This window comes from Pseudomonas faucium, assembly GCF_021602585.1.
GTDB lineage: Bacteria > Pseudomonadota > Gammaproteobacteria > Pseudomonadales > Pseudomonadaceae > Aquipseudomonas > Aquipseudomonas faucium.
Genome location: NZ_BQIP01000004.1, coordinates 55,941 through 171,283, shown reverse-complemented (window position 1 = coordinate 171,283; position 115,343 = coordinate 55,941). Strand labels below are relative to the sequence as shown.

Below are 115,343 nucleotides of genomic sequence, written 5' to 3'. Positions count from 1 at the left end.
CTGGTCGTTGTCGACCACCCAGTCCATGTAGCCGTCGATGAGGATGTCGGACGAGCCCACAGGCAGGGTGTAGGACCACACCGGGGTGATCTGCCAGACGTTGTCACCCGGGCGGCTGCCGTCGGTGGTGCGCTGGTAGAAGTTCAGCTGGAAGTAGTCGAAGCCTGGGATCGCCAGGTCGAAGCCCGGGCCGATCAGGTACGACTCGGTATCACCCTCGCCGAACTCATAGGTCATGGCCAGCAGCACGTCCTTGACCGGGCCGAACTCCAGCTTCTGGTCGAAGATCTTGCCGAACGACAGGCGCGGGCTGATCTCGCCGTAGTAGGTGTTGGGGCCGTTGTTGAAGTCCTTCTTGCCGTTGTAGAAGATCTTGTCGACGAAGATGAAGTTGTCGCCGTACTTCCAGCCATCGGCGTGTTCGAAGGTGACCGTCTGCTGCACTTCAGGGTTGACCTTGAAGTTCTTGCCCCACAGGTAGGTCAGGCTGTTGTTCTGCCACTGCAGCAGGTCGTCGGCGTAGGTCGCGCCGCAGGCCAGCAGGCCGCCGGCGAGAATCAGGCTGTTGATGGTACGCATTGCGAGTGTCGCTCCCTTGTTTTGATCTGTTGTCAGCGCTCGTAAAGGCGCTGTTCTTGTCTTTTGAGTCAGCTTTTTTCGATAGGCCACAGCTGTTTGGCAAGAGCTGCGCCAACTTTTCCGGGTTGGCGGCAACGGTCCTGCTCGACTCGTTCTGAACGGATGAAAATGGGTATTTCAGGCTGGCAACACGTTGGCCAACCGCCCGAATTCATTGACTGAGCGGTCAGTAAACGCAGGCAGAATCCATCCTGCCCTGATCGAGGGGGCGCGCAGATTACTGGCTTGCGCGCCCGGCCTCAAGTGCTCCATCTTGGAACACGCTGTTACAAAGTTGTGCGTTCGGTCAGGTTATCAGAAATGCACCTTGATCAGTGCACTGGCAACACTCTGATTGCTTTCCAGGTTGCCGCGGCTGTCGATGCCGTACTTGTCCTTCCAGTAGCTGTACTCGAAGCCCACGTACAGCTGCTTGGCGCCCAGGTTCAGGGCCTTGCCCAGGTCGTACTTGACCTGTGGGTTGAAGTGCAGGTTGGCGTGGTAGGTGCCGCGGCTGTTCTGGTCGTTGTCGGGCACCCAGTCCATGTAACCGTCGATCAGAATGTCGGACTTGCCCACCGGGATGGTGTACGACCAGCCAGGGGTGATCTGCCAGACATTGTCGCCAGGGCGGCTGCCTTCGGTGTTGCGCACATAGAAGTTGAGGGTGAAGTAGTTGAAGCCCGGGATGTCCAGGTCGAAGCCGGGGCCGATCAGGTAGGCCTCGTTGTCGCCTTCACCGCGTTCGTAGGTCATCGCCAGCAGCACGTCCTTGACCGGGCCGAAGGCCAGCTTCTGGTCGAAGATCTTGCCGAACGACAGGCGCGGGCTGAACTCACCGTAGTAGGTGGTCACGCCTTTGCCCGGGTCGGGCTTGCCGTTGTAGAAGATCTTGTCGATGAACAGGAACGTGTCGCCGTACTTCCATTTGTTGGCGTGCTCGAAGGTGATGGTCTGCTGGATGTCGGGGTTGACCTTGAAATCCTTGCCGTACAGATAGGTCAGGCTTTCGCCATGCCAGAGCAGCCAATCGCCTGCGTGCGCGGGGAGGGTGGCCAGCAGGCTGCTGCCCAGCAGCAGTGACGAGGTGATGCGCTTCATGTTGTGATTCCCGGACTTATTGTTTTTGTTGGCGGTTTTTTCGGCGCGCAGGCGCCCCGAGCAGCCCATTCCGGCGGGCCGACGGTGTAGCGGTTACTGCGGGTATGAGCAGGGGCGGCAAAGCTGCCGCCCCGCTAGGCTCAATGCTGGTGACAGGCGTCGTTGTGCGCGGCGCGGTCGGCACCGCCGAGGATGTTGAACAGCACGTTCAGCACCAGGGCACTGACCGTGGCCATGGCGATGCCGCTGTGGGTGATGGGTTCCATCCACTGGGGCATCTGCGCGAAGAACTCCGGACGGACCACGGGGATCAGGCCAAAGCCGACGCTCACTGCAACCAGCAGCTGGTTGCGACGGTCGCCGATGTCCGCTTCCTGGAGGATCTTGATCCCGGTGGCGGTGACCATGCCGAACATGGCGATGGACGCGCCGCCCAGTACCGCAGGCGGGATCGAGGCGATCAGGAAGGCCGCCTTGGGCAGCAGGCTGAGCAGGATCAGCAGTGCGCCGGCGACCACGGTGACGTAGCGGCAGCGTACCCCGGTCATCTGCACCAGGCCGATGTTCTGGGCGAAGGAGGAGTGGGTGAAGGTGTTGAAAAAACCGGCGACGAACGACGCACCGGCATCGCACAGCAGGCCGCGACGCAGCATGCCAGGCGTGACTTCACGATCAGTCACCTTGCCCAGGGCCAGGAACATGCCCGTGGACTCGACGAAGATGATCACCACCACCAGGCACATCGACAGGATCGGTGCCAGGCTGAAGGTCGGCATGCCGAAGTGCAGTGGGGTCACCACTTGCAGCCACGGCGCCTCGTTCAGGCCAGACAGGTCGACCATGCCGATGGAGCCGGCCAGGATGTAACCCAGGCCCATGCCCACCAGGACCGAAACGTTGACCCAGAAACCGCGCATGAAGCGGTTGATCAGCAGGATCACCGCCAGCACCAGGCCGGCCACCATCAGGTAGATGGGCGAACCGAAGGCTTCTGCCTCATGGCCACCACCGGCCCAGTTGACCGCGACCGGGAACAGCGACAGGCCGATCGAGGTAATCACGGTACCGGTGACCAGCGGTGGGAAGAAGCGCACCACCTTGGACATGAACGGCGCAATCAACATGCCGAAGAAGCCGGCAGCGATGGTTGCACCGAAGATGCCCTGCAGGCCTACGCCGGGCATGCCGGCCATGGCCACCATGCTGCCGACGGCAGCGAAACTGGCGCCCATCATCACCGGCATGCGGATCCCTACCGGGCCGATACCGAACGACTGGATGATGGTGGCTACGCCTGCGACCAGAAGGTCGGCGTTGATCAGGAAGGCAACTTCTTCACGGGACAATCCGGCAGCCTGGCCGATGATCAAAGGCACGGCAATCGCGCCTCCGTACATCAACAGAACATGTTGCAGGCCTACCAGGATCAGTTGGAACAGGGGCAGGGGCTGTCGCGGCGGCGCAACTGGAATGTACGCCTTGCGTGACTCGGACATGCAGCACCTCGAGTTTTGTTTTTATTCTCGGATCCAAGCGCCAGGCCAAGGCCTGGTCGCTCGATGCTTGCTTGTTGCGTGTTGCTTGCAGCGTGGGCCGGCAAGCCGGCCCATTCGCGGCGCAAGACCGCTCCCGCCAGGGCGCGCGGACGCCCCGGCGGGACAGGTGTATCAGTTGACCTGCGCGCCTTTGGCGATCCAGTCACCGACCAGCTTGCGCTCCTCGGTGGTCATCTGGGTGATGTTGCCCAGCGGCATGATCTGGCTGGCGACCGCTTGCGCCTGAATGCGCGCGGCCTGGGCCTGGATCTGCTGCGGGGTGTCGAACATCACGCCGGCAGGGGCAGCGCTGAACAGTGGGCTGGTCGGTTTCGACGAGTGGCACACACTGCAGCGTTCCTGGATGACTTTGTGGATCTTGTCGAAGTCGCCACCAGCAGCCTGCGCGGTCGCTTCGGCCGGCGCTTGTGCGGGTGCGGCTGGCGCTTGGGAAGCCTTGGCGGCGTCTTCGGCACGTTGCTCGGCAGCGGTCTTGCCACCCACTGCAGTTGCCGGCAGCGGTTGGTACTCGATCTTCGCCGCCGCCTGCTCAGGCGCAACAGCCATCGGCTTGGGGCCGGTGACGTAGGCCAGGCAGATCATCGCCAGCGCGCCCACAGGCAGGGTCCAGGCGTACTTGTTGCTGTCGTGGCGGGTGTTGAAGTAGTGGCGGATCAGAACCGCGGCTACTGCGATACCGGCCAGGATCAGCCAGTTGTACTGGCTACCGTAGGTGCTCGGGAAGTGGTTGCTGATCATGATGAACAGCACCGGCAGGGTGAAGTAGTTGTTGTGACGCGAACGCAGCAGGCCCTTGGCCGGCAGCACCGGGTCGGGGGTCTGGTTGTTCTCGATCGCCGCCACCAGCTGGCGCTGGGCCGGCATGATGATGCGGAACACGTTACCGACCATGATGGTGCCGATGATCGCGCCGGTGTGCAGGTAGGCACCACGGCCGCTGAACACCAGGCTGAAGCCGAAGCAGGCAGCGATGATCAGCACGAACAGCACGGCGCCGAGCAGGGCAGGGTGCTTGCCCAGCGGCGAGTCGCACAGGAAGTCGTAGATGAACCAGCCGGCGATCAGCGAACCGATACCGATGGCCACGCCTTCGGCACCGCTCAGGGTGCTGCCGGGTGCCAGCAGGTACAGGCTGGGGTTCCAGTAGAACACCACGCACAGCAGGGCAATACCGGACATCCAGGTGAAGTAGGCTTCCCATTTGAACCAGTGCAGGTTCTCGGGCATTTTCGGGGGTGCGAGTTTGTATTTCTCCAGGTGGTAGATACCACCGCCGTGAATCGCCCAGAGATCACCCGACAACCCATCGCGCGGGTTGCTTCGATTCAGGTGGTTCTCCAGCCAGACGAAGTAGAACGATGCACCGATCCAGGCGACACCGGTGATCATGTGAACCCAGCGAATGCTCAGGTTCAGCCATTCGTGAAGGTGTGCTTCCACAGTATGTACCTCTGCCAGTCACCGTTTGATGACTGACCTTTTCTTATTGGTGGGGATTGAGGATCAGCATCTGTTCCTCGGTGAAGTAATGCTCATCGCAGTTGTTGCCAGAACCACTGCGATCAACCACCAGGAAATCATCCCGCTTTTCGATCGTCAGCACCGGGTGGTGCCAGACGCCGCGATGGTAATTGACGCCCTGCCTGCCATTACTGCGGAAGGCACGGACCAAGCCTGATACAGGTGCATCGCCAACGGGCGCGACCACGATCAGAAAGGGGTTGCCGAGCAGCGGGATGAAAGCCTGGCTGCCCAGCGGATGGCGCTCTAGCATGCGCACGGTCAGCGGCATGTCCTGCGCGTCGGCGCGGAAGATGCTGATGATGGCGTTGTCTTCAGGCTCGGCGGTCTCGACCGTGGCGAGCTTGTGAAAGCGCATGGTCGAGCCGTTGTTGATCATGAAGTGGTCGCTGCCATCGGTTTCGATCACGTCTCCGAAAGGGGCGAAGGCTTCTTTGGTCAGGGGCTCGATCATCAGGGTGCGCATGCGGTTATCTCTTCTATTGTTCGTTTTCTGTTTGGGTTCGGCTGTTGCTTACAGCTGCAGCAGGCGGAACAGGGCGATCAGGTTGATCTGCGCCAGGGCTTCCTTGAATTCGGCATCGGCGTCGTTGTGGATGCGTTTTTCGAAGGCGGCGAGGATCTGGTGCCGGTTGCTGCCCTTGACCGCCATGATGAACGGGAACTGGAACTTGGCCTTGTAGGCGTCGTTCAGTTCGGTGAAACGGGCGAATTCCTCGGCAGTGCACTGGTGGATACCGGCGCCGGCCTGCTCGTTGGTGCTCGATTCGGTCAGCTCGCCCTGGATCGCGGCCTTGCCGGCGAGGTCCGGGTGAGCGTTGATCAGCGCCAGCTGGTCGGCGTGGTTGGCGCTGAGCAGGATGTCGCTCATGCGCTGGTGCAGCGCCTCGATCTCGTCCAGCTCACCCAGCTGGCCCAGGTCATAGGCTTTTTCGGCGACCCACGGCGAGTGCTCGTAGATGTCGGCGAACACCTTGACGAAGGCGTCACGGCCCAGGGTGGATGGCTTGAGGGTCTTGAAGGCGGTCATCAGGCGTTCTCTTTCTTGTACGGGTGGGTGGTGTGCCAGTGGCGGGCGATATCCGCGCGACGGGCGAACCAGACCTGCTCATGGCTCTTGGCGTAGTCGACGAAGCGCTTGAGCGCGGCCAGGCGCGCCGGGCGGCCGACCAGGCGGCAGTGCAGGCCGATGGAAAGCATTTTTGGCGACTCGGCACCCTCGGCGTAGAGCACGTCGAAGGCGTCCTTGAGGTACTGGAAGAACTGCTCGCCGCAGTTGAAGCCCTGGACCTGGGTGAAGCGCATGTCGTTGGTGTCCAGGGTGTAGGGGATCACCAGGTGCGGCTTGCCGGTCGGGTTGTTCGGCTCCCAGTAGGGCAGGTCGTCGTCGTAGGTGTCGCTGTCATACAGGAAACCGCCTTCTTCCATGACCAGGCGGCGGGTGTTCGGGCCGGTGCGGCCGGTGTACCAGCCCACCGGGCGCTCGCCGGTCAGTTCGGTGAGGATGCGGATGGCCTCGAGCATGTGCTCGCGCTCCTGGGCCTCGTCCATGTTCTGGTAGTCGATCCAGCGGTAGCCGTGGCTGCAGATCTCGTGGCCGGCTTCGACCATGGCGCGGATCACGTCGGGGTGGCGCTGGGCGGCCATGGCCACGGCGAACACGGTCAGCGGTACGCCGCTGTCCTTGAACAGCTTGAGCAGGCGCCAGACGCCGGCGCGGCTGCCGTATTCGTACAGCGACTCCATGCTCATGTTGCGCTGGCCCTGCAGCGGCTGGGCGGCGACCATCTCGGAGAGGAAGGCTTCGGACTCTTTGTCACCGTGCAGGATGTTGCGCTCGCCGCCTTCTTCGTAATTGAGCACGAACGACAGCGCGATGCGCGCGTTGCCCGGCCATTGCGGGTGAGGTGGGTTGTTGCCGTAACCGATCAGGTCGCGAGGGTAGTCAGCGCTCACTGCAGTCTTCCTTCTTGTGTGTTGGTGCGGGGTGGGCGGGCCGCGTCGGTATGTCGCACCACCGGATGGGCTGATTGTATACAACTTCTGAAATCTTTTGTAAGCCTGTTTTTCCGCATTTCTTCCCTTTTGTCGCCTGAGAATCGGTTGCAAGAAACCTGCCTGATTGGTCAGCTAATGACAGATGGGTGTGCGCAGGGCTTGAATTTGCGACGCAAAGCCGTGAACAGAGGGGTGCGACGGATGGGCTCAAAAAATTGTGTACAATCTGCCGCTGAAATGTCTTAATAACGCCATTCCCGCCCATCGTCGGCCCTTTGCCGTGGCGATGGCTGTGTATTTTTTGCCCACAGATTGAACAAGAGGCGACAAGCAATGGGACGTTTGACCACACACGTACTGGATGCCGCTCACGGCTGCCCGGGCAGCTCGATCAAGGTCGAGCTGTATCGCGTCGAAGGCCAGCAACTGGAGCTGGTGAACACTGCCCTGACCAACAGCGATGGCCGTGTCGACGCCCCGCTGCTGCAGGGTGACGACTACCGTACTGGTGTCTACCAGCTGCAATTTAGCGCTGGCGCTTATTACCGTGCCCGCGGCGTACAGCTGCCGGACACGGCGTTTCTGGATGTTGTCGTGCTGCGCTTTGGCATCGACGAGAAGCAGGAGCACTACCACGTGCCGCTGCTGATCTCGCCGTATAGCTATTCGACCTATCGCGGAAGCTAGTTGGTCGCTAGAAGAATCTTCGTAGGTCCTTTGGCCCGCTCTCACACTGGCGGGCTTTTTTTATTGTCGAATTCGCGTTCGCTGGCCTGCTGGGGCGCGCAGTATCCGGCCTGTTCGGTAGTCGGAATGAACTATAGAGCCTGCGAGCAGCCCGCCTGCGGAGTTGAAGACCACCCCGACCGATGCAGCCCCTGCCTGTTCATTGTTACCGTGTTGAATGGCGTCCTTTGCCACTTTGCCCCACTCGAAACTGGATCCGAAGAAAAGAGACGGTTCGCTCAAGCTCAATTTCTTGTGTGGGCTCTGGCTGGCGGACGCATCCTGAGAGCGGGTGATATAGCTGTCAGCCTTCCAGTCCGGAATGCTGTTATCCCCATGGCTCCCCAGGGCATCATTGATCAGCGCTGTGACTTTTCCCCATTGTGAGGACGTGTCGACATTCTCGTGCAGGCGTTTACGAGTGGGAGAGAACTGCTCAACTGGAATATCGCCAGGTGTGAATATATTGCTGAACGTGTTGACGATACCTTTGAAAAAGGGGCTCTTTCCTTCTGGGTCGGTCATGTTTATTGGGTCGCCCAGGCAATACGCATAGGGGTTCATTCCCCCTTTGTCGAAAGGGCTCAACGCATCGGGGCTGTGGAACCTCATGAGCCTTGGGCTGTACGCTCGATACCCGTTGCCTAACAGGTAAAGGCCGGTAAATGCCTCTCGAAACTCGCCATTGAAGCCCAGCTGGCTTTTGCGCAGCGTGCTATGGCCATAAGGGCTATAAGCGCGTGTGGGGAGGGCCGGATTGTGCATGGTCAGCCTCTTGGTGATAACGCCTGTGAGTGCTGAATGACTTGTATCAAGCCCCCTCTATACCTTGCACCTGACAAAAATATCAGTCGCCCCTCGCCAAGCCTCTGCAAAAGGTGCCACATGAAAAAGGGCGCCGAAGCGCCCTTTGTATGTGCGGTCAAATTCAGAGGAACACGAACTTGGCAATGAAGATCGCGCACAGTACCCACAGGCTGGCCGAGATCTCTTTGTACTTGCCAGTACCTGCCTTCAACGCCACATAGCTGATGAAGCCCAGGGCAATACCATCGGCCACCGAGAAGGTCAGCGGCATCATGATGACCGTGACGATCGCCGGAATGCTGTCGGTGGCCTCATCCCAATGGATGTGCGCCATGCTGCCCATCATCAGCATGGCCACGTAGATCAGCGCACCGGCAGTTGCGTAAGCCGGGATCATCCCCGCCAGCGGGGCGAAGAACATGGCGGCGATGAACAGGATGCCGACCACGACAGCGGTCAGGCCAGTGCGGCCACCCGCCGCGACCCCTGCGGCACTCTCTACATAACTGGTGACCGGCGGCACGCCGACCACGGCGCCGAACACGCTGGAAGCACTGTCGGCCTTCAGCGCCCGCGACAGGTTCTCGATGCGCCCGTCCGGCGCCACCAGGTTGGCGCGCTGGGCCACGCCCATCAGGGTGCCGGCGGTGTCGAACATGTGCACGAACAGGAACGCCAGCACCACGCTGATCATGCTGACGTTGAACACACCCGCCACATCCATGGCCATCCAGGTCGGCGCCAGGCTCGGCGGCATCGACATCACTCCGCCGAATTTCACCAGGCCCAGGCCCCAGCCGGCCAGGGTCACGCCGATGATGCTGATGAGGATGGCGCCGAACACGCGCTTGTAGCTGAGGATGGCGATCAGCAGGAAGCACACCGCCGCCAGCAGTGGGCCGGGCTCATGCAGCGAGCCCAGCTTGATCAGGGTGGCCGGGCTGTCGACGATGATGCCCGCAGTCTTCAGGCCGATCAGCCCGAGAAACAATCCGACGCCGGCCCCCATGGCATGGCGCAGGCTGACTGGAATGCTGTTGAGCAGCCATTCGCGCACTTTCGACAAGGTCAGGAACATGAACAGCACGCCCGAGACGAACACCGCCCCCAGCGCGGTTTCCCAGTTGTAGCCCATGGTGCCGACCACGGTGTAGGTAAAGAAGGCGTTCAACCCCATGCCCGGTGCCAGGCCCACCGGCCAGTTGGCGTACAGGCCCATCAGCAGGCAGCCGAGCGCGGCGGCGATGCAGGTGGCGACAAATGCCGCACCGTGATCGATGCCGGCGTCGGCCATGATGTTGGGGTTGACGAAGATGATGTAGGCCATGGTGATGAAGGTGGTCACCCCAGCGATCAACTCGGTGCGGACGGTACTGCCGTGTTGCTTGAGTTTGAAAATCCGTTCCAGCCAGCTCGTTTCGAGTGGTGGAGCGAGATCCAGCGTAGGTGCGTCGGATTTGCGGCTTTCCACAGCGAATACTCCTCAAGTCTTTCTTGTTGTTGTTGGAGCCAGTGACCTGCGCAATGCACTTGGTGGCTCCGCGAGGGAAGGCAGACGCCTGACACGCTTTGTTGACTCGCGGGTCAAGAAGTTGCCCGATGGATTATGCGTTTGTGTACAAAGAATGCAAATAATGTTTTATCTTTTGTGCGCAGAAACCGCCGTGCAACGGCTATATAGGTAAAAGCCCACCTGCAGAAACGGCTCAGCCTGTGTACAATGGCGCCATACTTTCCTTCGTGCCTCGAGAGCCCATGAACGAACAGCTGCAACCTCTGAAGAAACCTGCACGTGCCGGCAAGCCTGGCCGCAGCGGTACCCAGGACGACATCGTCTATGCGCATATCTTCGAGGCGATCCTCGAGCAGCGACTGGCGCCGGGCACCAAGTTGAGCGAGGAAGCGCTGGGCGAGATCTTTGGCGTCAGCCGCACCATCATCCGCCGCGCCTTGTCGCGCCTGGCCCATGAAAGCGTGGTGCTGCTGCGGCCCAACCGCGGTGCGGTGGTGGCCAGCCCAACGGTGGAGGAGGCGCGCCAGGTGTTCTTCTCGCGGCGCATGGTCGAGCGCGCCATCACCGAGCTGGCGGTGCAGCATGCCACCCTCGAGCAGCTCAACGAATTGCGCCACATGGTGCGTGAAGAGCGCGACAGCTTCTCGCGCGGCGACCGCGGCGCCGGCATTCGGCTTTCCGGCGAGTTCCACCTCAAGCTCGCCGAGGCGGCGGGCAATGCCCCGCTGGTCAGCTTCCAGCGCAGCCTGGTCTCGCAGACCTCGCTGATCATCGCCCAGTACGAGAGCGGCAACCGCTCGCACTGCTCCTATGACGAGCACATGCAGCTGATCGATGCCATCGAGGCGCGCGATGCCGAACAGGCCGTGAGCCTGATGATGCACCACATGGATCATATCGACAGCAAGCTGAACCTCGACGAGGAAAGCGCCTCGGACGATTTGCACGCGGTGTTCTCGCACCTGCTGAAAAAGCCCAAGGCGTCCGTCAAGGGTTGATCGTTTGCAGCGGGGGCCGCTTTGCGCCCCATCGCCGGCAAGCCGGCTCCCACAGATCTAGCGCATGTGGGAGCCGGCTTGCCGGCGATGGGGAGCAAAGCGGCCCCTTGCGTTGACTGGTTTTTCACCAAATCCCTGATAAATTGCTTATTGCAAACCCCTTTCCAGGTAGTTGGGCTTGCGCAGTCCCTGCGTTCAACTACTTAGAGGAAAGGTCATGACGACGTCTTTAGGTGTGCGTATGGGTGCCGAGCTGGTCGGTACCTTCTGGTTGGTCCTGGGCGGTTGCGGCAGCGCAGTGCTCGCAGCCAGTTCCCCCCTCGGCATCGGCGTGCTCGGTGTCGCCTTCGCTTTCGGTCTCACGGTCCTGACCATGGCCTTCGCCATCGGCCACATCTCCGGCTGCCACCTCAACCCTGCCGTGTCGTTCGGGCTGGTGGTGGGTGGGCGTTTCCCGGCCAAGGAGTTGCTGCCCTACGTCATCGCCCAGGTGATCGGGGCCATTCTGGCGGCGGCGGTGATCTACTTCATCGCCAGCGGCAAGGCCGGCTTCGAGCTGTCCTCGGGCTTGGCTTCCAACGGCTATGCCGACCATTCGCCTGGCGGCTATTCGCTGGCGGCGGGGTTCGTCAGTGAAGTGGTGATGACCGCGATGTTCCTGGTGATCATCATGGGGGCCACCGATGTACGCGCACCGGCCGGCTTCGCCCCCATCGCCATCGGCCTGGGCCTGACGCTGATCCACCTGATCTCGATCCCGGTGACCAATACCTCGGTCAACCCCGCGCGTAGCACGGGGCCGGCACTGTTCGTCGGTGGCTGGGCCTTGCAGCAGCTGTGGCTGTTCTGGCTGGCGCCGCTGATCGGGGCTGCGATCGGCGGCGCGCTGTATCGCGGCCTGGCAAAAGCCCCTTAGCGCTGGTGCACGCAACGGCCGGCGGCGTAGGTTTCACGCACCGTGCGGTCGTCGCCCAGGGTGGTGAGCACGAACAGGGTTTCCTCGATGCTGGCGGACTGCTGAATGCGGTAGTCCAACAGCGGCGTGGCCTTGTAGTCGAGCACCACGAAGTCGGCGTCGTTGCCAGGGCGCAGGCTGCCGATGCGGTCGTCCAGGCGCAGCGCCCGGGCGCCGCCGAGGGTGGCCAGGTACAGCGACTTGTAGGGGTGCAGGCGCACGTCCTGCAGCTGCATCACCTTGTACGCCTCGTTCAGGGTGTTGAGCAGCGAGAAGCTGGTGCCGGCACCGACATCGGTACCCAGGCCCACGTTGACCTTGAACTTCTCCGCTTGCGGCAGGTTGAACAGGCCGCTGCCCAGGAACAGGTTGGAGGTCGGGCAGAAGGCGATGGCCGAGCCGGTTTCGGACAGGCGCTGGCACTCTTCGTCGCACAGGTGCACGCCATGGGCGAACACCGAGCGCTCGCCGAGCAGCTCGAAGTGGTCGTAGACGTCCAGGTAGCCTTTCTGCTCGGGGAACAGCGACTTGACCCAGTCGATTTCCTTGAGGTTCTCGGACAGGTGGGTGTGCAGGTACACGCCTGGGTGTTCCTTGAGCAACTGGCCGGCAACCGACAGCTGCTCCGGGGTGCTGGTGGGGGCGAAGCGCGGGGTTACCGCGTAGTGCAGGCGGCCCTTGCCGTGCCAGCGTTCGATCAGCGCCTTGCTCTGGGTGTAGCTGGTTTCAGCGGTGTCGGTGAGGTAGTCCGGGGCGTTGCGGTCCATCATCACCTTGCCGGCGATCAGGCGCAGGTCCAGGCGCTCGGCCTCTTCGAACAGGGCATTGACCGACTCGGGGTGCACGCTGCCGAACACCAGGGCGGTGGTGGTGCCGTTGCGCAGCAGCTCCTTGAGGAAGATCTTCGCTACCTTGTCGGCATGGGCCTTGTCGGCGAACTGCTTTTCGCACGGGAAGGTGTAGGTGTTGAGCCAGTCCAGCAACTGTTCGCCGTAGGAGCCGATCATGCCGGTCTGCGGGAAGTGGATGTGGGTGTCGATGAAGCCTGGGGTGATCAAGGCGTCCTGGTAATGCACCACTTCGATGTCGGCATCCAGCGTCGGCAGCAGCTCGCAGGCGTGGCCGAGGGCGCTGATGCGGCCATCGTCGATCACCAGCAGGCCGTCTTCGAAGTATTCATGGGAGGCGTCCAGGCCCACCTCGGCCGGGTCGGCGATGCTGTGCAGGATGGCGGCACGGTAGGCTTTGCGGGTCAGGGTCATAACACACTCGTCAAAGGGCTTGGCTGCGCCGGGAAGGCGGCAGCAGTTGGGCAATGGGGCCGGCATTCACACCAGCGTCGTGCTGGCCGAAGCAGGCGTTGTAGGTGGCAATGATTTCGGCGGCGATGGACACGGCGATCTCGATCGGCAGCTTGCCCTTGACCTCGGCCAGGCCCATCGGGCAGCGCATGCGCGCCATCAGCGCGTCATCGAAGCCGCGCTCGCGCAGGCGGTGCTCGAACTTGACCCGTTTGGTCTTCGAGCCGATCAGGCCGAACCAGGTGAAATCATTGCGCTTGAGGATGGCGGCGGTCAGCTCCAGGTCGAGCTGGTGGTTGTGGGTCATGACGATGCAGTAGCACCCGGCGGGCAGCTCGGCCACTTCGTCGACCGGCTCCTCGCTGACCACCTGGGTCACCCCGTTGGGGATGAGTTCGGGGAATTCCTGTTCGCGCGAATCGATCCAGCGCACCCGGCAGGGCAGCGCGGCGAGCAAGGGTACCAGAGCGCGGCCGACATGGCCCGCGCCGAATACGGCGATCTCCGCCTGCACCGCGGCCATCGGCTCGAACAGCAGCACGGTGGCGCCGCCGCAGCACTGGCCGAGGCTGGCGCCGAGGCTGAAGCGCTCAAGGTGCGGGGTGCTGCGGTGCTCCTCGAGCATCTGCCGGGCGATGTGCAGCGCCTTGTATTCAAGGTGGCCGCCGCCGATGGTGTCGTACAGCCCGGTGGCGCTGACGACCATCTTCGAGCCGGCGTTGCGTGGGGTCGAGCCGCGCTCCTCGATGATGGTCACCAGCACGCAGGCTTCGCCGCGGGACTGGTGGTCGGCGAGGGCGTTGATCCATTGGTGCATGATTCAACCTCTCTTGAGATCGATACGGTCCCTGGTAGGAGCGGCCTTGCGTCGCGAAAGGGCTGCGCAGCAGCCCCAACAATCTATGCAGTAGCCGAGATCTTGGGGCCGCTTCGCGACCCTTTCGCGACACAAGGCCGCTCCTACAGGAAACCTCGCTGTCAGTGAGTCACGGTTTCCAGTTCTTGTTCGGCGCTTTGCTGCTGAGCTGCCGCCTGGCGCATCTGCTCGCAACCCCACAGCACCCGCTCCGGCGTCGCCGGCGCGTCGATATCCGGCTGCACCTTGTAGTCGGCCATGCTGGCCACGGCATCCTTGATCGCACACCAGGCAGCGATGCCGAGCATGAACGGCGGCTCGCCCACGGCCTTGGAGTGGAACACCGTGTCTTCCGGGTTCTTGCGGTTTTCCACCAGCTTCACGCGCAAATCCAGCGGCATGTCGGCCACGGCCGGGATCTTGTAGCTGGCCGGGCCGTTGGTCATCAGCTTGCCCTTGGCGTTCCACACCAGCTCCTCGGTGGTCAGCCAGCCCATGCCCTGGATGAAGCCGCCTTCGACCTGGCCGATGTCGATGGCCGGGTTCAGCGAATCACCCACATCGTGCAGGATGTCGGCGCGCAGCATCTTGTATTCGCCGGTCAGGGTGTCGACCACCACCTCGACGCAGGCAGCGCCGAAGGCGAAGTAGTAGAACGGCCGGCCGCGCGCCTGGCTGCGGTCGTAGAAGATCTTCGGCGTGCGGTAGAAGCCGGTAGTGGACAGCGACACCTGGGCGAAGTAGGCCTGCTGCACCAGCTGCTCGAAGCTGACGATCTGGTCGCGCACGCGCACATGGCCGTTGCGAAACTCCACGTCTTCCTCGGTCACCTGGTAGTGCCGCGCGGCGAACTCGGTGAGGCGCTTCTTGAGGATCTCGGCGGCATTCTGCGCCGCCTTGCCGTTCAGGTCGGCGCCGCTGGAGGCGGCGGTCGGCGAGGTGTTGGGCACCTTGTCGGTGTTGGTGGCGGTGATCTGGATGCGGCTGAAATCGACCTGGAAGATCTGCGCCACCACCTGCGCCACCTTGGTGTTCAGGCCCTGGCCCATTTCGGTGCCGCCGTGGTTCAGGTGGATGCTGCCGTCGGTATAGATGTGGATCAGTGCACCGGCCTGGTTGAGGAACGTGGCGGTGAACGAGATGCCGAACTTGACCGGGGTCAGCGCCAGGCCTTTCTTGAGCACCGGGCTGTTGGCGTTGAAGCGGCGGATCGACTCGCGGCGCTCGGCGTAGTCGCTGCTGGCCTCGAGCTCCGCGGTCATCTCTTCGAGCATGTTGTGCTCGACGGTCTGGTAGTAGTGGGTGACGTTGCGCTCGGTCTTGCCGTAGTAGTTGGCCTTGCGCACCGCCAGCGGGTCGCGGCCCAGGTGGCGGGCGATGTGGTCCATCACCTGCTCGATGGCGACCATCCCCTGCGGGCCGCCAAAGCCGCGGTAGGCGGTGTTGGAGGCGGTGTTGGTCTTGCAGCGGTGGCCATGCACGGTGGCATCGCCCAGGTAGTAGGCGTTGTCGGAGTGGAACATGGCGCGGTCGACGATCGAGCCGGACAAGTCCGGCGAGTAGCCGCAGTTGCCGGCCAGGTCGAAGTTGATGCCGTGCAGCCGGCCATTGTCATCGAAGCCCACGTCGTATTCGACGTAGAACGGGTGGCGCTTGCCGGTCATCATCATGTCTTCGACCCGCGGCAGGCGCATCTTGGTCGGCTGGCCGGTCAGGCGCGCGATCACCGCGCACAGGCAGGCCGGGCTTGCGGCCTGGGTTTCCTTGCCGCCGAAGCCACCGCCCATGCGGCGCATGTCCAGCACCACCTTGTTCATCGGCACATCGAGCACTTCGGCGACCAGCTTCTGCACTTCGGTGGGGTTTTGCGTGGAGCAGAACACGATCATGCCGCCGTCTTCGGTGGGCATCACCGAGGAGATCTGCGTCTCCAGGTAGAAGTGCTCCTGGCCGCCGATGTGCAGGGTGCCCTGCAGGCGGTGCGGGGCGCCGGCCAGTGCGGTGGCCGAGTCGCCGCGCTGGTGGGTGTGGCTGTCGAGCACGAAGTGCTTCTTGCGAAACGCCTCGACCACATCCAGCACCGGCTCCAGGTCTTCGTACTCGACGATCGCCGCCATGGCGGCGCGGCGGGCGGTTTCCAGGTCACGGGCGGCCACGGCGAGCACCGGCTGGCCGAAGAACTCGACCTTGTCGATGGCCAGCAATGGGTCGCCGGCGACCACCGGGCCGATGTCCTTGAGGCCGGGGATGTCTTCGTGGGTGATGGCGATGCGCACGCCTTCGAAGGCATAGCACGGCGTGGTGTCGATGCGCAGGATGCGCGCATGGGCGCGGTCGGCGGTGCGCGCATAGACGTGCAGCTGGTTGGGGAATTCCAGGCGGTCGTCGATGTACACCGCTTCGCCGGCCACGTGCTTGTCGGCGCTGTCGTGCTTGACGCTGCGCCCGACCCCGGTGGTCAGGTCCTGGCTGAACAGTTCGGCCATCTCGGCCTGGCTCTTGACGGCGTGATGGTTAGACATAGTCGGTCACCCGGGTTTCGATGTGCGGCGTTTGCAGTTCGATGAAGTACTTGCGCAGCAGGTTCTGCGCGGTCAGCAGGCGGTACTCCTTGCTGGCGCGAAAATCGCTGAGCGGGGTGAAGTCTTCGGCCAGGGCCTGGCAGGCGCGCTCGATGCTGGCCTGGTTCCACGGCTTGCCGCGCAGGGCGGCCTCGCAGGCGCGGGCACGCTTGGGGATCGCGGCCATGCCGCCGAAGGCAATGCGCACGCCACTGACCACACCCTGTTCGATGCTCAGGTTGAAGGCTGCGCACACTGCCGAGATGTCGTCGTCCAGGCGCTTGGAGACCTTGTAGGCGCGGAAGGCCCAGTCGTTGCTGGCGCGCGGCACGATGATCTTCTCGATGAACTCGCTGTCCTGGCGGGCGGTGATGCGGTAGTCGATGAAGTAGTCTTCCAGCGCCATGCTGCGCTGGCGGTCGCCTTGGCGCAGGACGATCTGCGCATCCAGGGCAATCAGCAAAGGTGGCGAGTCGCCGATCGGCGAGGCATTGCCGATGTTGCCGCCCAGGGTGCCCTGGTTGCGGATCTGCAGCGAGGCGAAGCGGTGCAGCAGGTCGCCGAAGTCCGGGTATTCCTCGTTGAGCGCGCCGTAGCAGTCGGTGAGCGGGGTGGCGGCGCCGATTTCCAGGTGGCTGGCGGTCTTGTCGATGCGCTTGAGCTCGGCGACGTGGCCGACGTAGATCATTACCGGCAGGGTCTTGTGGAACTGGGTCACTTCCAGCGCCAGGTCGGTACCGCCGGCCAGCAGCCGGGCTTCAGGGTGCGAGCTGTACAGGTCGGCAAGGTCGGCCACGGTCAGCGGCACCAGGCAGCGCTTGTCGCCGCTGTTGAGCTCGCCGGTCTGGGTCGGGGTGATGGCCTTGAGGCGGCTGATGGTCTGTGCCTGCTGGGCATCGAACTGGTCGCGGCAGGGCAGGCGGCAGCTTTGCTCGGCGGCGTCGAGGATCGGCCGGTAGCCGGTGCAGCGGCAGAGGTTGCCGGCCAGTGCTTCCTGGGCCTGGTGCAGGTCGTGGCCCTGGCTGTTTTTCTGCAGGGCGAACAGCGACATCACGAAACCTGGGGTGCAGAAGCCGCATTGCGAGCCATGGCAGTCGGCCATGGCCTGTTGCACGCTGTGCAGCTGGCCCTGGTGCTTGAGCCCTTCGACGCTGATCAGTTGCTTGCCGTGCAGGGAGGAGACGAACGTCAGGCACGAGTTGAGGCTGCGGTAGCGCAGGCTGTCTTCGCCTTGTTCGTTCTGGGTGAGTTCGCCGACCACCACGGTGCAGGCGCCGCAGTCGCCACTGGCGCAGCCCTCCTTGGTGCCGGGTTTGCCCAGGTGCTCGCGCAGGTACTGCAGCACCGTCATGTTCGGATCCAGGGCGTGCTCACTACGCAGCTCCTGGTTGACGAGAAACTGGATCACGGGGAAGGCCTCGCAATGGTTTTATTGTTGTTGAGCGGACAATAAGCAGACCTGACGAAGTGGTCAATATTTTTCTGACTTTCAAGTCAGGAAAATCCACATGTCGGCGCCCGACCGGTCAAACTGCCCATATTCAAAGCATAGATCGCGCCGGCCCGGTGACTGCCCGGCGGCCCAAATAAAGCGCCGTGCCCCTCTGCGCGAGCGCTGGGCAAGTGCGCTACAATCCGCCACTTGTGTCAGTTCAATGATTTTGAAGGAAAACCATGACGTTCAAGGCGCCGGACAGCCTCTCCGAGCAGATTGCCGATTACCTGGCCGAACGCATCATCCGCGGCGAACTTGCGCCGGGTGAGCGTATCCAGGAGCAGAAGGTCACCCAGGCTCTGAATGTCAGCCGTGGCTCGGTGCGCGAAGCGCTGTTGATCCTCGAACGTCGCCATCTGGTGGCGATCCTGGCGCGTCGTGGTGCCCATGTGACCCGGCTCGACGAGCGCAGCGTGCGCAGCCTGTGCGCGCTGATGGGGGAGTTCTACATCCTGCTGGGCAACGCCGTTGCACAAAAATGGCGCAGCGATGCCGACCTGCGCCCGTTCCTGGAGATCCAGCAGCGCCTGCAGCAGGCGCGTGAGCAGCAGGACATCAAGGCATTCGTGGGCGAAAGCTTCGCGGTGATGCGCGCCGCCTACCCGTTCGCCGACAACCCCTACCTGCAGGAAACCGTGGAAAACCTGCAGCCGGCCATGAGCCGCGCCTACTACCTGGCCCTGGACCAGCGCCAGGCCAGCATGCTCGACTACCTGGACCTGTTCGCCCGCCTGCTCGACGCCGTGGTCGCCCGCGACCTGCCGCGCATCCGCGAGGTACTCACCGCCTATTGCCAGCGCAGTTGCGAGCTGGTGCTGGCGGCGCTGGCCCGAGGCTGATCGATGCGCCTGAAGTGCATTCGCCTGGCCGGGTTCAAGTCGTTCGTCGACCCCACCACGGTCAACTTCCCCAGCAACATGGCGGCCGTGGTCGGCCCCAACGGCTGTGGCAAGTCCAACATCATCGATGCGGTGCGCTGGGTGATGGGCGAAAGTTCGGCGAAGAACCTGCGCGGCGAGTCGATGACCGACGTCATCTTCAACGGCTCCACCAGCCGCAAGCCGGTCAGCCAGGCCAGCATCGAGCTGATTTTCGACAACAGCGAAACCACGCTGCTGGGCGAGTACGCGGCCTACGCCGAGATCTCCATCCGTCGCAAGGTCACCCGCGACGGGCAGAACACCTACTACCTCAACGGCACCAAGTGCCGGCGCCGTGATATCACCGATATCTTCCTCGGCACCGGGCTGGGCCCGCGCAGCTACTCGATCATCGAGCAGGGCATGATCTCCAAGCTGATCGAGGCCAAGCCCGAGGAGCTGCGCAACTTCATCGAGGAAGCCGCCGGCATCTCCAAGTACAAGGAGCGCCGCCGCGAGACCGAGAGCCGCATCCGCCGCACCCAGGAGAACCTGGCGCGCCTGACCGACCTGCGCGAAGAGCTGGAGCGCCAGCTCGAACGCCTGCACCGCCAGGCCCAGGCGGCGGAGAAGTACCGCGAATACAAGGCCCAGGAACGCCAGCTCAAGGCGCGCCTGGCGGCCCTGCGCTGGCGCGACCTGGACGAGCGGGTGCGCCAGCGCGAGGCGGTGATCGGTGACCAGGGGGTGGCCTTCGAGGCGCTGGTGGCCGAGCAGCGCAACGCCGACGCCAGCATCGAGCACCTGCGCGACGGCCACCATGAGTTGTCCGAGCGCTTCAACCAGGTACAGGGCCGCTTCTACTCGGTGGCCGGCGATATCGCCCGGGTCGAGCAGAGCATCCAGCATGGCCAGCAACGCCTGCGCCAGCTGCAGGACGACCTCAAGGAAGCCGAGCGCACGCGCCAGGAAACCGAGTCGCACCTGGGCCATGACCGCACCCTGCTGGCCACCCTCGGAGAAGAGCTGGCAATGCTCGAGCCGGAGCAGGAACTGACCCTGGCCGCCGCCGAGGAGGCCGCCGCCGCCCTCGAAGAGGCCGAGCTGGGCATGCACGGCTGGCAGGAGCAATGGGACAGCTTCAACACCCGCTCCGCCGAGCCGCGGCGCCAGGCCGAGGTGCAGCAGGCACGCCTGCAGCAGCTGGAAGCCAGCCTGGAACGCCAGGCCGAGCGCCAGCGCAAGATGGCCGAGGAGCGCGACCAGCTGGGCGCCGACCCGCAGGATGCGGCGATGCTCGAGCTTGCCGAACAGCTTGCCAGCAGTGAAATGTCGCTCGAAGCGCTGCAGCTTTCGGAAGGGCAGGTGGTCGAGCAGCTGGAGGGCGTGCGCGAGGCGCTGCAGCAGGCCACCCAGGCCCAGCAGCAACAGCAGGGCGAGCTGCAGCGCCTGGGTGGCCGCCTGGCCTCCCTGGAAGCCCTGCAGCAGGCCGCCCTGGAGCCGGGTGCAGGCGCTGGCGACTGGCTGCGCGGCCAAGGCCTGGAGCAGCGGCCACGCCTGGCTGAAGGGCTGCGCGTGGCGCCGGGCTGGGAGCTGGCGGTGGAAACCGTACTGGGCGCCGACTTGCAGGCGGTGCTGGTCGATGAGTTCGCCAGCCTGGATTTCAGCGCCCTGGAGCAAGGCGAATTGCGCCTGCTGCTGGCGGCCGACGCAGCGCCTTGCCAGCCCGGCAGCCTGCTCGACAAGGTCGAAGGGCGCACTGACTTGGCGCCTTGGCTGGGCCAGGTCCGGCCGGTCGAAGACCTGGCCCAGGCCTTGGCCCAGCGCGCCTCGCTGGGTGAAGGGCAGAGCCTAGTCAGCCGCGATGGCTATTGGGTTGGCCGGCATTTTTTGCGCGTCAGCCGGGGCGGCGAAGCCCAAGGTGGGGTGCTGGCCCGTGGCCAGGAAATCGAGCGCCTGGGCCAGGAGCAGCTGGAGCAGGAGGCTGCGCTGGAGCAGCTTGAAGAGCAACTGCAAGTGCTGCGCGAGCAGCAGCTTGGCCTTGAGGAGCAGCGTGAAGCGCTGCGCCGCCGCACCCAGGAAGAAAACCGCCTGCATGGCGAACTGAATGCCAACCTCAGCGCCGGCCGCGCCCGCGCCGAACAGGTCGAATTGCGCCGCCGCCGCCTGCAGGAAGAATTGAGCGAACTGCAGGAACAGCGCGCGCTGGAGCAGGAGCAGCTGGGCGAGTCGCGCCTGCTGCTGCAGGAAGCCCTCGAGCTGATGGCCCAGGACACCGAGCAGCGCGAGCAGTTGATGGCCCGCCGCGATACCTTGCGCGAAGGCCTCGACCGCATCCGCCAGCAGGCGCGCCAGCACAAGGACCACGGCCACCAGCTGGCCGTGCGCCTGGGCTCGTTGCGTGCCCAGCATGATTCCACGCGCCAGGCCCTGGAGCGCCTGGAGCAGCAGGCCGCGCGCCTGGGCGAGCGCCAGCAGCAGCTGAACCTGAACCTGGAAGAGGGCGAGGCACCGCAGGAAGAGCTGCGCCTGAAGCTCGAAGAGCTACTTGAGCGGCGCATGAGCGTCGACGAGGAGATGCGCCAGGCCCGCCTGCACATGGACGAGGCCGACCGCGCCCTGCGCGACGCCGAGAAGCGCCGCACCCAGGCCGAGCAACAAGCCCTGTTGCTGCGCGGCCAGCTGGAACAGCTGCGCCTTGAATGCCAGGGCCTGGATGTGCGCCGCAAGACCTTGCAGGAACAATTGCTCGCCGACGGCTACGATTTGCAGGGCGTGCTCGCCACCGTCGAGGCCGATGCCAGCGAGCAGGGCACCGAGCAGGAGCTGGAGCAGATCGAGGCGCGCATCCAGCGCCTGGGCGCGATCAACCTGGCGGCCATCGAAGAGTACGAGCAGCAGTCCGAGCGCAAGCGCTACCTGGACGCCCAGGACGCCGACCTGGTCGAGGCGCTGGACACGCTGGAGAACGTGATTCGCAAGATCGACAAGGAAACCCGCAACCGCTTCAAGGATACCTTTGATCAGATAAATGCCGGATTACAGGCACTTTTCCCAAAAGTTTTCGGTGGTGGCAGCGCTTATCTGGAACTGACGGGCGAAGATCTACTCGATACAGGGGTGACGATCATGGCGCGCCCGCCGGGCAAGAAGAACAGCACCATCCATTTGCTGTCCGGCGGCGAGAAGGCACTGACCGCATTGGCGCTGGTGTTTGCCATCTTCAAGTTGAACCCCGCACCGTTCTGCATGCTCGACGAGGTCGATGCGCCGCTGGACGATGCCAACGTCGGGCGTTACGCCCGGCTGGTCAAGGAAATGAGTGAAAGCGTGCAGTTCATCTACATCACCCATAACAAGATTGCCATGGAGATGGCGGACCAGTTGATGGGCGTGACCATGCACGAACCGGGTTGCTCACGTCTTGTTGCAGTTGATGTGGAGGAGGCGCTGGCCATGGTAGACGCCTGATTAGCGAAGATGGGTCGCATTCTGTAGGTAAATGCCCCCCGTCATGTGCGACAGACGGTGTAAAGTTGTCTTTGGTCGTGCTAGCTTAATGTCACTCGTTTTTTGCGTGGGTAAAACGCCTGTCAGAACATAGAGTTGGCGCCACGTGTTAAAGGGCTTTGAACCCTTTGTTTTCAAGCATATTTTTATAGAGGCACGGGATTACATGGAAATCGGTCTGCGCGAGTGGCTGATCGTCATCGGCATCATTGTCATCGCCGGTATTCTTTTCGACGGCTGGCGCCGCATGCGCGGCGGAAAAGGCAAGTTGAAATTCCGTCTGGATCGCAGTTACTCCAACCTGCCGGACGAGGAGGGCAGCGCTGAAGTGCTCGGCCCGTCGCGGGTGCTGGATGCCCACAAAGAGCCCGAACTGGACGAGAGCGACCTGCCTTCGCTCAGTGCCCCGGCGCGGGAGCGCGAACGTGAGCGTGAGCCCAAGCCGGCCAAGGCCAGCAAGCGCGCCAAGCGCGCCGCCGAGGCCGCGGCAGTGCAGGCCCAGGGTGACCTGAACCTGGCCGCCGAGCCCCGTGAGCCGGACCTGTTCGCCGACGCCGACGAAGATTTCGCTGCCGAGGACAACCGCACCAGCAGCTTCACGGCCACCGGCAATGCCGCCGCCAAAGACCTGCCGCCGGTGGAAGAAGTGCTGGTGATCAGCGTGATCTCGCGCGATGAAGGTGGCTTCAAGGGCCCGGCACTGCTGCAGAACATTCTCGAAAGCGGCCTGCGCTTCGGCGAAATGGATATCTTCCACCGCCACGAAAGCATGGCCGGTCACGGCGAAGTGCTGTTCTCCATGGCCAACGCGGTCAAGCCCGGCATTTTCGACCTGGACGACATCGACCACTTCAGTACCCGTGCGGTGAGCTTCTTCCTTGGCCTGCCGGGCCCGCGTCATCCCAAGCAAGCCTTCGACGTGATGGTGGCCGCAGCCCGCAAGCTGGCCCACGAGCTCAATGGCGAGCTGAAGGATGACCAGCGCAGCGTGCTGACCGCCCAGACCATCGAGCACTACCGCCAGCGCATCGTCGAGTTCGAGCGCCGTGCGCTGACCCAGAAGCGCTGATGCTGTTAAGCGAGCGGGCCTTGCCTCGGTCCGCTCGCCCCGTTACAGGCGCAAGAGCAGCCAAGGGCTGCTCTTTTGCTTTGCAAGAGAGCCAGAAGAATGAACGCCGAATCCCGAATCCACGCCCTGCGCGCCGAACTCGACCAGCACAACTATCGCTACTACGTGCTTGACGAGCCGAGCGTGCCCGACGCTGAATACGACCGCCTGTTCAATGAACTCAAGGCGCTGGAGGCCGAGCACCCGCACCTGGTGACCCCGGACTCGCCCACCCAGCGCGTCGGCGGTGCCGCCCTGGCGGCGTTCAGCCAGGTACGCCATGAAGTGCCCATGCTCAGCCTGGGCAACGCCTTCGAAGAAGCCGACCTGCGTGAATTCGGCCGCCGCGTGGTGGATGGCCTGGACCAGCCTGGCGCGGTCGACTTCAGCTGTGAACCCAAGCTCGATGGCCTGGCGGTCAGCCTGCTGTATCGCGATGGCCAGCTGGTGCAGGGCGCCACCCGCGGCGACGGCACCACCGGTGAAGACATCAGCGCCAACGTGCGCACTGTGCGCAATATCCCCCTCAAGCTGCAGGGCGAAGGCTGGCCGGCGGTACTCGAGGTGCGCGGCGAAGTGTTCATGAGCAAGGCCGGTTTCGACCGCCTCAACGCCGCCCAGGCCGAAGCCGGAGGCAAGACCTTCGCCAACCCGCGCAACGCCGCGGCCGGCAGCCTGCGCCAGCTCGATTCGAAGATTACCGCCAGCCGGCCACTGGAATTCTGCTGCTACGGCGTGGGGCAGGTGTCGGCCAGCATCGGCGAGAGCCATATCGGCATTCTCGAGCAGCTCAAGCAGTGGGGGCTGCCGATCAGCCGCGAGCTCAGGCACGCCGCGGGTATCGAGGAGTGCCTGGCCTACTACCGCGACATCGGCGAGCGGCGCAACAGCCTGCCCTACGAAATCGACGGCGTGGTGTTCAAGGTCAACAGCCTGGCCGCCCAGCGCGAGCTGGGTTTCCGCGCCCGCGAGCCGCGTTGGGCCATCGCCCACAAGTTCCCGGCCATGGAAGAGCTCACCGAAGTGCTGGACGTGGAGTTCCAGGTCGGCCGTACCGGGGCGGTGACGCCCGTGGCGCGCTTGAAGCCGGTCAAGGTGGCCGGCGTGACCGTGTCCAACGCCACCCTGCACAACATGGACGAAATCGCCCGCCTGGGCCTTCGCATCGGCGACACGGTGATCATCCGCCGTGCCGGCGACGTGATTCCGCAGGTCATGCAGGTGGTGCTGGAGCGCCGCCCCGAGGATGCCCGCCCGGTGCAAGTGCCGAGCGAGTGCCCGGTGTGCGGCTCGCAGGTCGAGCGCACCCAGTTGATCAAGCGCAGCAAGGGCAAGGAAACCACCAGCGAAGGCGCGGTGTACCGCTGCGTCGGGCGCCTGGCCTGTGGGGCTCAGCTCAAGCAGGCGATCATCCACTACGTGTCGCGCCGCGCCATGGACATCGACGGGCTCGGCGAGAAGAGCGTCGAGCAGCTGGTCGATGAAGGCCTGATCGGCTCGCCGGCCGACCTGTACAAGCTCGAGTTCGACCAGGTCGTCGGCCTGGAAGGCTTTGCCGAGGTGTCCAGCAAGAAGTTGCTGGATGCCATCGAAGCCAGCAAGCGCCCGACCCTGGCGCGTTTCATCTACGCCCTGGGCATCCCCGACGTGGGTGAAGAGACCGCCAAGGTGCTGGCGCGCTCGCTGGGCAGCCTTGCGCGGGTGCAGCAGGCGCTGCCCCAGGTGCTGACCTACCTGCCGGATATCGGCCTGGAAGTGGCCCATGAGATCCACAACTTCTTTGAAGACGAGCACAACCGCAAGGTGATCGAGCAGCTGCTGGCCTGTGGCATGCAGTTGCAGGACGAAGGTGAGCTGGCCGCCGAGTTCGCCGCCAGCACCACCCTGGCCGGGCTGATCGCCAAGCTCGACATCGCCTCGGTGGGGCCTACCGGGGCAGAAAAGCTGGTGGCCAAGCTGGGCAGCCTGGACAAGATCATCGAGGCCGATGGCATCGACTTGCGCCAGGCCCTGGCGGCGAAGCAGGCCGATGCGGTGCGCGAGTTCTTCAAGGATGAGGCGAACCAGCAGCTTGCCCGCGACATCGAGGCCCAGTTGCTGGCGTTTGGCATGCACTGGAGCTGCGAGAAGAAAGTGGCCGAAGGCTTGCCCCTGGCCGGGCAGACCTGGGTGCTGACCGGCACCCTTGAGCGCATGAGCCGCGACATTGCCAAGGAGAAGCTGGAAAGCCTGGGGGCCAAGGTGTCCGGGTCGGTGTCCGGCAAGACCCACTGCGTGGTGGCAGGCCCGGGTGCAGGTTCCAAGCTGGCCAAGGCCAGTGAGCTGGGGGTGAAGGTGCTGGATGAGGATGCGTTCGTCGTGTTCCTGGGTGAGCAGGGCATCGCGGTCTGACGCAACGCGTTCGCTGTAGGAGCGGCCTTGTGTCGCGAAAAGGCTGCGCAAGCAGCCTCGGCAATCTCGAAACGTTGCAACATTCTGGGGCCGCTTGCGCAGCCCTTTCGCGACACAAGGCCGCTCCTACAAAGGCCGATGTTCCTCTCTAAAGGACAAGTCATTGAGAAATGATGACTTTTTCTCCCCCAGAGGTTGTATCTGCTCCCAAGACCAGTACAATGGCGCCACTCGCTGCTCAGCGAGGCGCGTAGTGGTGGCCCCATCGGTCCCCCCGCATTGATTACCCGTTAACCTGGTCAGGCCCGGAAGGGAGCAGCCATAGCGGGAACATCGAGTGCCGGGGTGTGGCTGGTGGGGTCGCCTCCATTTCTGGCCTGGGAAAATCAAGTGCTGTTGCCTCTGGGGTCGCCATCCTCTCGGCATCTGCCTGAGTTGTTCCTGGGCATCTCGCCCTTCAGGCTGTGGTAATCCCGTTTTTTTCCATGCCCCGCCGCTGATAGCTTCATCAGCCGCTGGAATTTCGGGCAGGCCAGATGATCCTCTTCAGGGCACTGCGCCGCATGTCGCAGCCCCTTGCTCATCGCCTGCAACTGCCTGATGCGCGCATCCAGTTCATCCGCCTTGGCTATCAGCATCTGCCGGTCCACCTGCAGATTGACCAGCATCGCGCCCACTTCATCCAGAGAAAACCCCGCAGCCTGACCCAAGGCAATCAGCGCGAGCCGGTCTGCCACGTCAGCAGCAAACTGCCGGCGTTGCCCCTGCCCGGCGAGTGATTTGAGCAAGCCTATCTTCTCGTAATAACGCAGCGTCGATGCAGGTACACCTGTGCGTTTGGCGACATCGGCAATGTCCATTTCCGGCCCTTGACTTGAAGTTGACTTCAACTTCTATGCTGCGCGGCAGGGTGATGACCGTCAATCTTCGAGGGCTTGTTCAATGACGTTTTCCGCGATGTTTCTTGCTGCGTTGCCCATCGGCATGGGTGCCACGGTGGTCATGGACTTGTGGGGCCTGCTGCTGAGGCGGCTGGGTGTGGCCACGTTGAACTTCGCCATGGTCGGGCGTTGGGCAGGGCACGCGCTCGAGGGGCGCATGTGGCACCAGGCGATTGCCAAGGCCGAACCGGTGCGCCACGAGCTGGCGTGGGGTTGGGTGATTCATTACGCCATCGGTGTGCTGTTCGCCATGCTGTTGATCGCGATGGCAGGGGAAAGCTGGTTGCAGGCGCCCACGTTGGGGGCTGCGCTTGGTGTCGGTATGGGCACGGTGGTGGCGCCGCTATGTTTCATGCAGCCGGTGATGGGGGCAGGGTTCTTTGCATCTAGAACGCCTGCGCCTGCGCGTAACTGTTTGAAGAGTCTGGTGACGCATATGGTGTTCGGGGTGGGGTTGTTTCTGAGCGCGGCGATGATCGCCTGGCCCTAATACGTGAATGCGAGCTCAAGCTAGCCGCGCAGCCCACCTGTTCAGGGGCGGGCCGCCGAAACCCCCTCTGTATGCCCCGTAACCCCATAGCGCCGGGTAATCCGCTCGATCTCCCCGGATTCCTTCATCCGCACCAGCGCCCGCAAGACACCCTGGGTCGGTATCGCCGGGTCGTTGCGCACCATGCAGCCCAGCGCCTGCTCCTCCAGCACCGCCAGCACCTGCAGGCGCTGCTCGGGAGGCAGCTGCTTATTGAACCATTGCAGCGACAGTTCATTGCTCACTGCATGCCGATAACGCCCGATCTGCAACTTTTGCAGCGCCAGCTCCTGGCTGCGGCTGTCCTCGCGGCGCAACCGCCCCTGCGCGAACAACGGCTCCAGCGTGGCATAGGCATAACCCAGCACGGTGCCAATGGCCTGCTCCGGCAGTTGCTCCGGGCGGGTAGGGCCGCTGTCGCTGGCGCGCCCCACCAGCACATCGCGCTGCTCGAACAACGGCACGCTCCAGACGAAATTGCCCGGCCGGTCATTGAACCACTGGGTGCTGACATAGCAACGCACGTCGATATCGCCATCCTCCATCGCCTGTTGCAGGCGCAGGCGGGCCAGCACGTGGTACTCGGGCAGGGCGCCGGCTTCGCGGGCCAGGGCCTGTATCAGATCGAACATCAAGCCTTCCACCGGCTGGCCGTTTTCCAGGCGCACCAGCGGCATGCTCCAGCTCTCGGCCACGGAAAACCGCAGTACGGTCGGGTCTGCCAGGCCGTGGGTCGACCAGAGCAGCAGCAGGGCCAGCAGTCTTCGCACTGCACATCCTCCTTGAACAGCGTGCCAGTGGCTAAGCTTAGTCGAACCATGCAGGGTGCAATTTTGGCCCCGCTCCGCTAGCATTAGCGATCTTCCGCTCGATCAGGCTGCGATGGTTTTTCGATGAGTTATCAGGTTCTTGCACGAAAATGGCGTCCGCGCTCGTTCCGCGAAATGGTCGGCCAGGCCCATGTGCTCAAGGCCTTGATCAATGCCCTGGACAACCAGCGCCTGCACCACGCCTACCTGTTCACCGGCACGCGGGGCGTGGGCAAGACCACCATTGCACGCATCATCGCCAAATGCCTGAACTGCGAAACCGGCATCACCTCCACGCCCTGTGGCACCTGTTCGGTGTGCCGGGAGATCGACGAGGGGCGTTTCGTCGACCTGATCGAGATCGACGCCGCCAGCCGCACCAAGGTCGAGGACACCCGCGAACTGCTCGATAACGTGCAGTACGCGCCAAGCCGTGGGCGCTTCAAGGTCTATTTGATCGACGAAGTGCACATGCTCTCCACCCACTCCTTCAACGCCTTGCTCAAGACCCTGGAAGAGCCGCCACCCTACGTCAAGTTCATCCTTGCCACCACCGACCCGCAGAAGCTGCCGGCGACCATCCTTTCGCGCTGCCTGCAGTTCTCGCTGAAGAACATGAGCCCGGAGCGGGTGGTCGAGCACCTGAGCCATGTGCTGCAGGCCGAGAACGTGCCATTCGAGCCGGACGCCCTGTGGCTGCTCGGTCGTGCCGCCGATGGTTCGATGCGCGATGCCATGAGCCTGACCGACCAGGCCATCGCCTTCGGTGAGGGCAAGGTGCTGGCGGCCGACGTGCGCGCCATGCTCGGCAGCCTCGATCATGGCCAGGTCTACGGCGTGCTGCAGGCGCTGCTCGAAGGCGATGCGCGGGCGCTGCTCGAAGCGGTGCGCAACCTTGCCGAGCAAGGCCCGGACTGGAGCGGCGTGCTGGCCGAAATGCTCAACGTGCTGCACCGGGTGGCCATCGCCCAGGCCCTGCCGGAAGCGGTGGACAACGGCCAGGGCGACCGCGACCGAGTGTTGGCGCTGGCTTCGGCCTTGCCGGCAGAGGACGTGCAGTTCTATTACCAGATGGGCCTGATTGGCCGCCGCGACCTGCCATTGGCGCCGGACCCGCGGGGCGGCTTTGAAATGGTCCTGTTGCGGATGCTGGCCTTCCGCCCGGCCGATACCGACGATGCGCCGAAGCCCGTACTAAAGCCGGTGGGGATCAGCCAGGCCACAGCTGATCCAGCAACCCCAGTGGCAGCGCCGGCGGTGGTGACGCCTGCCGTTGCTGCCGTGGAGCCTGCTCCTGCCCCGGTGGCGGCGCCAGCGCCTGCTGCGCAGCCTGCACCTGAACCCGAGCCCGAGCCCGTTGCGCCCACGCCGGTGGTAGAGGAAGTCATCGACTTGCCTTGGGAAGAGCCCGCCGCCGCGCCCGTGCCGGTCAGCGTAGAGCCCGAACCCGAGCCCGTTGCGCCCGTGGCAGCGCCTGCACCTGCCCCAGAGCCGGCCTATGACGAGCCGCCGTTCGACCCGTCCGCCTACGCCTCGGCCGGCATGGAGCGCGACGACGAGCCGCCGATGGACGAGGACTACTACGGCGGCGAAAGCGACCCGGTGGGCTTCAGCTACCTCGACGAACTGGCCGAGCACGTGCAGGAAGAGGCCCCCGTGGCCACCCCCGAGCCATTGCCTGCGGCAGCACCGGCCACCGGTCTTGCGTTGCAATGGCTAGAATTATTCCCACAGTTGCCTGTCTCCGGTATGACAGGCAACATCGCCGCGAACTGTACGCTGATGGCTGCAGAGGGTGACGATTGGCTGCTGCACCTGGACCCGGGCCAGGGCGCGCTGTTCAACGCCACCCAGCAGCGCCGCCTGAACGAAGCGCTCAACCAGCACCTGGGGCGCACCCTGAACCTGCGGATCGAGCTGATCCGCCCCGAGCAGGAAACCCCGGCCCAGGCCGCATCGCGCAAGCGTGCCGAGCGCCAGCAAGATGCCGTGAGCGCGATCGAACAGGATCCGTTGATCCAGCAGATGATCAAGCAGTTCGGCGCCACGGTGCGGCAGGATACTATTGAGCCTGTAGATGCCCTGGTCAGCCAGGCGCAGTAACGGATAACCGTGCGGCCGGCCCTTTGCCAGGCCGCATCACATGACCCAATCGAGGTATACCCCCATGATGAAAGGTGGCATGGCCGGCCTGATGAAGCAGGCCCAGCAGATGCAGGAAAAAATGGCCAAGATGCAGGAAGAGCTGGCCAACGCCGAAGTGACTGGCCAATCCGGTGGTGGCCTGGTCAGCGTGGTGATGACTGGCCGTCATGACGTCAAGCGCGTCAGCATCGACCAGAGCCTGATGTCGACCGAGGAAGACGACAAGGAAGTGCTGGAAGACCTGATTGCCGCGGCACTGAACGATGCCGTGCGCAAGGTCGAGCAGAGCAGCCAGGAAAAAATGGGCGGCATGACCGCTGGCATGCAGCTGCCGCCGGGCTTCAAGATGCCGTTCTGATCGTTTTCTGCTTCACAATGGGGAGCAACGGCCACGCGGCCGTTGCTCCCTTGTTCATTCTGTTTGGTGAAATGACAGGCCCGCATACATGAGCTTCAGCCCCCTGATCCGTCAACTGATCGATGCTTTGCGCATCTTGCCCGGCGTCGGCCAGAAAACCGCCCAACGCATGGCCCTGCAGCTGCTGGAGCGCGACCGCAGTGGCGGCACCCGCCTGGCACAGGCCCTGAGCCAGGCCATGGACGGCGTCGGCCACTGCCGCCAGTGCCGCACCCTGACCGAGCAGGAGCTTTGCCCGCAGTGCGCGGACCCGCGCCGCGACGACAGCCAGCTGTGCGTGGTGGAAGGGCCGATGGATGTATATGCGGTGGAGCAGACCGGCTATCGCGGCCGCTATTTCGTGCTCAAGGGGCACCTGTCACCGTTGGACGGCCTGGGGCCTGAGGCGATTGGCGTGCCGCAATTGATGGCGCGGATCGAAGAGCAGGGCAGTTTCACCGAGGTGATCCTGGCGACCAACCCGACGGTGGAAGGTGAGGCGACGGCGCACTACATTGCGCAGCTGCTGGCGGAGAAAGGCTTGGTAGCTTCGCGGATTGCCCATGGCGTGCCATTGGGTGGCGAGCTGGAGCTGGTCGATGGTGGGACGCTGGCGCACGCCTTTGCCGGGCGCAGGCCGATTTCTCTTTGATTGCATGGGGCTGCTGCGCAGCCCAATCGCCGGCAAGCCAGCTCCCACAGGTACAGCGCAAGCCTCGAGAGCGATGCAGCCACTGTGGGAGCCGGCTTGCCGGCGATTGGGCCGCCAAGCGGCCCCCTTGACTCAGTATTCGCTCAGGGAAAACTCGGTCAGGCAGAAGGTCGGCACCCCAGCCGCCTGCAGCCGGCGCGACCCATCCAGCTCCGGCAAATCGATGATCGCCGCCGCCTCGAACACCTGGGCCCCGGTACGGCGCACCAGGTTGGCGGCCGCCAGCAATGTACCGCCGGTCGCGATCAAATCATCGAAGATCAGCACCGAATCGCCTTCGCACAGGCTGTCGGCATGCACTTCCAGGAAGGCTTCGCCGTACTCGGTCTGGTACCCCTCCGACAACACGTCAGCTGGCAGCTTGCCCTGCTTGCGGAACAGGATCAGCGGCTTGTTCAGCTGGTGGGCGATGATCGAGCCGATCAGGAAACCGCGCGCGTCCATGGCGCCGATGTGGCTGAAGTCAGCCTCCACATAGCGCTCGATGAACTGGTCGGCCACATAGCGCAGCCCGCGTGGCGACTGGAACAGCGGGGTGATATCGCGGAAGATCACGCCCGGTTTGGGGAAGTCCACTACCGGGCGGATCAGGGCTTTGAGGTCGAAGGCTTCGCTGTGCATTGTTGCGGGTATCCTGGAATACGAATGCGCCAGTATACCTTGAACTGCGTTTGCTCGAGGCTGCGTTCAACCCCCGTCTATCGCGGCTGACTTGACGTTATCAGGCGGCAAACCACCGGATTTCATCGATATGCACCGACCCCGCGCGCGTGGTGCGAAATTCGATTTGCTTGAGGGTTTTGCTACCTACCTGATCGAGAGGCGTTGGGGTGGTCTCGCCGTCGATATACACGGCTAGAAAAGTCTCGAAATCATCGTGAGTGAGTTTGGATACATCAACGCGGCCCACGAGTTCGGGGTACTCGGCTTGTAGGTCGGCTTGCGTAAAGTCGGTGATCAGCATCTGCTTCCAGCTCAAGCGGGTGATTGGGTGCTTGAATGACAGCCGCACAATAGCGCGGTCAGCAATCGAAAGTACCTTCCCCAGTACCGGCTCAGTGGACTGTTGAACGCCCGATGGTTTGCCATCCAGGCTTTCTTGCTCAAGGGTGAACCAGTGGTTCGACCAGCGGGTAGTCTCGTACTTTTTGCCCGTGGTGAAGGTGACAAGCTCGGCGCGTTCGAAGTTCTCTACTGTTCCGACAGTGCTCATGATGAGTTCCCTTCATGTAGTGAGATTGGGAACCCATCTTTGATTAGCAAACGGCTACCAGCAACTGGCAAAAATATCAGGTGGCAAGTTGCAGCGCCGCTTTCAGACCTCCATCGCACCACCGGCCAGCGCACAGAGCTGGATCGGGTCGAGGATGTGCACTTCCTTGCCTTCGGCGCGGAGCAAGCCGTTCTGCTGGAAGCGGGTGAACACCCGCGAAACGGTTTCCACCGCCAGGCCCAGGTAGTTGCCGATTTCGTTGCGCGACATGCTCAGGCGGAACTGGTTGGCCGAATAGCCGCGGGCGCGGAAGCGTGCGGACAGGTTGACCAGGAAGGTGGCGATGCGTTCGTCGGCGGTCTTTTTCGACAGCAGCAGCATCATCTGCTGGTCGTCGCGGATTTCGCGGCTCATCACCCGCATCAACTGGCGGCGCAGTTGTGGCAATTGCACCGAAAGCTCATCCAGGCGCTCGAAGGGAATCTCGCACACCGAGGTGGTTTCCTGGGCCTGGGCTGAAACCGGGTAGGCTTCGGTGTCCATGCCGGACAGGCCGACCAGTTCGCTGGGCAGGTGGAAGCCGGTGATCTGCTCCTCGCCGCTGTCGCTCAGGCTGAAGGTCTTCAGCGCGCCGGAACGTACCGCGTAGACCGAGCCGAAATTGTCACCTTGGCGGAACAGGAACTCGCCTTTCTTCAGCGGCCGTCCGCGCTTGACGATGTCATCCAGTGCATCCATGTCTTCCAGGTTGAGCGAAAGAGGCAGGCACAGGGGCGCCAGGCTGCAATCCTTGCAATGGGCCTGGTTGTGAGGGCGCAGTTTGACTGGCTCGGACATTTGAATCGATCCTTGTGGGAAAGCACACATAAGACGTAAGGGTAACCTACGGCATAGGGTGTAGGCCAGCGTGCGCTATTTTGGTGCGCCCTGGCCGAACCCCAGCTGCTTGATGCCGGGGGTCCGTTCTCGCCCATAGTGTGCCTGGCAAGGCCGCTTGTCCATGCGGTTAATCGCCTCGCCCGGCTAGATAACTCGGGAGAATCGCTGGCGGTTGTGCATCGCCAGGTAGGCATCGAAGAGCATGCACACCGAGCGTGCCAGCAGGCGCCCGGCCGGCAGGATACGGATGCCTTTGTCGTCGAGGCTGATCAGGCCGTCGCGCTGCAGGGTCTGAAGTTCTGGCCACAGTTCATTGAAGTAGCCGCGAAAATCCAGGGTGAAGGCCTCCTCGATGGTTTCGAAATCCAGCTCGAAATGGCAGATGAGCTGCTGGATCACCGCCCGCCGGATGCGGTCGTCGTGGTTGCACAGCAGCCCGCGCTGGGTCGCCAGCTGGGCGTTGGAGAGGCTGTCCTGGTAGGTGTTGAGGTCACTGCTGTTCTGGCAGTAGAGGTCGCCGATCTGGCTGATCGCCGACACCCCGAGGCCGATCAGGTCGCAGTGGCCGTGGGTGGTATAGCCCTGGAAGTTACGCTGCAGCGTGCCTTCCTCCTGGGCCACCGCCAGTTCGTCGTCGGGCAGGGCGAAGTGGTCCATGCCGATGTAGCGGTAGCCGGCGGCGGTGAGCTGTTCGATGGTGTTGTGCAGCATCTCGAGCTTGGCCGCAGGCCCCGGCAGGTCGCTGGCGTCGATGCGCCGCTGGGGCATGAAGCGCTCGGGCAGGTGGGCGTAGTTGAACACCGAGAGGCGGTCGGGTTGCAGGCGGATCACTTCTTCCACCGTGCGCGCGAAACCTTCCGGGGTCTGCTTGGGCAGCCCGTAGATCAGGTCGAGGTTGACCGAGCGGAACTGCAGGGTGCGCGCCGCCTCGATCAAGGTGCGGGTCTGTTCCAGGCTCTGCAGGCGGTTGACTGCCCGTTGCACGGCCGGGTCCAGGTCCTGCACGCCGAGGCTGACGCGGTTGAAGCCCAGCTCGCGCAACAGGCCCATGGTCGACCAGTCGGCCTCGCGCGGGTCGATCTCGATGCCGTAGTCGCCGGAGTCATCGTCCAGCAGGTTGAAGTGCTGGCGCAGGGTGGCCATCAGCTGGCGCAGCTCGACGTGGCTGAGGAAGGTCGGGGTGCCGCCACCGAAGTGCAGCTGTTCGACCCGCTGTTTCGGGTCCAGGTGGCAGGCGATCAGCTGGATTTCCTGCTCCAGGCGCTGCAGGTAGGGCGCAGCGCGGCCCCGATCCTTGGTGATGACCTTGTTGCAGGCGCAGTAGTAGCAGATGTTGGCGCAGAACGGCACGTGCACGTACAGCGACAGCGGGCGCACCGCTCGCCGGCTCTCGCGCAGGGCGTGGAGCAGGTCGAACGAGCCCACTTCGCTGTGCAGTTGCACCGCGGTGGGGTAGGAGGTGTAGCGCGGGCCGGCCAGATCGTAGCGACGGATCAGGTCGGCATCCCAGCGTAGATCTTCGAACATGTGGGCGGTCCCGGAATGAGCAGCAGTGTCCGGAGTCTAGGGGCGCCTGCAGGCGGCCATCTTGATTTGTATCAAAAGGCCTCGGGGCCGCCGGGCGGCTCAAAAAATGTTTTTGATCGGTATCAAAGGGCGTTCAGCTGCCAAAGGCGCCCGCTCAATGCCCCATCAGCCAGTGCTGATGCGGCCCAGGCATCGTCCACAGGCCAAACAGGATCACCAGCAAGCCGCCCGCCACGCGCACGCTGCGCCGGCGCAACAGGCTGTTCACCCGCTCCGCCGCCAGCCCCGTGGCCAGCAGAACCGGCCAGGTGCCCAGCCCGAACGCCAGCATCAGCGCAGCGCTGTAGCCGGCATTGCCCTGGCTTGCGGCCCACAACAAGGTGCTGTACACCAGCCCGCACGGCAGCCACCCCCACAGCGCGCCCAGCAGCAGTGCCCGCGGCAGGCTGGAGACCGGCAGCAGGCGCGAGGCCACGGGCTGGATATGCCGCCACAACCCTTTGCCCAGCGCCTCGATGCGTGTCAGCCCGCTCCACCAGCCCGCCAGGTACAGGCCCATGGCGATCAGCAGCAGCGCCGCCACCACCCGCAAGGCCAGGGCCGCCGGGCTGCTGGCCACGGCCCAGCCGGCCAGGCCCAGCAGCAGGCCGGCGCAGGCGTAACTGAGGATGCGGCCCAGGTTGTAGGCCAGCAACAGGCGCGCGCGCCGGGCACGTTGTTCGGGCGGGATGGCCAGGGTCAGGGCGCCCATCAGGCCGCCGCACATGCCCAGGCAATGGCCGCCGCCGAGCAGGCCGAGGATCAGCGCCGAGCCGAGCAGGGCAAGCAGGTCAGGCACGGGGCGGTGTTTCCTGGTCGTCGGGCTTGGCGGTTTCGTCGTTCACGGCGGCCTGGTGGCGCGGGTCCTGGTCGTCGAACAGGATGCTGTGGGCGGGGCTGTCGAGGTCGTCGTACTGGCCGCTGTCCACCGCCCAGAAGAAAATGTACACCGCCACGCCGACGAGCAGCAGGGCGGCCGGGATCATGACATAGAGGGCGGGCATGCGGGCTTCCTTCCAGGGTGTGCCGGGCCGCTTGCGGGGCTGCCCGCGCCGGCGGGCAGGCGGGTCAGGCGCAAGGCGTTGAGCACCACGATCAGTGAACTGACCGACATACCGATGGCCGCCCACACCGGGGTGATCCAGCCGAGCGCGGCAAACGGCAACATCAGGCCATTATACAGGGTTGCCCAGAGCAGGTTCTCGAGGATGTTGCGGCGGGTGCGGCGGGCCAGGTCGAAGGCCTGCACCAGGGCCTGCAGGCGGTTGCTCAGCAGCACCGCGTCGGCGCTGGTCTTGGCAAGGTCGGTGGCGCTGCCCATGGCGATGCTGATGTCGGCGGCCGCCAGCACCGGCACGTCGTTGACCCCATCACCCAGCATCAGCACCTTGCAGCCGGCCGCCTGCAGGGCCTTGAGGCGGTCCAGCTTGTCGTCCGGGCGCAGGCCGCCGATGGCCTGGTCGATGCCAAGCTGGGCGGCCACCTCGGCGACCATCGGCGAGCTGTCGCCCGACAGCAGCAAGGTGCGCCAGCCGCGGGCCTTGCAGGCGGCGAGCAGGGCCGGGGCGTCTTCGCGCAGGCGGTCGTCGAGGCCGAACCAGGCCAGCGGGCCCTGGCGGTCACCCAGCAGCAGCCATTGCCCGCGCGGCTCCGGCACGGCGGGGATCTCGGTGCCGCTCAAGGCGCACACGAAAGTGGCCTGGCCAATGCGCAGGCGCTGGCCCTCGACCTGGCCCTCCAGGCCCAGCCCCGGCACGCTCTGCACATCGTCAGCTGCACTGGTGGTGCGGCCGAAGGCGCGGGCGATGGGGTGTTCGGAGCGGTTTTCCAGGGCGGCGGCCAGGGCCAGGCAGCGGTCGGCCGGCAAATCGCCGAGCGGGCGGATGCTGCGCAGGGCCAGGCGGCCTTCGGTGAGGGTGCCGGTCTTGTCGAAGATGACCGTGTCGATCTGGTTCAGGCCCTCCAGCACGTGCCCACGGGTGATCAGCAGGCCGAGCTTGTGCAGGGTGCCGGTGGCGGCGGTGAGGGCGGTGGGGGTGGCCAGCGACAGCGCGCAAGGGCAGGTCGCCACCAGCATGGCCAGGACGATCCAGAACGCCCGCGCCGGGTCTGCGTGCCACCACCACAGGCCGATGGCCACGGCCGCCAGCAGGCTGAACAGCAAGAACCACTGCGAGGCGCGGTCGGCGATTTCCGCCAGGCGCGGCTTTTCGCTCTGCGCACGTTCCAGCAGGCGCACGATGGCCGACAGGCGCGATTCATGGCCAAGCGCTTCGACCTCCACGTGCAGGGTGCTTTCCACATTCAGCGTGCCGCCGGTTACGCGCTCGCCTGCCTGGCGTGGCTGCGGCAGGTACTCGCCGGTGAGCAGCGACTCATCGACGCTGGAGCGCCCCTCGACGATGCGCCCGTCAGCGGGAATCACCGCGCCCGGCAGCACCTGCACGGTGTCGCCGCGCTGCAACTCGCCAAGCAGGATGCGCTCGGCATGGCCAAAGGCATCCAGGCGCAGGCACGAGGCCGGCAGCAGGTTGACCAGTTGCGCGGTGGCCGCCGCCGTGCGCTCGCGGGCGCGGCGTTCCAGGTAGCGCCCGGTGAGCAGGAACAGCGCGAACATGCCCACGGTGTCGAAGTACAGCTCGCCGCTGCCGGTGACGGCGGTCCAGATCCCGGCGCCGAAGGCCAGGCCGATGGCCAGCGAGACCGACATGTCCATGGTCAGGTGGCGCGTGCGCAGGTCGCGGGCAGCGCCCTTGAAGAACGGTGCGCAGCTGTAGAACACGATCGGGATGGTGAGAAACAGCGCGACCCAGCGCAGGATGGTGTGCATTTCCAGCGACAGGTCGATGTTGAATTCCGGCCAGGTGGCCATGGTCGCCATCATCGCCTGGAACCACAGCAGCCCGGCCACGCCCAGGCGGCGCAGGGCGCTGCGGTTTTCCCGGGCGAGCTGCTCGGCGGCCTGGTCGGGCTGGTAGGGGTGGGCGGCGTAGCCGATCTGGCGCAGTTCGGCCAGCACCTTGGACAGCGGCAACTGCTGGTCGTCCCAGTCGAGCAGCAGGCGGTGGTTGGACAGGTTCAGCCGGGCCTCGGCGACCCCGGGCAGGTTGCGCAGGTGCTTTTCGATCAGCCAGCCGCAGGCGGCGCAGCTGATGCCTTCGACCATCAGGGTGGCTTCGGCCCGCTCGCCGGCATGGCGCACGAAGGCCTGCTGCACGTCGCTGCGGTCATACAGGGCCAGTTCGTCCTGCAGCTGTTTGGGCAGCGCCTCGGGGTTGGCGCTGCTGTCGCTGCGGTGCTGGTAGTAGTGCTCCAGGCCGCCGGCGACGATCGACTCGGCCACTGCCTGGCAGCCGGGGCAGCAGAACTGCCGGGGCTCGCCGAGGACCGTGGCGGTGAAGCGGCTACCGGCGGGGACGGGCAGGGCGCAGTGGTAGCAGGGGGTGGGCTGGGTCATGTTGGAACTGTCTTGAGGCTTGGGAATGCCGGGGCCGCAAGGCGGCCCCAAGGGCATTGGCGGTTCATTGCTGGTGCTCGGCACCTTGCAGCGCTTCATCACCCAGTTGCATGGCTACCCCATGCTCGACCTTTTCCTCCTCGAACAAGCGCCACACATGCTCATCCTGGCTGCCCAGCAGCTCGACGAAGCGCCGGCCCTCGACCTTGTCGTCGAGCTGGCCGACATAACGCCCGGCCTCGCTGCGGCTGAGCAGCACCTTGCGGTCCTTGTCCGGCTGGGTAGGCGAGATCAGGTTCAGCTCCAGGCTCTGCGGGTCGCTGTTGCCGGTCAGGCGCACGTCCACCTCGCCGGTCAGCTCGTCCAGGTGCACGCTGGCCTTGAGGTTGAGGGTCTGTGCCAGCAGCTCGCGGTCCAGTGAGCGGTTGATGCCCTTGCCGGCCTCGTAGTAGTTGTCGTTGACCAGGTTGTCCGGGTTGCTCACGGCGATGCTGACCATGGTCAGGCTCAGGCACACCGAGGTGGTGAGGATGCCGATGATGATCCAGGGCCAGAGGTGCTTGTACCAGGGGCTGGTGGCGGTGGCGGCAGGCATTGTCAGTATTCTCTCTCAGCGGATCTGTGGGCCGATGAAGCGGCTCTTGGCATTGACCTCGGCAGCGCTGTCGTCGGCGCTCTTGAGGATGAAGGTGATTTCGTTGGTGGTCGAGGGCAGTTTCTCGGGCGCCACCGACAGCTGCACCGGCAGGCTGACGATGTCGCCGGCCGCCACGCGGATTTCGCGCTGGCCTTCCAGGCGCAGGTCCGGCAGGCCAGTGGCGTCCAGCACGTAGACGTGGTCGCGCTGGTCCTTGTTCATGACCTTGAGGCTGTACACGTTCTCGATCCGCCCCTGGGCATTCTCGCGGTACAGCACGCGGTCCTTGCTGACGTCGAAACCGACCAGCGAGCGGGTGGCGAAGGCCGTGGCCAGGGCGCCGATCATCACCAGCAGCACCACTGCGTAGCCGATCAGGCGCGGGCGCGCCATGTGGGTCTTCTGCCCCGACAGGTTGTGCTCGGTGGTGTAGCTGATCAGCCCTTTGGGGTAGTTCATCTTTTCCATGATGCTGTCGCAGGCGTCGATGCAGGCGGCGCAGCCGATGCACTCGATCTGCAGGCCATCGCGGATGTCGATGCCGGTGGGGCAGACCTGCACGCACATGGTGCAGTCGATGCAGTCACCCAGGCCCTGGGCCTTGTAATCCACGTCCTTCTTGCGTGGGCCACGGGTTTCGCCACGGCGCGGGTCGTAGGAAACGATCAGCGTGTCCTTGTCGAACATCACGCTCTGGAAGCGCGCATAGGGGCACATGTACACGCACACCTGCTCGCGCAGCCAGCCGGCGTTGCCGTAGGTGGCCAGGGTGAAGAAGCCGACCCAGAAGTAGGCCCAGCCGTCGGCTTGGCCGGTGAAGAATTCGATGACCAGTTCACGGATCGGCGAGAAGTAGCCGACGAAGGTCATGCCGGTGACGAAGCCGATCAGCAGCCACAGGCTGTGCTTGGCGAACTTGCGCAGGAACTTGTTGCCGCTCATGGGCGCGCGGTCCAGCTTCATGCGCTGGTTGCGGTCGCCTTCGGTGACTTTCTCGCACCACATGAAGATCCACGTCCACACGCTCTGCGGGCAGGTGTAGCCGCACCACACGCGGCCGGCGAAGACGGTGATGAAGAACAGGCCGAAGGCGGCGACGATGAGGATGCCCGAGAGCAGGATGAAGTCTTGTGGCCAGATGGTGGCGCCGAAGATGTAGAACTTGCGTTCGGGCAGGTTCCACCACACAGCCTGGTGGCCACCCCAGTTCAGCCACACGGTGCCGAAGTACAGCAGGAACAATACCGCCCCGCCGACCATGCGCAGCCTGCGGAACACGCCGGTGAAGGCGCGGGTGTAGATTTTCTCGCGAGAGGCGTAGAGGTCGACGGAGTCCTTCCCTTTGCTGGCAGGCGGGGTGACGTCATGTACCGGAATTTGCTTGCTCATCATCAAGTCCCACGGCAGTGGAGAAACGCCGTGGCCAGTGCGTGCCGGCCACAGTCTCGCGCCTTCTGCTGGCGCGCTGCGATCCATGATACGCCGGTGATGGCACCCTGGGGTCGCGTTGCGACCTTTTGTCGCATTGGGTTCACGATAGGAATCGTGATATGGCGGGTGTCAATTGATTCAGGTCATGAAGCGGGTGCTTTTGCTGGCCTCATCGCCGGCAAGCCGGCTCCCACAAGGTCTCCACGAGACTGGGAGGCTTTGTGGGGGCCGGCCCTTCGTTACTCGGCCTTGGCCGGCTCGGCCTGGTGCGACAGGCTGTACACGTAAGCGGCCAGCAGGTGCACCTTGTCATTACCCTGCAGCTGTTCCTGCGCCGGCATCTGGCCCTGGCGGCCATAGCGGATGGTCTGCTGCAGCTGGGCAAAGCTCGAGCCGTAGATGAACGCCTGCGGGTGGGTCAGGTTGGGCGCACCCATCGCTGGCGTGCCCTTGCCCTCCGGCCCGTGGCAGGCCACGCAGTTGGCGGCGAAGATCTTCTGGCCGTTCTCGGCATCGGCCTTGACGCCTTCCGGCAGGCTGCGGCCATCGAGCTTGCTGACCACGAACGCCGCCACATCGGCCACGCCCTGCTCGCCGATCACTTCCGACCAGGCCGGCATCACCCCATGGCGACCGCCCATGATGGTGGTCTTGATGGTTTCCGGCTCGCCGCCCCAGCGCCAGTCGTTGTCGGTCAGGTTGGGGAAGCCGTAGGCGCCCTTGGCGTCGGAGCCGTGGCACACCGAGCAGTTGGAGGCGAACAGCCGCGCGCCCATCTTCAGCGCCTGCGGGTCCTTGGCCACTTCCTCGATGGGCATGGCCGCGAACTTGGCGAAGATCGGCCCGAAGCGGGCGTCGGCCTTGGCCATTTCCTTTTCCCACTCGTGCACGCCGGTCCAGCCGGGCTGGCCATTGCTGAACTCGGTCTGCTTGTCGTTATCCAGGTAGCTGTAGCCTGGCAGGATGCCTTTCCAGTTGCCCAGGCCCGGGTACAGCACCAGGTAGCCCAGGGCAAAGATGATGGTGCCGACGAACAGCCAGAACCACCACTTGGGCAGCGGGTTGTCGTATTCCTCGATGCCATCGAAGGCATGCCCGACGGTTTCGTCGGTGACCTCTTCACGCTGGCCCTTGCGGGTCGACAGCAGCAGCCAGGTCAGCGAGAAGATGGTGCCCAGGGTCAGGACAGTGACGTACAGACTCCAGAAGGTTGTCATTGTTGTTTGCTCCCAGAAGCTTTTGCTTGCGCTTGCTCGACGTGCTGTTTGGCCTCGGGGTCATCCGCGAAGGGCAGTTGCGTGGCTTCGTCGAATTCCCGCTTGCGCCGTGGGTTGAACACCCACAGCGCCAGGCCCACGAACGCCACCATCACCACCACGGTGCCCAGGCCGCGAATCATCCCGATATCCATCAGCGTCACCGTTTGCTTTTGATGATGGTGCCAAGACCCTGCAGGTACGCGACGATGGCGTCCATTTCGGTCTTGCCCTTGACCGCGTCGCGGGCACCGGCGATGTCGGCGTCGGTGTAGGGCACGCCGAGGGTGCGCAGCACGTCCATCTTCTTCGCGGTGTCCTTGCCGTCGAGCTTGTTTTCCACCAGCCACGGGTAGGACGGCATCTTCGATTCCGGTACCACGTTGCGCGGGTTGTACAGGTGCGCACGGTGCCAGTCGTCCGAGTAGCGCCCGCCCACGCGGGCCAGGTCCGGGCCGGTGCGCTTGGAGCCCCACAGGAACGGGTGGTCCCACACGCTTTCGCCGGCCACCGAGTAGTGGCCGTAGCGCTCGGTTTCGGCGCGGAACGGGCGGATCATCTGCGAGTGGCAGCCCACGCAACCTTCGCGGATGTAGATGTCGCGGCCTTCCAGCTCCAGCGCGGTGCGCGGCTTCATGCCTTCGACCGGCTTGTTGGTCACGTCCTGGAAGAACAGCGGGACGATCTGGGTCAGGCCACCGATGCTCACGGCGATGACCATGAAGAAGGCCAGCAGGCCTATGTTCTTCTCGACGGCTTCATGCTTCATCAGTGCGCTCCCACGACGACGATCTTGGCGGCTTCTTCAGCCTGCGCCGGGTTGGCGGCGCGAACAGTGCGGTACACGTTGTAGGCCATCAGCAGCATGCCGGAGGCGAAGAACGCGCCGCCCAGGGCCCGGACGATGTAACCCGGGTGGCTGGCCTGCAGGGCTTCGACGAAGGAGTAGGTGAGCGTGCCGTCATCGTTGATGGCGCGCCACATCAGGCCCTGGGTGATGCCGTTGACCCACATCGAGGCGATGTACAGCACGGTGCCGATGGTGGCGAGCCAGAAGTGCGCGTTGATCAGGCCGACGCTGTGCATCTGCTCGCGGCCATACAGGCGCGGGATCATGTGGTACACCGCGCCGATCGAGATCATCGCCACCCAGCCCAGGGCGCCGGCGTGGACGTGGCCGATGGTCCAGTCGGTGTAGTGCGACAGCGAGTTCACGGTCTTGATGGCCATCATCGGGCCTTCGAAGGTGGACATGCCGTAGAAGGCCAGCGAAACGACCAAAAAGCGCAGGATCGGGTCGGTGCGCAGTTTGTGCCAGGCACCGGACAGGGTCATCATGCCGTTGATCATGCCGCCCCAGCTTGGTGCCAGGAGGATGATCGACATCACCATGCCCAGCGACTGCGCCCAGTCCGGCAGCGCGGTGTAGTGCAAATGGTGCGGGCCGGCCCAGATGTACAGGGTGATCAGCGCCCAGAAGTGCACGATCGACAGGCGATAGGAGTAGATCGGCCGCTCGGCCTGCTTGGGCACGAAGTAGTACATCATCCCCAAAAAGCCCGTGGTCAGGAAGAAGCCCACGGCGTTGTGGCCGTACCACCACTGGATCATCGCGTCGGTGGCGCCGGCATAGGCCGAGTACGACTTGAACAGGCTCACCGGCAGCGAGATGTGGTTGACGATGTGCAGCATCGCGGTCACCACGATGAAGGCGCCGTAGAACCAGTTGCCGACGTAGATGTGCTTGGTCTTGCGCTTGACGATGGTGCCGAAGAACACCAGGGCGTAGGTGACCCAGACGATGGCCAGCAGGATCGCGATCGGCCACTCGAGCTCGGCGTATTCCTTGGTGGTGGTGTAGCCCATCGGCAAGGTGATCAGCGCGCCGAGGATCACCGCCTGCCAACCCCAGAAGGTGAAGGCGGCCATGCTGTCGGAGATCAGCCGGGTCTGGCAGGTCCGCTGCACCACGTAGTAGCTGGTGCCGAACAACGCACAGCCGCCGAAGGCGAAGATGACCAGGTTGGTGTGCAGGGGGCGCAGGCGGCCGAAGCTGGTCCAGGGCAGGTCCAGGTTCAGTTGTGGCCACACCAGCTGCGAGGCGATGAAGACGCCGAGGCCCATGCCAAGGATCCCCCAGACCACCGTCATGATGGCGAACTGGCGGACGACCTTATAGTTATAAGCAGTCGGACTGATTGCTGTGCTCATTCTAAGGTTCCACGGTTTTGGTGTTCTTGTTGGTTGGAAAAACGGCGCCAGTATCGTTAACCACCAGGGTTATGGCAACGCAAGGACACCTGTGCCGACCCGTGTCCGTGCCCGATTGCCGATGTCCCGCGGCAATTGGGTGCGGACGATTGTACACAAATAAATATTTGTAATGTGTACCGTTTTTCACCTTTTTCTGATCGATCGGTCAAGCTTTTTCTGCGGGCGGCGTCAGGCGATGCGCCGCGTCTGCCTCGCTGGATTGCCGGCGATGGGGCCGCAAGGCGGCCCCGGGGTGTTACTTGGCAGTCAGGTCTTCACGGCCCTGCGACAGGCTGTACACATAAGCCGCCAGCAGATGCACCTTGTCATTGCCCTGGATCTCCGCCTGGGCCGGCATCTGCCCCTGGCGGCCATAGCGGATGGTCTGCTGCAACTGGGCAAAGCTCGAGCCGTAGATGAACGCCTGCGGATGGTTCAGGTTCGGCGCGCCCATGGCCGGGGTGCCGTTGCCTTCAGGCCCGTGGCAGGCCACGCAGTTGGCGGCGAAGATTTCCTTGCCCTTGGCCGCGTCGGCCTTGATCCCTTCCGGCAGGCTGCGCCCGTCGAGGTTGGTCAGCACATAGGCGGCCACATCGGCCACGCCTTGCTCGCCGATCACCTCGGCCCAGGCCGGCATCACCCCATGGCGGCCGTTCATGATCGACGCCTTGATGGTTTCCGGCTCGCCACCCCAGCGCCAGTCGTTGTCGGTCAGGTTGGGGAAGCCATAGGCACCCTTGGCATCCGAGCCGTGGCACACCGAGCAGTTGGAGGCGAACAGGCGCCCGCCCATCTTCAGCGCCTGTGGGTCCTTGGCCACTTCCTCCACGGGCATGGCCGCGTACTTGGCGAAGATCGGGCCGAACTTGGCGTCGGCCTTGTCCATTTCCTTCTGCCACTCGTTGACCCCGGTCCAGCCATTCTCGTAGCCGGGCAGGATGCCTTTCCAGTTGCCAAGGCCTGGGTAGAGCACCAGGTAGCCGGCGCCGAACACCAGGGTGCCGACGAACAGCCAGAACCACCACTTGGGCAGCGGGTTGTCGTATTCCTCGATGCCATCGAAGGCGTGGCCCATGGTCTGGTCGGTGGTTTCGCTGCTCTGGCCCTTGCGGGTCGACAGCAGCAGCCAGGCCAGGCCGATCAGGCTGCCGATGGTCAGTACGCTGATGTACGTACTCCAGAAGGTTGTCATTGACGCGTACTCCTCATGGCAGTTTCCTGGCCCGCAGGTGGCAGGCGGTCGTCGACGAAGGGCAGCAGCCGCGCTTCGGCGAAATCACGGTCGCGGCGCCGGTTGAACACCCACAGCGAGAGGCCGATGAAGGCGATCATCACCACCAGGGTGCCCAGGCCGCGGATCATGCCGATGTCCATTTCCATCGCACTCACCTCTTGTTCTTGATCGCGGTGCCCAGCACCTGCAGGTAGGCCACCAGGGCGTCCATCTCGGTCTTGCCCTTGACCGCATCACGCGCCCCGGCAATGTCCGCGTCGGTGTACGGCACGCCGAGGGTGCGCAGGGTACGCATCTTGGTGTCGGTGTGGCTGTTGTCGACCTGTTGCGCCACCAGCCACGGGTAGGACGGCATCTTCGACTCCGGTACCACGTTGCGCGGGTTGTACAGGTGCGCGCGGTGCCAGTCGTCCGAGTAGCGCCCGCCCACGCGGGCCAGGTCCGGGCCGGTGCGCTTGGAGCCCCACAGGAACGGGTGGTCCCACACGCTTTCGCCGGCCACCGAGTAGTGGCCGTAGCGCTCGGTTTCGGCGCGGAACGGGCGGATCATCTGCGAGTGGCAGCCCACGCAACCTTCGCGGATGTAGATGTCGCGCCCTTCGAGCTGCAGCGCGGTGTAGGGCTTCATGCCTTCGACCGGCTTGTTGGTCACGTCCTGGAAGAACAGCGGGACGATCTGGGTCAGGCCGCCGATGCTGACGGCAAACACCATCAGCAAGGCCAGCAGGCCGACGTTTTTCTCGATCACTTCATGTTTCATCAGGCAGGTCTCCTCAGGCCAGTTGCGCGTTGGCAGGGGCGGCGACGGCGGCCGGGGCACGCACGGTGCGCCAGGTGTTCCAGGCCATCAGGAACATGCCGCTGAGGAAGATCGCACCACCGACGAAGCGCACGATGAAGCCTGGGTGGCTGGCCACCAGGGTTTCGACGAACGAGTAGGTGAGCGTGCCGTCGCTGTTCACCGCCCGCCACATCAGGCCCTGGGCGATGCCGTTGACCCACATCGAGGCGATGTACAGCACGGTGCCGATGGTCGCCAGCCAGAAGTGCGCGTTGATCAGGCCGATGCTGTGCATCTGCTCCTTGCCGAACACTTTCGGGATGGTGTGGTACAGCGCGCCGATGGAAATCATCGCCACCCAGCCGAGCGCGCCGGCGTGGACGTGGCCGATGGTCCAGTCGGTGTAGTGCGACAGGGCGTTGACCGTCTTGATGGCCATCATCGGGCCTTCGAAGGTGGACATGCCGTAGAAGGCCAGCGAAACGACCAAAAAGCGCAGGATCGGGTCGCTGCGCAACTTATGCCAGGCGCCGGAGAGGGTCATCATGCCGTTGATCATGCCGCCCCAGCTCGGTGCCAGCAGGATCAGCGACATCACCATGCCCAGCGACTGCGCCCAGTCGGGCAGCGCGGTGTAGTGCAGATGGTGCGGGCCGGCCCAGATGTACAGGGTGATCAGCGCCCAGAAGTGGACGATCGACAGGCGATAGGAATACACCGGGCGCTCGGCCTGCTTGGGCACGTAGTAGTACATCATCCCCAGGAAGCCTGCGGTCAGGAAGAAGCCCACCGCGTTGTGGCCGTACCACCATTGCACCATGGCGTCGGTGGCCCCGGCATACACCGAGTACGACTTGGTCAGGCTGACCGGCAGTTCCAGGTTGTTGATGATGTGCAGCATCGCCACGGTGAGGATGAAGGCGCCGAAGAACCAGTTACCCACGTAGATATGCTTGGTGTTGCGTTTCATCAGCGTGCCGAAGAACACGATGGCGTAGCACACCCAGACGATGGTGATCAGGATGTCGATCGGCCATTCCAGCTCGGCGTATTCCTTGGAGCTGGTGTAGCCCAGTGGCAGGGTGATCGCTGCCAGCAGGATCACCAGTTGCCAGCCCCAGAAGGTGAACGCGGCCAGGCCCGGTGCGAACAGGGTGGTCTGGCAGGTGCGTTGCACCGAATAATAGGAGGTGGCGAACAGCGCACAGCCGCCGAAGGCGAAGATCACCGCATTGGTATGCAGGGGGCGCAGGCGGCCGAAGCTGGTCCAGGGGAGGTCGAAGTTGAGGGAAGGCCAGGCGAGCTGGGCGGCGATGAAGACGCCGAGCCCCATCCCGACGATTCCCCACACCACCGTCATGATGGCGAATTGGCGGACCACCTTGTAGTTGTAGGCGGTACTGCTGGTTGTGTTCATGTATGGGTTCCCATCCACGGTTATTTTGGCAGGCTTTACAGCGAGGCAAGCATGAGTAATGGGCAAAGTGCCGGTATTGACGGGGATCAATGGGCGAAGATCGCAAATGTCCCAGGCTTGCGCTGCGATCCTCCATGGAATCAGGCAGATAGCGCACCTGGCCGGTGCCTGATCCTGGCCCACGGCGCAGGGGCGCCGATGGACAGCGAATTCATGGACGAGATGGCGCAAAGGCTTGCGGCGCTAGGGGTCGGGGTGATTCGGTTCGAGTTCCCCTACATGGCCCAGCGCAGGGTCGGGGGCGGCAAGCGGCCGCCCAATCCGCAGAAGGTACTGCTCGAATGCTGGCGTGAGGTCTACCGGCAGGTGCGACCTTTGGTCACAGGAAAGTTGGCCATCGGCGGCAAGTCCATGGGCGGGCGCATGGCCAGTTTGCTGGCCGACGAACTGGGTGCCGATGCGCTGGTGTGCCTGGGCTATCCGTTCTATGCGGTGGGCAAGCCCGAGAAGCCCCGGGTCGAACACTTGGCTGGGTTGCGCACGCCGACTTTGATCGTGCAGGGCGAGCGCGATGCGCTGGGCAATCGTGAGGCGGTAGAGGGGTATGCGCTGTCACCGGCGATCGAGGTGAGCTGGCTGGTGGCGGGGGATCATGACCTGAAGCCGCTGAAGGCCTCGGGGTTCAGCCATGCCCAGCATCTGCAGGCGGCCGCTGAAAAAGTGGCGGGGTTCCTTGGCCTGTAGGAGCGGCCTTGTGTCGCGAAAGGGCCTCGCAGAGGCCCCAAAATCGAACAGCACACAAAAGACTGGGGCTGCTGCGCAGCCCTTTCGCGACACAAGGCCGCTCCTACAAGAAGCGACCCTGTGCAGCAACGATCAGTCGCGGTACTCGCACAGGTAAGCGGTATCCACCGCCACCTTCAGCTGGAACTTGCTGTCGGCCGCCACATTGAACTTGTCGCCAGCCTTGAAGGTTTCCCAGTTGTCGCTACCCGGCAGCTTGACGGTCAGCGCGCCAGCCACCACGTGCATGATCTCACGCTTGGCAGTGCCGAATTCGTATTCGCCCGGGGCCATCACGCCGACGGTGGCCGGACCTTCAGTGCCTTCGAAGGCGATCGACTTGACGGTGCCATCGAAGTACTCGTTGACCTTGAACATGGGGCGCTCCTGAAAAGAGAGAAGGGGGTGAAAAAGGGCTGGCCAGTATGCCCAAGCCCCTTCTCGCCGTCATCTGCTTTCAGGTGCCCCGACGTCAAACGCCCGGCAGGCTCAAAGGCAGCAGGCGCGCGGTATTGCGCGCATCTTCCAGGGCCCGGTGCTGCTGGCCGGTGAACTGCATGCCGGCCAGCTGCAGGGCGCCGTTGAGCCCGGTCGGGCGCTGCAGGTGGCGGGCCTTGGCGAAGCGCTGCTTGAGGTTGATGTGGGGCAAATTGCGCAGCAGGCTGTCGAGCCCATGCTGCTGCCACTCTTGCAGCAGTTGCTGGCGGTCGTAGTCGCCCCAGCTGACCCAGGCCTGCAACTGCCCGCGGTGGTGCTCCAGCCAGCGCTCGAAGCGCGCCCACACCTCGGGGAAGGCCGCGGCACTGTCGACGCTGGCCTGGCTGATGTGGGTCAGCTCGCGGCAGAACGGCGTCAGTTGCGGGCGCCGGCGCGGGCGCACGAAACGCTGGAAATGGTCCACCTCGCGGCCCTCGCGGGTCACAAGGCTGGCGCCGATTTCAATGATTTCCATCTCCGTGACCGGCCAGCCACCATCATCGGTGGTGGCTTCCAGGTCGATCACCAACCAGTGGCCCATACCAGGCTCCCTTGCCATACATGCAAGAGCAGCGTAGCCAATCTGCGGGCCCTCGGCACCCTCTGGCAAAATGCCCTCACTTTGGCGCTTCCAGCGGTTGTGCCGCTGTGGGAAAACGCCTAGTTTAGGCGCATCCAGGTATGAACCGTGATGAGTGTCCGTCTTGACCCCAGCACCCGGCCTGAAGGTTTTTTCCACCTTGCTGCTGTTGGCCGCTACCTGGCTGGCGGCACCGGCATGGGCGGGCGAAGCCATCGACGTGAAGATCGGCGCTGCGCATTTCCCGCCCTACACCGTGCGCCCCGAGCAGGGCGCCGACACAGGGCTCCTGCCGCAACTGGTCGAGGCCTTGAACCACCTGCAGTCAGGCTACCGCTTCGTGCTGGTGCCCACCTCCATCCAGCGACGCTTTGGCGACTTCCAGCAAGGCCGCACCGACATGGCGATCTTCGAGAACCCTGAATGGGGCTGGCAGGGCATCCCCCACCAGGCCGTGGACATGGGCCTGGAAGACGCCGAGGTGTTCGTCGCCAAGAAGCTCGAAGGCCGCGACCAGCACTATTTCGACGACCTGCAAGGCAAGCGCCTGGCCCTGTTCAATGGCTATCACTACGCCTTCGCCCGCTTCAACCCCGACCCGCAGTACCTGCGCAAGGCCTACAACGCGACCCTGACCTACTCCCACGACAGCAACCTGCTGATGGTCCAGGCCGGGCGCGCCGACATCGCCCTGGTGACGCGCTCCTACCTCAGCGATTTCCTCGCGCGCAACCCCGCCAGCCTCGACCAGCTGATGGCGTCCGAACGGATCGACCAGGTCTACCACCACTACGCCCTGCTGCGCCCGGACGCCCCCATCAGCGACCAGAAGTTCGCCGCCTTGCTACGCGAGCTGCGCGAAGCCGGCGAGCTGACGCGCATCTTCCAGCCCTACCGGATCAGCGTGGCGGCGCCCATCGAGTAAATTCCCCGGCCGCGCCCACGTCTGCACCAGTGAGCCTTTTTTCCACACACCGTGAGCCAAGACCATGCCGTTCGATGCCGCTTCGCAGCCGTTGTCACTGCCTCGCTGGCACAGCCTCAGCGCCGATCAGGGCGATTGCTGGCTGAGCCTGACGCTGGAGGGCCGCCCACTGATCCAGGTGCGCCTGGAGCCCGGCGAGACCCTGCACGTCCACGTTGAAAGCCTGTGCCCGCAGCGCCCCCAGCAAGCGTTGTGGGCCGCCTGCTACTGGCTGCTGTCGCGCAACCCGGCCTGCCAGCGCCTGGCCTGGCACCTGGCGCAGGTGCAGCCCGAGGCGCTGGCCAGCGGCTTGCTGCTGGCAAGCGAAACCCCAGGCCTGTACCTGTGCGAGCGCACGCTGTTCTGGCAGTTGCCGCACCCCTGGCTCGGCCAGGCCCCTGGCAGCGTCTACCCGCAGCAGATGCAGATGAGCGACGGCAAGCGCCACCCACGGCGCGCGCCCAAGCCCCGTGGCGAGGTGTACCGGCGCTTCGATGCCCGGCTGGGCAGCTGGGTGTCGCTGCGCACCCTGGATATCGACCAGGACCTGGAGCGCTACAACCGCTGGCAGAACAACCCGCGGGTTGAAAAATTCTGGCAGGAGGGTGGGTCGCTGGCCCAGCACCGCGAATACCTGGCCAAGCTCGACGCCGACCCGCACACCCTGACCCTGATCGGCAGCTTCGACGACCAGCCGTTCGCCTACTTCGAGGCCTACTGGGCCAAGGAAGACCGCATCGCGCCGTTCTACCCGGCCGACGATCACGACCGCGGCGTGCACATGCTGGTGGGCGAGGAGAACCACCGCGGCCCGCACAAGGTGGCCAGCTGGCTGTCGGCGCTGGTGCACTACCTGTTCCTCGACGACCCGCGCACCCAGCGGGTGGTGGCCGAGCCGCGGGCCGACAATGCCAAGATGATCGGCTACATGCAGGACCAGTGCTTCCACTGCGAAAAGGAATTCGATTTTCCGCACAAGCGTGCGGCGCTGATGATCCTGGGGCGCGAGCGCTTCTTCGACCGCTGCAAGTTGCTCTGAGCGGCCCATCGCCGGCAAGCCGGCTCCCACAGGTACTGCACAGGCCTCAAGGGTGGTGCAATCCCTGTGGGAGCCGGCTTGCCGGCGATAAAGGCAACGCCAAACGTCAGCCCTGGCGATTGGCCGTCTTGCGGCAATGCACCAAAGCATCGCGAATCATGAAGTTGACCAAGGTCGGCGACACCCCCAGCTCCTTGGCGATGTCCTTCTGCGGCACCCCATGCAGCCGGTACATCTCGAACGCATAACGGGTACGCGCCGGCAGCTCGTTCAGCGCCTCGGCAATGTGCTCCAGGGCCGCGAGGTTGATGTGGGTCGCTTCGGGCGAGGCATTGAGCACCACCACGTTCAGGCCTTCCTCTTCACTGCCCGAGTACTTCAGCTCCATCGCCTGCTTGCGGTAATGGTCGATGGCCAGGTTGCGCACGATCTGGAACAGGTAGCTGAGCTGGGCTTTGAACGACGAGGTGATGTGCGGCGCGGAACCGAGCCGGAAGAAAGCGTCCTGCACCACATCTTCGGCGCGCGAGCGGCAACCGGTGATGCGCGCCGCGATCTTGACCAGGATGCTGCGGTTGTCGACGAACGCCTGGAGTAATGGTGAATCGCACTTACTTGTGGATAGTTGTTCCGCCATGGAAATCACCTTGTCTCGGAAGGGAAAGGGAGCACCCCAGATGAGGAAGCTTCCTACGACGTGCGACAAACTATGCAGAATGATAATGATTGTCAAATACGAAAGTTAATGCGTATCCATTAGTTTCAGTTCTAAGCCGACGCCCGTGATGCAGTTCACTTTCCGCGTGCGCTGGCACGCGGTCCTGGCGTTAATTTCTTGCTCCGCCCATCCGTTCCCCTGTGTACATCCGGCCGCCGCACGCTGCCCTGCGCCCCATCCTGAGCAGCCGGCCCGACTTAACCAGACACTGGCAGGAACACCCCATGACGCACGCCCCCGAACTCCCGCTCTCGCTGGTCCAGGCACTGGCGCAACGTGCCGCGCTCACGCCCGACCGCATCGCCCTGCGTTTTCTGGCCGATGCCCCCGGCGAGCAGGCCGTGCTCAGTTATCGCGAGCTGGACCTTCGCGCGCGCGCCATTGCCGCAGCCTTGCAGGCCCGCGCCGATTTTGCCGACCGCGCCGTGCTGCTGTTCCCCAGTGGCCCGGATTACGTCGCGGCATTCTTCGGCTGCCTGTATGCCGGCATCATCGCCGTGCCGGCCTACCCGCCGGAGTCGTCGCGCCGCCACCACCAGGAGCGCCTGCTGTCGATCATCGACGACGCCGAGCCGCGCCTGCTGCTGACCGTGGCCGCGTTGCGCGACAGCCTGCAGGGCCTGGAAGCCCTGGCCGGCGACAACGCCCCGGCGCTGCTGGCGGTGGACACCCTCGACCCGGCCCTGGCGCACACCTGGCGCGAGCCGGCGCTGGCCTGTGATGACATCGCCTTTTTGCAGTACACCTCTGGTTCTACCGCGCTGCCCAAGGGCGTGCAGGTCAGCCACGGCAACCTGGTGGCCAACGAGCAGTTGATCCGCCATGGCTTTGGCATCGACCTCAACCCCGATGACGTGATCGTCAGCTGGCTGCCGCTGTACCACGACATGGGCCTGATCGGCGGCCTGCTGCAGCCGATCTTCAGCGGCGTGCCCTGCGTGCTGATGTCGCCGGGCTACTTCCTCGCCCGCCCGCTGCGCTGGCTGCAGGCGATCAGCGAATACGGCGGCACCATCAGCGGCGGCCCGGACTTCGCCTACCGCCTGTGCAGCGAGCGGGTCAGCGAGGCGGCCCTGGCCGGCCTCGACCTGAGCCGCTGGCGCGTGGCCTATTCCGGCTCCGAGCCGATCCGCCAGGACAGCCTCGAGCAGTTCGCCGAGAAGTTCGCTGCCAGTGGCTTCCAGGCCAGCAGCTTCTTCGCCAGCTACGGCCTGGCCGAAGCCACCCTGTTCGTCAGCGGCAGCCGCCGTGGGCAGGGCATCGCGGCACTGGAGCTGGACGCCGAAGCCTTGGCCGGCAACCGCGCCCAGGCCGGCCAGGGCAGCATGCTGATGAGCTGCGGCTACCCGCAGCCGGGGCACGCGGTGCGTATCGTCGAGCCCCAGCACCTGGCGCCGCTGGGTGATGACCAGGTAGGTGAAATCTGGGCCGCCGGCCCAAGCATCGCCCTGGGCTACTGGCGCAACCCCGAGGCCAGCGCCCGCACCTTCGTCCAGCGGGATGGCCAGACCTGGCTGCGCACCGGCGACCTCGGTTTCATGCGCGAAGGCGAAGTGTTCGTCACCGGGCGCCTGAAGGACATGCTCATCGTGCGCGGCCAGAACCTCTACCCGCAGGACCTGGAAAAGACCCTGGAGCGCGAAGTCGAAGTGCTGCGCAAGGGTCGCGTGGCCGTGTTCGCCGTCGACGACCAGGGCGAGGAGGGCATCGGCGTGGCGGTGGAGATCAGCCGCAACGTGCAAAAGGCCATGGCGCCCCAGGCGCTGATCAAGACCCTGCGCCAGGTCATCGCCGACGCCTGCCGCCAGGCGCCGGCCGTGGTGCTGCTGCTCAACCCCGGTGCACTGCCCAAGACCTCCAGCGGCAAGCTGCAACGCTCGGCCTGCCGCTTGCGCATGCACGATGGCAGCCTGGATTGCTATGCCCGCTTCCCGGCGGCTGACCAGCCTGCCAAGGCCGCCGCTAGCGATGGCCTGCAGGCACGCATTGCCGGCATCTGGCGCGAGGTTCTCAAGGTCGAGTCGGTAGCCGCCGACGACCACTTCCTGCTGCTGGGCGGCAACTCCATCGCCGCCACCCAGGCCAGTGCGCGCCTGGCCGATGAACTGGGCATCGCCCTGGGCCTGCGCACCCTGTTCGAAGCGCCGACCCTGGCCGACTACAGCGCGGCAGTGGCGGCCATCCTCGAGCAGGGCGGCGGGCAGGCTAGCGCCATCGCCACCCTGAACCGCAGCCAGGCGCTGCCCCAGTCGCTGGCGCAGAACCGCCTGTGGCTGCTGTGGCAGCTCGAGCCGCAATCGGCGGCCTACAACATTCCTGCCGGCCTGCACCTGCGTGGCGAGCTTGACCCCGCCGCGCTGGAGGCGGCATTCCAGGCATTGGTGGCGCGCCACGAGGCGCTGCGCACGGTGTTCATCGAAGAGGACGGCCAGGCCCTGCAGCACATCCAGCCGGCGCCGGCCTTCAACCTGCGCCGCCTCGACCTGCAGGGGTTGGGCGCCGAAGAGGTCGCCGCACGCCGGGAAGCCGAAGCGCAGCAACCCTTCGACCTGCGCCAAGGCCCGCTGCTGCGCGTAACCTTGGCGCAGCTCAATGATGAAGACCATCAGCTGTGGGTCACCCTGCACCACATCGTTGCCGATGGCTGGTCGCTGAACATCCTGCTCGACGAGTTCGCCAAGCTGTACGCCGCCCATTGCCAGGGGCTGGAGGCTGCCTTGCCGGCGCTGGCGCTGGGCTACGCCGACTACGGCGACTGGCAGCGCCAGTGGCTGGCCGAAGGCGAGAGCGCCCGGCAACTGGCGTATTGGAAGGCGCGGCTGGGCGATGCCCTGCCAGTGCTCGACCTGTACCCCGACCAGCCGCGCACCCAGCAACAGGCAAACCGCGCCGCACGCTTGAACGTCAAGGTGCCGGCCAAGCTCACCGAGGCCCTCGAAGGCCTGGCCCGCGAGCAGCAGGCCAGCCTGTTCATGGTCCTGCTGGCGGCCTGGCAGGGCCTGCTGCACCGCTACACCGGCCAGGCCGACATCCGCGTCGGCGTGCCCAACGCCAACCGCCCACGCCAGCAAATCCAAGGCCTGGTCGGCTTCTTCATCAACACCCAGGTGCTGCGCGCGCAGCTGCATGGCCGCCAGCCGTTCAGCGAGCTGCTGGCCCAGGTGCGCCAGGCCACCCTCGACGCCCAGGCCCACCAGGACCTGCCCTTCGAACAACTGCTCGAAGCCTTGCCCGAGGCCCGCGAGCAAGGCCTGTTCCAGGTCATGTTCAACCACCAGCAGCGCGACCTGTCGGCCCTGCGCCGCCTGCCGGGCCTGCTTGCCGAAGAGCTGCCATGGCACAGCCGCGAAGCCAAGTTCGACCTGCAGCTGCACAGCGAGCAAGACCACCAGGGCCGCCTGAGCCTGGCCTTCGACTACGCCGCCGAGCTGTTCGAACAGCGCACCGTCGAGCGCCTGGCCCAGCACCTGCTGGCCTTGCTGGAGCAGGTGTGCGCGCAACCGCAGCTGGCCGTGGGGGATGTCGAGCTGCTCGATCAGCCCGGCCGCCAGCAGCTGCTGGCCTGGGGCCAGGCGCCCAGCCCCTCGCCCCAGCGCCTGGTGGTCGAACAACTCAACGAGCAAGCCCGGCAAACCCCGCAGCGCACGGCGCTGGCCTGGGAGGGTGGCAGCCTCGACTACACCGAGCTGCACCAGCAGGCCAACCGCCTGGCCCACTACCTGCGCGACAAAGGCGTCGGCCCCGACACCTGCGTGGCCATCGCCGTGGAGCGTTCGCCGCAGCTGCTGGTCGGCCTGCTGGCCATCCTCAAGGCCGGTGGCGCGTATGTGCCGCTGGACGTGGATTACCCGGCCGAGCGCCTGGCCTACATGCTGGGCGATTGCCAGGCGAGCCTGCTGCTCAGCCACAGCGGCCTGCTCGACCGCCTGCCGCAGGTCGAGGGTGTCAGCGCCATCGCCCTCGACCAGCTGCACCTGGACAGCTGGCCAAGCCAGGCGCCAGGCCTGCACCTGCACGGCGACAACCTGGCCTACGTGATCTACACCTCCGGCTCCACCGGCCAGCCCAAGGGCGTGGGCAACACCCACGCGGCGCTCGCTGAACGCCTGCAGTGGATGCAGGCCAGCTACGCGCTGGATGAGCGCGACGTGCTGATGCAGAAGGCGCCGATCAGCTTCGACGTGTCGGTGTGGGAATGCTTCTGGCCGCTGGTCACCGGCTGCAAGCTGGTGCTGGCCGGCCCCGGCGAGCACCGCGACCCGCAGCGCATCGCAGCGCTGGTGCAGGCGCATGCCGTGACCACGCTGCACTTCGTGCCGCCGTTGCTGCAGGTGTTCGTCCAGGAGCCGCTGGCCGCCGGTTGCACCAGCCTGCGCCGGCTGTTCTCCGGTGGCGAGGCGCTGTCGGCGAGCCTGCGCGACCGCGTGCTGCAGGTGCTGCCCCAGGTGCAGTTGCACAACCGCTACGGGCCGACCGAAACCGCCATCAACGTCACCCACTGGCATTGCCAGGCCGAGGACGGCGCCCGCTCGCCGATCGGCCGGCCGCTGGGCAACGTGCTCTGCCGTGTGCTGGATGATGAGTTGCAGCTGGCCGCCCCCGGCGTGCCAGGGGAGCTGTACCTGGGCGGCGCGGGCCTGGCCCGGGGTTACCTGGGCCGCCCAGGGCTGACCGCCGAACGCTTCGTGCCCCAGGCCGATGGCAACGGCGAGCGCTTGTACCGCAGCGGCGACCGTGCCCGCTGGCAGGTGCAGGCCCAAGCCCTGGAATACCTCGGCCGCCTCGACCAGCAGGTGAAAGTGCGCGGTTTTCGCGTCGAACCCGAAGAAGTGCAGGCGTGCCTGCTTGGCCAACCGGGTGTCGAACAGGCGCTGGTATTGGTTCACCAGGACGCCGTCGGCGCACAGCTGGTGGGCTACTTCAGCGGCCCGGCGCAGGCCGATGAACTGCTGGCCAAGCTCGCCGCGCAGCTGCCGGCCTACATGGTGCCTGCGCAACTGATCGCGCTGGCGCACATGCCGTTGGGCCCCAGCGGCAAGGTCGATCGCAAGGCCCTGCCGGCGCCGGTCTGGCAGCAACGTGAACATGTCGAACCGCAAAGCCCGTTGCAGCAGCAGGTCGCGGCCATCTGGCGCGAGGTGCTGAACCTGCCGCGCATCGGCCTGAACGATGACTTCTTCGCCCTCGGCGGCCACTCCCTGCTGGCCACCCAGATCGTCTCGCGCACCCGCCAGGCCTGTGACGTCGAGCTGCCGCTGAAGGTGCTGTTCGATGCCAGCGAGCTGGGCGCCTTCTGCGCGCAGATCGCCTGCATCCAGGCCGCCGGCGAGCACAACCTGCAAGGCGCGATCGCCCGCGTCGACCGCCGCCAGGCGGTGGCGCTGTCGTATTCGCAGCAGCGCATGTGGTTCCTCTGGCAGATGGAGCCGGACAGCCCCGCGTACAACGTCGGCGGCATGGCCAGGCTGCGCGGCACCCTGCACGTGGATGCCTTCGAGCGCGCCCTGCAGGCGCTGATCGTGCGCCACGAAACCCTGCGCACCACCTTCCCGGCCATCGACGGCGTGCCCTACCAGTGCGTGGCCGAAGACAGCCCGCTGCACCTGGACTGGCAAGACTTCAGCGCGTTGCCCGGCGCAACCCGCCAGCAACGCCTGCAGCAGCTGGCCGACCAACAGGCGCACCAGCCGTTCGACCTGGAGCGCGGCCCGCTGCTGCGCGCCTGCCTGGTCAAGGCCGAGGACCGCGAGCACTACTTCGTGCTGACCCTGCACCACATCGTCACCGAAGGCTGGGCCATGGACATCTTCGCCCGCGAACTGGGCGAGCTCTACGAAGCCTTCGTCGATGACCGCGAGTCTCCCCTGGCGCCGCTGCCGGTGCAGTACCTGGACTACAGCGTGTGGCAACGCCAGTGGCTGGAAAGCGGCGAGGGCGCCCGCCAGCTCGACTACTGGAAGGCCCGCCTGGGCGACGAGCACCCGGTGCTGGCGCTGCCCGCCGACCGCCCGCGCCCGGCCGTGCAGAGCCACCGCGGCGAGCTCTACCGCTTCGACCTCGACCCGGCGCTGGTGGCCCGCGTGCATGCCTTCAACAGCCAGCGCGGCCTGACCCTGTTCATGACCATGACCGCCACCCTGGCCGCCTTGCTGCACCGCTACAGCGGCCAGCGCGACCTGCGCATCGGCGCCCCGGTGGCCAACCGTATCCGCCCCGAAAGCGAAGGCCTGATCGGCGCCTTCCTCAACACCCAGGTGCTGCGCTGCGAGCTGGACGGGCAGATGACCGCCGCCGCCTTGCTCGACCAGGTGCGCAAGGCCGCCATCGAAGGCCAGTCGCACCAGGACCTGCCGTTCGAGCAACTGGTAGAAGCCCTGCAGCCACCGCGCAGCAGCGCCTACAACCCGCTGTTCCAGGTGATGTGCAACGTGCAGCGCTGGGCCTTCCAGCAAAGCCGCGAACTGGCCGGCATGCAGGTGGACTACCTGGTCAACGACGCCAGTGCCACCAAGTTCGACCTGTACCTGGAGGTGACCGACCTCGACGGCCGCCTGGGTTGCTGCCTGACCTACAGCCGCGACCTGTTCGACGCGCCACGCATCGCGCGCATGGCCGAGCACTGGCAGCAGTTGCTGGCCGGCCTGCTCGACGACCCGCAGCAGCGCCTGTGCGAGCTGCCGATGCTGGCGCAGGCCGAGCAGCACGTGCTGACCGGCCAGTTGCAAGGTGAGCAGCACCATGCCCTCGACCAGACCTTGCATGGCCTGTTCGCCGCCCAGGCGGCGCGCACCCCGCACGCCGGCGCCTTGACCTTCGCCGGCGAGCACCTGAGCTATGCCCAGCTGGACCAGCAGGCCAACCGCCTGGCCCGCGCCCTGCGCGAGCGTGGCGTCGGCCCGCAGGTGCGCGTGGGCCTGGCTCTTGAGCGTTCGCTGGAGATGGTGGTCGGCCTGCTGGCCATCCTCAAGGCCGGCGGCGCCTACGTGCCGCTCGACCCGGAATACCCGCTCGACCGCCTGCGCTACATGATCGAGGACAGCCGCATCGGCCTGCTGCTCGGCCAGCGCAGCCTGTTCGAAAGCCTCGGCGAGCTGCCGCCCGGCGTGCAACGCTGGAGCCTGGAAGACGACGCTGCCAGCCTGCCTGGCTACAGCGATGCCGCGCTGGACAACCACAACCTGCCCCAGCACCAGGCCTACCTGATCTACACCTCCGGCTCCACCGGCAAGCCCAAGGGCGTGGTGGTCAGCCACGGCGAAATCGCCATGCACTGCCAGGCGGTGATCGATGCCTTCGGCATGCGCAGCGACGACTGCGAGCTGCATTTCTATTCGATCAACTTCGACGCCGCCAGCGAACGCCTGCTGGCGCCGCTGCTGTGCGGCGCCCGGGTGGTGCTGCGGGCCCAGGGCCAATGGGGCGCCGAAGACATCTGCCAACTGGTGCGCGAGCAGCAGGTGAGCATCCTCGGCTTCACCCCAAGCTATGGCAGCCAGCTCGCCCAGTACCTGGCAGGGCAGGGCGAGCAACTGCCGGTGCGCCTGGTGATCACCGGCGGCGAGGCGCTGACCGGCGAGCACCTGGCGCGCATTCGCCAGGCGTTCGCGCCGCAGCAGTTCTTCAACGCCTATGGCCCGACCGAAACCGTGGTCATGCCCTTGGCGTGCCTGGCCCCCGACACCTTGCCTGGCGATGCCGGCAGCGTGCCGATCGGTCGGGTGATCGGCGCCCGCAGTGCCTACATCCTCGACGATGACCTGGCATTGCTGCCGCAAGGCGGCATCGGCGAGCTGTACGTCGGCGGCGCCGGCCTCGCCCAGGGCTACCACGACCGCCCGGGCCTCAGCGCCGAACGCTTCGTCGCCGACCCGTTCGGCGCCGAGGGCGGGCGCCTGTACCGCACCGGCGACCTGGTGCGCCTACGCGCCGATGGCCTGGTGGAATACGTCGGGCGCGCCGACCAGCAGGTGAAGATCCGCGGTTTCCGCATCGAGCTGGGCGAAATCGAAAGCCGCCTGCAGGAGCATGCCGATGTCGATGAGGCCGTGGTCCTGGCGCTCGACCTGCCAGGTGGCAAGCAACTGGTCGGCTACCTGGTGTGCCAGCAGGCCAGCGCCGGCAGCGAAGCCCAGGCGCAGCTGCGCGAAGCGGTCAAGGCCGACGCTCGCCAGCACCTGCCGGACTACATGGTGCCCGCGCACCTGGTGCTGCTGGGCAGCCTGCCGCTGATGGGCAATGGCAAGCTCGACCGCCGCGCCCTGCCAGCGCCGGACCTGGAGCAGGCGCGCCAGCACTACCAGGCCCCGGCCAATGCGCTGGAAGAGCAGCTGGCGCAGGTGTGGCGCGAAGTGCTCAACATCTCCCGGGTGGGCGTGCAGGACAACTTCTTCGAACTGGGCGGCGACTCGATCCTGTCGATCCAGGTGGTCAGCCGTGCGCGCCAGCTGGGGCTGCAGTTCAGCCCGCGTGACCTGTTCCAGCACCAGACCATCCAGACCCTCGCCGCCGTGGTCACCCAGAGCGAAGCCGCCAGCGCCATCGAGCAAGGTGCACGCCAGGGCAGCAGCGGGCTGACGCCGATCCAGCACTGGTTCTTCGACAGCGAGGTGGTGCAGCCACAGCACTGGAACCAGGCGGTGCTGCTGCAGGTGCGCCAACCGTTGGAGCCGGCTCAGCTCGAACAGGCACTGGCCGCGCTGCTGCAACACCACGACAGCCTGCGCCTGCGCTTTACCCAAGCCAATGGCCGCTGGCAGGGCACCTTTGCCGCACCTGGCAATGTGCAGCTGCTGTGGACCGCCACGGTCGCCGACTTCAATGACTGCCAGGCGCTGTACACCGATGTGCAGCGCAGCCTGGACCTGGAGCAAGGCCCGTTGTTGCGTGCCTTGCTGGTCACCGACGGGCAGGGCGCGCAACGCCTGCTGCTGGCGATCCACCACCTGGTGGTCGATGGCGTGTCCTGGCGCGTGCTGCTCGAAGACCTGCAGGCGCTGTACCGCGGCCAGCCGCTGGCGGCCAAGACCCACGCCATGGCCGACTGGGCCGCGCGCCTGGCCAGCTACGCCGGCAGCGACTCGCTGCGGGACGAACTGGGCTGGTGGCAAGGCCAGCTTGGCGGCGTGCGCCATGAACTGCCGTGCGATCACCCGCAAGGCGGCAACCTGCACCGGCATGCCCATACGTTGGCCATCGGCCTGGACGTGGAACAGACCCGGCAATTGCTGCAACAGGCCCCGGCGGCCTACCACACCCAGGTCAACGACCTGCTGCTGACGGCCCTGGCCCGCACGCTGTGCCGCTGGAGCGGCGACCAAGAGGTGTTGGTGCAGCTCGAAGGCCACGGCCGCGACGGCCTGTTCGAAGACATGGACCTGACCCGCAGCGTCGGCTGGTTCACCAACGCCTACCCGCTGCGCCTGGACCCCCAGGCCGGTGACGGCGACGCCGCCCGCGCCAGCTCGATCAAGCGCATCAAGGAGCAACTGCGCCAGGTGCCGCACAAGGGCCAGGGCTATGGCGTGCTGCGCTACCTGGCCGAGCCGGCCAGCCGTGAGCAGATGGCGGCGCTGCCGCAGGCGCGGATCACCTTCAACTACCTGGGCCAGTTCGACCAACAGTTCGATGCCGCGGCGCTGTTCCAGCCGCTGGATGCCCCGGCAGGCCTGGCCCACGACCTGGATGCGGCGCTGCCCAACTGGCTCAGCGTCGACGGCCAGGTGTACGGCGGTGCCTTGCAGCTGCGCTGGACCTACAGCCGCGAACGCTACGATGAACAGACCATCGCCCAGCTGGCCGAAGCCTATCGCCAGGAGCTGCTGGCGCTGGTGGCCCACTGCCTGGCCGATGGCAACGGCAGCTTCACGCCCTCGGACTTCCCGCTGGCGCACCTGGCCCAGGAGCAGATCGACGCGCTGCCGATCCCGGACGCCGAGATCGAGGACGTCTACCCGCTGACGCCCATGCAGGAGGGCATGCTGCTGCACACTCTGCTGGAGCCGGGCACCGGCATCTACTACATGCAGGACCGCTACCGCATTAACAGCGCCCTCGACCCGCAGCGCTTCGCCCAGGCCTGGCAGGCCGTGGTGGCGCGGCACGAGGCGCTGCGTGCGTCGTTCAGCTGGAATGCCGGCGAAGCGATGCTGCAGATCATCCACAAGCCGGGCAAGACGCCGGTCGACTACCAGGACTGGCGCGGCCTCGACGAGGCCGCCCAGGAGCAGCGCCTGCAAGCGCTGCACAAAAAAGAGCGCGAGGCCGGCTTCGAGCTGCTGCGCGAGGCGCCGTTCCACCTGCGCCTGGTGCGTGTGGATGATGAGCGCTACTGGTTCATGATGAGCAACCACCACATCCTCATCGATGCCTGGTGCCGCTCGTTGCTGATGAACGACTTCTTCGAGCTCTACCAGGCCCTCGGCGAAGGCCGCCAGGCGCAGTTGCCGGTGCCGCCGCGCTACCGCGACTACATCGGCTGGCTGCAGCGCCAGGACCTGGACGAAGCCCGGGGCTGGTGGCAGGCCAACCTGGCCGGCTTCGAGCGCGCCACCGCCATCCCCAGCGACCGCCCACTGCGCCATGACCATGCCGGTGACGGCATGCGGGTCGGCGACTGCTACACCCGCCTGCAGGTGAGTGACGGCGTGCGCCTGCGCGAACTGGCCCAGGCCCACCAGCTGACCATCAACACCTTCGCCCAGGCGGCCTGGGCACTGGTGCTGGCGCGCTACAGCGGCGAGCGCGACGTGGCCTTCGGCGTGACCGTGGCCGGGCGCCCGGTGAGCCTGCCGCAGATGCAGCGCACGGTCGGCCTGTTCATCAACAGCGTCGCCCTGCGCGTGCAGCTCCCCGAGCCTGGCCAGCGCCGCAGCGTGCGCCAGTGGCTGCAGGGCCTGCTGGCGCGCAACATGGAACTGCGCGAGTACGAGTACCTGCCGCTGGTGGCGATCCAGGAATGCAGCGAGCTGCCCAAGGGCCAGCCGCTGTTCAACAGCCTGTTCGTGTTCGAGAACGCGCCGGTGGAAAGCGCGGTGCTCGACCATGCCCAGCACCTGAACGCCAGCTCCGACTCGGGCCGCACCCACACCAACTTCCCGCTGACGGCGGTGTGCTACCCAGGCGATGACCTGGGCCTGCACCTGTCGTTCGACCAGCGCTACTTCGACTACCCGACCGTCGAACGCCTGCTGGCCGAGTTCAAGCGCCTGTTGCTGGCGCTGGTGCAAGGCTTCGAGGGCGATGTGAACGAACTGCCGCTGCTCGGCGAGGCGGAACAGCGCTGGCTGCTCGACGACTGCAACCGCACCGAGCGCACCTATGCCCTGGAGCAGAGCTATGTGGCGCTGTTCGAGGCGCAGGTGGCCGCGCACCCCGAGCGCACCGTGGCCCGTTGCCTGGAGGCGGCATACGACTATGCCGGGCTGAACCTTGCGGCCAACCGCCTGGGCCATGCCCTGGTCGCTGCCGGCGTGGCCATCGACCAGCCGGTGGCCTTGCTGGCCGAGCGTGGCTTGCCACTGCTGGGCATGATCGTCGGCAGCTTCAAGGCCGGTGCCGGCTACCTGCCGCTGGACCCGGGCCTGCCGCCGGCGCGCCTGCAGCGCATCGTCGAGCTCAGCCGCACCCCGGTGCTGGTGTGCAGCGCGGCTTGCGCCGAGCAGGGGCGCCAGTTGCTGGATGAGCTGGGCGATGAGGCACGGCCGCAGCTGCTGGTGTGGGAAGAGATCCAGGCCAGTGCGGTTGCCAGCCACAACCCCGGCATCCACAGCGGGCCGGACAACCTGGCCTACGTGATCTACACCTCCGGCTCCACCGGCCTGCCCAAAGGCGTGATGGTCGAGCAGCGCGGCATGCTCAACAACCAGCTGAGCAAGGTGCCGTACCTGGCCCTGAGCGAACGCGACGTGATCGCCCAGACCGCCTCGCAGAGCTTCGACATCTCGGTATGGCAGTTCCTGGCCGCGCCGCTGTTCGGCGCCAGGCTCGAGATCGTGCCCAACGCCATCGCCCATGACCCACAGGGCCTGCTGGCGCATGTGCAGGCCACCGGCATCACCGTGCTGGAGAGCGTGCCGTCGCTGATCCAGGGCATGCTGGCCAACGACCACCAGGCGCTCGATGGCCTGCGCTGGATGCTGCCCACGGGTGAGGCCATGCCGCCTGAGCTGGCCGCGCAATGGCTGCAGCGTTACCCGGGCATTGGCCTGGTGAATGCCTACGGCCCGGCGGAGTGCTCGGACGACGTGGCGTTCTTTTGCGTCGACCATGACTCGACGCAGGGCAGCTACCTGCCGATCGGCACGCCGACCGACAACAACCGCCTGTACCTGTATGGCGAGGACCAGGCCCTGGTGCCGCTGGGCGCCGTGGGCGAGTTGTGCGTCGCCGGTACCGGCGTTGGCCGTGGCTACGTGGGCGACCCGGTGCGCACTGCATTGGCGTTCATCCCGCACCCGCATGGCGGTGCGGGCGAGCGCCTGTACCGCACCGGCGACCTGGCCCGGCGGCGCCCGGACGGCGTGCTGGAGTACGTCGGGCGCATCGACCACCAGGTGAAGATCCGCGGCTACCGCATCGAACTGGGCGAGATCGAGGCCCGCCTGCACGAGCAGCCCGAGCTGCGCGATGCGGCGGTGGGTGTGCAGGAAGGCGTCAATGGCAAGCACCTGGTCGGCTACCTGGTGGCCCACCAGGGCGTCAGCGCCGATGCCGTGCTGCTCGAACAGCTCAAGCAGCGCCTGCGCGCGCAGCTGCCGGAATACATGGTGCCGCTGCACTGGGGCTGGTTCGACCGTTTGCCGCACAACGCCAACGGCAAGCTCGACCGCAAGGCCCTGCCGGCCATCGACATTGGCGGCCAGCACAGCCAGGCCTACCTGGCGCCGCGCGATGAGCTGGAACAAGTGCTCGCGGGCATCTGGGCCGATGTGCTCAAGGCCGAGCGGGTAGGGGTGCATGACAACTTCTTCGAGCTGGGCGGGCATTCGTTGCTGGCCACGCAGATTGCATCGCGGGTGCAGAAGCAGCTGCAGCTCAATGTGCCGCTGCGGGCGATGTTCGAGTGCAGCACGGTGGAAGAGCTGGCGGCGTATGTGCGCGGGTTGCAGGACAGTGCGCTGGATGAGGACAAGGTGGATCGGTTGAGCGATCTGATGGCCGAGTTGGAGGGGCTTTAAGGAAATAGGCAAAAGCAATCGCCGGCAAGCCGGCTCCCACAGGATCTTGCACTGCCCCCAAGGGTTGGGTTGGTATCCAACTTCTTGGGAGCAGCCCAATACCTGTGGGAGCCGGCTTGCCGGCGATAGGGCCGGTGAAGCCAGTCAGAAACTCAACGCTTGCCGAGAATCTGCCCCAGCAGCTCCGGCCGCGGTGCCCCCTGCTGGCTCTGCAGGTTGCCCTGCTCATCCTGATAGAAAATCGCCGGTGTCGCCTGCAACCCCATCTCGTCCATCAACGCCATGTTGGCTTCAAGCTGCTTCTGCACCGCCTCCGGCACCTGCTCCAGCGCCTTCAAGGCGCTCGCCTTGCCGGCCTTCTCATGCTGCTCCAGCGCCTTGGCCGGGTCCTTCGCCGCCAGCAAGGCCGCCGACTTGCCCGGGCTGTCCTCGCGAATGATGCCGACCATGATGTGCCGCAGCTGCACCTTGCCCGACTCCACCCACGGCCGGGCCTGTTGCCAGAACATGTTGCAGTACGGGCAGTTCGGGTCGCTGAACAGGTACACCTTGCGCGGTGCATCGGCCTTGCCGTCGGCAATCCAGTGGGTCTTTTCCAGCTTGGCCCAGATGGCCTTGGACATCGGCCCGTACACCAGCTTCTCCAGCGGCTCGGCAGTCATGTCCTTGCCCTGCTCGTCGAACAGGCTGCCGACCAGCACGTGCTTGCCATCGGGCGTCAGGTACAGGGCGATGCCGTTGTTCTGGTACTCGGCGGCGTAGCCGCGCAGGCCGTCGGGGGCATCGAAGCTGCCCTTGATCACGGCGCCCTTGGCTTGCAGTTGCTGGATCGCCTTCGGCAGCTCCTCGGCCTGTACCAGCGGGGCGGCCAGCAGGGCCAGGGAGAGGGGCAGCAGTGCAGTCAATCGCATGTCAGTTTCCTTGTGCGGCAGGGGCGGGCGCGGCGGCCCGCTGGAAAGGTTCCAGGGCATGGCGCAGGCTGGCCCGCGACAGCTCGCCGAGGTGGCTGCCGATCAGGCGGCCGTCGGCGTCGTAGAACAAGGTGGTGGGCAGGGCCATCGAGCCGACCCGCTGGGCCAGCACGCCGGTGCCGTCGAACAGCACATGGGTCAGGCTCAGGCCGGTGGTGGCGAGGAAGGTGCTGACGTTTTCCGGCGTCTCGCCCTGGTTGACGAACAGGAACGTCACATGGGGGTATTCACCCTGGGCCTGCTGCAGCACCGGCATCTCGCGCCGGCACGGCGGGCACCAGGTGGCCCAGATATTGATCACCAACGGCTTGCCGCGGTAGCTGTGCAAGGCCACCGACTGGCCATTGGCATTGCGCAGGCTCAGCTCGGGCAGTTGGGTGCCCTTGCTGTACAGGTGGCTGCCCAGGCTGGTCAGGCCCCAGAACAGCGCGCCGCTGAACAGGGCCCAGGCCAGTGGCCGGCGCAGCCCAGGGTGGCGCCAGCCTTGCCAGAGGGTGGCGAGCACCAGGCCGAGCAGGCCGGACCAGAGCAAGAAGCCGCCATCGCGGATATCGATGACCTGCAGCAGGTCATCCTGGTACATCGGCCAGTAAGCCAGCACGAAGCCCAGGCGGGCGCTGAGCAGGCCGATCAGGAACAGGTTGAACAGCGCCGACTCCGGGCTTTCGCCGCCGCGCCGCGCGGCCCACCAGCCGACCAGGCAGGCCACGCCCAGGGCGGCAAGCATCAGCAGGTGGTTGAGGGCCATGGTCAATGGCCCCAATGTGACGGTCAGCATCAACCTTGGCTCCTGGTCTGGGTCCAGTGTTGCAGGAAGCCGGCGGCGTCCACCTCACCGGTGATGCGCCGGGCGCGGCGTTCTTCGCCTTCCGGGCCGAGCCAGAGGATGCTGGGCGGGCCCGGTACCTGGTAGCGTTGCAGCAGCTCGCGGCTGGCCGGCGCGTCGGCGGTCACGTCCAGGCGCAGCAGGTGCACGCCGGCCAGGCTGGCCTGCACGTCGCTGCGGCTGAACACCTGTTTTTCCATGACCTTGCACGACACGCACCAGTCGGCATAGTAGTCCAGCATCACCCACTGGCCACGGGCCTTGGCCGCATCCAGCTCGCGCTGCAGGGCTTGCGGGCTGCTGACCGTGACGAAGGCATCTTCGCCGTGCTGCGCGGCAACCGGGGCGCCGCCACCGGTGAACGGGCGCAGCGGCTGCCACAGGTCATCGCCACCGGCCGCCGCGCCAACCAGCAGCAGGCCACCCCACAGCGCACCCAGCAACGGCACCGCGCGCAGTGCGGGCAAGCGCTGCAGCGCAGGCCACGCCGCCCAGCCCAGGGCAATCAGCCAGGCGCCGCTCAAGGCCAGCAGCAGCGGGGCACCGAGCAGGCCGCGCACGGTGTACAGGGCCATGGCCAGGAACACGAAGCCGAACACGCCTTTTACCCGGTTCATCCACGCACCCGGGCGCGGCAGGTAGCGGTTGCCCAGGGTCACCAGCAACAGCAGCGGCACGCCCATGCCCAGGCCCAGGGTGAACAGCACCAGCGCGCCCTGCAGCACATCACCGCTTTGGGCGATGTACAGCAGCGCACCGGCCAGCGGCGCGGTCATGCACGGGCCCATCAGCAGGCCCGACAGCGCACCGAGCAGTGCCGCGCCCACCAGGCTGCCGCCCTGGGTGCCTTGCCCGGCGCGGTCCAGGCGGTCGCGCAGGGCCGCAGGCAGTTGCAGCTCGAAGGCGCCGAACATCGGCAGCGCCAGCAGCACGAACAGCGCCGCCAGGCTGCCCAGCAACCACGGCTGTTGCAGCCAGGCCTGCAGGCTCGCGCCAAGCAGTGCGGCCACCACGCCGAGCGCTGCGTACACCAGCGCCATGCTCAATACATAGACGCCCGCCAGCACCCAGCCGCGCCGGGCGCTGGCGCCATTGCCCAGTACGATGCCGGCCAGAATCGGCAGCATCGGCAGCGAGCAGGGGGTGAAGGCCAGCAGCAGGCCGAGGCCGAAGAAGGCCAGCAGGCTCCAGCCCAGGCTGGCGCTTTGCAGGCCGCTGGCCAGGGCCTGGTCGCTGGCCTGGTCGGCGGCGGGCGCGGCGCTGCCACCCAGGTCGATCACCGTGGTCTGTGGCGGGTAGCACAAGCCTGCGTCAGCGCAGCCTTGCCAGCCCAGGCGCAATTGGCCCTGGGCATTGGCAGGCAGCAGCAGTTCGAGCTGGTCGCGGTACACCGCGCTGTCGCCGAAGAATTCGTCGTGGTGGTTAAGCGCGGCCGGCAGCTGCGGGTGCTGCTCGGCGGGCAGGCCGTCGAACTTCAGGCGCTTCTGGTACAGGTAATAGCCCTGCTTGATCTGGAAGAACAGGCGCATCTGCCCGTCGGCCTGGCGGTCGTGGGTCAGCACGAAGGCCTGGTTTACCGGTAGGAAGTCGGGTTTGACGTCGAAAGGGTTGGCGTGCAGTGGGCCGGCCAGCAGCAATGTCAGGAAGAGCAGGAAAACGCGCATGTCTTCGCCTTGGCAGTACGTGAAGTGGGGCCATGCTGGCGTGGGTCGATTAACCCAAGGTTAACCCACGGCCTACAGAGGCTTCCGGCAATTCGGACACACCGCGACATACTGTCCGCTTGACTTTGCCTCCAAGTGATTTTCCTGATATAAATCTGACTTTGCAGTCAGCTTCCAGGCTTTCCCCCCTCCCAGTTTTCCAGCACCTAGAATCAAAAGATGGGCAGACCCTCGTTTCTGCCCAGAGGATCAAGCATGTCCAACCGTGATATTTCCCGGCGCTCCTTCCTGCAAGGTGGGTTGATCGCCGGCGTCGGCGTGACCCTGGCACCCCTGGGCAGCCAGGCGTTCGCCGCCCTGATGGAAGACCGCGTCACCACCTCGCCACAAAAGTGGATGAACCACGATGGCAAGGCGCGCTTCCGTAACGACGCCCTGTCCAAGGTGTGCGGCAACAAGGTCTTCGCCCGCGACATCCGCTCCAAGGACATGCCTGGCTGGCCCGCCCAGCAAGGCCACGCGATGTTGCTGAAGATCACCAAGGCCGACCGCGTCTACGCAGGCTACGACCTCGACTGGCTGGGCGCCGACCTGCAGCCGGACCGCATCGTCACCGCCGCCGACCTGCAAAAGGACGGCATCGCCTGGCCCGAGGCCCACTCGCCCGACCCGCTGCTGCCGCCCGGCAAGGTGCCGATGTTCATCGGCCACCCGGTGGCGATCCTGATCTGGCACGACTTCGAGCGCTACCGCCAGGCCAAGCGCAAGCTGCAGTTCAACGACAAGGCGATCCGCTATGGCGCCCAGGCGCCGCTGTACCAGGGCGACCCCTACGGCAGCTTCCGCTTCGTGCGCGTGGGCGGCGCCACGCCGTTCGAGGACGACGAGTTCTCCAGCCTGAAGAATTCCATGCTGTTCCCGACCATCCTCAACCGCAAACCGCTGTGGTCCAAACAGCCCAACCAGCACGGCGACCTGACCGAGCAGGGCCTGTTCTACGCCAAGCGCATGGGCGAGCAGTTGGACAACCCGCCGCAGGACTGGCTGGTGTTCGACGAACGCTACAAGACCCCGTCGATCGAGCCGGCGGCGCTCGAACCGGACAACGGCAACGGCTGGTACGACCCGGCCAGCGGCACGCTGCACTTCGTGGTCGCCACCCAGTGCCCGTTCGAAGTGGCGCAGGAATGCGTGCACATGATCAAGCCGTCGCGCTTCGCCCTGCAGCACCTGAACATGCACCCGGGCTATACCGTGGGCTACGGCTCCAAGGACAACAACATCTTCGTGTTCTACGCCGCGGTCGCCGCGCTGTATGGTGCCGGTGTGCCGATCCGCCTGGCCAACGACCGCTACGAGCAGTTCCAGAGCGGCATCAAGCGCCACGCCTTCGACATCCGCTACCAGCTGGCCGTGGACAAGAAGGACAACAGCTTCAAGATCTTCCGCGCCGACATGAGCTGTGACGGCGGTGGCCGCATCAACTACAGCCCGTCTGTGGCGGCGGTGGGCGCCACGGCGGCCCAGTCGATCTACTACATGCCGCAGAACGACCTGTCGGTGACCGCCTACTACTCGCGGGGCGTCGAGGCCGGCTCCATGCGCGGCTACGGCACCCTGCAGACCATGGCCGCCACCGAGATGATGGTCGACGAGATCGCCGGCCGCCTGGGCGTCGATGCCATCGAGCTGCGCCGCGCCAACGCGCTGAAGTCGGGCATGAAGAACACCCAGGGCGCAGTCCCGGCCGGTGCCCTGCGCCTGCACGAGATCCTCGACAAGGCCGCCGCCCACGAGTGGTGGCGCAACCGCGATGCGCGTAAGCAGGCGATGGACGCCAAGGACCCGGACCACTGGTACGGCGTAGGCTTTGCCATCTGCCAGAAAGACTTTGGCACCGGTTCCGAAGCGCCGATGGCCAGCATCGAGTTCAGCGCCGATGGCCGCATCAGCCTGCGCCACATCGGCACTGAGCTGGGCACTGGCATGTCCACCTCGCAAGCCCTGGTGGTCAGCGACTTCCTTGGCCGCTCGGCCGATGAGGTGACTACTGCCGTCACCGAATGGCCGGAGCTGCAGCTGAGCACCAGCGGCAACCCCTACCTGATCAGCCAGGCCGAGCAGGACGCCGCGCTGCGCAACCCGCGCTGGGTCGGCAAGCTGGCCTCGCCTTCGTCGGCGACCAACTCGGCCTTCTACTTCAGCCACGCCACCCGCGAAGCTGCGCGCGCGCTGTTCAACCACGGCCTGTGGCCTGCCGCCATGGCGCTGTGGAGCAAAGGCCCGTTCGGCGGCCAGGCCAACCCGCTGGTGGTGCGCCGCGAGAACGCGGTGTGGGTCAACGGCGCGCTGACCGGCAACGGCCTGGCGCCGATCCCGTTCGCCGAACTGGCGAAAAAGGCCCACGAAATGGGCCTGGTGACCGGCGTCAGCGTGCACGGCTTCAACCGCTGGAGCTGGGCCGAGGCCGACTTCGTCATCGACGGCGTGCGCGAGCGCTTCCCGCTCGATGCCATGGCGGTGAAATACGGTGACGGCGCGGTCAATGCCAAGAAAGCGCAGATGACCAGCAATGGCTACCACCTGCTCGACCGGCAGAACCCTGGCTACCCGGCCACCCAGCTGAACAACGCCATGGTCACCTACTACAGCCCGGTGGCGACCATCGTCGAAGTGAAAGTGAACAAAGGCACCCGCGAAGTGCAGGTGCTCAACCACCACAGCTGGGTCGAATGCGGCCGCGTGCTGGTGCCCGAACTGGTCAAGGGCCAGCTCGAAGGCGGTATCGCCATGGGCATCGGCCATGCCCTGACCGAAGAAATGCCCCTGTACGAAGGTGGCCCAGGGGAGGGTGACTGGAACTTCAACCGGTATCGCCTACCGCATGCCAAAGACGTCGCGGTGTGGCAGCAGACGTCCGAAATCCTGCCGCCGCTGTCGCCCACCGACCCCTCCAAAGGCATCGCCGAGGTGGTGATGATCCCGGTGGTCGGTGCCATCGGCAACGCCGTGGCCCATGCCATTGGCAAACGTGTACGCGATCTTCCGATTACTCCAGCCCGTATCAAGGAGGCCCTCAATGGCTAACCGTTCGCTTCAACTGACCCTCAACGGTCAACCGGTCGGCCCGGTCGAGGTCCCCGATGACCTGGCGATGATCGACTACCTGCACGAGCACCAGAACCTCACCGGTTCGCGCCTGGGCTGCGGCCAGGGCATCTGCCATGCCTGCGTGGTGATCGTCGACAACCCCGACGGCACCAGCGAGGAAGTGCGCACCTGCATCACCGGCGCCCACTACTTCGCCGGCAAGAAAGTGCGCACCATCGAAGGCCACGCCAAGCAGGACGAGGCCGGCAATGTGACGCTGAACCCGATCCAGCAGAAGTTCGTCGACCTGTTCGCCTTCCAGTGCAGCTACTGCGCACCGGGCTTCGTCAACGCCGCCACCGTGCTGGTGGAAAAGGCCCAGCGCCAGCCCCTGAAAAAGAGCGAAGTGGAGGACAGCATCGAGGCCAGCCTTGGCCACCACATCTGCCGCTGCACCGGTTACGTGCGTTATTACGACGCCACGCGGACCGTGCTCAATGATCTTGGCCTGGTCAAGGAGGGTTGAGCATGGGTTTCGTACGTTCCGGCCTGGCGCTGGCGCTCGGCCTTGCCGTTTCGCTGGCTGCACAGGCGTCCGATGACGCGCAGGTCAAGCGCGGTGAATACCTGGCCCGCGCCGCCGACTGCATGGCCTGCCACACCGCCGAGGGTGGCGCGCCATTTGCCGGCGGCCTGCCGATCCATTCGCCGTTCGGCACCATCTACGGCAGCAACATCACCCCGGACAAGCAGTACGGTATCGGCAACTACAGCGCCGACGAGTTCTTCGCCGCCGTGACCGAAGGCAAGCGCAAGGACGGCGCCAACCTCTACCCGGCCATGCCGTACACCTCGTACCACCTGATCAGCCGGGAAGATTCCGACGCCATCCTGGCGTACCTGATGACCCAGCCGCCGATCAACCGCCCGGCACCGGAAACCAAGTTGAGCTTCCCGTTCAACGTGCGCATGGGGCTGTCCGGCTGGAACATGCTCTACGGCAAGAGCGTGCAACTGCAGCCGACCGAGGGTAAAAGCCCGGCCTGGCAGCGTGGCCAATACATGGTCGAAGTGATGGGCCACTGCGGCGAGTGCCACACCCCGCGCAACCCGATCGGCGCGCTGCAGCAGGACAAGCGCCTGACCGGCGGCCTGCTCAATGGCTACCTGGCGCCTAGCCTGCTGGCCCAGGACCTGGCCGAGCGCGGCTGGACCCAACCGGACCTGACCACCTTCCTCAAGCACGGCATCAGTGCCCAGGGCAGCATGTTCAACGAGATGTTCCCGGTGGTGCACCACAGCACCCAGCACCTGGAAGACGCCGACCTGGCCGCCATGGCCACCTACCTGCTGGGCGAACAGCCGCCGGCGGCCAAGGTCATCAAGGAAGTGCCACTGGAGCAGCTGACCGACAGCGCCAAGCGCGGCCGCCAGCAGTACCTCAACGTCTGCGCCGGCTGCCATGGCGTCGACGGCGAAGGCAAGCCGCACATCGCCGTGGCCATGCAGGGCAACACGGTGCTGCGCCAGGGCGACTCGCGCAACCTGGTCAAGGCTATCCTTGACGGCATCCGTGAGCAGCAGTTCACTGGCTTCGAGCGCATGCAGCCGATGCCAGGCTTTGCCGACAAGCTCAACGACCAGCAGGTGACGGACATGGTCAACTACCTGCGCCAGGCCTGGGGTGGACTGCCCGGTGACCTGAGCGTGCAGCAGCTCGCCGAGCTGAAGGCGGAGTAAAGGTGCAGCATCTCGATCTGCAAGTCATACGCCAGGCGTTGCAGTGGTCCTGCAACGGCCAGCGGGTATGGTTGTGCACGGTGCTCGCCACCTACGGCTCGGCGCCCCGTGCGCCGGGCTCGTTGCTGGCGGTGAACGACAGCGGGCAGTGGGTGGGCTCGCTGTCGGGCGGCTGCGTGGAGGATGACTTCCTCGAGCGCGTGGCCCTGGGCGAGTTTCCCGAGCCGGTGGCCGTGGTGCGCTATGGCGACGCCAGCGACCGGCGCTCGAACATTCGCCTGCCGTGCGGCGGGGTGCTCGAGGTGCTGGTGGAAAACCTGGCGGCCGACTGCGAGGTGCAGGCGCATTTGCGTGCGCTGCAAAGCGCCTTGCAGGGCCAGCGTCGGCTGCTGCGCGAGGTGAGCTTGCCGCAGGGCACTCGCCGGCTCAGCGATGATGCAGCCCAGGGGCCGCGGGTGGTGCGTGAGGCCAGCCGGGTGTACGTGCGGGTCGGTGCTGCCCAGCGGCTGCTGCTGGCGGGGTATTCCAGCGTCGCCCATTACTGCGCCGAATTCGGCAAGGGCATGGGGTTCGAGGTGATCCTCTGCGACCCCCGCGAGGAGGTGCTCGAAGGCGTGGTGCTGGACGGCATCGAAGTGCGCCGTGAACTGCCCTCGGAATTCATCGCCAACGGTGGCTGCCATGCCGACACGGCGGTGGTGGCGTTGACCCATGACCCGAAGATCGACGACCTGGCCATGCTCGAGGCCGTGCGCACCGAAGCCTTCTACATCGGTGTGATGGGCTCGCGCGCCACCTCCGACAAGCGTCGCGAACGCCTGCACCGGATCGGCGGCCTGGGCGCCGACGAGCTGGCTCGCATCCATGCCCCCATCGGCTTGAACCTGGGCAGCAAGACACCGGCGGAGATCGCCCTGGCGGTGCTTGCCGATATCCTGCGCCAGCGCAACGGCATCGAGCGGGCATCGCTGTGAGTGTGGTGGCGCTGGTGCTGGCGGCCGGCAGCAGCGTGCGCTTTGGTGGCGACAAGCGCCGGGCCACGCTGGATGACGGGCGCAGCTTGCTGGTGCATAGCGTCGAGCGCGCCTGCGCGGTGTTCGGCGATGTGCGCGTGGTGCTGCGTGCCGGGGAGCGCGGCGAGGACCTTGGCCTGCCGGGTGACTGCCGGATCATCGCCAGCCCGGATGCCGGGTTGGGGATGGGGCATAGCCTGGCGGCTGGGGCTGCTTCGCTGATCGACAGCGATGCGCAGGCGGTGGCCATTCTGTTGGGCGACATGCCTTGGATTGCGCCCGCGTCCCTTCGCCGGCTGGCCGAAGCCGCCACGGCCTCGGCCATCGTGCTGCCGCGCCATGCCGGTCAGCAAGGGCACCCGGTGCTGTTCGGGCGCGAGTTTTGGCCGGCGCTGGCGCAGCTTGCCGGTGACGAGGGCGCGCGTTCGCTGCTGCGGGCGCACCCATCCCATTGCGTGGTGGTGACGCTGGAAGATGCCGGCGTGCTGCGCGATGTCGATACGCCCCAGGCGCTGCGCTGAACCAAGCGCGGAAAAAGGTTCATAATCTCCCGTTAATCACCCCATGGTGAACTGCCAGCCACCTCATTCCGGGAGCTCTTGACCATGCACGTTCTGCTCTGCGAGGACGACGACCTGATCGCCAGCGGCATCTGCGCCGGCCTCACCGCCCAGGGCCTGACCGTCGACCGCGTGGCCAACGCCGCCGCTGCCCGGGCCATGCTCCAGGCCGCGCAGTTCGATGTGATGATCCTCGACCTCGGCCTGCCCGACGAAGACGGCCTCAAGCTGCTGCGCCGCCTGCGCCAGCAAGGCATCGACCTGCCGGTGCTGGTGCTCACCGCCCGCGATGCGGTCACCGACCGGGTCGACGGCCTGCAGGCCGGCGCCGACGACTACCTGCTCAAACCCTTCGACCTGCGCGAGCTGGCTGCGCGCCTGCACACCTTGCTGCGGCGGGTTGCCGGGCGGGCGGTCAACGTGATCGAGCATGGCCCGCTGCGCTACGACCCGAGCAGCTGCGAAGCCACCCTGGCCGGCCAATCCGTGGACTTGTCGCGGCGCGAGCAGGCCTTGCTCCAGGCGCTGCTGCAAAACCCTGGCCGGGTGCTGTCCAGCGAGCAGCTCAAGGACTGCGTGTACGGCTTCAGCGACGAAGTCGAGAGCAACGCCCTGAACGTTCACATCCACCACCTGCGCCGCAAGCTCGGCAACAGCATCGTCGAGACCGTGCGCGGCCTGGGCTACCGCCTGGGGCCGGCGCAGGCGCCGGGAGGCGCGGCATCATGAGCCTGCGGGTACGCCTGAGCCTGATCCTGGGCAGCGCCTTCATCATCATCTGGGTGCTGGCCGCCGCGTGGATGCTGCGCGACCTGCGCCAGCAGATGATGTTCTCCCTCGACCAGCGCCTGGTGGCGTCGGCGCGGATGGTCGCCGGGCTGATCGACCAGCTGCCCAAGCCGCTGACCGCCAAGGGCGAGGAGGCGCACTTTTCCGCCGACCAGTTCACCGTGCCCGACGGCATGGCCTGCCAGGTGAGCTCGCTGCGCGGCGAGATCCTGGCCAGCAACCACAAGCACGACGGCACGATGGATGACCAGCAGAGCGGCTTTCGCGACCAGACCATCGACGGCGCGCTGTGGCGCACCTTCACCTACAACCACGGCGACGTGCGCATCACCACCGCCGACCGCCACATGGAGCGCGAGGCGCTCAACCAGTCCATCCTGCTGGCCGCCTCGGCGCCCGTGCTGATGGCTTTGCTGGGCAGCCTGGGGCTGGTGTGGATCGGCCTGGGCAAAGGCCTGGAGCCGCTCAACCGCATGCGCGACGCGCTGCGACGGCGGCGCGCCGACAGCGTCGAGCCGCTGCAGGTGTCCGGCCTGCCCAGCGAACTGCAGCCCTTGCTCGACACCCAGAACCAGCTGTTCCTGCGCATCGCCCAGACCCTGGAGCGCGAGCGCCGGCTGACCGACGACGCCGCCCACGAACTGCGCAGCCCGCTGACCGCAATCAAGACCCACCTGCAAGTGGCCCGCATGACCGACGGCGCCGTGCGCGAGCAGGCGCTGGAACATGCCGAGCAGGGCGCCGACCGCATGCACCGCACGCTGGAGCAGCTGCTGATGCTGGCGCGGGTGGAGGGCAGCCTGTCGTTCGAGGATGGCGTGCAGTGCAGCGCCGAGCAGGTGGCGCGGCAGGCGGTGCAGGATGCCGGGGGTGGCGACAACCGGCGCATCGTCCTTCGCTTGCCTGAAGAGGCCGCGCAAATCTACCTGGGCATGCCGGCGCCGCTGGCGGTGGCGGCCTTGCGCAACCTGCTGGACAACGCCTTGCGTCATGGTGGTGACAGCGAAGTGGAGCTGCAGGTACAGATGGACGCCGGGCAGGTGGGCTTCATCGTGCGCGACCATGGGCCGGGGATTGCCGAAGGCGACCTGCAGCACCTGACCGAGCGCTTCTGGCGCCATGGGCAGAGTGGCGGCTGCGGGTTGGGCTTGGCGATCGTGCAGGCGATCGTGCAGCGCTGTGCGGGCAGCCTGAAGTTCGACAGCCGCAGCGATGGCTTGCGGGTGATGTTGCAGGTGCCGGCGCGGTCTGGGCACTGATTTCTACAGGCTGTGCCGGCCTCTTCGCGGGGCAAGCCCGCTCCCACAGGCTCACCCTATTCTCAAGGGCAGTGGCGACCCCTGTGGGAGCGGGCTTGCCCCGCGAAGAGGCCGGCACAGCTCCAAAAAATCCCACGAAAACCGCTAAATCCTCCCCCCAGCCAAGCGTCTCCCAAGCGACAACCACCCGCACATTCGCTTGCTTGCGAGGATTCACCCATGCCGATCGCTTCCAGCCTTGCCCAGGCCCTGCCGGCCAGCGCGCCGCAACCGCTGTACGAGTTCACCGACTCGCCCCTGCTGCAACGCCAGCAGCAACAGGAATCCAACGCCCGCAGCTACCCCCGGCGCATCCCCCTGGCGCTCAAGCGCGCCCGTGGCATCCACGTCGAGGACGTCGAGGGCCGCCAGTTCATCGACTGCCTGGCCGGCGCCGGCACCCTGGCCCTGGGCCACAACCACCCGGTGGTGATCGAGGCGATCCAGCGCGTGCTGGCCGAGGAAGTACCGCTGCACACCCTGGACCTGACCACGCCGGTCAAGGACCGCTTCGTCCAGGACCTGTTCGGCGTGCTGCCCGAAGCGCTGCGCCGCGAGGCCAAGGTGCAGTTCTGCGGCCCGACCGGCACCGATGCCGTGGAAGCGGCGCTCAAGCTGGTGCGCAGCGCCACCGGGCGCAGCACCGTGCTGGCCTTCCAGGGCGCCTATCACGGCATGAGCCAAGGCGCGCTGAGCCTGATGGGCAGCCACGGCCCCAAGCAGCCGCTGGGCGCGCTGCTGGCCAATGGCGTGCAGTTCATGCCGTACCCCTACGACTACCGTTGCCCGTTCGGCCTGGGTGGCGAGGCCGGGGTCAAGGCCAACCTGCATTACCTGGAAAACCTGCTGCTCGACCCGGAAAGCGGGGTGCCGCTGCCGGCGGCGGTCATCCTCGAAGTGGTGCAAGGGGAGGGCGGCGTGATCCCTGCTGACATCGCCTGGCTGCAAGGCGTGCGGCGCATCACCGAGCAGGCCGGGGTGGCGCTGATCGTCGACGAGATCCAGAGCGGCTTCGCCCGCACCGGGCGGATGTTCGCCTTCGAGCACGCCGGCATCGTGCCGGATGTGGTGACCCTGTCCAAGGCCATCGGCGGCAGCCTGCCGCTGGCGGTGGTGGTCTACCGCGACTGGCTCGACACCTGGAAGCCAGGCGCCCACGCCGGCACCTTCCGCGGCAACCAGATGGCCATGGCCGCGGGCTCGGCGGTGATCAACTACCTGGTCGAGCACCGCCTGGCCGAACACGCCGAGGCCATGGGGCAGCGCCTGCGCGGGCAGCTGCTGAACCTGCAGCGCCAGTACCCGCAACTCGGCGACATCCGCGGCCGTGGCCTGATGCTGGGGGTCGAGCTGGTCGACCCGAATGGCCCGCGCGATACCCAGGGCCACCCGCCGGCCAACCGCGAGCTGGCGCCGAAAGTGCAGCGCGAGTGCCTCAAGCGCGGCCTGATTCTCGAGCTCGGTGGCCGCCACGGCGCGGTGGTGCGCTTCCTGCCGCCGCTGATCATCAGCGCAGCGCAAGTCGATGAGGTAGCCCAGCGCTTCGCCGAGGCGCTGGCGGCAGCCGTCTGACCCCCCGGGGCCGCGCTGCGGCCCCTCCAACGCCCTCTTGCAGAGGCGGCGCACAGGCCGCCTCTCGCCCCTGCGCGGCCTCCCGCTCGCCCCGATCTCCCCACCTGCCAGCGTTAATTTTTTCCAGCGTGTATCCGTTTCGTAGGGATAGCCGGGCACTGCCCGTGGTACCTCACTCGTACGGAAAGCAAGCCGATGAATCCCGAAAAGTCCCTGCAACTGGCCCGCCGTTTCATTGAATTGCCGCTGGACAAGCGCCGCCTGTTCCTTGAGACCCTGGCCCGCGAGGGCATCGACTTTTCCCAGTTCCCGATCCCTGCCGCGGTGGCGGCCGAGGACCGCCTGGCGCCGTCCTACGCCCAGCAGCGCATGTGGGTGCTGTGGCAGCTCGACCCGCAAGGCGGCGCCTACAACCTGCCGGGCGCAGTGCGGCTCAAGGGCGCGCTGGACGAAGCGGCCCTGCAGCAGGCGTTCGTTTGCCTGCTCGAGCGCCACCAGGCGCTGACCTGCGTGTTCCAGCAGCAGGCCGACGAGCGCCTGCACCAGGTACACCGCCCGGCGGCGCCGCAGATCCAGCGCCTGGACCTGCGCGCACTGAGCGAAGCAGACCGCGAGGCACGGGTGCAAGCCGAGGTCGAAGCCGAGTCGCTCGGCCCGTTCGACCTGGAGCACGGCCCGCTGCTGCGCATCCGCCTGCTGCAACTGGCCGACCAGGAGCACGTGCTGCTGCTCACCCTGCACCACATCGTGTCCGATGGCTGGTCGATGAATGTATTGATCGACGAATTCAGCCGCTGCTACGACGCCTTCGCCGCAGGCGCGCAGCCGCAGTTGCCGGCGTTGCCGATCCAGTACGTCGACTACGCCCTGTGGCAGCGCCGCTGGCTCGAAGCCGGCGAGCTGGAGCGCCAGCTGGCCTACTGGCAGGCCACCCTGGGCGACGAGCAACCGGTGCTGGAACTGCCCCTGGACTACCCGCGCCCGGCCAGCCCCAGCTTCAGCGGCGCACGCCTGGAGCTGGGGCTGGACAGCGACCTGGCCCAGCAACTGCGCAGCTTCGCCGCGCGCCACAACCTGACCTTGTTCATGCTGCTGCTCGGTGCCTTCGGCGTGCTGCTGCAGCGCTACACCGGCCAGTGCGACCTGCGCATCGGCAGCCCGGTGGCCAACCGCAACCGCGCCGAAATCGAAGGGCTGATCGGCCTGTTCGTCAACACCCAGGTGCTGCGCCTGCAGCCCGATCCGCAAGGTGATGCGCTGAGCTATCTGCAGGCCGTGCGGCAGACCGTGCTGGGCGCCCAGGCGCACCAGGACCTGCCGTTCGAGCGCCTGGTCGATGCCTTGAAGGTCGAGCGCAACCTCAGCCACGCGCCGCTGTTCCAGGTGATGTACAACCACCAGCCGCAGGTAGCGGACCTGGCGGCGGTGACCCTGGGCACAGGCCTGGAACTGTCGGCGCTGGAATGGCGCAGCCGCACCACCCAGTTCGACCTCAGCCTGGACACCTACGAGCGCGGCGGTGTGCTGCACGCCGCCTTCACCTACGCGCTCGACCTGTTCGATGCAGCCACCCTCGAGCGCATGGCCGAGCACTGGATCACCTTGCTCCGCGAGCTGGTGGCCGATGCGGCGCGGCCGCTGTGGCAACTGCCCATGCTGGCCCCGGCCAGCCTGCACACCCAGCTGCATGAATGGAATGCCACGGCCGCCAGCTACCCGCTGCACCAGGGCGTGCACCAGCTGTTCGAAGCCCAGGCCCAACACACCCCGCAAGCCCCGGCGCTGCGTTTTGCCGACAGCACCTTGAGCTACGCCGAGCTCGATGCCCGCGCCAACCGCCTGGCCCATTACCTGCGCGGCCAGGGCGTGAGCACCGACACCCTGGTCGGCGTGTCGGCCCAGCGCAGCATCGAAATGGTCGTCGCCCTGCTGGCCATCCTCAAGGCCGGGGGCGCCTATGTGCCGCTGGACCCGGAGTACCCCGAGGAGCGCCTGGCCTACATGATCGAGGACAGCGGCATCCGCCTGCTGCTGACCCAGCAAGCCTTGCTCGCCAGCCTGCCGCTGCCGGCCGGGGTGCAATGCGTGGCGCTCGATACCCTGGCCCTCGACGGCCTGCCCGCCAGCTCGCCGGCCCTGGCTGTGCAAGCGCATCAGCTGGCCTATGTGATCTACACCTCCGGCTCCACCGGCCGCCCCAAGGGCGCCGGCAACAGCCACCAGGCACTGACCAACCGGCTGTGCTGGATGCAGCAAGCCTACGGCCTGGATGCCAGCGACACCGTGCTGCAGAAGACCCCCTTCAGCTTCGACGTGTCGGTGTGGGAGTTCTTCTGGCCGCTGATGACCGGCGCCTGCCTGGCCGTGGCAGCCCCCGGCGAGCACCGCGACCCGCAGCGCCTGATCGCCAGCATCCAGCGCCATGGCGTCACCACCTTGCACTTCGTGCCATCGATGCTGCAGGCCTTCATCCATGAGCCCGGCGTCGAAGCCTGCCGCAGCCTCACGCGCATCGTCTGCAGCGGCGAGGCGCTGCCGGTGGACGCCCAGCGCCAGGTGTTCGCGCGCCTGCCGGGCGCCGGCTTGTACAACCTCTATGGCCCCACCGAAGCGGCCATCGACGTGACCCACTGGACCTGCGTCGAGGAGGGCAAGGACAGCGTGCCGATCGGCCAGCCGATCGCCAACCTGCGCACCTACGTGCTCGACGCCGGGCTGCAGCCGGTGGCCCCGGGCGTATCCGGCGAGCTGTACCTGGGTGGCATCGGCCTGGCCCGCGGCTACCACCGCCGCCCGGGGCTGACCGCCGAGCGCTTCGTCGCCGACCCGTTCGGCGCCGGTGGCCGCCTGTACCGCACCGGCGACCGCGTGCGCCAGCGCGCCGATGGCGTCATCGAATACCTCGGCCGCTTCGACCACCAGGTGAAGATCCGCGGCCTGCGTATCGAACTGGGCGAGATCGAGGCGCGCCTGGCCGAACATGACAGCGTGCGCGAGTGCGTGGTGCTGGCCCTCGACGGCCGCCAGCTGGTCGCCTACCTGGTGCTCAACGCCCAGCCCCAAGGCTGGCAGGCCGTACTCAAGGACTGGCTGCTGCAGACCCTGCCCGAGTTCATGGTGCCCAGCCATTTCATGGCCCTCGACAGCCTGCCGCTGACCCCCAACGGCAAGCTCGACCGCAAGGCCCTGCCACAACCCGAGGCCACCGCGCAGGCCGCCTACAGCGCGCCGCAAAGCGATGCCGAGCGCCAGCTGGCGCAGGTGTGGAGCGCGGTGCTGGGCGTGGCCCAGGTGGGCCTGGACGACAACTTCTTCGCGCTGGGCGGCGATTCGATCATCGCCATCCAGGTGGTCAGCCGCGCCCGCCAGGCCGGCCTTGCGCTCAACCCGCGCGACCTGTTCCAGCACCAGACCCTGCGCGCCCTGGCCCAGGCCTGCGGCCGCGTGAGCGCCGTGCAGATCGAGCAGCGCCCGGCCGAAGGGCCGGCGCTGCTCACCCCCGTGCAACGCCAGTTCTTCGACACCCCCATGCCGCGCCGCCAGCACTGGAACCAGGCCTTGCTGCTGGTGCCGCGCCAGCCGCTGCAGGCACAGCAGCTGGAGCAGGCGCTGGCGCAGGTGGTGGCGCAGCACGATGCCCTGCGCTTGCGCTTCACCCAGGCCGAGGGCCAATGGCAGCAAGCCCATGCGCCACAAGCCGCGCCCGTGCTGTGGCAGCGCCAGGCGGCCAGCGACGAAGCGCTCGCCACTATCTGCGAGCAAGCCCAGCGCAGCCTGAATCTCGACCAGGGCCCGTTGCTGGCGGCGGTACTGGTGGCCATGGCCGATGGCAGCCAGCGGCTGTTGCTGGTGATCCACCACCTGCTGGTCGATGGCGTGTCCTGGCGCATCCTTCTCGAAGACTTGCAGCAGGCCTGCCTGGGCCAGCCGCTGCCGGCCAGAACCAGCAGCTACCAAGCCTGGGCCGAGCGCCTGGCCGGGCACGCCGATGCCTGCATGGGCCAGCTGGAGCACTGGCAGGCGCTGGGCGCAAGCGAGGAGCTGCCGCGTGACCGCGCGGTGGCCCACACCCGCGTCGGCGATGGGCGCAAGGTCAGCATCAGCTTCCCGCCCGCCCTGACCCAGGCCCTGCTGCAACAGGCGCCCAGCGCCTACCGCACCCAGGTCAACGACCTGCTGCTGGCGGCCCTGGCCCGCGCCGTGTGCCACTGGAGCGGCCAGCCGCAACTGCTGGTGCAGCTCGAAGGGCACGGCCGTGAAGCGCTGTTCGAGGACATCGACCTGACCCGCACCGTGGGCTGGTTCACCAGCCTGTACCCGGTCGCCCTGCGCCCGCAGGCCGAGCCTGGCGCCTGCATCGCGGCAATCAAGGAGCAGCTGCGCGCCGTGCCGGCCCGTGGCCTGGGCTACGGCGTGCTGCGCTACCTGGGCCCTGCGGCGGTGCGCGAGCAGCTGGCGCACCTGGCGCAACCGCGGGTCACCTTCAATTACCTGGGCCAGTTCGACAGCCAGTTCGACGCCGATGCCCTGTGGCAGCCCGACCCACAAGGCGCCGGCCATGGCCAGGACGACGACGCGCCGCTGGCCAACTGGCTGAGCGTGGAAGGGCAGGTCTACCAGGGCGAGCTGGGCATCAGCTTCGGTTTCAGCCAGGCCATGTACGACACCGCCACCATCGAGGCCCTGGCCGCCGATTTCGCCCAACAGCTGCGCACGCTGGTCGAGCACTGCCTGCAACCGGGCGTGGCCAGCGCCACGCCGTCCGACTTCCCGCTGAGCGGCCTGGACCGCGCCGGGCTGGCCGCGCTGGGCCTGAACCTGGGCGAGGTCGAGGACATCCTGCCGCTGTCGCCGCTGCAGCAGGGGCTGCTGTTCCACTGCCTGCATGTGGCCGAGGCCGGCGACTACATCAACCAGCTGCGCCTGGACATCGACGGGCTGCAACCGCAGCGCTTCCTGGCCGCCTGGCAGGCGGCGCTGGATGCCCACCCGGGCCTGCGTGCCAGCTTCCACTGGCCGGCCGGGGCGCAGCAGCCGCTGCAAGTGATCCGCCGCCAGTTGCAGTTGCCGTTCAGCCAGCACGACTGGCGCGACCAGCCAGCCCCTGCAGCGCGCCTGCAGGCGCTGGCCGAGCAGCAGCGCCTGGCGCTGGCTGCGACCGACCAGGCGCCGTTGCTGGGCATTGCCCTGGTGCGCCTGGGCGAGCAGCGCTGGCACCTGGTCTACACCCATCACCACTTGCTGCTCGATGGCTGGAGCCACGCGCAACTGCTTGGCGAAGTGATGCAGCGTTACCGCGGCGAACAGCCGCGCCAGGCGGGTGCCCAGCCACGGCAATACCTGGCCTGGCTGCAGGCCCGCGACCTGCAGCAGGACCAACGGTTCTGGCAGGCCCAGTTGCAGGGCCTGCAGGCGCCATCGTTGCTCGCCCACCAGCGGCGCAATGCCGAAGCGGCAGGGCAGGGGCTCTGGCAGCAACGCCTGGATGCCCAGGCGTCGGCGCAGATCAGGGCCTCGGCCCGGGCCCGCAAGGTCACGGTGAACACCCTGGTGCAGGCGGCCTGGCTGTTGCTGCTGCAACGCCACTGCCGCCAGGACGTGGTGTGCATGGGCGCCTCGGTGGCCGGGCGGCCTTCGCAACTGCCGGGCATCGAGGCGCAGCTGGGGCTGTTCATCAACACCGTGCCGGTCGTGGCTGCGCCAGGCCTTGAACAACGCCTGGACGCCTGGCTCGAACAACTGCAGGCCAGCAACCTGGCCATTCGCGAGCACGAATACACGCCGCTGGCCGACATCCAGCGCTGGGCCGGCAGGGCCGGCGAGGCGCTGTTCGATACCCTGCTGGCGTTCGAGAACTACCCGGTGGCCGAGGTGCTGCAGGCCGCTGGCGACGGCCCGCGCTTCGGTGTGCCGCAAAGCCACGAGCAACCGCATTACGCACTGACCCTGTCGGTGGGCATGGGCGATGCCCTGCAGGTCGACTATCGCTTCCGCCACGACGCCTTGGCGCTGGCCGACGTGCAGCGCCTGGCGGCGCAGTTCGGCCATCTGCTGCAGAGCATCGCCGCGCCGGGCAACCCGTGCCTCGGGGAACTGGGGCTGCTCGCACCCGCCACACGCCAGCGCTGCGAACAGCAGTGGCAAGCGCAGCAGGCCCCGGCTGCAACGTTGGCCGTGCACCAGCAGATCGAGGCACAGGCCGCACGCAATCCGCACGCCCCGGCGCTGATCGCCGAGGACGGCACCCTGGACTATGGCCAGCTCAACGGCCTGGCCAACGCCTGGGCGCAACAGCTGATCGAGCGCGGCGTCGGCCCGGATGACCTGGTGGGGCTGTGCAGCGAGCGTGGCCTGGCCATGGTCGTCGGCCTGCTGGCGATCCTCAAGGCCGGCGCCGGCTACGTACCGCTCGACCCGCACTACCCACGCCAGCGCCTGCAGGACATCCTCGACGACAGCGCGGTGAAACTGGTGCTCGCCACGCGCGCGGCCGCCCAGCCATTGCAACTGGCCGCCGCCGACTGGCTGTGGCTGGACCAGCCGCAAGCACCACTGGCCGGCAACCCCGCCCCGCGCGCCCATGCCGGCAACCTGCTGGCGCTGATCTACACCTCCGGTTCCACCGGCCGGCCAAAGGGTGTGGCCCTGACCCACGGCGCCATCGCCGCGCACCTGCAGACCATGGCCACGCAGTACCAGGTCAGCGCCCAGGACCGCTTCGTGCACTTTGCCTCGATCAACTTCGACTGGGGCACCGAGCAGTGGCTTCTGCCATTGAGCCAGGGCGCCTGCTGCATCCTGCGGGGCGAGCAGATCTGGACCGCAGCCCAGGCCTTCGAGGTGATCGAGCGCGAGCGCGCCAGCGTGGTCTATTTCCCCACCCAGTACGCCTGCCAGCTGGCCGAGTGGGCCCGCGAGCAAGGCCGGCAACTGCCGGTGCGCTGCCTGAACGTGGCCGGTGAGGCGTTGCCGCGCGAAGGCTTCGAACGCCTGCAGGCGCATGTGCGCCCGCAGCGCATCGTCAACGGTTATGGCCCCACCGAAACGGTGATTACCCCGCTGCTATGGCAAGCCGATGCCGACACCCGCATCGACACCGGCTACGCGCCGATCGGCACCCCGGTGCCGGGGCGCAGTGCCTACCTGCTCGACCCGGCCCTGCAACTGCTGGACGCCGGCAACGCCGGTGAGCTGTTCATCGGCGGCCCGTGCCTGGCCCGTGGCTACTTCGGCCAGGCGGCGCTGACCGCCGAGCGCTTCGTGCCCGACCCGTTCGACCCGGTCGGTGGCGGGCGCCTGTACCGCAGCGGCGACCTGGTGCGCCAGCAGGCCAATGGCGAGCTGGAGTTCCTCGGCCGCCTCGACCACCAGGTGAAAATCCGAGGCTTTCGCGTCGAGCCGGGCGAGGTCGAGGCCTGCCTGCTGGCCCGTGCCGATGTACGCGAAGCGGTGGTGATGCCACGCGGGCAGGGCGCTGACCTGCACCTGGCAGCGTGGGTGGTGCCGGCCGAAGGGCCGGGCAACGACAATGGCCTGCGCCAGCGCATCCTCGATGACCTGCGCGCCAGCCTGCCGGCCTACATGGTGCCGGCCCGCCTGCAACTGCTCGAGCGCTTGCCGCTGAACCCCAACGGCAAGGTCGATCGCAAGGCGCTGCCAGACATCACCGACCAAACCGCGGCTGCTTTCACTGCGCCGCTCGATGCCCTCGAACGTGAAGTCGCCCAGGCCTGGGCAGAAGTGCTGGGCATGGCTGAGGTCGGGCGCTTCGAGCACTTCTTCGAGGCCGGTGGCCACTCGTTGCTGGCCACCCAGGTGGTTGCGCGGCTGCACCGTGCGGGCCACACCGGCATCGGTGTGCGCGAGCTGTTCAGCCACCCGCGCCTGTGCGACTTCGCCGACTGCCTGCGCCAGTCGCAGCCGGTAGCGGTGGCCGGGCCGCAGTTGCGCGCCCTGGGCGATAAAACCCGTGCGCCGCTGTCATTGGCCCAGCGCCGGCTGTGGATCGCCGAGCAGTTCAGCCAGGGCAGCGGTGCCTATGGCATGCCCCTGGCCCTGCGCCTGGCCGGCCCGCTGCAGGTCGAAGGCCTGCACCAGGCGTTGCAGGCCTTGGTGCAACGCCATGAGGTGCTGCGCAGCGCCGTGGACTGCGACGACGAAGGCGAGCCGCTGCTGCTGATCCACCCGGCGCTGAGCGTCGAGCTGCCGTGCGAAGACCTGACCTCGCTCGGCGGCGGCGAGCAGCAGCTGCGTGTGCTCGAAGCGCAACTGGCCAACGTGCGCCAGCCGATTGCGCTGCACCAGGCGCCGCTGCTGCGGGCACGCCTGCTGCGGCTGTCGGGCGAGGCCCATGTGCTGTTGCTGAACATGCACCACATCATCTCCGACGGCTGGTCGATGGCACTGATGGTCAACGAGCTGATCGCCAGCTACAGCGCCTTCGCCCAGGGCCAGGCGCCGGCGCTGGAGCCGCTGGCGCTGCAGTACTCCGACTACGCGATCTGGCAGGCCGAGTGCGAGCAGGCCGGGTTGCTGCAGGCCCCGGCGCAGTGGTGGCGCAACGCGTTGCAGGGCAGCAGCGGCCGCCTGGCATTGCCCATCGACCTGCCGCGCCCGGCCCAGGCTTCCCAGGCTGGCGAAAACCTCAACTTCGACCTGCCGCAAGCCACCGTCGAGGCGGTGCGCGCCCGCGCCGCGCAACTGGGGGTGACCCCCTACATGCTGCTGCTGGCGGCATTCCAGCTGCTGATGCACCGCGCCAGCGGCCAGCACGACCTGCTGCTCGGCGCCGACGTGGCCGGCCGCGAGCACCCCGACCTGGAGGCGCTGATCGGCTTCTTCGTCAATGTGCTGCCGCTGCGCTCGCAGCTCGACGAGCAGCTCGATTTCGCCAGCTGGCTGGCGCGCACCCGCAGCACCTTGCTCGACGCCAGCGCCCAGCAGGCGCTGCCGTTCGACCTGATCGTCGAAGCCGCCGGCGCCCCGCGCCATCCCGGCATGAACCCGCTGGTGCAGGTTTTGTTCGTGATGAACGACATGCCCCTGGCCCACAGCGGCCTGGCCGACCTGCAAGTGCAAGTGCTGCCCCAGGCGGGCGGTTATTCGAAATTCGACATGGCGCTGTTCATCGACCCGGTCGCGGCCGGCTGGCGCGTCACCTGGCAGTACGCCACCGAGCTGTTCAAGGCCGAACGGATCCAGGCCCTGCTGCGTGGCTGGTTGGACATCCTCGGCCAGGTGCTGGGCAACCCACATATCCCACTGAGAGAGATCACTATGACGGTTCACGGTGAAATCGTCGCGGCGCCCGCTGCTGGCAGCGCGCAGCCGCGCAAGGACAAGCTCGGCAGTTTCCTCAAGCGTGGCGCTGCGGCGCCGGCCACCCAGCCTGCCAGCGTGGTGCGCGAGCAGGCGATGGTGCCGGGCCAGGCCTTCCCGCTGCTGGTCGAGCCCATCGACCCCGGCGTGAGCCTGACCGACTGGGTGCTGGCCAACCGCGCCGAGGTCGAGCGCAAGCTGGTCAGCCACGGCGGCCTGCTGTTCCGCGGCTTCGGCCTGCAGACCCCGCAGGACTTCGAAGCCTTCGCCGAGGCGGTGCAGCCGGGGCTGTACGGCCAGTACGGCGACCTGCCGAAGAAGGAGGGCGGCAAGAACACCTACCGCTCCACGCCCTACCCTGAGCAGAAGATGATCCTGTTCCACAACGAGAGCGCCCACCAAGACCGCTGGCCGCGCAAGCAGCTGTTCTTCTGCGAGCTGCCTTCGCCGATTGGCGGCGCCACCCCGGTGGTCGATTGCCGGCTGATGTACCAGCGCCTGCCCGAGGGCCTGCGCCAGCGTTTCGAAGACAAGGGTCTGTTGTATGTGCGCACCTTCACCGACAAGCTCGATGTGAGCTGGCAGCACTTCTTCAAGACCGAGTCGCGCGCCGAGGTCGAGCGCCGTTGCCAGGCCGCAGGTATCCAGTGGCGCTGGCTGGCCGACGACGAACTGCAGATCCGCACGCCCTGCCCGGCGGTGATCGAGCACCCGGTCAGCGGCCAGAAGAGCTTCTTCAACCAGGTGCAGCTGCACCACGTGTTCTGCCTGGACGACGACGTGCGCGAAGACCTGCTGGCGCTCTACGGCCTGGAGCGCATGCCGCGCCAGGTGTACTACGGCGATGGCAGCCCGATCGAGGACGCCGACATGGCGCTGATCGGCGAGCTGTACGAAGCCTGCGCGGTGCGCTTCGACTGGCAGGCCGGTGACGTGATCCTGCTCGACAACATGCTCGCCGCCCACGCCCGCGACCCGTTCCAGGGCCCGCGCAAGATCGTGGTTGCCATGGGCGACATGATGACCCGCGACGACCTCGAAACCCTCACCTTGAACCGTACCGGAGAGCAAGCATGAACATGACCGTCGAAGCCAGCGGCCTGCCGCTGCTGCCTGCGCAAGCGCTTGGCGTGCCTGCCGGGCCGGTGCGCAGGGACCAGGTGGCACGCTTCATCACCCTGCAATTGCCCGCGCTGCCGGCCGCGGGCCTGCTGCAGGCCGCCTTGCAGCAGTGGCAAGGGCAGCACGATGCGCTGCGCCTGCGCATTGGCCAGGCCCCTGGCTATCGCGGCCTGCGCCAGTTCTTCGAGGCCCAGGGCCAGGCCCCGCGGGTGACGCGGGTGGCGGCGGATGACGCGGCGGGCCGTGCCGCCTGGTTCGCCCAGCACGTGGATGTGCAAGCCGATGCGCCGCTCGCGCTGCTCTTGTGCGAGCGGGCCGATGGCGGGGGCGAGCTGGTGCTCGGTGTGCTGGCCGCGCTGGCCGACGAAGCCAGCCTGCCGCTGCTGGCGCAGAGCCTGGCAGCCGCCTGCCAGGGCGAGTGGACGCAAGGGGAGGAGGGAGATTTCGAACAGTACGTGCAGTGGCGCAACGAGGTGCTGGTGGATGAAGACGCCGCCACTGCGCGCGCCTATTGGAGTGCCCTCAACGGCACCGCCGCCAGTGCCCAGCAATTGCCTTGGCGCATGACCCCAGGCAGTGCCCGTGCCAGTACTTGTGCAGCGCTCGACGCGACCGTGCTGCAACGCCTGGCGGGCCTGGGCCTGGCGCTGGAAACTCTGCTGCAAGGGGCCTGGTGGTTGCTGCTGGCGCGCCTGGATGGCCAGCCCAGCCAGGTGGTCAACTGGGGGCATGACAGCCGCCGGGACTACGACTACTTCGCCCAGAGCGTTGGCGTTTACTACAAGCAACTGCCGCTGCTCATCGACTACCAGGCCGCTCAGCCCGTGCAGGCGTGGCTGCAGAACCTGGCCGCGCAGTTGGAGCAGCACGGCACCTGGCAGGAGTATTACGCCCCCGAGCTGACCCCAGCGCTGCAGCCTGCAGCCATCGGCTTCAGCCTGTTGCCGCTGCGTCCCGTCTTGCCGGGTGGCTGGAAAATGCTGGGGCTGCAATCACCGGCAATGGGGCCGGACCTGCTGCTGCAGGTCGACCTCGACCCGGCCCGGCCGCAAGTGCTGCTGCAGCATTGTGCTGGGCTGCAGAACCCGGCCTTGCTGCTGGAGCAATACGTGACGCTGCTGGCGAGCATTGCCCAGGCGCCAGGCACGCCGTTGGCCAGCCTGGCCCTGGTCGGTGAGCAGCAGCGCCAGCTGCTTTTGGCGCGCAACCTCGACGTGGCGCCGGTCACGGCCGATGAGCTGCTGCCGGCTCGGGTGGCGCGCTGGCTGCACGAGCAGCCCCAGGCACTGGCGGTCGTTGAGCCCGCTGCCTCCTGGACCTGGCAGCAGATCGATCAGTTGGCCAATACCCTGGCGGCTCATCTGCAAGGCCAAGGGGTGGGCGAAGGCAGCGTGGTCGGCCTGCTGCTGCCACGTTCGGCGCAGTGGCTGGCAGCCGTGCTGGCGTGCTGGAAATGTGCCGCGGCCTACGTGCCGCTGGACCCGGCCTGGCCTGCCGCGCGACGCGAGCAGGTGTGCCGCCTGGCAGAGGTGCAGGTGCAGGTCGATGCCACCTTGTTCGAGCAGCTCGGCAACTCGCCCCAGGCGTTCGAAGCTCGCCCGCTGCGCCCCAACAGCACTGCCTATGTCCTGTTCACCTCCGGCTCCACCGGCGAACCCAAGGGCGTGGTCATCGAGCATGGCCAGCTGGCCGGCTACCTGCAGGCCGCCGAGCAGGCCCTGGACCTTGCCGCCTGCAAGCATTTCGCCTTCAGCGCCACGGTGGCGGCCGACCTGGGCCTCACCAGCCTGTTCGGTGCCTTGCAGGTCGGCGCCACCTTGCATGTGGCCGATGAGGCGGTGATGCAGGACCCGGCGGCCTTTACCGCATTCGTGCGCGAGCAGGGCATCGATTGCCTGAAGATCGTGCCGTCGCACCTGGCCGCGCTGCTCGACAACGCCCAGGCCTGCCTGCCATCGACACTGGTGCTGGGCGGCGAGGCGCCCGGTGCGCAGTTGCTCGAACGTATCCATCAGCTGGCCCCGCACGCCCGCGTGTTCAACCACTACGGCCCGACCGAAGCCACGGTCGGGGTGCTTGTGCAACGGCTGCAGGCCGATGCCCCGGCGCAAGGTTTTGCCCAGGTGCTGGCGGGCAACCGGGTCTACGTGCTCACGGCCGAGGGCCAGCTGGCCGGCGTCGGCGAGCTGGGCGAACTGCACCTGGCCGGGCGCCAGCTGTGCCGTGGCTACCTGGGTGGCGACAACGCCGAGGCGCGTTTCATCGACAACCCTCTGCGTGCCGGCGAGCGCCTGTATCGCACCGGGGATCTGGCGCGCTACCAGGCCGATGGCAGCATCCTGCTGCAGGGCCGCCAGGACCACCAGGTGAAGATCCGCGGCTTTCGCATCGAACTGGCGGAGGTCGAAGCGTGCCTGCTGGCGCTCGACGGCATCGCCCAGGGCGCGGTGGTCACGCTGGAGCCGCAACCCGGGCAGCACGAGCTGCTGGCCTGCTACGTCGTCCAGGGCGACGCCCCGGCGCTCGATGAGGCGACCCTGCGCACCCAGTTGGCCGCGCGCTTGCCGGCGGCCATGGTCCCGGCCCAGCTGCGCCGCCTGGACAGCCTGCCGCGCCTGGCCAACGGCAAGCTCGACCGCCGCGCCCTGGCGCTGTTGCCGGCCCAGGCCGGGCAGGACGAGGCGCTGGACGAGCCACAGGACGCCCTGCAGCGCCTGCTGGCCCAGCGCATGGCGCAGTTGCTCGGGCGTGAAAAGGTCGGCATCCACACCGACTTCTTCGCCGCCGGCGGGCATTCGCTGCTGATCATCAAGTTGGTGGCCGGCATTCGCAAGTTGCTCAACTGCGAGATCGCCCCGGCGCTGGTGTTCGAGCACCCGACGGTGGCCGGGCTGGCCGAAGCGCTGCAGGCGGGCGAGGCGAACAAGGGGCAGTTGCAGAAGGTCGCCCAGGCACGCCTGCAACTGGAGCGCATGAGCCCGGAAGAAAAGGCCCGGCTGCTGGCCAAGGCCAACAACGCCACGGCCTAGGCAGGCGACAAGGCAGATGGAAAGGCAGCCCTCGGGCTGCTTTTTTTTTGCCTGCGTAGACCATTGTTGAACGTAAATGAAAAAAGTTATCAGTTTTTTTTTACGTTCGTGCGTCTTACTAATGAGCCTCACCAAACGCGTTGTTGCAGCCGCGTGGTTCGTACCTGAAACGGCCCCCAGAGGCCGTCAACCCAACACTCACAGAACAAGTCGGAGTCAGTTGCGCACATGAAGTCCAAACGTACGCGAAACACAGCGGCAGCCTTGGCCGCCGGTCCAGCGAAGTGGAGCCTGCGGGCTTCTGCCCTGGTGCTGAGCCTGGCCATGGCGCACGCGCACGCCAAGCCGGTGGCCGTGGACATTCCGGCCCAGTCGCTGGACCAGGCCCTGGTCGCGCTCGGCCAGCAAACCGGGCTGCAGATGATCTATTCGCCGGACCTGGTCAGCGGCAAGCGTGCGCCCAAGGTCAGCGGCACCATGGAGCCGGACAAGGCGCTTGCGCAACTGCTCGCCGGCGCGGGCCTCACCTACCGCATCGACAACAACTCGGTGATGCTCATCAGCACCGACAGCAGCGGCATCGGCGCCGGCGCCATGGTCATCGGCGAAACCACCATCATGGGCCAGGGGATGGGCCAGGCCACCGAGAACACCGGCTCCTACACCCCGGGGCTGACCAGCGTCGGCTCCAAGAGCCCGACCTCGCTGAAGGAAACCCCGCAGTCGGTATCGGTGGTGACCCGCCAGCTGATCGAAGACCGCCAGATCACCGACATCAACGATGCGATGAAGGCCGTGCCGGGCGTCACCGTGCAAAGCACCACGTTCCGCATCCAGGACTTCTACTCGCGCGGCTTCCCGATCCAGAACATCCAGCTCGACGGCGCCGCGCCCATGGCCCTGGGCACCACCGCCGGCAGCTTCTATTCATCGAACATCTACGACCTGGCCGAGTTCGACCACGTCGAAGTGCTGCGCGGCTCCAGCGCCCTGTTCGGTGGCACCGGCGACCCGGGCGGCATCATCAACCTGGTGCGCAAGCGCCCGCTGGACTTCTACCAGCTCAAGTTCACCGCCTCGGCCGGTAGCTGGGACAACTACCGCAGCGAGCTGGACGTGACCGGCCCGCTGGGCTTCGACGGCAAGCTGCGCGGGCGCATGGTGGTGGCCTACCAGGACCGCCAGTACTTCGTCGACAACCGCGCCACCGACAAGCCGCTGATCTACGGCGTGCTCGAGGCCGATGTCAGCGACGACACCATGCTCACCGCCGGCATGCGCTACAACAAGGTGCACGAAACCGGTACCGCCTCGGCCGTGCCGCGCTACAGCAACGGGGTCGACCTGGGCCTGCCGCGCCACACCGGCCTGTCCACCACCTGGGCCTACGCCGATGGCTATTCGCGCGAGTACTTCGCCAAGGTCGACCACCGCCTGAACGACGACTGGAAGCTCAACCTCAGCTACACCAACATCTACGACACCATCGACACCAACAACGCCACCACCCTGGGCTCGGTCAACCCGGTCACCGGTACCGGCGTGACCCGCTATGGCACCTGGGTCACCCAGTGGAGCGAACAGCACCTCTGGGACGCCAACCTCTCCGGCGACTTCAGCATGTTCGGCCTCGACCACCGCCTGGTGGTGGGCGCCGACTACCAGGAAATCGACAGCCGCTGGCAAGGTACCGGCCGCTTCACCACCGCCGGTGGCCCGGTCAACGTCTTCGACCCCAACTCAACGCCATGGGACGACCCCGGTGCGCGGCCGAACATCAGCCGCGACTACAAGCCCAACAGCCAGACCCAGTACGGCCTGTACTCGAGCCTGCGCCTGCAGGTGGCCGAGCCGCTGCACGTGATCCTCGGGGCGCGGGTGCAGCGCTACAAGTTCGACCAGACCTACCAGAGCGCCAACGCCGCCGGCGTCTGGACCCAGCAATCGCGGGTGGACATGCGCGAGCCGACCAAGGTCACGCCGTTCGGTGGCATCGTCTACGACCTGAACGATGAGTGGGCGGCCTACGCCAGCTACGCGGAAATCTACAAGCCGCAGCAGAACCTGATGGCCGGCCCGCCGACCTCCGGTTCCACCCTCGACCCGATGAAGGGCAAGACCTACGAAACCGGGATCAAGGGCGAGCTGTTCGGCGGTGCGGTGAACACCAGCATCGCGCTGTACTACACCAAGCGTGAAGACCAGGCCGTGCAGGATGCCAACTACCCGCTCAGCCAGGTGCTGTTCGGCGGCAACTGCTGCTACGTCAACGGCGGCGAGACGGTCAGCAAGGGCATCGACATGGAAATTTCCGGCGAGATCCTGCCGGAGTGGATGATGATGGCCAGCTACACCCTGAACCTGAACAAGAACCGCGACACCGGCTCTGCGCTGAGCACCGTGACGCCCAAGCACCTGGCCAAGCTGTTCACCACCTACCGCCTGCCGGGCGTGCTGAACGACTTCCGCGTTGGGGGTGGGGTGGATATCCAGAGCGCGACCCACGTCAGCGGCACTGCGGCGACCTACGACAGCCTGGGCAACGTGGTGCAGGCCAGTGTGCCGTTCGAGTACCAGCAGGGCGGCTATGCGATCTGGAATGCGATGGTCGACTACCGCATCGACGAGCACTGGAACGTGGCGCTCAACGGCAACAACCTGTTCGACAAGAAGTACTACCAGACCGTCGGGACCTCGACCTATGGCAATACCTACGGCGACCCGCGCAACTTCATGCTGACGGTACGGGCTACGTACTGAGGGCTGAAGGGGTAGAAAGAAACCGGGGCTTGCCCCGGTTTTTTGTGCTTGCCTTGGGTTTTTGGGTGTTTGTGAGATCGAGCGCCGCCCGCGCGGCGCATCGCGGATGAATCCGCTCCTACATTTGTTGCAACGTACCTATGCCTGATAGGCCATGGTTGTAAGCCTTTTTTTGTACGACGTGATTTCTCGGCGGGCACCAAAGGCGGGCAAACATGGCCTGACAGACCGTGGCACGTTGCAACAAATGTAGGAGCGGATTCATCCGCGATGCGCCGCGCGGGCGGCGCTCGATCTCACTACCCCAAGAGATGCCGCGGCTAGCCCAAAACCCCCTCCAACCATCGCCCAGCCGCCGCGTACACTTCGCCACTGGCCCCGGTAATCCCCGACATCCGCAGAAAATCATGGGTCAGGCCGGCTTCGATGCGCAGGGTGGTCGGCGTGCCACTGGCTTCAAGCTTGCCGACATACGCCAACCCTTCATCGAACAGCGGGTCGTACTGCGCCAGGTTGACATAGGCCGGCGCCATGGCCGGCAATGCCGGGTGCAGCAATGGCGAAGCGCGCCAGTCGTCCTGGGCCTGGTTGCTGCCCAGGTAGTGCGCATAGAACCAGTCCAGCGTCGCAGTCTCCAGCAGATACCCCTCGGCATAGCGCTGATGCGAATCACGGTGGGTAGTGCTGTGCGCCACCGGATAGAACAGCAGCTGCGCCTTCACCGGCATGCCCTGCGCTTGCCCGGCTGCGGTAATCGCCATCACCGTGGCCAGGGTCGCGCCGGCACTGTCGCCGGCCAGCACCAGGTCCGTCGCTTGCAGCTGCAGTGCATCGGCATTGTCGTGCAACCACTGCGCGGCATCCTGGCAATCATGCAGGGCCGTCGGAAACGGCTGCTCCGGGGCCAGCCGATACTCGGGTGCGAACACCGCATAATCGCCCAGGCAGGCCAGGCGACGGCAGACGCAATCGTGCGAATCGAGGCTGCCGAGCACATAACCGCCGCCATGCAGGTACACCAGCGTGGCCATGGGCGTGATGCCCGGGCGGCGGTAGAGGCGGGCGGGCAACTGCGCGCCATCGCGGGTGGCGAACAACAGCTCGCTCACCTCGATATTCGCCGGTGGGTCCGGGTCGAGCAGGCGCGAGGTCTTGGCGAATTCCGCCCGCGCCTGGGCCACGCTCAGCGCGTGCATGGGCTGGCTCTTGCCGGTCAGGCGGCCGAGTTCGGCCAATTCCAGGAAGGCTTCCAGGTCACTGTCCAGGGACATTCAGGTATTCCTTAAATCGATGAAAAAGGCCCGGCCGCAGAGCGCGGCCGGGCGTTGGTTCAGAGCGCTGGCGCAGTCACCTTGTGCAGGCGCTCGTGCACGGCGTCGAGCAGCGCGCCATGGCCGACGATGGCGTAGTGGTCGGCATTCAGGCGCTGGCTGGAGCGCACTGCGCGGTTCGCTTCGAAAGCCTGGGCATGCTCGGCATTGCAACCGCTCGCCCACCAGCAGTCCAGGCGCGCGGCCACCTCCGGCAGGGTGTGCAGCTGCCGCGAGAGGCGCTTGAGGGTCATGGCTGCGACGAAGGTGCGGGCCAGTTCCTCGCTCGATGGCAGGCTGCTGGCCTCGACACCGTGCAGGCTCTGTTCGATCAACCGCTGCAACTGCGCCGCATCGGCATCGGCCGGCGCCGAGAGCAGCGGCAGGCTGGCCGCAGGGCAGCCGCTGACCACCGCGAGGAAGGCCTGCAGGTCGCCAGCGCAGTCCTCATCCAGCGCAGCGCCAGCTTCGCCCGGCAGGTAGGTGTCCACCAGGCCCAGCAGCTCGACCTGCTGCCCCTGGCTTTCCAGCTCGCGGCTGACCAGCATCGCCAGCGTGCCGCCCAGCGACCAGCCGAGCAGGCGGTACGGCCCTTGTGGCTGCTTCTGGCGGATGTACTGGGCGTAGTCGATGGCCATGGCCTCAAGCGATTCGTCCTGCCACTGGCGGTCGAGCAGCATGCGGTTCTGCAGGCCGTAGACGCTGCACAGGCCGTCCAGGCGCTGGGCCAGCGGGCGGTAGTCGAACACCGTGCCGAAGCCTGCGTGCAGGCAGAACAGCGGCGCCTGCTGCTCGACCTTGCGGTTGAGCAGCAACAGCGGGTCGAGCGCGGCCTGGGGCTGGTCGCTGGCCGGGCACAGCTGGGCAATGGTCGGCCGGGCGATCAGGTCGCGCAGCTTCAGGTTCAGGCCAAGCTCCGGCTGGTTGCGCAGGCGCGACAGCACCTTGAGCACGCCCAGCGAATCGCCGCCGAGCTCGAAGAAGTGGTCGCTCACGCCAACCTGATCCAGCCCCAGCACCTCGGCCCAGATGGCCGCCAGGGCCTGCTGGCGCGGGTCGGCGGGCGCCTGGTAAGCGCGCGCGGGCTGGCTCGGCTCGGGCAGCGCACGGCGGTCGACCTTGCCGTTGGGGGTCAGCGGCAGGGCATCGAGCACCATCAGCTGGGCCGGCACCATGTAGTCCGGCAGCACCTGGCGCAGGTGCTCGAGCAGCGGCGCGGTGGCGCGCTCGCCCGCGCTGCGCACCACATAGCCGACCAGCTGCTTGCCGCTGGCCGCCTCGCGGGCCACCACCACCGCATCGAGCACGCCGGGGACGTCACGCAGGCGCGCTTCGATTTCCCCCAGCTCGATGCGAAAACCGCGGATCTTCACCTGGTTGTCCAGGCGCCCGAGGTAGTCGAACACCCCGTCCTGGCGCTGGCGCACCAGGTCGCCCGTGCGGTACAGGCGCCCGCCGCCGTGGCTGAACGGGTCGGCGACGAAGCGCTCGGCGCTCAGCCCTGGGCGGCGGTGGTATCCCCGCGCCACGCCTTCGCCACCGATGTACAGCTCACCGGCAAGGCCCACCGGCAGCGGGTTCAGGCAATCGTCGAGCACATACAGCGTGCGCTTGCCCACCGCCTCGCCAATCGGTGCATACACCGCGTCGCAGTGCGCACTGGCCGGCGCTTTCCACAGCAGTGGGGTGACCACGGTTTCGGTCGGGCCATAGCCGTTGGTGAGGTACTGGGGCTTGAGCACCTGCTTGACCAGCTCGAAGTTGGCGTCGGCCACCGCATCGCCGCCGAAGCAGTAGATGCGCACCGGCGGCGGGGTCGGCTGGCCTTGGCCGTACTCGGCCAGTTGCTGCAGGTAGGCCGGCGGGAAGCAGGCGATGCTGATCGCCTCGGCGTGCAGCACATCCCAGGTCTCCTGCGGGGTCCAGAGGGTGTTGCCGCGGATCACCAGCTGGCCGCCGCTGACCAGCGTCGACAGCCAGCGCTCCTGGGCACCGTCGAAGGCGAACGACATGAACAGCAGCTCGCGGGTGGCCGGGGTCATTTCGTAGCGTTCGATGATCGCCTGGCAGTGCATGCGCAGCGGGCCGCGCGCCACGGCCACGCCCTTGGGGTTACCGGTGGAGCCGGAGGTGTAGATCATGTAGCTGAGCTGCTCGTCCAGGGCCGTGAGGGCCGGGTCGTGGTCGCTCGACGACAGCTGCGCCCGGTCCAGGTCGAGGCGCCTTTGCGCAGGCACCCCCAGGCGCTCGCCAATGGCCTGCTCGGTCAGCAGCAGGGCGACGTCGGCATCGCCGATGATCCACTGCAGGCGTTCGGCAGGGTAGTCGATGTCCAGCGGCACGTAGGCGGCGCCGGCCTTCATCACCCCGTAGAAGGCGACGATCGTGTCCACCGAGCGGCCCAGGGCGATGCCGACCCGGTCCTCGCGGCCGATGCCGCGTTCGATCAGGGTCCAGGCCAGGCGGTTGGCCTGCTGCTCCAGCTGGGCATAGCTCAGCGCGCGACCGTCGCAGCGCACGGCGACCTGCTCGGGGCGCAGGCTGGCGTGGCGGCCGATCAGCGCGGCCAGGTCCGGCTGTGGCGCGGCGCTCGCCAGCTGCGGCGGCTGGGTTCTGGCGACCGGCAAACCGAGGGTACCGATGGCGGCATCGGGGTTGCCCAGCAGGCTTTCCAGCAAGGCCTCGTAGTGGCCGCGCAGGGCCTCGACCTGGTGCGCCTGGAAGTGGTCCAGGCGGTACAGGAACTCGATGCGCAGGCGCGTGTTCAGGTGCACGGCCAGGTCCATCGGGTAGTTGGTGACATCGCGCAGCTGCGCCTCGCCGAAGCGCAGGCCGGCGTCACCGGCCGACTGCAGGCGCTCGTCGATCGGGTAGTTCTCGAACACGATGATGCTGTCGAACAAGGCCTGGCCGTTGCTTTCGGCCCAGCGCTGGATGTCCACCAGCGGCGTGTGCTCGTGGTCGCGCACTTGCAAGTTGCAGGTCTGCAGCTGTTGCAGCCAGGCGTGCACAGGTTGCGCCGGGTGCGGGGTCTGGATGATCGGCAAGGTATTGATGAACAGCCCCAGCAGGCTGTCGGCGCCGGCCAGGCTCGCCGGGCGCCCGGATACCGTGGCGCCGAAGCACACGGTCGGCTGCCCGGTGTAGCGCTGCAGCAGCAGTACCCAGGCGGCTTGCACCAGGGTGTTGGGGGTGACCCGCAGGCGCTGGGCCTGTTCGCGCAGGCGGCGGGTGCGCTGCTCGTCCCAGTGCAGGTACAGCGCCTCGTGGCCTTGTGCGCCCGAGCGGCTGCGGGTGCCGGCGGCACCGGCCAGTTGCGTTGGCCCCTGCAGCTCGGCCAGGCGCGGGCGCCAGAAGGCTTCGCTGTGTTGTTGGGCCGGTGCCTGCAGCCAGCGGATGTAGTCGCTGTAGCGGCCTTGCCGGGCCGGCAGGGGTTGGCCTGCGTAGCACTGGAACAGCTCGCCGAGCAGGCGCGACTGGCTCCAGCCATCCATGAGGATGTGGTGGCTGGTCAGGATCAGTTGGTGGCGCTCGTCGTCCAGGCGCACCAGCAGCAGGCGCAGCAAGGGCGGGGCGAGCAGGTCGAAGGGGCGGCGGCGCTCGGCTTCGGCGGCCGCGGCCAGGCGCGCCGGGTCGCAGGCCTGGCCGCGCCAGTCCTGTTCACGGGCGTCGAGCCGGCCCTGGCGCAGCACCACCTGCAGCGGCTCGCGCAGGTGCGCTGCCTGCCAGAAGGCGCTGCGCAGCATCTCGTGGCGTTCCACCAGCTGGCCCCAGGCGGCGATGAAGCGCTCGGCGTGCAGGCCCTCGACCGCCACGCTGGTCTGGTTGATGTAGAAGTCGCCGTCGCCGCTGTCCTGGGTGTGGAACAGCATGCCCTGCTGCACGGTGGTCAGCGGGTAGATGTCCTCGACCTGCTCGCAGGGCAGCGGCAGCGTGGCCAGTTGAGCCTGGGTCAGGTGCGCCAGCGGCACGTCGGAGGGGGTCAGGCCGATGCGCAGGCCCTGGCCGCACAGGGCGATCACGGCGCGCAGCTCGCCGGCGTAGTCGTCGGCCAGTTGCTGCATTTGCGCCGGGTCGAACATCAGCGGGCTGAAGCGCCAGTTCAGGCGCAGCTCGCCGTCGAAGACCTGGCCATTGAGCGCCAGCCAGTTCTGCAGCGGGGCGTCCGGGTGCTGCTCGCGGCCTTTGTCTGCCGGGGTGGGGCGCAGCAGGGCGTTGGCATCGTCGTTGCCGCTGTCGAACTGGCCGAGGTAGTTGAAGGTGATGCGCGCGGCGGGCAAGGCGTTCAAGGCTTCGCGCAGCGCCGGGCGGGCATAGCTGCGCAAGGCGCCGAAGAACGCGCCTTTGCCGGGCAGGCTACGCAGCTGCTCCTTGGTCAGCATGATTGCCACGGCCAGCGAGTCGCCGGCGCTGATGCGCGCCGGGTACAGGCTGGTGAGCCAGCCGACCGTGCGGGTCAGGTGGGCTTCGTCGTCGGCAAAGGCTTCGCGGCCATGGCCTTCGAGCTCCACCAGGTGCTCGCGGGCGCCGGTCCAGCGCTGCAGCACGCGCGCCAGGGCGGCGAGCAGCAGGTCGTTGATCTGCGTGCGATAGGCCGCCGGGCATTGCTTGAGCAGGCGTGTGGTGTTTTCGGCGTCCAGGTGGGTGGTGACGCTCTGGCTGTCACGCACGCGCAGCGGCGCGCTGGTGTCGAGCGCGGGCAGGGCGGTGTCGATGCCGCTGCCCTGGTGTTGCCAGAACGCCGCCTCCTGCTCGCCGGCCGGGCTCTGCGCATAGGCCTGCAGGCGCAGCGCCCAGTCCTGGACCGGCAGAGTGCGCGGCGGCAACTGGCAAGGTTGGCCGGCGCTGGCCTGGGTGTAGGCGCTGTGCAGGTCTTCGAGCAGGATGCGCCAGGACACGCCGTCCACGGCCAGGTGATGGATCACCAGCAGCAGGCGTACCTGGCCCTGGTCTTCGCCCAGCACGGCGCGCAGCAGCGGGCCTTGGGCGAGGTCCAGGCTGCCCTGGGCGCGGTCGCACAGGGCCTGCCAGGTTTCGCCGAGGCTGGGGTCGAACTGCCAGAGCAGGTCCGCGCCGGGCGCCTGTTCGCCGAACTGGGCTTGCCACTGGCCCTGAGCTTCAGTGAAGCGCAGGCGCAGGGCATCGTGGGCCGCCACCAGGGCGTGCAGCGCCTGGCGCACGTGGGCCGGGGCCAGCGCCTGGCTGGCCGCGAGCATCACCGACTGGTTCCAGCGCTGCGCCTCGGGCATGGCCAGGGCGAAGAACTGCTGCTGCATCGGCAGCAACAGGCTGTTGCCACGGGCCGGCAGGTAAGTGGCCTGCGCCGCTTGCGCCTGGGTCTGGGTGACGCGCGCCAGGGTGCGCACGGTCTGGTGGCTGAACAGGTCCTTGGGGGTGAAGTGCAGGCCGTCGCGGCGGGCGTGGCTGACCAGCTGGATGGACACGATCGAGTCGCCGCCGAGCTCGAAGAAGTTGTCGTCGATCCCCACTTGCTCACGCTTGAGCACCCGCTGCCAGACCTGTACCAGGCGCGCCTGCACATCATCCTCGGCGGCGCTGTAGCTCGCCTGTGGCTGGGCCGCGCCGGGCTTGGGCAGGGCCTTGCGGTCGAGCTTGCCGTTGGGGCTCAGCGGCATGCTGTCGAGGAAAAGCCAGTGGTTGGGCACCATGTAGTCGGGCAGGTGGGCCAGCAGGGCCTGGCTCAGTTGCTGGCGATCGGGCGCGGGCTGGCCGGCCTTGGCCACCAGGTAGGCGACCAGCTGGTTGTCCACGGCCAGCACCGCAGCTTCATGGATGGCCGGCTGTTCCATCAGGCGTGCTTCGATCTCGCCCAGTTCGATGCGCAGGCCGCGAATCTTCACCTGGTGGTCGATGCGCCCGCAGTATTCGATCACCCCATCGGTGCGGTAACGCGCCAGGTCGCCGGTGCGGTACATGCGTGCGCCGGGCTGGAACGGGCAGGCGACGAAGCGCTCGGCGGTCAGCGCCGGGCGCTGGTGGTAGCCGCGGGCCAGGCCTGCGCCGCCGAGGTAGAGCTCGCCGATGACCCCGGCAGGCTGCGGCTGCAGGCCGGCGTCGAGCACCCAGCAGGCCAGGTTGGCGATCGGCGTGCCGATCGGCACGCTGGTCTTGCCTTCGTCGCGGCAAGTCCAGTGGGTGACGTCGATGGCCGCTTCGGTGGGGCCGTAGAGGTTGTACAGCTTCGCCTGTGGCAGGCGCGCGAATACCTGCTGCTGGGCGTCGACCGGCAGCGCTTCGCCACTGCAGACGATGCGTTGCAGCCCGCTGCACGTGGCGACCTGCTCGTCGAGCAGGAAGGCCTGTAGCATCGAGGGCACGAAGTGCAGGGTGGTGACCTGGTGCTGGTGGATCAGTTGCACCAGGCGCGTCGGGTCGCGGTGGTCGCCCGGCGCGGCGATGGCCAGGCGGGCGCCGGTGATCAGCGGCCAGAAGAACTCCCATACCGACACGTCGAAGCTGAATGGGGTTTTCTGCAGCACGGTGTCGCTGGCGTCCAGCTTGTAGGCGGCCTGCATCCACTGCAGGCGGTTGGCCAGGGCCTGGTGGCTGTTGCCGGCGCCCTTGGGGCGGCCGGTGGAGCCGGAGGTGTAGATCACGTAGGCCAGTTGCTCGGGCGTGCTTGGCAGTTGCGGGTCGTGCTCGGGCTGCGCGGTTTGCGCGGTGTCGAGCAGCAGCACCGGTAAACCGGCTGGCAGCGGCAGCTGATCGCGCAGGTGCGATTGGGTCAGCAGCAGGCCGATGCCGCTGTCTTCGAACATGTAGCTCAGGCGCTCGGCGGGATATTCTGGGTCCAGCGGCACATAGGCGCCGCCGGCCTTGAGGATCGCCAGCAGGCCGACCACCAGCTCCAGGCTGCGTTCGGCGGCGATGCCAACCGGGGTGTCCTGGCGCACGCCTTGGGCAATCAGGGCATGGGCCAGCTGGTTGGCCTGGCGGTTGAGCTGGGCATAGGTCAGGGTGGTGTCGCCGAACAGCAGCGCGGTGGCGTCGGGGGTGCTGCGCGCCTGGGCTTCGAACAGGGCATGGATCGACGGTGCTTGCGGGTAGCGGTGGGCAGTGTCGTTCCACTGTTGCAGCAGTTGCCGGCGTTCATCGGCGGCCAGCAGGTCGACTTCGCCGATGGCCTGCGCGGGCGCTGCGAGCATCTGCTCCAGCAGGCGCAGCCAATGCTGGCCGAGGCGCTCGACGGTGGCGTGGTCGAACAGGGCGCTGGCGTAGGTGAAGCTGGCGCTCAGGCCCTGGGCATCCTCGTGGGTATTGAGGGTCAGGTCCAGTTGCGCGGTTTCGCCGGCCAGGGCCAGCGGCTCGATGTGCAGGCCGTGCTCGGCTGCCGGGGCGCTGTGCTGGGCCGCATCGACCTGGTGGTTGAACATCACCTGGAACAGCGGGTTGTGGCTGAGGTTGCGTTCTGGCTGCAGCGCCTCGACCAGTTGCTCGAAGGGCAGGTCCTGGTGCGCCTGGGCCTGTAGCGTGGTGGCCTTGACCTGGTCGAGCAGCTGGCTGAACGACAGGGTTGGTTGGCACTGGCCGTCGATGACCAGGGTGTTGACGAAGTAGCCGATCAGGTCTTCGGTCTCGACCCGGTTGCGGTTGGCGCTGGGCACGCCGATGCGGATGTCCTGCTGGCGCGTGTAGCGGTGCAGCAAGGCCAAGAACGATGCCAGCAGCACCATGAACGGCGTGGCCTGGTGGGCCTGGGCGCAATGGCGCACGGCCTGGGCCACGGCTGGCGAGATCGCCAGCGGCAGGCGTGCGCCTTCGAAGCGCTGCACGCTCGGGCGCGGGCGGTCCAGCGGCAGCTCCAGCACCGGCACCTCGCTGCCCAGGCGCTGGCGCCAGTAGTCGAGCTGGCGCTCCTGCTCGCCGGCTTCCATCCAGTGGCGTTGCCAGATGGCGTAGTCAGCGTACTGCAGCGGCAATTCGCCAAGCTGGCTCGGCTGGCCCTGGCTGAAGCGGGCGTAGCAATGGGTCAGTTCCTTGACCATCACCTGCATCGAGCGGCCATCGCTGACGATGTGGTGCTGCACCAGCAGCAGGACATGGTCGTCGTCGCCCAGGCGCAGCAGTTCGGCGCGCAGCAGGGCGCCGTTGGCCAGGTCGAAGGGCTCGCGCACCCGCTCCTGGAGGTAGGCCTGTACGGCGGCCTCGTGCAGCGGGGTCACCTGCAGCGGCAGGTCGTCTGCCGCCACCACCTGTTGGGCGACGCCCAGCTCGTCCTCGACGAAGCGGGTGCGCAGGCTGTCATGCCGGCGCACCAGCTGCGCCAGGCTGGCCTGGAGGGCGGCAGTGTCCAGCGCGCCGCGCAGGCGCAGGGCGCAGGGGATGTGGTAGGCGCTGGAGTCACGCGCGAACTGCCACAAGAACCACTGGCGCTGCTGGGCGTAGGACAGTGGCAGGCGCACGAATTCCTCGCGCACCTGCGGGATCGGCAGGCTGGCCAGCGACAGGCCCTCCTGGCGCATCTTCAGCAGGTACTGCCGGCGCTTTTCCAGCGGCAGCAGGACGAAGCGCTTGGCAATCCTCGAAGCGGTAGTGCTGTCCATCAGTGTTCCTCCATTTCGTCGAGCCAGGCTTCGAGGGTGTCGAGCTTGTGTTCATCGACCGCGGTTGTGGTGGTGTCCAGGTGAAGCGCCAGGGCTTCGAGGGTGGGGTGCTGGAACAGCGCCTGCGGGGTGAGCTCGCGGCCCAGCTCCAGCTGGATGCGCGAGACGGTGTTGATCACCAGCAGCGAGTGGCCGCCGAGTTCGAAGAAATCGTCGTCCAGGCCCACCACCTGAACCCCCAGCACCTGCTGCCAGATGCCCGCCAGCTGCTGCTGCAAGGGCGTGTGCGGGGTGCGCAAGGGGCGTTCGGCATTGCTGTCGGGTGGCGCCGGCAGGGCCTTGCGGTCGAGCTTGCCGTTGACGGTCAGGGGCAACTGCTCAAGCCACACGCACTGGGCCGGGACCATGTAGTCGGGCATCTGCGCCTTGAGCGCGGCACGCAGGGCGGCGCTGTCCTGGGGCTGGCCGGGGTGGGCCACCAGGTACGCCAGCAGGCGCGTGCCAGCCGGGCCCGGGGCGGCCAGCACCACGGCCTGGGCCACGCCCGGCTGGGCCAGCAGCCGGGCTTCGATCTCGCCAAGCTCGATCCGGAAGCCGCGCACCTTCACCTGCTGGTCGATGCGCCCGATGTACTCCAGGGTGCCGTCGCCGCGCCGGCGGGCCAGGTCGCCGGTGCGGTACAGGCGGCTGCCGGGTGCCTCGGCGAACGGGTTGGCGACAAAGCGCGTGGCACTGAGGCCGGCGCGGTTGAGGTAACCGCGGGCAAGGCCGGCCTGGCCGATGTACAGCTCACCGATGCAGCCCGCTGGCACCGGGTTGAGCTCGCCGTCGAGCAGGTAGCCGCTGAGGTCGTCGATCAGCTCGCCGATCGGGCTGACGTTGCGCGCCAGGTCCGCCAGGGTGATCGGCCGGTAGGTGACGTGCACGGTGGTTTCGGTGATGCCGTACATGTTCACCAGGCGCGGGCGCTGCTCGCCGAAGCGTTCCAGCCAGGGGCGCAGGGCGGCCACATCGAGGGCTTCGCCGCCGAAGATCACCAGGCGCAGGGCCAGCGCTGGCGAGGCATTGGCGCAGGCGGCCTGGGTCAGCGGCTTGAATGCCGAAGGGGTCTGGTTGAGCACGCTGACGCGCTCTTCCACCAGCAGTTGCAGCAAGCCTTGCGGGTCGCGGCTGAGGGTTTGCGGCACGATCACCAGGCGCCCGCCGTGCAGCAGCGCGCCGAAGATTTCCCACACCGAGAAATCGAAGGCGAAGGAGTGGAACAGGGTCCAGACATCTTCATGGTCGAAGTGGAACCAGCGGTCGCACGCGCTGAACAGCCGCAGCACGTTGCGCTGGCTGAGCAGGGTGCCCTTGGGCAGGCCGGTGGAGCCGGAGGTGTAGATGATGTAGGCGAGGTTGTCGACGCCGCTGCGTGGCGCCGGGTTGTGCGTGGGTTGCTCTGCATGGGCCGCGTCGAGGTCCAGGCGCAGCAGGTTGCCCGCTGGCAGCTCGGTGAGCAGGCCGGGTTGGGCCAGCAGTACCTTGAGGCCACTGTCGCTGACCACGAATGCCAGGCGTTCGGCCGGGTGCGCAGGGTCCAGCGGCACGTAGGCGCCGCCGGCCTTGAGGATGGCCAGCAGGCCGACGATCATCTCGAAGCCGCGCTCGGCGGCCAGGCCAACCGGCACATCGGCGCCCACACCGGCGGCGATCAGGCGATGCGCCAGGCGGTTGGCGCGCAGGTTGAGCTCGGCGTAGCTAAGGGCCTGGCCCTGATGGCGCAAGGCGACGGCCTGTGGCCGGCGCTGGGCCTGGGCTTCGATGCGTTCGGCCAGGGACTGGCTTTGCGCGTGCGAAACAGCGTCGCCATTCCATGCCTCCTGGGCCTGCAGGCGCTCGGCCGGGGCGAGCATGGCCAGGCGCGCGAGCGGCAGCTCGGGGTGCTGCAGGGCCTGTTCGAGCAGGGCCTGCCAGTGGTTGGCCAGGCGTTGCAGGGTGGCGGCGTCGAACAGGTCGCGGTCGTAGGTGAAGGCGGCGCTGAGGCCATGTTCACCCTGGGCTGTGCTCAGCGCCAGGTCGAACTGGGCCTGCTGCGGCTGGCTGTCCAGGGCCTCCAGGCGCAGCCCGCCGAGATGCGCGGCGTCGGCGGCCTGGTGGTGGTTGTACAGCACCTGGAACAACGCCTGCTGCGCGCCGCGTTGCGGCATCAGGTGTTCCAGCAGTTGCTCGTAGGGCAGGTCCTGGTGGTCCTGGGCCTCGATCATCGCCTGGCGGGTCTGGGCCAGCAGCCCGGCGAACGATAGGTCGGCGCTGCAGTCGGCACGCAGTACCAGGGTGTTGACGAAGAAGCCGATCAGTTGCTCGGTTTCCAGGCGGTTGCGGTTGGCCACCGGCACGCCGATGCGGATGTCTGCGTGGCCGGTGTAGCGGTGCAAGACGGCTTGCCAGGCGGCCAGCAATACCATTGGTGTGGTGGCCTGGCGGGCGCTGGCGAAGCGTTGCAGGGCCTCGCCCAGCGGCGCCGGCAGGGTCAGTTGCAGGCGTGCGGCCGGGCGCTTGGAGCCGTCGCGGCGCGGCTGGTCGTAGGGCAGCTCCAGCACCGGCGGTTCACCGGCCAGGCGCGTGCGCCAGTAGGCCAGCTGGCGCTCGCGCTCGCCCGCTTCGAGCCAGCTGCGTTGCCAGGCGGCGAAATCGGCGTATTGCAGCGGCAGTGGCGCCAGGGCCTGGCCCTGGTAGAGCGCGCACAGCTCGCGGACCATCACCTGCATCGACCAGGCATCGGAAACGATGTGGTGCTGCACCAGCACCAGCAGGTGTTCATCGGCGGCCACTTGCGCCAGGCCGACGCGCAGCAGGCGGCCGCTGGCCAGGTCGAAGGGCTGGCCGAGCAGGTTGTGGGCGAAGGCTTCGCGGGCGGCGCCAGCCAGTGGCTGCGCCTGCAGCGCCAGCGACCAGGGGGCGAGCACCTGCTGGCGTGGCTGGGCGCCGTCGAGGGTGAAGGCGGTGCGCAGGCTTTCGTGGCGCTCGATCAGCTGGTCGAAGGCCTGGTTCAGCGCGGCGACGTCCAGCGGGCCTTGCAGGCGCAGCACGCTGGGGATGTGGTAGGCGGTGCTGGCCGGGTCGAGCTTCCACAACAGCCACTGGCGTTCCTGGGCGAAGGACAGCGGCAGCTGCTCGCGCTCGGCCTGGGCGTGGATGGTGGCGGGCGTGGCGCTTTGCAGGCTGGCCAGTGCCTGGCAGAAATCGCCCAGGCGCGGCTGGTCGAACAGCAGGCGCAGGGGGAACTCCAGGGCCAGCTCGTGGCGCAGGCGCGAAACCACCCGCGCCACCAGCAGCGAGTGGCCGCCGAGGGCGAAGAAGTCGTCGGCCAGGCCCACGCGCTCGGCCTTGAGCAGCTCGGCCCAGGTGGCCGCGACCTGCCGTTGCAGGGCGCTGGTCGGCGCCAGGTAGGCGGCCTGCTGTGGCTGCCCGCTCAGCGGCGGCAGGGCCTTGCGGTCGAGCTTGCCGTTGGGGCTCAGCGGCATGCTGTCGAGGAAAAGCCAGTGGTTGGGCACCATGTAGTCGGGCAGGTGGGCCAGCAGGGCCTGGCTCAGTTGCTGGCGATCGGGCGCCATCTGGCCGGCCTTGGGTACCAGGTAGGCCACCAGCTGGTTGTCCACGGCCAGTACGGCGGCTTCATGGATGGCTGGCTGCTCCATCAGCCGCGCTTCGATCTCGCCCAGCTCGATGCGCAGACCACGGATTTTCACTTGATGGTCGATGCGCCCGCAGTACTCGATCACGCCATCGGCGCGGTAGCGCGCCAGGTCGCCGGTGCGGTACATGCGTTCGCCGGCGCGGAACGGGCAGACCACAAAACGTTCGGCGGTCAGGGCCGGGCGCCGGTGGTAGCCGCGGGCCAGGCCTGCGCCGCTCAGGTACAGCTCGCCGATCACCCCGGCTGCCTGCGGCTGCAGGCCGGCATCGAGGATCCAGCAACCCAGGTTGGCGATGGGGGTGCCGATCGGCACGCTGGTCTTGCCTTCGTCGCGGCAGGTCCAGTGGGTGACGTCGATGGCCGCCTCGGTGGGGCCGTAGAGGTTGTACAGGCACGCCTGCGGCAGATGCTCGAACACCTGCAACTGGGCTTCCACCGGCAGGGCTTCACCGCTGCAGATGATGCGTTGCAGGCCGGTGCAGCGGGCCATTTCGCCATCGAGCAGGAATGCCTGGAGCATCGAGGGCACGAAGTGCAGGGTGGTGACCTGGTGCTGTTCGATCAGCTGCACCAGGCGCGCCGGGTCGCGGTGGTCGCCCGGCGCGGCGATGGCCAGGCGGGCGCCGGTGATCAGCGGCCAGAAGAACTCCCACACCGACACGTCGAAGCTGAATGGGGTTTTCTGCAGCACGGTGTCGCTGGCGTCCAGCTTGTAGGCGGCCTGCATCCACTGCAGGCGGTTGGCCAGGGCCTGGTGGCTGTTGCCGGCGCCCTTGGGGCGGCCGGTGGAGCCGGAGGTGTAGATGACGTAGGCCAGTTGCTCGGGCGTGCTCGGCAGTTGCGGGTCGTGCTCGGGCTGCGCGGTTTGCGCGGTGTCGAGCAGCAGCACCGGTAAACCGGCTGGCAGCGGCAGCTGATCGCGCAGGTGCGATTGGGTCAGCAGCAGGCCGATGCCGCTGTCTTCGAACATGTAGCTCAGGCGCTCGGCGGGGTATTCAGGGTCCAGCGGCACATAGGCGCCGCCGGCCTTGAGGATCGCCAGCAGGCCGACCACCAGCTCCAGGCTGCGCTCGGCGGCGATGCCGACCGGGGTGTCCTGGCGCACGCCATGGGCAATCAGGGCATGGGCCAGCTGGTTGGCCTGGCGGTTGAGCTGGGCATAGGTCAGCGTGGTGTCGCCGAACAGCAGCGCGGTGGCGTCGGGGGTGCTGCGTACCTGGGCTTCGACCAGGGCATGGATCGACGGCGCACTGGGGTAGGCCTGGGCAGTGGCGTTCCAGTCTTGCTGCTGTTGCTGGTGCTGGGCGCAGGACGGCAGCTGCAGCTCGCCGAGCGCGCAGTGCGGGTGGTCGAGCATGGCCTGCAGCAGCGCCAGCCAGTCCTGGCCCAGGCGCTGGGCGGTGGCGGCGTCGAACAGCGTGGCGTCGTATTCCAGGGTGATGCGCAACTGCTCGCGGCCGGCCTGAACGTTCAGGCTGAGGTCGAACTTGGCGTTGGCGGGCACGCTGGGCAGCGGCTCGATGCGCAGGCCGGCAAAGCTTGGGGCGGGCTGCTCGGCGTTGTCGCTGGTCCAGTTGAACAGGCAGTGGAACAGCGCGCCGCTGGCGCCCTGGCGCTGCTCGGCAAGCACGTGTTCCAACGGGTGGTCGGCGTGCTCCAGGCAGGCCAGGGCATGCCGGCGGACCTGGTCGAACAGGCCGGCGACGGTCTGGCGTGGGTCGAGGCGGGCGCGGTGGATCTGGCTGTTGACGAAGTAGCCGATCAGTTCCTGGACCTGCTCCTGGTTACGCCCGGCATTGGGCACGCCGAGGATGAAGTCGTCCTGGCCGCTGCGCCGGCCAAGCACCAGTTGCCAGGCCGCCAGCAGCACCATGAACGGGGTCAGGCCAAGGCTGCGGCAAGTGGCCTGGAGCTGGTTGAACAGGCCTGGCGCCATGGCCCATTCACAGGCCCCGGCGGCCTGTGGCGGGCGGCTGCCGCGGGGGTGGTCGGTGGGCAGTTCGAGCAGGGTGATACCGCCATCCAGGTAGCCGCGCCAGTAGTGCGCGGCCTGGGCCTGCGCCGGGCTGGCCAGGTAGGCGCCGCGCTGCCAGTGGGCGAAGTCGTGGTACTGCACGGCCGGGCGCGGCAAGGCCTGCCCGCTGGCATACGCCTGCGCCAGGTCGCGCAACAGCAGCGGGTTGGACCAGGCATCGCTGATGCTGTGGTGGCTGGTCAGCGTCAGCACATGGCGGTCGCTTTCCAGCTGGTACAGGCAGGCGCGCAGCAGCGGGGCCTGGGCGAGGTCGAAAGGGGTGCTGGCGTCAGCCTCCAGTGCCGCTTGCAGCCTGGCCTGCGGCTGGCCGCGCAGGTCGACGCTGCGCAGGTTCAGACGCGCCTCGCGTTCCACCCGCAGGCGTGGCTGGCCCTGAATTTCCTGGATGCACGAACGCAGGATGTCGTGCCGATCGATCACCCGGTCCAGGGCCTGCTGCAGGTCGGCGGCGCGCAACGTGCCCTGCAGCATGAAGGCGCGCGGCTGGTTGTAGGTGGCGGCGTCGGGGTCGAGCTGGGCGAGCAGCCAGAGCTGCTCCTGGGCGAAGGACAGCGGGGCGTCCGTGGTGCCCAGGGCAACGATGCCGGCAGGGGTGGCGGTGGGCTCGTCGAGCCCGCAGAGCAGGGCCAGCAGCGCGTCATCGGTGGAGTGGTCGTGGGGTGTCATCTCGGTCTCGCCATCACTGGAGAATTAAGCGTATTGAGAGAGACGAAGGGGCAGCGGGGTGATTTAGGCGGGCGGTGCAACAGCCGCACCTGGCGCGCACGGGGCGCGCCAGGTGGGTTTCAGGCGAGGGCGGGGGCGCGTTCGACCACGACCTTGCCGGCCTGCAGGCGGACCAGCTGGTCGGCGATGTCGAAGTAGCGGTCGTCGTGGGAGATGACGATGATGGTCTTGCCCAGGCGCTTGAGGTCGGGCAGCAGCTCGGTATAGAAGATGCGCCGGAAGGTCGGGTCCTGGTCGGCGGCCCATTCGTCGAACACCAGCACCGGGCGCTCTTCCAGCCAGGCATTGATCAGCGCCAGGCGCTTGCGCTGGCCGGTGGACAGGTCGGTGGTGCTGAACGCGCCGTCTTGCACCTTGACCTTGTGGGCGATCTCCAGGCGCTCGAGGTAGCGGTTGGCATCGTCGGGGATGTGCGTGTCGCCCTGCACCACGTCATCGAACAGGTAGTAGTCGGCGAACACCGTGGTGAACAGCTGGCGGTAGTCGTCGCGCTGGGCGGCGTCGATGGCCTGGCCGTTGAGCAGGATCTGCCCGTGCTGCGGCGGGTACAGGCCCAGCAGCAGCTTGATCAGGGTGGTCTTGCCGCAGCCGTTCTCGCCGACCACGAAGACGATGTCGCCGTGGTTGATGCGCAGGTTCACCGGCCCGACCTGGAAGGGCTGGGCGCCGGGGCTTGGCGGGTAGACGTAGTTCACCTCGCGCAGCTCCAGGCTGTCGACCGCCACCGGCTTGCTGCCAGGGTCTTGCAGCAGCAGGTGCGGCTCGGGCGAGGAGAACTGCTCGGACAGCTCGGCGATGCGGCGAAAGGCGATCTGCGCGCGGCTGACCACCGGCAAGGTGCCGATCAGGTGTTCCAGCGGGCCTTTCATGTACAGCAGCACCAGGACGAAGCCGCTGATGGCCTTGGGGTCGGCGCTCGGCCAGAGGAACTGCAAGGTAAGGCCCAGGCCGATGACCACGAAGAACAGCATCGAGCCGAAGCTCTTGGCGATCACGAAGGTGTTGATCGAGCGCACCTGGGTGGCGCAGATCTCGTCGGCGGTGTCCTGGATGCCCTGGCGGAACATGCGCTGGCGCCGGGGGCGGTGGATGCGCAGTTCCTTGGCCCCCTCGGCCACCGCGTGGTAGTGCTTCTGCAGGCGGTCTTCGGCATCGCGGGCGGCCATGAAGCCTTTGATGCCGCGGCCGCGGGCGATGTACTGGATGACGCTGCCGATGCCGATCGCCAGCAGCATCATCAGAAACATCGGCAGCGACAGCGTGGCCAGGTAGCCCAGGCAGCCCAGGGTCACGGTCAGCGAGATGGCCAGCGGCGCGAAGGCGAAGGCGAAGTCGCTGATGGTGTCGACGTCGTGGGTCAGTACCGGGATCAGGCGGTGGCTGCGAAAGAGTTCGATCTGCTCGATCGGCGCCGACAGCACCTTTTCGCCCAGGGCTTTGCGCAGCTTGGCGATGATGTGCTGGCCGACGTAGTTGGTGCCGATGTCCGAGCAGATCGAGCTGGCCAGGGCCAGTGCACACAGCCCGGCAAAGCCCAGCACCACGCTGTTGCTCAGGCCGCCTTCGGCGTGCAGGCCACTGTTGATGGTGGCCAGCAGCGCGGTGACGCTGAGGCCACCGACCATGCCCATGACAATCGACAGGCTGACGATCGGCCAGAAGGGTTTGAGCAGGGTGAACAGCTCGCTCAGGGCCCCGCGGGGTTTGGAGGTCATGTTGGTTTCCTGGATCAGAGGCGTGAGTACACCGTTAGGACGAGTGGCCGGGAGGGCAATTTAAGCCTCGGGCCTATAGCTCGCGGACCACCCTGAAGCCCAGCCAGTCGCCCAGGCGCTCGGGGGTGTTGGTGTTGCGGTTGCCCGAGCGCGAGAAGATCGGCGCCTCGCCCCAGTCGTTGCCGCGGATGCTCACCACCTTGCAGCTGCCTTCGGCGCGGCTGGCCTGGCCCCAGGCGCTGCCGTCGGCCGGCGCGCCCTGGTAGCTGTTGTGGTAGCAGTCGGCGACCCATTCGTAGACGTTGCCATGCATGTCGTACACGCCGAAGGCATTGGCCGGGAAGCTGCCCACCGGCGAGCTGTAGCTGAAGCCGTCCTTGGGGCCGTAGACGTTGGCGTGCTGGCTGATTTCCAGGGTGGCATCGGGGTCGAGCGGGAACGGGAACATGCCGCTGCTGCCACCGCGGGCGGCGTATTCACGCTCGGCTTCGCTGACCATGCGGTAGTGCTTGCCGGTCTTGTTCGACAGCCAGGCCACGTAGCCCTGCACGTCGTGGTAGCTCATGCACACCGCCGGTTGCCGCGGGCCTTGCTTGTAGCTCGGCTTGCTGGCGGTGCAGCGCCGGCCAGGGCGGTCGTCGCCGTCGGCGATGCGCGTGCCGCTGGCCTTGAGGTAGGCGTCCCATTCGCCGGCAGTCACTTGGAAACGGCTGATGGCGAAGGGCTTGGCGAAGGTCACCGGGTGCTGCGGGCCTTCGTCGTCCTGGCGGCCCATTTCGTCGGGCGGGGTGCCCATGGTGAAGGTGCCGGCGGGCAGCACCACCATTTCCGGGCACAGCGTGTCGCAGTCGCGAAATACCTTGCCGGGGGTGTCGGTGCCTTGCGCGGCCAGGGCCGGCAGGCTGCAGGCGGCCAGCAGGGCGGCCAGGGTCAGGCGGTTCAGGGGAGCGGTCATGGGCAATGCCTTGTTCACAGGTTGCGAGTGATCAGGGCCATGGCCCGATCGATCTGCTGCTCGTCGTTGAGCAGGCTGGGGGCCAGGCGAATCACCGGGCCGACGTCGCGGTGCACGGCGTCGCACATCACCTTGTTGGCGATCAGGTCGGCGGCGACGGCATCGGCGTTGCGATCCTTGATGCGAAAGAAGGTGAAGCCTGCCGAGTAGCGCTCGCTGCGCGGGGTTACCAGCTGGACCTGGCGATGCTCGGCAAGGCGCTCCTTGAGCAGGCTGTTGAGCTGGTGGATGCGTTGCTGCACCTCGGCCTTGCCCAGCTGCAGGTGCAGCTTGAAGGCTTCGCCGGCGGCCCAGCGGTGCTCGAAGGCGTGGTAGCCGCCGGGGGTCATGATGGTGGCGAAGTCTTCATCGCGGGAGAAGGTGGCGAAGGTCGGCGTCAGGTGTTGCATGCCCGTGGAGGCGGCGCAGATGATGCCGGTGCCGCGTGGGCCGAACATCCACTTGTGGGTGCCGGCGATGAAGTAGTCGCAGTTGAAGTCGGCGAAGCGCGCGTTCTCCACGCCGAAGCCGTGCACGCCATCGACCACGTAGAGGATGCGCTCGGCTTCGCTGCGGTTGCGGTTGTGCCGGCGCACCAGCTCGCCGATCTCGCCCACTGGCAGCTTGACGCCGCTGCCCGAGTGCACCCAGGTCATGCCGAGCACTCGGGTCTGTGGGCCGATGGCTTTGTCGACCGTGCTCAGGACCTGGTCGGTGGACACCGTCCAGGGGTCGTCGAACAGGCGGATCTTGCGCACCGTGGTGCCCTGGCGCTGGCTGCGGAAGGCCAGCGCCTTGTGTGTGGAGTAGTGCTCGTGCTCGGTGACCAGGATCTCTTGGTCGGCGTTCACCGCAAGGCCGCCATAGATCATCGCCAGGCCTTCGGTGGTGCTGCCGGTGAGGGCGACCTGGCGCGGCTGCACGTCAAGGTAGCGCCCGGCCCATTCGCGCACTTCGTCCTCGCGCTGCCATTCGTACTGGCTTTCCCAGTCCATCAGCGCGGCGGGGTTGCGGTCGAGGTCGGCGCGGTGGCGGTCGATGGCCGCCTGCACTGGGCGCGGGTGGGCGGTGACCAGGAAGTTGGCGAAGTGCGCCACCTGCGGGTCGAGCGGGAACAGCGTGCGCAGGTTGCGCCACTTGTCGGCGCCGGTGAGCGGCGTCTCGCTGCTGGCCAGGGCCTCGGGCAGCAGGGGCAGGCTGGCGGCCAGCAGGCCGGCCTGTTTGAGGAAGGTGCGGCGGTTGCTCATGGTCGGGCGGGCTCGCTTCAGCGGTTGGCGACGGGGAGGGCGGCTTTTTGCAC

The 115,343-nt window shown here is 66.7% G+C and carries 70 protein-coding genes, 1 other RNA gene and 1 pseudogene (2 of these 72 cut by a window edge); 27 read left to right on the top strand and 45 right to left on the bottom strand.

Annotated features, from left to right (window positions below):
* From L6D75_RS07085 to puuE, 7 genes are all read right to left on the bottom strand, one after another.
* On the bottom strand, nt 1-579 hold the 5' portion of the coding sequence (locus tag L6D75_RS07085) for an outer membrane protein OmpK (protein WP_176517146.1). It extends 204 nt beyond the left edge of the window; 579 of the gene's 783 nt are visible here — the first part of the coding sequence; it begins with the start codon at nt 577-579; its stop codon lies off the left edge, out of view.
* Nucleotides 580-933: 354 nt separating this feature from the next.
* Nucleotides 934-1,719 (bottom strand): outer membrane protein OmpK, encoded by a 786-nt coding sequence (locus L6D75_RS07080; protein WP_176517145.1) that lies wholly within the window; start codon nt 1,717-1,719, stop codon nt 934-936.
* 140 nt (nt 1,720-1,859) lie between these two features.
* The gene (locus L6D75_RS07075; RefSeq protein ID WP_176517144.1) at nt 1,860-3,215 is read right to left on the bottom strand and encodes a nucleobase:cation symporter-2 family protein; all 1,356 of its coding nucleotides are present in this window, start codon (nt 3,213-3,215) and stop codon (nt 1,860-1,862) included.
* Between the two features lie 171 nt (nt 3,216-3,386).
* Complete coding sequence (locus L6D75_RS07070) at nt 3,387-4,715, bottom strand: urate hydroxylase PuuD (protein WP_176517143.1); 1,329 nt, start codon at nt 4,713-4,715, stop codon at nt 3,387-3,389.
* Between the two features lie 43 nt (nt 4,716-4,758).
* The gene (locus L6D75_RS07065) at nt 4,759-5,262 is read right to left on the bottom strand and encodes an ureidoglycolate lyase (protein WP_016393761.1); all 504 of its coding nucleotides are present in this window, start codon (nt 5,260-5,262) and stop codon (nt 4,759-4,761) included.
* Between the two features lie 48 nt (nt 5,263-5,310).
* Entirely contained in the window at nt 5,311-5,826 is a 516-nt protein-coding gene (uraD, locus tag L6D75_RS07060; RefSeq protein ID WP_176517142.1) for a 2-oxo-4-hydroxy-4-carboxy-5-ureidoimidazoline decarboxylase, read from the bottom strand.
* Entirely contained in the window at nt 5,826-6,752 is a 927-nt protein-coding gene (puuE, locus tag L6D75_RS07055) for an allantoinase PuuE (RefSeq protein WP_176517141.1), read from the bottom strand. Before puuE ends, uraD begins: the two co-directional genes overlap by 1 nt.
* Before the next feature lie 375 nt (nt 6,753-7,127).
* Here puuE and uraH point away from each other — a divergent pair, with 375 nt between their 5' ends.
* Entirely contained in the window at nt 7,128-7,481 is a 354-nt protein-coding gene (gene uraH, locus L6D75_RS07050) for a hydroxyisourate hydrolase (protein WP_054884130.1), read from the top strand.
* Nucleotides 7,482-8,027: 546 nt separating this feature from the next.
* Here uraH and L6D75_RS27600 read toward each other — a convergent pair.
* Nucleotides 8,028-8,258 (bottom strand): annotated as a pseudogene (locus tag L6D75_RS27600) (RHS repeat-associated core domain-containing protein); the annotation flags it as partial.
* A gap of 190 nt (nt 8,259-8,448) precedes the next feature.
* Complete coding sequence (locus tag L6D75_RS07040) at nt 8,449-9,798, bottom strand: NCS2 family permease (protein WP_176517138.1); 1,350 nt, start codon at nt 9,796-9,798, stop codon at nt 8,449-8,451.
* Between the two features lie 284 nt (nt 9,799-10,082).
* Here L6D75_RS07040 and L6D75_RS07035 point away from each other — a divergent pair, with 284 nt between their 5' ends.
* Nucleotides 10,083-10,838: a GntR family transcriptional regulator gene (locus L6D75_RS07035; protein ID WP_176517136.1), complete on the top strand. Its 756-nt coding sequence runs from the start codon at nt 10,083-10,085 to the stop codon at nt 10,836-10,838.
* A gap of 217 nt (nt 10,839-11,055) precedes the next feature.
* Nucleotides 11,056-11,754: an aquaporin Z gene (aqpZ, locus tag L6D75_RS07030; RefSeq protein ID WP_176517134.1), complete on the top strand. Its 699-nt coding sequence runs from the start codon at nt 11,056-11,058 to the stop codon at nt 11,752-11,754.
* On the opposite strand, the gene guaD is transcribed toward aqpZ, so the two are convergent.
* From guaD to xdhA, 4 genes are all read right to left on the bottom strand, one after another.
* Nucleotides 11,751-13,055 carry a guanine deaminase gene (gene guaD, locus L6D75_RS07025; RefSeq protein ID WP_176517133.1) on the bottom strand — a complete coding sequence of 435 codons (1,305 nt, stop codon included), beginning with the start codon at nt 13,053-13,055 and terminating at the stop codon, nt 11,751-11,753. The genes aqpZ and guaD overlap by 4 nt on opposite strands.
* 10 nt (nt 13,056-13,065) lie before the next feature.
* Nucleotides 13,066-13,911 (bottom strand): xanthine dehydrogenase accessory protein XdhC, encoded by an 846-nt coding sequence (gene xdhC, locus L6D75_RS07020; protein ID WP_176517132.1) that lies wholly within the window; start codon nt 13,909-13,911, stop codon nt 13,066-13,068.
* Nucleotides 13,912-14,072: 161 nt separating this feature from the next.
* Nucleotides 14,073-16,472: a xanthine dehydrogenase molybdopterin binding subunit gene (gene xdhB, locus L6D75_RS07015; protein WP_176517131.1), complete on the bottom strand. Its 2,400-nt coding sequence runs from the start codon at nt 16,470-16,472 to the stop codon at nt 14,073-14,075.
* Nucleotides 16,465-17,919 carry a xanthine dehydrogenase small subunit gene (xdhA, locus tag L6D75_RS07010; protein ID WP_176517130.1) on the bottom strand — a complete coding sequence of 485 codons (1,455 nt, stop codon included), beginning with the start codon at nt 17,917-17,919 and terminating at the stop codon, nt 16,465-16,467. Before xdhA ends, xdhB begins: the two co-directional genes overlap by 8 nt.
* A 266-nt stretch (nt 17,920-18,185) precedes the next feature.
* Here xdhA and L6D75_RS07005 point away from each other — a divergent pair, with 266 nt between their 5' ends.
* From L6D75_RS07005 to ffs, 5 genes are all read left to right on the top strand, one after another.
* Nucleotides 18,186-18,845 (top strand): GntR family transcriptional regulator, encoded by a 660-nt coding sequence (locus L6D75_RS07005; RefSeq protein WP_176517129.1) that lies wholly within the window; start codon nt 18,186-18,188, stop codon nt 18,843-18,845.
* A gap of 3 nt (nt 18,846-18,848) precedes the next feature.
* On the top strand, nt 18,849-22,337 hold the full coding sequence (smc, locus tag L6D75_RS07000; RefSeq protein WP_176517127.1) for a chromosome segregation protein SMC: 3,489 nt from the start codon (nt 18,849-18,851) through the stop codon (nt 22,335-22,337).
* 205 nt (nt 22,338-22,542) lie between these two features.
* Nucleotides 22,543-23,445: a cell division protein ZipA gene (zipA, locus tag L6D75_RS06995; protein ID WP_176517125.1), complete on the top strand. Its 903-nt coding sequence runs from the start codon at nt 22,543-22,545 to the stop codon at nt 23,443-23,445.
* A 99-nt stretch (nt 23,446-23,544) separates the two neighbouring features.
* Nucleotides 23,545-25,875, top strand: a complete 2,331-nt coding sequence (gene ligA / locus L6D75_RS06990) for an NAD-dependent DNA ligase LigA (RefSeq protein ID WP_176517123.1) — start codon at nt 23,545-23,547, stop codon at nt 25,873-25,875.
* A gap of 263 nt (nt 25,876-26,138) precedes the next feature.
* Nucleotides 26,139-26,235, top strand: an RNA gene (gene ffs, locus L6D75_RS06985) — signal recognition particle sRNA small type.
* Nucleotides 26,236-26,261: 26 nt separating this feature from the next.
* Here the strand turns inward: ffs and L6D75_RS06980 are convergent.
* Nucleotides 26,262-26,735 (bottom strand): helix-turn-helix domain-containing protein, encoded by a 474-nt coding sequence (locus tag L6D75_RS06980; protein WP_236193460.1) that lies wholly within the window; start codon nt 26,733-26,735, stop codon nt 26,262-26,264.
* Between the two features lie 82 nt (nt 26,736-26,817).
* Here L6D75_RS06980 and L6D75_RS06975 point away from each other — a divergent pair, with 82 nt between their 5' ends.
* Nucleotides 26,818-27,306, top strand: coding sequence for a DUF2938 domain-containing protein (locus tag L6D75_RS06975; protein WP_176517121.1), 489 nt, complete (start codon nt 26,818-26,820; stop codon nt 27,304-27,306).
* A 41-nt stretch (nt 27,307-27,347) separates the two neighbouring features.
* Here the strand turns inward: L6D75_RS06975 and L6D75_RS06970 are convergent, their stop codons facing one another.
* Nucleotides 27,348-28,115 (bottom strand): substrate-binding periplasmic protein, encoded by a 768-nt coding sequence (locus tag L6D75_RS06970; RefSeq protein WP_176517119.1) that lies wholly within the window; start codon nt 28,113-28,115, stop codon nt 27,348-27,350.
* A gap of 123 nt (nt 28,116-28,238) precedes the next feature.
* On the opposite strand from L6D75_RS06970, the gene dnaX reads away from it, so the two are divergent.
* The 3 genes from dnaX to recR all read left to right on the top strand — a co-directional run bounded on the left by dnaX (nt 28,239) and on the right by recR (nt 31,348).
* On the top strand, nt 28,239-30,257 hold the full coding sequence (dnaX, locus tag L6D75_RS06965; RefSeq protein ID WP_176517117.1) for a DNA polymerase III subunit gamma/tau: 2,019 nt from the start codon (nt 28,239-28,241) through the stop codon (nt 30,255-30,257).
* A 64-nt stretch (nt 30,258-30,321) separates the two neighbouring features.
* Entirely contained in the window at nt 30,322-30,657 is a 336-nt protein-coding gene (locus L6D75_RS06960) for a YbaB/EbfC family nucleoid-associated protein (protein ID WP_012315418.1), read from the top strand.
* A gap of 88 nt (nt 30,658-30,745) precedes the next feature.
* Nucleotides 30,746-31,348 carry a recombination mediator RecR gene (gene recR / locus L6D75_RS06955; RefSeq protein ID WP_176517115.1) on the top strand — a complete coding sequence of 201 codons (603 nt, stop codon included), beginning with the start codon at nt 30,746-30,748 and terminating at the stop codon, nt 31,346-31,348.
* A gap of 132 nt (nt 31,349-31,480) precedes the next feature.
* Here the strand turns inward: recR and L6D75_RS06950 are convergent, their stop codons facing one another.
* The 17 genes from L6D75_RS06950 to ccoN (L6D75_RS06870) form a co-directional block, all read right to left on the bottom strand.
* The gene (locus L6D75_RS06950) at nt 31,481-32,029 is read right to left on the bottom strand and encodes an adenine phosphoribosyltransferase (RefSeq protein ID WP_176517113.1); all 549 of its coding nucleotides are present in this window, start codon (nt 32,027-32,029) and stop codon (nt 31,481-31,483) included.
* Between the two features lie 100 nt (nt 32,030-32,129).
* Nucleotides 32,130-32,621, bottom strand: a complete 492-nt coding sequence (locus L6D75_RS06945) for a hypothetical protein (protein ID WP_176517111.1) — start codon at nt 32,619-32,621, stop codon at nt 32,130-32,132.
* Between the two features lie 102 nt (nt 32,622-32,723).
* Nucleotides 32,724-33,458 carry a Crp/Fnr family transcriptional regulator FnrA gene (gene fnrA / locus L6D75_RS06940; RefSeq protein WP_176517109.1) on the bottom strand — a complete coding sequence of 245 codons (735 nt, stop codon included), beginning with the start codon at nt 33,456-33,458 and terminating at the stop codon, nt 32,724-32,726.
* A gap of 186 nt (nt 33,459-33,644) precedes the next feature.
* Complete coding sequence (hemN, locus tag L6D75_RS06935) at nt 33,645-35,027, bottom strand: oxygen-independent coproporphyrinogen III oxidase (protein WP_176517107.1); 1,383 nt, start codon at nt 35,025-35,027, stop codon at nt 33,645-33,647.
* Between the two features lie 154 nt (nt 35,028-35,181).
* On the bottom strand, nt 35,182-35,865 hold the full coding sequence (locus tag L6D75_RS06930; protein WP_176517106.1) for a sulfite exporter TauE/SafE family protein: 684 nt from the start codon (nt 35,863-35,865) through the stop codon (nt 35,182-35,184).
* Complete coding sequence (ccoS, locus tag L6D75_RS06925; RefSeq protein ID WP_176517104.1) at nt 35,858-36,070, bottom strand: cbb3-type cytochrome oxidase assembly protein CcoS; 213 nt, start codon at nt 36,068-36,070, stop codon at nt 35,858-35,860. Before ccoS ends, L6D75_RS06930 begins: the two co-directional genes overlap by 8 nt.
* Nucleotides 36,049-38,523, bottom strand: a complete 2,475-nt coding sequence (locus L6D75_RS06920; protein ID WP_176517102.1) for a heavy metal translocating P-type ATPase — start codon at nt 38,521-38,523, stop codon at nt 36,049-36,051. The genes ccoS and L6D75_RS06920 overlap by 22 nt, the downstream gene beginning before the upstream one ends.
* Before the next feature lie 64 nt (nt 38,524-38,587).
* Complete coding sequence (locus tag L6D75_RS06915) at nt 38,588-39,118, bottom strand: FixH family protein (RefSeq protein ID WP_176517101.1); 531 nt, start codon at nt 39,116-39,118, stop codon at nt 38,588-38,590.
* Nucleotides 39,119-39,133: 15 nt separating this feature from the next.
* The gene (gene ccoG, locus L6D75_RS06910; protein ID WP_176517100.1) at nt 39,134-40,549 is read right to left on the bottom strand and encodes a cytochrome c oxidase accessory protein CcoG; all 1,416 of its coding nucleotides are present in this window, start codon (nt 40,547-40,549) and stop codon (nt 39,134-39,136) included.
* A 281-nt stretch (nt 40,550-40,830) separates the two neighbouring features.
* Nucleotides 40,831-41,808, bottom strand: a complete 978-nt coding sequence (ccoP, locus tag L6D75_RS06905) for a cytochrome-c oxidase, cbb3-type subunit III (RefSeq protein ID WP_176517099.1) — start codon at nt 41,806-41,808, stop codon at nt 40,831-40,833.
* Nucleotides 41,805-42,002 carry a cbb3-type cytochrome oxidase subunit 3 gene (locus L6D75_RS06900; RefSeq protein WP_176517098.1) on the bottom strand — a complete coding sequence of 66 codons (198 nt, stop codon included), beginning with the start codon at nt 42,000-42,002 and terminating at the stop codon, nt 41,805-41,807. The genes ccoP (L6D75_RS06905) and L6D75_RS06900 overlap by 4 nt, the downstream gene beginning before the upstream one ends.
* A gap of 5 nt (nt 42,003-42,007) precedes the next feature.
* The gene (gene ccoO, locus L6D75_RS06895) at nt 42,008-42,616 is read right to left on the bottom strand and encodes a cytochrome-c oxidase, cbb3-type subunit II (protein ID WP_176517097.1); all 609 of its coding nucleotides are present in this window, start codon (nt 42,614-42,616) and stop codon (nt 42,008-42,010) included.
* Complete coding sequence (ccoN, locus tag L6D75_RS06890; RefSeq protein ID WP_236193459.1) at nt 42,616-44,058, bottom strand: cytochrome-c oxidase, cbb3-type subunit I; 1,443 nt, start codon at nt 44,056-44,058, stop codon at nt 42,616-42,618. Before ccoN (L6D75_RS06890) ends, ccoO (L6D75_RS06895) begins: the two co-directional genes overlap by 1 nt.
* Before the next feature lie 298 nt (nt 44,059-44,356).
* Entirely contained in the window at nt 44,357-45,292 is a 936-nt protein-coding gene (gene ccoP, locus L6D75_RS06885; RefSeq protein WP_236193458.1) for a cytochrome-c oxidase, cbb3-type subunit III, read from the bottom strand.
* A complete protein-coding gene (locus L6D75_RS06880) occupies nt 45,289-45,480 on the bottom strand; it encodes a cbb3-type cytochrome oxidase subunit 3 (protein WP_176518213.1) in 192 nt (63 codons plus the stop codon). The genes ccoP (L6D75_RS06885) and L6D75_RS06880 overlap by 4 nt, the downstream gene beginning before the upstream one ends.
* A 5-nt stretch (nt 45,481-45,485) precedes the next feature.
* The gene (gene ccoO / locus L6D75_RS06875; RefSeq protein WP_176518211.1) at nt 45,486-46,094 is read right to left on the bottom strand and encodes a cytochrome-c oxidase, cbb3-type subunit II; all 609 of its coding nucleotides are present in this window, start codon (nt 46,092-46,094) and stop codon (nt 45,486-45,488) included.
* Nucleotides 46,095-46,107: 13 nt separating this feature from the next.
* Complete coding sequence (ccoN, locus tag L6D75_RS06870; protein WP_176518209.1) at nt 46,108-47,532, bottom strand: cytochrome-c oxidase, cbb3-type subunit I; 1,425 nt, start codon at nt 47,530-47,532, stop codon at nt 46,108-46,110.
* Between the two features lie 51 nt (nt 47,533-47,583).
* On the opposite strand from ccoN (L6D75_RS06870), the gene L6D75_RS06865 reads away from it, so the two are divergent.
* The gene (locus L6D75_RS06865) at nt 47,584-48,276 is read left to right on the top strand and encodes an alpha/beta family hydrolase (protein ID WP_176518207.1); all 693 of its coding nucleotides are present in this window, start codon (nt 47,584-47,586) and stop codon (nt 48,274-48,276) included.
* Nucleotides 48,277-48,408: 132 nt separating this feature from the next.
* Here the strand turns inward: L6D75_RS06865 and ppnP are convergent, their stop codons facing one another.
* Both ppnP and L6D75_RS06855 read right to left on the bottom strand, forming a co-directional pair.
* Nucleotides 48,409-48,693 carry a pyrimidine/purine nucleoside phosphorylase gene (gene ppnP, locus L6D75_RS06860; protein ID WP_176516501.1) on the bottom strand — a complete coding sequence of 95 codons (285 nt, stop codon included), beginning with the start codon at nt 48,691-48,693 and terminating at the stop codon, nt 48,409-48,411.
* A gap of 94 nt (nt 48,694-48,787) precedes the next feature.
* Complete coding sequence (locus L6D75_RS06855; RefSeq protein WP_176516499.1) at nt 48,788-49,333, bottom strand: 3'-5' exonuclease; 546 nt, start codon at nt 49,331-49,333, stop codon at nt 48,788-48,790.
* 163 nt (nt 49,334-49,496) lie between these two features.
* Here L6D75_RS06855 and L6D75_RS06850 point away from each other — a divergent pair, with 163 nt between their 5' ends.
* Both L6D75_RS06850 and L6D75_RS06845 read left to right on the top strand, forming a co-directional pair.
* Complete coding sequence (locus L6D75_RS06850) at nt 49,497-50,297, top strand: substrate-binding periplasmic protein (RefSeq protein WP_176516497.1); 801 nt, start codon at nt 49,497-49,499, stop codon at nt 50,295-50,297.
* Between the two features lie 64 nt (nt 50,298-50,361).
* A complete protein-coding gene (locus L6D75_RS06845) occupies nt 50,362-51,375 on the top strand; it encodes a GNAT family N-acetyltransferase (RefSeq protein ID WP_176516495.1) in 1,014 nt (337 codons plus the stop codon).
* Between the two features lie 106 nt (nt 51,376-51,481).
* On the opposite strand, the gene L6D75_RS06840 is transcribed toward L6D75_RS06845, so the two are convergent.
* A complete protein-coding gene (locus tag L6D75_RS06840; protein ID WP_176516493.1) occupies nt 51,482-52,012 on the bottom strand; it encodes an RNA polymerase factor sigma-70 in 531 nt (176 codons plus the stop codon).
* Between the two features lie 305 nt (nt 52,013-52,317).
* Between L6D75_RS06840 and L6D75_RS06835 the strand changes: the two genes are divergently transcribed.
* Nucleotides 52,318-65,268 (top strand): non-ribosomal peptide synthetase, encoded by a 12,951-nt coding sequence (locus tag L6D75_RS06835; protein WP_176516491.1) that lies wholly within the window; start codon nt 52,318-52,320, stop codon nt 65,266-65,268.
* Nucleotides 65,269-65,420: 152 nt separating this feature from the next.
* Here L6D75_RS06835 and dsbG read toward each other — a convergent pair whose 3' ends face one another.
* The 3 genes from dsbG to dsbD are packed head-to-tail and all read right to left on the bottom strand — an operon-like array spanning nt 65,421 to nt 68,729.
* Nucleotides 65,421-66,179 carry a thiol:disulfide interchange protein DsbG gene (gene dsbG / locus L6D75_RS06830; protein WP_176516489.1) on the bottom strand — a complete coding sequence of 253 codons (759 nt, stop codon included), beginning with the start codon at nt 66,177-66,179 and terminating at the stop codon, nt 65,421-65,423.
* Nucleotide 66,180: 1 nt separating this feature from the next.
* A complete protein-coding gene (locus L6D75_RS06825; protein WP_176516486.1) occupies nt 66,181-67,017 on the bottom strand; it encodes a TlpA family protein disulfide reductase in 837 nt (278 codons plus the stop codon).
* Nucleotides 67,017-68,729 (bottom strand): protein-disulfide reductase DsbD, encoded by a 1,713-nt coding sequence (gene dsbD, locus L6D75_RS06820; protein ID WP_176516484.1) that lies wholly within the window; start codon nt 68,727-68,729, stop codon nt 67,017-67,019. The genes L6D75_RS06825 and dsbD overlap by 1 nt, the downstream gene beginning before the upstream one ends.
* Nucleotides 68,730-68,984: 255 nt before the next feature.
* Between dsbD and L6D75_RS06815 the strand changes: the two genes are divergently transcribed.
* From L6D75_RS06815 to L6D75_RS06765, 11 genes are all read left to right on the top strand, one after another.
* Nucleotides 68,985-71,816, top strand: coding sequence for a xanthine dehydrogenase family protein molybdopterin-binding subunit (locus L6D75_RS06815; protein ID WP_176516481.1), 2,832 nt, complete (start codon nt 68,985-68,987; stop codon nt 71,814-71,816).
* Nucleotides 71,809-72,345 (top strand): (2Fe-2S)-binding protein, encoded by a 537-nt coding sequence (locus L6D75_RS06810; RefSeq protein WP_176516479.1) that lies wholly within the window; start codon nt 71,809-71,811, stop codon nt 72,343-72,345. Before L6D75_RS06815 ends, L6D75_RS06810 begins: the two co-directional genes overlap by 8 nt.
* A gap of 2 nt (nt 72,346-72,347) precedes the next feature.
* Nucleotides 72,348-73,559, top strand: a complete 1,212-nt coding sequence (locus L6D75_RS06805; RefSeq protein WP_176516477.1) for a c-type cytochrome — start codon at nt 72,348-72,350, stop codon at nt 73,557-73,559.
* Nucleotides 73,560-73,561: 2 nt separating this feature from the next.
* The gene (locus L6D75_RS06800) at nt 73,562-74,533 is read left to right on the top strand and encodes an XdhC family protein (protein ID WP_176516475.1); all 972 of its coding nucleotides are present in this window, start codon (nt 73,562-73,564) and stop codon (nt 74,531-74,533) included.
* Nucleotides 74,530-75,093, top strand: coding sequence for a nucleotidyltransferase family protein (locus L6D75_RS06795; protein WP_176516474.1), 564 nt, complete (start codon nt 74,530-74,532; stop codon nt 75,091-75,093). Before L6D75_RS06800 ends, L6D75_RS06795 begins: the two co-directional genes overlap by 4 nt.
* A gap of 84 nt (nt 75,094-75,177) precedes the next feature.
* Nucleotides 75,178-75,861, top strand: a complete 684-nt coding sequence (locus L6D75_RS06790; protein WP_176516473.1) for a response regulator — start codon at nt 75,178-75,180, stop codon at nt 75,859-75,861.
* Entirely contained in the window at nt 75,858-77,180 is a 1,323-nt protein-coding gene (locus L6D75_RS06785; RefSeq protein WP_176516472.1) for an ATP-binding protein, read from the top strand. Before L6D75_RS06790 ends, L6D75_RS06785 begins: the two co-directional genes overlap by 4 nt.
* 219 nt (nt 77,181-77,399) lie before the next feature.
* Nucleotides 77,400-78,791: an aspartate aminotransferase family protein gene (locus tag L6D75_RS06780; RefSeq protein WP_176516471.1), complete on the top strand. Its 1,392-nt coding sequence runs from the start codon at nt 77,400-77,402 to the stop codon at nt 78,789-78,791.
* Nucleotides 78,792-78,986: 195 nt separating this feature from the next.
* Nucleotides 78,987-89,186 carry a non-ribosomal peptide synthetase gene (locus tag L6D75_RS06775; protein WP_176516469.1) on the top strand — a complete coding sequence of 3,400 codons (10,200 nt, stop codon included), beginning with the start codon at nt 78,987-78,989 and terminating at the stop codon, nt 89,184-89,186.
* Complete coding sequence (locus tag L6D75_RS06770) at nt 89,183-92,260, top strand: non-ribosomal peptide synthetase (RefSeq protein WP_176516467.1); 3,078 nt, start codon at nt 89,183-89,185, stop codon at nt 92,258-92,260. The genes L6D75_RS06775 and L6D75_RS06770 overlap by 4 nt, the downstream gene beginning before the upstream one ends.
* Before the next feature lie 228 nt (nt 92,261-92,488).
* A complete protein-coding gene (locus L6D75_RS06765) occupies nt 92,489-95,020 on the top strand; it encodes a TonB-dependent siderophore receptor (RefSeq protein ID WP_176516465.1) in 2,532 nt (843 codons plus the stop codon).
* A gap of 320 nt (nt 95,021-95,340) precedes the next feature.
* Here the strand turns inward: L6D75_RS06765 and L6D75_RS06760 are convergent, their stop codons facing one another.
* From L6D75_RS06760 to pvdM, 7 genes are all read right to left on the bottom strand, one after another.
* The gene (locus L6D75_RS06760; protein ID WP_176516656.1) at nt 95,341-96,291 is read right to left on the bottom strand and encodes an alpha/beta hydrolase; all 951 of its coding nucleotides are present in this window, start codon (nt 96,289-96,291) and stop codon (nt 95,341-95,343) included.
* A gap of 59 nt (nt 96,292-96,350) precedes the next feature.
* Nucleotides 96,351-104,894 (bottom strand): non-ribosomal peptide synthetase, encoded by an 8,544-nt coding sequence (locus tag L6D75_RS06755; protein ID WP_176516655.1) that lies wholly within the window; start codon nt 104,892-104,894, stop codon nt 96,351-96,353.
* Nucleotides 104,894-111,274: a non-ribosomal peptide synthetase gene (locus tag L6D75_RS06750; protein WP_176516653.1), complete on the bottom strand. Its 6,381-nt coding sequence runs from the start codon at nt 111,272-111,274 to the stop codon at nt 104,894-104,896. The genes L6D75_RS06755 and L6D75_RS06750 overlap by 1 nt, the downstream gene beginning before the upstream one ends.
* A gap of 119 nt (nt 111,275-111,393) precedes the next feature.
* Nucleotides 111,394-113,049: a cyclic peptide export ABC transporter gene (locus tag L6D75_RS06745; RefSeq protein ID WP_176516651.1), complete on the bottom strand. Its 1,656-nt coding sequence runs from the start codon at nt 113,047-113,049 to the stop codon at nt 111,394-111,396.
* Between the two features lie 73 nt (nt 113,050-113,122).
* The gene (gene pvdO / locus L6D75_RS06740; RefSeq protein WP_176516649.1) at nt 113,123-114,004 is read right to left on the bottom strand and encodes a dihydropyoverdine dehydrogenase; all 882 of its coding nucleotides are present in this window, start codon (nt 114,002-114,004) and stop codon (nt 113,123-113,125) included.
* 14 nt (nt 114,005-114,018) lie between these two features.
* Nucleotides 114,019-115,290, bottom strand: coding sequence for a pyoverdine-tailoring periplasmic protein PvdN (gene pvdN, locus L6D75_RS06735; RefSeq protein WP_176516646.1), 1,272 nt, complete (start codon nt 115,288-115,290; stop codon nt 114,019-114,021).
* Nucleotides 115,291-115,307: 17 nt separating this feature from the next.
* Nucleotides 115,308-115,343: the 3' end of a pyoverdine-tailoring dipeptidase-like protein PvdM gene (gene pvdM / locus L6D75_RS06730; RefSeq protein WP_176516644.1), read on the bottom strand. Its footprint extends 1,311 nt past the window's final position; 36 of the gene's 1,347 nt are visible here — the last part of the coding sequence; its start codon lies beyond the right edge, outside the window; it ends in the stop codon at nt 115,308-115,310.

Bases quoted from the DNA above. Each gene is read 5' to 3' on its own strand.
- guaD (WP_176517133.1), bottom strand. From the start codon at position 13,055: ATGACCCTGACCCGCAAAGCCTACCGTGCCGCCATCCTGCACAGCATC.
- uraD (WP_176517142.1), bottom strand. From the start codon at position 5,826: ATGACCGCCTTCAAGACCCTCAAGCCATCCACCCTGGGCCGTGACGCC.
- L6D75_RS07005 (WP_176517129.1), top strand. From the start codon at position 18,186: ATGACGTTCAAGGCGCCGGACAGCCTCTCCGAGCAGATTGCCGATTAC.
- L6D75_RS06745 (WP_176516651.1), bottom strand. From the start codon at position 113,049: ATGACCTCCAAACCCCGCGGGGCCCTGAGCGAGCTGTTCACCCTGCTC.
- dnaX (WP_176517117.1), top strand. From the start codon at position 28,239: ATGAGTTATCAGGTTCTTGCACGAAAATGGCGTCCGCGCTCGTTCCGC.
- dsbG (WP_176516489.1), bottom strand. From the start codon at position 66,179: ATGCGATTGACTGCACTGCTGCCCCTCTCCCTGGCCCTGCTGGCCGCC.
- ccoS (WP_176517104.1), bottom strand. From the start codon at position 36,070: ATGCCCGCCCTCTATGTCATGATCCCGGCCGCCCTGCTGCTCGTCGGC.
- L6D75_RS06975 (WP_176517121.1), top strand. From the start codon at position 26,818: ATGACGTTTTCCGCGATGTTTCTTGCTGCGTTGCCCATCGGCATGGGT.
- L6D75_RS06980 (WP_236193460.1), bottom strand. From the start codon at position 26,735: ATGGACATTGCCGATGTCGCCAAACGCACAGGTGTACCTGCATCGACG.
- recR (WP_176517115.1), top strand. From the start codon at position 30,746: ATGAGCTTCAGCCCCCTGATCCGTCAACTGATCGATGCTTTGCGCATC.
- L6D75_RS07080 (WP_176517145.1), bottom strand. From the start codon at position 1,719: ATGAAGCGCATCACCTCGTCACTGCTGCTGGGCAGCAGCCTGCTGGCC.
- L6D75_RS06825 (WP_176516486.1), bottom strand. From the start codon at position 67,017: ATGCTGACCGTCACATTGGGGCCATTGACCATGGCCCTCAACCACCTG.
- L6D75_RS06950 (WP_176517113.1), bottom strand. From the start codon at position 32,029: ATGCACAGCGAAGCCTTCGACCTCAAAGCCCTGATCCGCCCGGTAGTG.
- L6D75_RS06810 (WP_176516479.1), top strand. From the start codon at position 71,809: ATGGCTAACCGTTCGCTTCAACTGACCCTCAACGGTCAACCGGTCGGC.
- L6D75_RS06900 (WP_176517098.1), bottom strand. From the start codon at position 42,002: ATGGATATCGGGATGATTCGCGGCCTGGGCACCGTGGTGGTGATGGTG.
- pvdO (WP_176516649.1), bottom strand. From the start codon at position 114,004: ATGACCGCTCCCCTGAACCGCCTGACCCTGGCCGCCCTGCTGGCCGCC.
- zipA (WP_176517125.1), top strand. From the start codon at position 22,543: ATGGAAATCGGTCTGCGCGAGTGGCTGATCGTCATCGGCATCATTGTC.
- L6D75_RS07035 (WP_176517136.1), top strand. From the start codon at position 10,083: ATGAACGAACAGCTGCAACCTCTGAAGAAACCTGCACGTGCCGGCAAG.
- ccoG (WP_176517100.1), bottom strand. From the start codon at position 40,549: ATGAGCAAGCAAATTCCGGTACATGACGTCACCCCGCCTGCCAGCAAA.
- xdhB (WP_176517131.1), bottom strand. From the start codon at position 16,472: ATGTCTAACCATCACGCCGTCAAGAGCCAGGCCGAGATGGCCGAACTG.
- L6D75_RS06880 (WP_176518213.1), bottom strand. From the start codon at position 45,480: ATGGAAATGGACATCGGCATGATCCGCGGCCTGGGCACCCTGGTGGTG.
- L6D75_RS06790 (WP_176516473.1), top strand. From the start codon at position 75,178: ATGCACGTTCTGCTCTGCGAGGACGACGACCTGATCGCCAGCGGCATC.
- L6D75_RS06750 (WP_176516653.1), bottom strand. From the start codon at position 111,274: ATGACACCCCACGACCACTCCACCGATGACGCGCTGCTGGCCCTGCTC.
- L6D75_RS06855 (WP_176516499.1), bottom strand. From the start codon at position 49,333: ATGGGCCACTGGTTGGTGATCGACCTGGAAGCCACCACCGATGATGGT.
- L6D75_RS07065 (WP_016393761.1), bottom strand. From the start codon at position 5,262: ATGCGCACCCTGATGATCGAGCCCCTGACCAAAGAAGCCTTCGCCCCT.
- L6D75_RS06840 (WP_176516493.1), bottom strand. From the start codon at position 52,012: ATGGCGGAACAACTATCCACAAGTAAGTGCGATTCACCATTACTCCAG.
- L6D75_RS06920 (WP_176517102.1), bottom strand. From the start codon at position 38,523: ATGACCCAGCCCACCCCCTGCTACCACTGCGCCCTGCCCGTCCCCGCC.
- L6D75_RS06760 (WP_176516656.1), bottom strand. From the start codon at position 96,291: ATGTCCCTGGACAGTGACCTGGAAGCCTTCCTGGAATTGGCCGAACTC.
- ccoN (WP_236193459.1), bottom strand. From the start codon at position 44,058: ATGAGCACAGCAATCAGTCCGACTGCTTATAACTATAAGGTCGTCCGC.
- dsbD (WP_176516484.1), bottom strand. From the start codon at position 68,729: ATGCGCGTTTTCCTGCTCTTCCTGACATTGCTGCTGGCCGGCCCACTG.
- L6D75_RS06770 (WP_176516467.1), top strand. From the start codon at position 89,183: ATGAACATGACCGTCGAAGCCAGCGGCCTGCCGCTGCTGCCTGCGCAA.
- pvdN (WP_176516646.1), bottom strand. From the start codon at position 115,290: ATGAGCAACCGCCGCACCTTCCTCAAACAGGCCGGCCTGCTGGCCGCC.
- L6D75_RS06815 (WP_176516481.1), top strand. From the start codon at position 68,985: ATGTCCAACCGTGATATTTCCCGGCGCTCCTTCCTGCAAGGTGGGTTG.
- ccoP (WP_236193458.1), bottom strand. From the start codon at position 45,292: ATGACAACCTTCTGGAGTACGTACATCAGCGTACTGACCATCGGCAGC.
- ccoO (WP_176518211.1), bottom strand. From the start codon at position 46,094: ATGAAACATGAAGTGATCGAGAAAAACGTCGGCCTGCTGGCCTTGCTG.
- L6D75_RS06775 (WP_176516469.1), top strand. From the start codon at position 78,987: ATGAATCCCGAAAAGTCCCTGCAACTGGCCCGCCGTTTCATTGAATTG.
- fnrA (WP_176517109.1), bottom strand. From the start codon at position 33,458: ATGTCCGAGCCAGTCAAACTGCGCCCTCACAACCAGGCCCATTGCAAG.
- L6D75_RS06915 (WP_176517101.1), bottom strand. From the start codon at position 39,118: ATGCCTGCCGCCACCGCCACCAGCCCCTGGTACAAGCACCTCTGGCCC.
- ccoP (WP_176517099.1), bottom strand. From the start codon at position 41,808: ATGACAACCTTCTGGAGTCTGTACGTCACTGTCCTGACCCTGGGCACC.
- L6D75_RS06755 (WP_176516655.1), bottom strand. From the start codon at position 104,894: ATGGACAGCACTACCGCTTCGAGGATTGCCAAGCGCTTCGTCCTGCTG.
- L6D75_RS06865 (WP_176518207.1), top strand. From the start codon at position 47,584: ATGAGTAATGGGCAAAGTGCCGGTATTGACGGGGATCAATGGGCGAAG.
- xdhC (WP_176517132.1), bottom strand. From the start codon at position 13,911: ATGCACCAATGGATCAACGCCCTCGCCGACCACCAGTCCCGCGGCGAA.
- aqpZ (WP_176517134.1), top strand. From the start codon at position 11,056: ATGACGACGTCTTTAGGTGTGCGTATGGGTGCCGAGCTGGTCGGTACC.
- hemN (WP_176517107.1), bottom strand. From the start codon at position 35,027: ATGTTCGAAGATCTACGCTGGGATGCCGACCTGATCCGTCGCTACGAT.
- ppnP (WP_176516501.1), bottom strand. From the start codon at position 48,693: ATGTTCAAGGTCAACGAGTACTTCGATGGCACCGTCAAGTCGATCGCC.
- L6D75_RS06845 (WP_176516495.1), top strand. From the start codon at position 50,362: ATGCCGTTCGATGCCGCTTCGCAGCCGTTGTCACTGCCTCGCTGGCAC.
- uraH (WP_054884130.1), top strand. From the start codon at position 7,128: ATGGGACGTTTGACCACACACGTACTGGATGCCGCTCACGGCTGCCCG.
- L6D75_RS06805 (WP_176516477.1), top strand. From the start codon at position 72,348: ATGGGTTTCGTACGTTCCGGCCTGGCGCTGGCGCTCGGCCTTGCCGTT.
- L6D75_RS06835 (WP_176516491.1), top strand. From the start codon at position 52,318: ATGACGCACGCCCCCGAACTCCCGCTCTCGCTGGTCCAGGCACTGGCG.
- L6D75_RS06780 (WP_176516471.1), top strand. From the start codon at position 77,400: ATGCCGATCGCTTCCAGCCTTGCCCAGGCCCTGCCGGCCAGCGCGCCG.
- ccoO (WP_176517097.1), bottom strand. From the start codon at position 42,616: ATGAAGCATGAAGCCGTCGAGAAGAACATAGGCCTGCTGGCCTTCTTC.
- L6D75_RS07075 (WP_176517144.1), bottom strand. From the start codon at position 3,215: ATGTCCGAGTCACGCAAGGCGTACATTCCAGTTGCGCCGCCGCGACAG.
- L6D75_RS06945 (WP_176517111.1), bottom strand. From the start codon at position 32,621: ATGAGCACTGTCGGAACAGTAGAGAACTTCGAACGCGCCGAGCTTGTC.
- ligA (WP_176517123.1), top strand. From the start codon at position 23,545: ATGAACGCCGAATCCCGAATCCACGCCCTGCGCGCCGAACTCGACCAG.
- L6D75_RS06785 (WP_176516472.1), top strand. From the start codon at position 75,858: ATGAGCCTGCGGGTACGCCTGAGCCTGATCCTGGGCAGCGCCTTCATC.
- smc (WP_176517127.1), top strand. From the start codon at position 18,849: ATGCGCCTGAAGTGCATTCGCCTGGCCGGGTTCAAGTCGTTCGTCGAC.
- L6D75_RS06960 (WP_012315418.1), top strand. From the start codon at position 30,322: ATGATGAAAGGTGGCATGGCCGGCCTGATGAAGCAGGCCCAGCAGATG.
- ccoN (WP_176518209.1), bottom strand. From the start codon at position 47,532: ATGAACACAACCAGCAGTACCGCCTACAACTACAAGGTGGTCCGCCAA.
- L6D75_RS06765 (WP_176516465.1), top strand. From the start codon at position 92,489: ATGAAGTCCAAACGTACGCGAAACACAGCGGCAGCCTTGGCCGCCGGT.